Origin of the sequence: Serratia sp. J2 (assembly GCF_046269175.1) — a bacterium.
Lineage (GTDB): Bacteria > Pseudomonadota > Gammaproteobacteria > Enterobacterales > Enterobacteriaceae > Chania > Chania fonticola_C.
The window spans coordinates 115344-230686 of sequence record NZ_JBKABN010000005.1 but is presented as its reverse complement, the minus strand read 5'-3'; the positions used below and the strand labels follow the sequence as shown (position 1 = coordinate 230686).

The following is a 115343-nucleotide window of genomic DNA, read 5'->3' as shown; positions in this document are numbered from 1 at the left end:
GGTAATCGGCTGGCGTGAATTGTAGGCAGGGACGATAGCGCCTTTGGGAGCATATTTGCGCAGTGGATCGGTGAGTTTGACCTTACCTTCCGCTGCCATTTTGACCATCACTTCGCTGGTCATCAGCTTGGTGATGGAGGCGATGCGGATCAGCGAGTCTGGCCGTGGGCGCAGATCGTTACCCGGTTTGGTATCGCCAAAGCTGCGGTTAACTACCTGATTATTATCGATAACCACCAGCGCCATACCGGTTGCGCCGCTGTTAAAGAAGATATGTTCAGCATATTGATCGACAATCTGTGAGGTCAGCTGCGCGTCGGTCGCTTGGCTGGCTAACGGCACGGCACACAGGCCAAGCGCCAGCAATAACGTGGAGAGTGAGGTCTTCAACGGTCGTGTTCCATTTAAAAATGTGACAGGGAAGGCGTAAGTTGTCCGCTAGTGTAATGCGCTACGGCGCGATTGGCATGTGGTAAAAGTGGCAATGTTGCTCAATGATAGGGGCGCCGTATTCTGCTAAACGGGCACCACTACATGGCGAGTTGGCTGGAGGCTAGCTGAATATTGTTGCGGCCACAGTTTTTGGCCCGGTACAGCGCGGCGTCGGCGGCACAGATCGCTGAGTCGATATCCAGCTTATCCAGCGCAGAAATCCCGGCGCTTAACGTCACCTTGGTTGTCTCCTGCGTTTGGAAACGATGGGAAATGGTCAATTCCTGCACGCATTGGCGCACCTTTTCCGCCAGATAGGCCGCGTAGTCTTCACCGACGTTGGTCAACAGTACCAAAAACTCTTCGCCGCCGTAACGCACCACGATATCCCGTGAGCGTACCGCATCCCGGATGGTCGCTGCCACTTGGACTAGTGCTTGGTCGCCCAGAGTGTGGCCGTAGCGATCGTTGTAAACCTTGAAATGGTCGATATCGAGTAGCAGCACAAAGTGGTTGCCTGAGGTCGGTGAGAGCAACTGATCGAGTTTGCTCTCCAGCCCACGGCGGTTATACAGGCCGGTTAGCGGATCGAGCATGCTCAGATCGCTGAACTTATCCCGCTCGTGATACAGGTTGGCCACCAGATGTTGGGTAAACATTTCACTGCGCTTCAACAGCAAATGATGGACCGAGAAAGCAACAATCGGCAGCAGAGTGGTGAACAGAATACGCATGGTGTTATGCATGCCGTCCAGCCACAGGATAATCAGTGCCGAAGGTATGGCGTGCAGGCAGAAGGCGAGCAGGTTATCCGTCAGTGAGATCGCGCTGATAAAGAAAATACTGAACAGGCTGATCAGCAAAAAACCGTGGTTGTCACTGGCGGTAAGCTGGCTCTTGCAATAGATGTGCGCCGCCCACAGTAGCCCAAGGATGATGGCGAGCAGGTTGAGCCTTTGGACGTAGTGGCGGGGCGAATACAGCGTAAATAGCATGGCCGCCAGGCAAATCGCCGGAATGCAGATTAGCGGCAGCGTGAATGCCGGCATTTCTTTAAAGGGCACGAATAAAGTAAAAATGGCAGAGGCGGCATTCATCAACAAGAAAAGAAACAGGGATAAACGCTGTTTGCTGGTTTGCAGTTGCTGATAAGAACGCGAGTTCATACGGGGATCACTCTTTACCAATGGGGCCGGTCGAAGGAAAAATGTTAGACAACGCCTGTTGAATAATTCCATTTGGTTATTATTAACAGACTATAAATGTTAAGAATTTTCTTATGTGAAACTAACATTTTTCGCGCAGGCTGTCATCCGCGTTCAGCCGGATCTTGAAAAGAGTGCGGGCCTAAAAAAAGTGTTATATGATATTGGTTATCATTATCACTTGAAAGGTGGGGTTATCATGTTAGCTGCCATGGTTGCCGCTTGTGGATTGTGGGGCATCAGCTGGTGCCTGGGGAATCGGCTTGCCAGCGCATGGGGCGTGTTGCTGCCTTGCGCCCTGATGCCATTTCTGGCGCTGATCGACCTGGATATGATGCAACTGCGTACTCTGATCGTGGTTGCCATGTTGGCTACGCTGGTGATGTTGTTTAACAGCCGCTGGCGTCATTACCTGCTGCTCCCTTCCTGCATGGCTCTAGCAGGTGGACTGGCCGCAATCAGCCTGCATTTCAGCTTTAACTGAAACGACAAAACCACGCCTGAGCGTGTTGGTTTTTTTCAATGAGTTTTAACGCAGGAACAGCTGGAAGAGAACCCATCAAGTGGTGCGAAGAGAGGGACTTGAACCCTCACGTCCGTAAGAACACTAACACCTGAAGCTAGCGCGTCTACCAATTCCGCCACCTTCGCACAGTTTGATGTGTTGCTTTGATGTCGATTTATATCACCAGCTTGGTGCGAAGAGAGGGACTTGAACCCTCACGTCCGTAAGAACACTAACACCTGAAGCTAGCGCGTCTACCAATTCCGCCACCTTCGCATTCGATGCTGTGCAATATAAATCATGTGGTTATTTGGTGCGAAGAGAGGGACTTGAACCCTCACGTCCGTAAGGACACTAACACCTGAAGCTAGCGCGTCTACCAATTCCGCCACCTTCGCGTACCAGATACGCTACCGGAGTAACGCTACCACGGAGGCGAATTCTAGAGATTTTGGCGGGTACGTCAATAGTTATTTCCTGGATTGGAGGCGTTTGCTGTAAAAAACGGCATATCAGCGCTTTTTATGGCCTTCGAACAACGTAATCAGCCAATCAATCAATACCCTGACACGCGGCGCGAGGAAACGACCAGGCGGATACATGATGTAGATCGGCATCGGCGGTGGTGGCGTATCTGCCAACACTTCCACCAGTTCGCCGCTTTGCAACCAAGGGGAGATGATATAACGCGCCGCCTGGATCAGCCCCAAATTGGCACGGCAGGCACTGGTATAGGCATCGGCCCCGCTAACGCTCAATCTGCTTGGCAATTCGCGCAGCTCAAGGCGGCCATCACGGCAAAATTCCAGCGGGTAGTTGCGGTTATTCACCAAGGAGAAATAGCCCACCGCCTGATGGTGTTGCAGCTCGTCGATCGACTGCGGGGTACCAAACGCCTGTAAATAGCCGGGAGAGGCGCAGGTGAGCTGTGGTAGTTGGGCAATTCGTCGGGCTACCAGCGTATCGTCTTCGGTCTCCCAGGCCCGCAGCACGCAATCTACCCCCTCGCGCAGCAGATCGACATGGGTGTCGTTGGCCCCCAGCGCAATTTCTATTTCTGGATAGCGCTGATAGAACTCATCCAACGCTGGGATGACGATTTCCCGCGCCAGCGAATGGGGCATATCGATCCGCACCTTACCGGTGGGTTGCAGCTTGTGGTGGCTGAACAGGGTATCTGCTTCTTCCAGGGCGTCCAGCAGGTGCAGACAACGTTGGTAGTACAGCGTCCCCTCGGCGGTGATCTGTACCTGACGCGTGGTACGCACCAATAATCTGACGCCAAGCCGCTGTTCCAGGCGCTTGAGCACGTTGCTTACCGTGGCACGAGGCAGTTGCAATCGTTCGGCCGCACGGCTGAAGCTGCCTAGTTCCACGATCCGGGTAAAGATGCGCATAGCCTGAACCTGATCCATTTTGCCGCCCGCATTGTTGGTGATTTATGAACAGTGATGTGCAATCTGCATTATTTATCTTTGTGGCATAAACAACCAGACTTTGTTTCGACATCCATGTTCAATAAGGACCACACAATGCAACAGCGCAAATTAGGTACTAATGGCCCCCTCGTTTCTGCCCTGGGTTTAGGTTGCATGGGGATGAGCGATTTCTACTCCACGGGTTATGATGAGCAGGAAGCTATCGCCACGCTGCATCGGGCTCTGGAACTGGGGGTGACTCTACTGGACACTGCAGATATGTACGGCCCGCACACCAATGAACAACTGATAGGCAAGGCGATCAAAGGCAAACGCGACCAGGTATTTCTGGCCACCAAATTCGGTATTGTGCGCGATCCGGCCGATCCCACTGCGCGGGGCGTGAGCAGCAAACCGGACTATATCCGTCGCTCGGTCGAAGGCAGCTTGCAGCGGCTAGGGGTAGAAACCATCGATCTTTACTACCAGCACAGGGTCGATCCGACGGTACCGATCGAAGAGGTGGTTGGCACCCTGGCTGATCTGATCAAAGAGGGCAAGATCCGTCATATTGGCCTGAGTGAAACCTCCGTTGCAACGTTGGAACGCGCCCACCAGGTGCATCCGATCACCGCGTTGCAGACTGAATATTCCTTGTGGAGCAGGGACGCTGAGCAGGGGCAACTGGCCGCTTGCCAACGTTTGGGCATTGGTTTTGTCGCCTATAGCCCGCTTGGACGTGGCTTTCTGACCGGGGCGATCCAGAGTCTCGAGGACTTGGCGGCAGATGATTTCCGCCGCGATAATCCACGTTTTCAGGGGGAAAACTTTGCTCGCAATCTGGAACTAGTCACCAAGGTCAGTGAACTGGCCAGGCAGAAAGGCGTAACCCCGTCGCAACTGGCGTTGGCCTGGGTGATGGCGCAGGGGGAACATATTGTTCCAATTCCTGGTACCAAACGTCGGCGCTATCTGGAAGAAAACGTGGCAGCAGCGGAGATCACGCTGAGCGAGCAGGAATTGGCGGCGATCGAGGCGGTATTCCCTCTGGCAGGCGTGGCGGGGGCACGCTATACAACGGTGGGTATGGAGTTGATTAACGGCTGATGGCCTACCTTGGGGATAAATGTTCGTCAGGCGAGCAATCTCCCCTCACCCCAACCCTCTCCCGATGAACAAATCGGAGGCGTCAGGAACACTTGTGCGAGGGAGAGGGGGCGGGTACGGAGCCGTGGTCAGGTACACAAGTTATTCAGTCGCGTGGCTGAATTTATAGGTAGGGTGCTGTAGTCAAATGGTGGCACGATCGATCCCCTCTCCCTGTGGGAGAGGGTTAGGGTGAGGGGCCTGTTACCTTTTCTTCTTCGCATCGCGTGGCTGGCGGGCTACGGTGGCTTTATACACCTTGAAGCGGCCATTTTGTGCCAACACTTCATGGCTGCCGAAGGTGGCATCCAGAATGTCCGGGTAAGGCAGGAAGGCGTTGGCGACGATGCGCAGTTGACCACCGATTGGCAGGTGTTTTAACGCCCCGCGGATCAGCGTTTCTGCGGCGGTCAGGCTGGTGGCCAGGCCGTCATGGAACGGTGGGTTGGAGATGATCAGGTCAAAGCGGCCGGTAATGTCGGAGTAGACGTTACTGACGATCACTTCCCCTTCAATGCCGTTGGCAGCCAGAGTTGCTCGGCTGGATTCCACCGCTGCGGTGTTGACGTCGCTGAGGGTCAGCTTCATTTTCGGCGACAGTTTAGACAGCACCGAAGCCATTACGCCAGCGCCACAACCCACGTCCAGCACTTTGCCTTTCATGTGTTTTTCCAGCGTGGAGAGCAGCAGTGAACTGCCGACGTCCAGGCCGTCACGGCTGAACACGCCAGGTAGCGTCTTCACTTCCAGATCGTGCAACTGATAGCTTTCCCACCAGTCGGCCAGATCAAACTGGGTCTGCACATCGATGCGGCCATGATACAACCCACAGCGGCGAGCGCTGTCGATCTTGGCAAGCGTGGCATGGCCTTCCAGCGTTTGTTCCGCGCTGCGTACGCCACTGCGGTTTTCACCGACGACAAAAATTTCTGCGCCAACCGGCAGCAGGGCCAGGATATTGCACAGTTGGAACTGCGCTTCCTGCTTGCTCTTTGGCCAGTAATACACCAGCGTATCACACTCGGCGACGAAGGCAGGATCGACCGTCAGGCCGAACTGTGCATGCTCTCCCATCGTCCGGTTCAGTAACTGCCAGTGATGGTATTGCTGGGTGTGGACACGCACATCCGCGGCCTCGAATTGGGCCGGCAGGGTATCCTGCAGATCGCCGGCAAACAGCACGCGGCGTTCCATAAATTCATCACTGTGGCGCAGCATGACTTCACTGGCGGGGGTTAATGCAGACATCAGTTTTCGGCTCCTCAAGATTTAGCCGGAGATTATAGAGCTTTGTGGCCAGATGTTCGACGGGTTTGTTGGCGCAGGCTGCCTGGGTTTGTTAGCATAGCGCGGCAATAGGGCAGGTAGGGTGCGTCACACACGGGGATCGGCATGGCATCAAAACGCGACTGGTTGTTACAACAGCTGGGGATTACGCAGTGGACATTACGCCGCCCTGGAGTGTTGCAGGGAGAGGTGGCGGTAAGCGTGCCCCCGAACGTGCGCCTGCTGGTGGTGGCGCAGGCATTGCCAGACCAGCACGACCCGTTGTTTTGTGACGTGCTGCGCAGCCTGGGGCTGACAGCGTCACAAACCTATGGCCTGACACCGGATCAGGTAGCGATGCTGCCGCAAGATACCGAGTGTAACAGTTGGCGGTTGGGCGTCACGGAGCCGCTAGCGGTGGCCGGCGCGCAACTACATAGCCCGGCGCTGGCCGAGCTTTCTCAAGATGCGGGTGCGAAACGCGCACTCTGGCAGCAGATTTGTCATCATGAACAGCATTTCTACCCTGACAGCGGCCGATCTGGCCACAGCCTTCAAGATTGAACAAGCCAGCCATGCGTTTCCCTGGACGGAGGCGACGCTAACCAGCAATCAGGGCGAACGTTACCTTAACCTGAAATTGGCAACCGAAGGGCAAATGGCGGGTTTTGCCATTACCCAAATCGTGCTGGACGAAGCCACGCTGTTTAATATTGCTATTCATCCAAGCTGGCAGCGCCGGGGCTTTGGCCGCATGCTGCTGACTGCCGTGATCGAGCAATTGGAAGCGCGTGGAGTGGTCACTCTATGGCTGGAAGTACGAGCTTCCAACAGTGGTGCGATAGCGCTCTACGAAGATCTTGGCTTCAATGAAGTAACGGTACGCCGCAACTATTACCCTGCAGCCAGTGGCCGCGAAGACGCGATCGTTATGGCACTGCCGCTGGGATAGCGACTTACAGTCCTCCCTTTGTGCAGCCGGTTTGGCCTGCCATTATCTTATGCCGAAGAAACCATTGATTGTCACCGGTTGGTAAATCAGCGAAAATACTCGGCTACTATCTTTTTATTACCGCTTTGCCTGGCGCCGCGATCGGCGCGTTGTGATGATGAGCAGGGCGGACTAACCATAGAAACGTGAAAAACATGTCTCCTAGTGAATTCGCCCGCGAAGTTGCGAAAAGAAGAACTTTCGCCATTATCTCGCACCCCGATGCGGGTAAAACCACCATCACCGAGAAGGTGCTGTTATTCGGACACGCTATCCAGACTGCCGGTACGGTAAAGGGTCGTGGCTCCAGCCAGCACGCCAAATCCGACTGGATGGAGATGGAAAAACAACGTGGTATCTCGATCACCACCTCGGTGATGCAGTTCCCGTACCGCGACTGTCTGGTTAACCTGCTCGATACCCCGGGGCACGAAGACTTCTCCGAAGATACCTACCGTACCCTGACGGCGGTGGACTGCTGCCTGATGGTGATCGACGCCGCAAAAGGCGTTGAAGATCGTACCCGCAAGCTGATGGAAGTTACCCGCCTGCGTGATACGCCGATCCTGACCTTCATGAACAAACTTGACCGTGACATCCGCGATCCGATGGAAGTGATGGACGAAGTTGAGCGCGAACTGAAAATCGCCTGCTCGCCGATCACCTGGCCGATCGGCTGCGGCAAGTTGTTCAAAGGGGTTTACCATCTCTATAAAGATGAAACCTATCTGTACCAGACCGGTAAAGGCCACACCATTCAGGAAGTGCGCATCGTTAAAGGGTTGAACAACCCGGAGCTCGATGCTGCCGTAGGCGAAGATCTGGCCGCCCAGCTGCGTGATGAGCTGGAACTGGTGCAAGGGGCTTCCCATGAGTTTGAGCAGGAAGCCTTCCTGGCAGGCGAATTGACCCCGGTGTTCTTCGGTACCGCTTTGGGTAACTTCGGTGTCGATCATATGCTTGATGGGCTGGTGGCCTGGGCGCCTGCGCCAATGCCACGTAAAACCGATACCCGTGAAGTGGTCGCCGCTGAAGAGAAATTCACCGGCTTCGTGTTCAAGATCCAGGCTAACATGGATCCTAAACACCGCGACCGTGTGGCGTTTATGCGCGTGGTGTCTGGCCGCTATGAGAAAGGCATGAAACTGCGCCAGGTTCGTACCGGCAAAGACGTGGTGATCTCCGATGCGCTGACCTTTATGGCCGGTGACCGCTCGCACGTTGAAGAAGCCTACCCAGGCGACATCATTGGCTTGCATAACCACGGCACCATTCAGATCGGCGACACCTTCACCCAGGGTGAGGATATGAAGTTCACCGGTATTCCGAACTTTGCGCCTGAACTGTTCCGCCGTATCCGCCTGCGCGATCCGCTCAAGCAGAAACAACTGCTGAAGGGGCTGGTCCAGCTGTCGGAAGAGGGCGCGGTGCAGGTATTCCGCCCAATCGCCAACAACGATCTGATCGTGGGTGCGGTGGGTGTGCTGCAGTTTGACGTGGTGGTTGCCCGTCTGAAAAGCGAATACAACGTGGAAGCGCTGTATGAATCGGTTAACGTCTCCACAGCCCGTTGGGTCGAGTGCGACGACGTGAAGAAATTCGAAGAGTTCAAGCGTAAGAACGAGCTGAACCTGGCGCTGGACGGCGGCAACAACCTGTCGTATATCGCACCAACCATGGTTAACCTCAATCTGACTCAGGAACGTTACCCAGAAGTGGTGTTCCGCAAAACTCGCGAGCATTAATCTCGTCAACAGGGCGCTTCTAAGCGCCCTGTGTTTTCCTTCTTCAGCCCCATCCTGCTAATTATTAAACCCTTCTCACTAATCATTTTGTCTAAACTGAACAAGATTTTCCGCGATCTGGCGGCAAATTTTCGCTGATGGTCTATATTTACCAGGGTGCATAGCGACATCTGAGCGTAAAATACTATTGTACCCACATATTTTAGAGAGTTATTCGGTAGTGTTGCCGATAGGAGACAGTCCTATCTTAGCAATATCAATAAGATAGTGATGTGGATCCCAAATCAACCGCTATATGTCTCCAATAGACGACAGTTTTACGCTTAATTGTTGCTCATTTGTTTTGTTGTTGTTGATTTTTAACGGAGTTTTTAACTTGGCACGGGCATTGCAGGTATGTTTACCGTAGAGCAATAGTCCGGTCGTGAACGTTTGATTGTATAGAGATCGTGAAGTATTCATTTGAGTTAGCCGCACTCTGGCGGCACCAGAGCCCACAGCAGTTTGGGGTTCTACAACAAGAAGGAAGAGATCGATGAAAAATACCAAGTTTGCACATTCGCTGATGGCAGTCGTTTTGGGTTCGGTACTGGTTAGTGGTTCGGCCTTGGCTGAAGAGACCATGATGAACAAAGCATCAGGCGTAGTTGATAGTACTGGTGCCAAAATCGATAGCTCCATGAAAAAAGTCGACAACTATATGGATGACAGCGGCATAACGGCTAAAGTTAAAAGTGCGTTGGTTGACGAGAAAGCCATTAAAAGCACCGACATCTCGGTGAAAACCGAAAAAGGTGTGGTGACGTTGAGCGGCTTTGTCGCCACTCAGGCTCAGGCTGAGCAAGCGGTTAGCGTTGCAGGCCGGGTGGAAGGGGTCAAATCCGTCAGCGATAAGCTGCACGTGAAAGATCAAGCGACCCAGTCGGTGAAATCCTATGCCGGTGACACCGCAACTACCAGCGAGCTGAAAGCTAAACTGCTGGCCGATGACATCGTGCCTTCACGCAACGTGAAAGTAGAAACCACCGATGGTGTGGTGCAGCTTTCCGGTGAGGTGAAAACCCAGGCACAGTCTGACCGTGCAGAAAGTATTGCCAAAGCCATTGATGGCGTGAAAAGCGTCAAGAACGATCTGGCGGTAAAACCTTAATCGTCAGTAACAGTAAGCGATAACTCCCAGGCTAACGCCTGGGATGTACTACCAGAAATAGAATAATCCGCAGTTTTAAGCCGCACCCTACAGGGGCGAGCCAAACGCGAAATTTTTATCACCATGGTAAGGAGAGGCTTATGTTTCGATGGGGCATTATATTTTTAGTGATTGCATTGATCGCCGCAGCACTGGGTTTTGGTTCGTTGGCAGGTACTGCTGCCTGGGCCGCCAAAGTGGTGTTCGTGGTAGGGATCATTTTGTTCCTGGTCAGCCTGTTTACCGGCCGTCGGCGCCCTTAGCGTCTCTCTAAACTGTAACAAAGCTTGATTCTTTTTCTCGGCGCCAGGAGGCAGGTCATGAATAGCGACATCATTGTTGGCCGTTGGAAACAGCTGAAAGGCCAGGTTTGGCAGGCATGGGCGGAGTTTTCCGGCAATGACGGCCTGTGGCTGGCAGGGAGCAATGACTGCCTCTCTGGCGTATTACAAGAAGATTACGGAAGAGAGCAAGAAGAGGTATCCTCGGGAAAACGGCCACATTGAGGATACGGGGTTGGGATACAGAATACCCATCACGCTCGGTAATATAGAACCCCTGGCGTATAAACCATACCGGCCCGGTAAAATGGCGCTGGTGTGTGAGGGCGGCGGACAGCGCGGTATCTTTACCGCTGGCGTACTGGATGAATTCCAACGCGCACGCTTTAACCCATTTGATCTGATGATCGGCACCTCTGCCGGTGCGCAGAACCTCTCGGCATTTATTTGTGGCCAGATGGGCTACGCACGGCGGGTGATCACCCGTTACACCACTTCCGCCAATTTCTTTAACCCGCTACGCTTTGTGCGTGGTGGGCATCTTATCGATCTCGACTGGTTGCTGGATATCACTTCGCAACAGCTGCCGCTGGCGTTTGACGTGGCGGAACAACAGCTGGTCAATGGCCGTGAATTTTTGATGTGTGCCTGCCGCAGCGATGACTTTGCGCCGGTTTACTTGCCTGCGGTGCGGGATAACTGGTTACCGGCTATCAAGGCTTCGAGCGCTATCCCTGGTTTTTACCGCATGGGCGTAGAGCTGGACGGCGTCAGCTATCAGGATGGTGGCATCAGCGATGCCATCCCGGTGGAAGAGGCCTATCGCCGTGGGGCGGATACCATCGTGGTGATCCGCACCGTACCTTCACAGATGGTTTATACGCCGAAGTGGATGAAACGCATGGAGCAATGGCTGGGTGAAAGCAGCCTGCAGCAAATGGTGCGGGTGTTGCAGCATCATGAGCAGAGCTATTTGCGTATCCAGCAATTTATTGAAAAGCCGCCCGGCAAACTGCGTATCTTCGAAATATACCCGCCTAAGCCGCTGGCGAGCAATGCGCTCGGCAGCCGTTTGCCTGCGCTGAATCGCGACTATCATCTGGGCCGCCGTTGTGGGCGTTATTTCCTGGCGACGGTAGGCCACTGGCTGCTGGAGCAGGAAAAGATGGATGGTATGAAGGTGAAAAAGTCGCTCTCGCGTCGACTGATCCAGCCGGAAACCGTGCGGATGCCTTCGCCGATTATTACCGATGTGCTCAACCCGCAGGGCCATGCCGTGCAGCCTGAAGCGACACCAAAAATCATCCTGCCGGGTGACGGAGATGTGCTGTGAGTTACGCCTTTACTGATACCCATTGCCACTTTGATTTCCCACCTTTTTGCGAGGATGAGCAGACGAGCCTGGCATTGGCCGCGCAAGCCGGGGTGCAGCAAATTATTGTGCCAGCGGTCACGGCCGATCGCTTTGTGCGTATTCTCAAACTGGCGCGTGAACATACTCCGCTGTTTGCCGCGCTGGGGTTACACCCGCTGTATATCGCCCAGCACCATGATGAGCAGCTTCAACAGTTGGCAAGTTTCCTGGCAAGCAAGCCGCGTAAGCTGGTGGCTGTAGGGGAGATTGGGTTGGATCTGTATATGGCCGAACCGCAGTTTGAACGCCAACAGGGGCTGCTCAAAGCACAGCTAAAGCTGGCAAAGCAGTATGATTTGCCGGTGATCCTGCACTCTCGCCGTAGCCACGATCAGTTGGCTGCCGCATTGCGTCGTACCGAGGTACCGCGCCGTGGCGTAGTGCATGGTTTTGCTGGCAGTCTGGCTCAGGCGCAGGCCTTTATTCGCCTGGGATATTACATTGGCGTTGGCGGCACGATCAGCTACGAGCGGGCGCAGAAAACCCGTCAGGTGATGGCGCAGTTGCCGTTGACCTCGCTGTTGCTGGAAACCGATGCACCGGACATGCCGTTGGCGGGTTATCAAGGGCAGCCGAACCGGCCTGAACGGGCTGCGGAGGTGTTTCAGGTGCTTTGCCAACTACGGCCTGAATCTGCCGACGAGATTGCCGAACAGCTACAACAAAATAGCCAATCCCTGTTTGCATTAGGGCCGCACCCCTCACTTTAAATGTGACTTGAATCACGTTGTGTGATTTTCAGTTGCTTCCACTTGTATATATTTGTGACATAAAACGAGTCTCATCCCGCCGCGCTCAGTATAATTGCGTCCCATTATCGCCCTTGGGCAACCCGTTTCATCCAGCGGGCCGGGGGTATTTCTTCTTCGCAACAGGGACATACTCGTATGCAACTCTTCATGAGCCTGGTCGGTATGGTGGTCTTGATCGCCATTGCGGTGCTGCTTTCCAGCAACCGGCGCGCTATTAAACTGCGTACCGTACTCGGCGCGTTTATCATCCAGATTGGCATTGGCGCGCTGGTGCTCTATGTCCCGATCGGACGCCGTATTCTTGGTGGCATGTCGGAAGGGGTGGCAAACGTCATCGCTTACGGTAACGAGGGCATCTCTTTCATCTTTGGTGGCCTGGTTTCCGACAAAATGTTTGAAGTGTTCGGCGGTGGCGGCTTCGTGTTCGCCCTGCGTGTGTTACCGGTGATTGTGTTCTTCTCCTCGCTGATTGCGGTGCTCTATTACCTGGGCATCATGCAGGTGGTGATCAAGCTCTTAGGCGGTGGTTTGCATAAGCTGTTGGGTACCTCGCGGACCGAATCGCTGTCAGCCACGGCCAATATTTTTGTGGGGCAGACCGAAGCGCCGCTGGTGGTGCGCCCTTATATCGCCACCATGACCCAGTCGGAGTTGTTTGCCGTAATGTGCGGCGGCCTGGCTTCGGTAGCCGGTTCCGTGCTGGCGGGCTATGCCCAGATGGGCGTACCGTTGGAATACCTGATTGCCGCTTCCTTTATGGCCGCACCGGGTGGGTTGCTGTTTGCCAAACTGATGGTGCCGGAAACCGAAAATACCCAAGACCGAGCCGATGCGATGAAGCTGATCGCCGAAGATGAGCGCCCGGCAAACGTCATCGATGCCGCTGCCTCGGGTGCGGCATCTGGTATGCAGTTGGCGCTGAACGTGGGGGCGATGTTGTTGGCATTTATCGCTCTGATCGCGCTGCTTAACGGTATTCTTGGCGGTATTGGTGGCTGGTTCGATTTCCCACAGCTGTCACTGGAACTGATCCTGGGCTGGGTGTTCTCGCCGATCGCCTTCCTGATTGGTGTGCCTTGGAGTGAAGCGATGGTCGCGGGGTCGTTTATCGGCCAGAAGGTGATCGTTAACGAATTCGTGGCCTACATGAACTTTGGTGCTTACCTGCGCCCGGATGACGTGGTGGCCGCTGAGGGGCTACAGGTACTGTCACAGCACACCAAGGCGATCATCTCCTTTGCGCTGTGCGGGTTTGCCAACCTGTCTTCCGTAGCGATCCTGCTGGGTGGTTTAGGCAGCATGGCACCCGGTCGTCGTCACGACATTGCCCGCTTCGGGTTGAAAGCGGTGGCAGCCGGTACCTTATCCAACCTGATGAGTGCCACCATCGCCGGATTCTTCCTGGCGTTGTAAGCTATACTTGGTATCAACAATCAGGCTCCTGAAGGGGCCTGGTTGCCTGCAAAAAGGGCATTCGCCTAATGACCGCCGTCTCTTTAGTGAATTTGTGAACAATATCGCGTTATTTTGTGATGATCTTCACATATAATTCAGTCCTGTTACAGTGCTATCCTGTGTAGTGTGAATCAGAACACAAATATGCCAGAGTGATCGTGTTCAAATGGCGATTGCTGGCTATGCGAAAATCGAAGGGCTATGTGCGGTGAGAAGGATCTCAGTTGCTGGCGTGGGAAGACTATCCCGCGCGCTATCTTCAAGGAACCAAGTCCGCTCGCCAACATCAGAATGCTCAGTTGGAGAGTTTTATGACCGAATTAACCGCAGCAGCGCAACGCGCGCTGAACCTGATGGATTTAACCACGCTGAACGAAGATGACACCGACGAGAAAGTGATCGCGTTGTGTCGTCAGGCGAACAGCCCGGCAGGCCATACTGCCGCCATCTGTATCTATCCGCGTTTTATCCCGATAGCCCGCAAAACGCTGCGTGAGCAGGGTACTCCAGATATCCGTATCGCCACCGTCACCAACTTCCCGCATGGCAATGATGATATCGACATCGCCCTGGCGGAAACCCGTGCGGCTATCGCCTACGGTGCCGATGAGGTTGACGTGGTATTCCCTTATCGTGCCCTGATGGCCGGTAACGAGGAAGTCGGGTTTGAGCTGGTCAAACAGTGCAAGCAAGCCTGCGCTGCTGCCAACGTGCTGCTGAAAGTGATCATCGAAACCGGTGAGCTGAAGCAGGCGGAACTGATCCGCAAAGCCTCCGAGATCTCCATCAAAGCCGGGGCTGATTTTATCAAGACCTCTACCGGTAAAGTGCCGGTCAACGCCACGCTGGAAAGCGCTGAGCTGATGATGACCGTGATCCGTGATATGGGCGTAGGCAAAACCGTTGGCTTCAAGCCAGCCGGTGGCGTGCGTACCGCAGAAGATGCTCAACAGTATCTGCAACTTGCCGGGCGTCTGCTGGGAGAAGACTGGGCCGATGCGCGCCACTTCCGCTTTGGTGCGTCGAGCCTGTTAGCCAGCCTGCTGACCACGCTGGGGCATAGCACCCAAGCCGCTGGCAACGGTTACTGATTTTCTCTCACGTCTTGTTGCGTTGGGGCTGCCAAGCGGCCCCGTTAACGCAGCGCGCAGGCGTATCGAATGACTCTATTTAGCTAAAACAGGGGGCTACTTTGTTCTTGGCACAAGAAATAATCCGTAAAAAACGTGACGGGCAACCGTTGAGCGAAGCCGAGATCCGCTTCTTCATTAACGGCATTCGCGATAACGTGGTGTCAGAAGGACAGATTGCCGCGCTGGCGATGACCATCTATTTCCACGACATGACCATGCCAGAGCGCGTGGCGCTGACCATGGCAATGCGTGATTCCGGCACGGTGTTGGACTGGAAAAGCCTGTCGCTGAACGGCCCGATTGTGGATAAACACTCCACCGGCGGTGTGGGCGATGTGACTTCGCTGATGCTTGGCCCGATGGTGGCAGCCTGTGGCGGCTACGTGCCAATGATTTCAGGCCGTGGTCTGGGTCATACCGGCGGTACGCTGGACAAGCTGGAAGCGATCCCTGGCTTTGATATTTTCCCGGACGACAACGCGTTCCGTAAGATCATCAAAGACGTTGGCGTGGCGATTATCGGCCAGACCAGCTCACTGGCTCCGGCAGACAAGCGTTTCTACGCGACGCGTGATATCACTGCTACCGTCGACTCCATTCCGCTGATCACCGGTTCTATTCTGGCGAAAAAACTGGCCGAAGGGTTGGATGCGTTGGTTATGGACGTGAAAGTTGGCAGCGGTGCCTTTATGCCGACCTACCAGCTTTCTGACGATCTGGCGCAGGCGATTGTGGGCGTTGCCAACGGAGCCGGTTGCAAGACGACCGCGCTGCTGACCGATATGAATCAGGTGCTGGCTTCCAGCGCCGGTAATGCGGTTGAAGTGCGTGAAGCGGTACGCTTCCTGACCGGGGAATATCGCAATCCGCGTCTGCTGGAAGTGACCATGGCGTTGAGCGTGGAAATGCTGCTGTCTGGCGGCCTGGCCACCGACGATGCTGACGCGCGCGCCAAACTGCAGGCGGTGCTGGATAACGGCAAAGCGGCGGAAATCTTTGGCCGCATGGTGGCGGCACAGAAAGGCCCAAGCGATTTTATCGAGCGTTACGACAGTTATCTGCCAGCCGCGACGTTAACCAAGCCGGTTTATGCCGAGAAACCAGGTATCATTACCGCGATGGATACCCGTGCACTGGGTATGGCGGTGGTGTCACTGGGCGGTGGCCGCCGTCGCGCGACCGACAGCATCGACTACAGCGTGGGCCTGACCGATGTGGCTCGCCTGGGCGACACTGTCGATACCCAGCGTCCATTGGCGGTGATCCATGCCAACGACGAAGAGAGCTGGCAGCAGGCGGCAGATGCGGTACGCAGCGCGATGGTTCTGGGCGACAAAGCGCCAGAAGTCACGCCGGTGGTCTACAAACGCATCACCGAATAACCTCTGTCTAAAGAATCAGGAGTGGCAGCGGCCTTTTCGCTGTCGCCCTCAGCGTGAATACGCAGGAGAGTATGATGAAACGTACATTTATTATGGTATTAGACTCATTCGGCATTGGCGCGAGTGAAGATGCCAAAAGCTTTGGCGATGAAGGCTCCGATACCCTTGGCCATATTGCTGCTGCCTGTGCACGTGGCGAAGCCAATGTGGGCCGTAGCGGCCCGCTGACCCTGCCAAACCTGAGCCGTCTGGGCCTGGGCAAAGCAGCGGAAGAATCCACCGGCAAGTTCCCGGAAGGGTTGGATAAAGACGCTGAAATCATCGGTGCTTACGGCCATGCCAGCGAGCTTTCCTCCGGTAAAGATACGCCATCAGGCCACTGGGAAATTGCCGGTGTGCCAGTCTTGTTCGACTGGGGCTACTTCTCTGACGAGCACAACAGCTTCCCGCAGGAACTGCTGGACAAGCTGGTGGCGCGTGCCAACCTGCCGGGTTACCTCGGTAACTGCCATTCATCCGGTACCGTGATCCTGGATCAACTGGGCGAAGAGCATATGAAAACCGGCAAGCCGATTTTCTACACCTCTGCGGACTCAGTGTTCCAGATTGCCTGCCATGAAGAAACTTTCGGCCTGGATCGCCTGTACGAGCTGTGTGAGATCGCTCGTGAAGAGTTGACCGAAGGTGGCTACAACATCGGCCGTGTGATTGCCCGTCCGTTCCTGGGGAATAAGCCGGGTGAGTTCCAGCGTACCGGTAACCGTCACGATCTGGCCGTGGAACCCCCAGCTCCGACCGTGCTGAAAAAGCTGGTTGATGAGAAGGGGGGCGAAGTGGTCTCCATCGGGAAGATTGCCGATATCTATGCCAACGTGGGGATCACCAAGAAGGTGAAAGCTACCGGGATCGACGCCCTGTTCGACGCCACTTTGGTCGAGATGGAAAAAGCCGGTGACAACACCATCGTGTTCACCAACTTTGTTGATTTCGACTCCTCCTACGGCCACCGCCGTGACGTAGCAGGTTATGCAGCCGCGCTGGAGCTGTTCGACCGCCGCCTGCCAGAGCTGCTGAAGCTGGTGAAAGGGGATGACATCATCATCTTCACCGCTGACCACGGCTGCGACCCGACCTGGCCAGGCACTGACCACACCCGTGAGCATATCCCGGTTCTGGTCTATGGCCCGAAAGTCAAACCAGGCTCGCTGGGGCATCGCGAAACCTTCGCCGACATCGGCCAGACCGTCGCCAGCTATTTTGGCGTGTCACCGATGGATTACGGCAAATCCATGCTTTAATACCGCTTTTAATGACGCTGGCCTTCACGCCAGCGTCTTTATTTCAATGAATTGAGGGAAGTGATTATGGCAACGCCACATATTAACGCTGAGATGGGTGATTTCGCTGACGTAGTGCTGATGCCGGGGGATCCGCTGCGGGCAAAATACATCGCAGAAACCTTCCTGGAAGGCGCGGTGGAAGTGAACAACGTGCGTGGCATGTTGGGTTTCACCGGCACTTATAAAGGTCGTAAAATCTCGGTAATGGGCCACGGCATGGGCATCCCATCCTGCTCTATCTATGCGCGTGAACTGATTGCCGAGTTTGGCGTGAAGAAAATCATCCGTGTCGGCTCTTGTGGCGCGGTGCGTGATGACGTCAAACTGCGTGATGTGGTGATCGGCATGGGGGCTTGCACCGATTCCCAGGTTAACCGTATGCGCTTCAAAGGCCACGACTATGCGGCCATTGCGGATTTTGACATGGTGCGTAATGCGGTAGACGCTGCGGCTGCTCAGGGCATCCCTGCACGCGTGGGTAACATTTTCTCCGCCGATCTGTTCTACACGCCAGATCCGGATATGTTCCAGGTGATGAAGAAGTACGGCATCCTGGGCGTAGAGATGGAAGCGGCAGGCATCTACGGCGTGGCCGCAGAGCTGTATGAAGAGTTCGGTAGCACGGCGTTGACCATCTGCACCGTTTCCGACCATATCCTGCGTCATGAGCAGACCACCGCTGCCGAGCGTCAGACCACCTTTAACGAGATGATCGTTATCGCGCTGGAATCTGTCCTGCTGGGCGACAAAGCGTAATGACCTCGCGGGCGCAGCACGCTGCGCCCCATTTTATCTATTCACGAATCTATTCATTTTGCCGTAAAATAATACAAATATTTGTTATTTTTCAGATTGTTACTGATTTTGTATTCTATTCACCAGCCGACTCGCTACGTTGCCAATTCATGGGGCATCTGAACGGGCGCAGCATGCAACGCCTCTACGCTCGAGCATGAAATTCAGCAATATTGCCACTTTGGCATCAATCTCAGAATGCCATCAGCTTTTCTTCGTTTCTTCCTGCTCTGCCGGTTTCTCGTCATCACCATCGTCTACCGTATTACCTTCTGCCAGCGGCGTGTTGGCGGTTAGCAGGTACGGCGACTGCTGCCAGCGGCTGCGGCGGCCTTGCAGCAGGGTACGGGCCAGAATAATGCCGATGGCCAGCGCCAGCAGGATCATCAGGCGCAGCAGGTTGGTGGTGTTATCCACCTGTTTGGATTCGGTGGCCAGCACGTGGGTATCCAGCGTCACGCGGATAAAGCCCAGTGGGCCATCTTTGCCCTGGATTGACTCGACGAGCTGGTGGTTAAAGTAGCTGCCCGCGCGTTTGCCATCCAGTGCGAGGCGATCGCGCACGCTAATCTGCTCGCCGGAATGGGCGATCAGGGTGCCGTCCAACTGGTAGACGCTGGCGTCCAGAATACGACTGTGATTGGTCAACTGCGTGAGAATGCGCTCAACCTGCTGGTTGTCTATGTCACTATCGCCATCCATCAGCGGAGTCAGGCTAAAAGCCACCTGCTTGGTCAAGGTTTGTGCCAATTCTTCGACCTGTTCCGATCGCGCCATTTGGTGGCTCAGGCTAAAATAGGAGGCACCTTGCATCAACAGCACCAACAACGCCAGGCAAATCAGGATAATAGCGGTGCGATGCAGGCGGAATTTCAGTTTAGCTTTAGCCATTAGGCTTCCTTTAGGGCGGTCATCCGGGAGTCACGATTGACCACCTGGCTGTGCGGAACCGAGATGTACCAATACCGCGAGCGCATGGATGCGCTAGAGCGGCCAACTAGAGATTCATAGGGTAATATGTTGCCAGAAGCAATGGCGATAGGATAGCTTGATGCGTCGTTTTATCATGCAGTGTTATTCAGGAGTTAAGGATGCCAAATAGTCTGACCTATTGCGATCTCCCCGCCGAGATCTCTCAATGGCCGGGGTTGCCCCTTTCGTTGAGCGGTGACGAAGTCATGCCGCTGGATTATCGGGCGGGCCACACCGGTTGGCTACTATATGGCAGAGAACTGGATAAAGAGCGTATTACTCAGTTCCAGCGTAAGCTGGGGGCCGCGATGGTGATCGTGACGGCCTGGGCGGTGGAAGATTATCAGGTGGTTCGCCTGGCGGGGACGCTAACTGCGCGCGCCAAACTGTTGGCGAACGAAAGCGGGCTAGATGTTGCGCCACTTGGCAAAATTCCTAACCTGCGCAAGCCGGGCCTGTTGGTGATGGATATGGACTCAACGGCGATCCAGATTGAGTGCATCGACGAAATCGCCAAGTTGGCCGGAGTGGGCGAGCAGGTCAGTGAAGTGACCGAACGCGCGATGCGCGGCGAACTCGATTTCACCGCCAGCCTGCGCCAACGCGTGGGGACGCTGAAAGGGGCCGATGCCAATATCCTCAAACAGGTGCGTGACGAATTGCCGTTGATGCCTGGGTTGACCAGCCTGGTACGCAAGCTGCAGGCGCTGGACTGGCATGTCGCCATTGCCTCCGGTGGCTTTACCTATTATGCCGAGTACCTGCGTGACAAGCTCAAGCTGGTGGCCGTGGCAGCCAATGAGCTGGAGATCCGCGACGGTAAGTTGACCGGCGAGGTGCTGGGGCCGATCGTGGATGCGCAATTCAAGGCCGATACTCTGGTGGCGCTGGCAGAGAAGCTGGGGATCCCACCGCAGCAAACCGTAGCGATCGGCGACGGTGCCAACGATTTGAAAATGATGCAGGTGGCTGGGCTGGGTATTGCCTATCACGCGAAGCCTAAGGTCTATGAGAAGGCGCAGGTCTCGATCCGCCATGCCGATCTACTGGGAGTGCTCTGTGTGCTCTGCGGAAGTTTGAAACACGATGTGAGGTAAGCTGTGGCAAAAGCAGTAAAACGGGCATTTGTCTGTAATGAATGCGGCGCTGATTATCCGCGCTGGCAGGGGCAATGCAGTGCCTGTCAGGCCTGGAACACCATTACAGAAGTGCGCCTGGCTTCAGTCTCCTCCTCAGCTGCCCGTAGCGAGCGTTTAAGCGGCTATGCGGGCGATGCCGGTATCAGCAAGGTGCAGAAGCTTTCGGACATCAGCTTGCAAGAGCTGCCGCGTTTCTCTACCGGCTTTCTGGAATTTGACCGCGTACTGGGCGGCGGTGTGGTGCCGGGCAGTGCGATCCTGATCGGCGGCAACCCCGGCGCGGGGAAAAGTACGCTGCTGTTGCAGGTGCTGTGCAAACTCGCCGAGCAGATGAAAACCCTGTACGTCACAGGTGAAGAGTCGCTGCAACAGGTCGCGATGCGTGCCCATCGTCTTGGATTGCCCACTGGCGGCCTGAACATGCTGTCGGAAACCAGCATCGAGCAGATCTGCCTGATCGCCGAGCAGGAGCAGCCGCGGCTGATGGTGATCGACTCGATCCAGGTCATGCATATGGCGGATATCCAGTCATCGCCAGGCAGCGTGGCACAGGTGCGCGAAACGGCGGCCTATCTCACCCGCTTTGCCAAAACTCGCGGCGTGGCGATCGTAATGGTTGGCCACGTCACCAAAGATGGCTCACTGGCCGGGCCGAAAGTCCTCGAACACTGTATCGACTGTTCCGTGTTGCTGGATGGTGATGCCGATTCCCGGTTCCGTACGCTGCGCAGCCATAAAAACCGTTTTGGTGCGGTCAACGAGCTGGGAGTATTTGCCATGACCGAGCAGGGGTTGCGTGAGGTGAGTAACCCTTCCGCAATCTTCCTCAGCCGGGGTGATGAAGTGACTTCCGGTAGTTCGGTGATGGTGGTTTGGGAAGGCACCCGGCCGCTACTGGTTGAGATCCAGGCGCTGGTCGATCACTCGATGATGTCTAACCCACGCCGCGTTGCCGTAGGCCTGGAACAGAATCGTTTGGCGATCCTGCTGGCGGTGCTGCATCGTCACGGTGGCTTGCAGATGTCCGACCAAGACGTTTTTGTCAACGTAGTAGGCGGCGTCAAGGTTAGCGAAACCAGTGCCGATCTGGCGTTGCTGCTGGCGTTGGTCTCCAGCCTGCGCGACCGCCCATTGCCTAACGATCTGGTGGTGTTTGGCGAAGTGGGCCTTGCAGGGGAGATCCGCCCGGTGCCTAGCGGCCAGGAGCGTATTTCTGAAGCGGCCAAACACGGTTTCAAGCGGGCGATCGTGCCACATGCCAACGTGCCGAAGAAACCACCGGCCAATATGCAGGTGTTCGGCGTCAAGAAGCTGGCGGATGCGCTGGACGTACTGGAACAGTTTTATTAATTGCCGCCCGCTGCGCGGAATATGCTATTTTGTTTAGCATAATAAACGGGAGGGTTTATGCGGCAGTTCGATTACCTCAAGGCAGCGATTAAGCAACAGGGATGTACCTTACAGCAGGTAGCTGATGCCAGTAGCATGACCAAGGGCTACCTCAGCCAGCTGTTGAACGACAAAATCAAAAGCCCGAGCGCGCAGAAGCTGGAAGCCCTGCACCGTTTCCTGGGGCTGGAATTCCCACGCCGTGAGAAGAAAGTCGGCGTGGTGTTTGGTAAATTTTACCCGCTGCATACCGGCCATATCTATCTGATCCAGCGTGCCTGTAGCCAGGTTGACGAGCTGCATGTGATCCTGTGCCACGATGAGCCGCGCGATCTGTTGCTGTTCGAGAACAGCTCTATGTCACAGCAGCCAACGGTCAGCGATCGCCTGCGCTGGCTGTTACAGACCTTTAAATACCAGAAAAATATCCATATTCACTCTTTCGACGAAAAGGGCATTGAACCTTACCCGCACGGCTGGGACGTGTGGAGCAACGGCGTGAAGAGTTTTATGGAGCAAAAGGGCATCGTCCCGAGCTATATCTATTCCAGCGAAGAACTTGATGCTCCCCGTTACCGCGAACATTTGGGGATTGAAACCATCCTGGTTGATCCTGAGCGTTCCTTTATGAATATCAGCGGCAGCCAGATCCGTCAGGATCCGTTCCGCTATTGGGACTACATCCCCACTGAAGTGAAGCCGTTCTTTGTTCGTACGGTGGCAATCCTGGGCGGTGAATCCAGCGGTAAGTCAACGCTGGTCAACAAGCTGGCGAACATCTTCAACACCACCAGCGCCTGGGAATATGGCCGTGACTACGTCTTCTCCCACCTTGGGGGTGACGAGATGGCGTTGCAGTATTCCGATTATGACAAGATCGCGCTTGGGCAGGCCCAGTACGTGGATTTTGCGGTGAAATACGCCAATAAAGTGGCGTTTATCGACACCGACTTTGTCACCACGCAGGCGTTCTGTAAAAAGTATGAAGGGCGGGAGCATCCGTTCGTTCAAGCGTTGATCGACGAATACCGTTTCGATCTGGTGATCCTGCTGGAGAATAATACCCCTTGGGTGGCCGACGGATTGCGCAGCTTGGGTAGCCCGGTCGATCGCAAGGCGTTTCAGTATTTATTGGAAGAGATGCTGCACGCCAATAACATCGAATATGCGCACGTAGAGTCGAGCGATTACGAGGAACGCTTCTTGCGCTGTGTCGAGCTGGTGCAGCAACTGCTGGCGGCGGATGCCAGCCGCTTGGTGAAGTTTTAGGGACGTTTTAGGCGGGTAAATGTCGGTGTAGTGGCGATGTAGTGCCCCTCACCCTAACCCTCTCCCACAGGGAGAGGGAACCGATCGAGTGTGTTTGAAATTGTCGTGGCTCACCTTGGATTAGTGGACCGATCGAGTGTGTTTGAAATTGTCGTGACTCACCTTGGATTAGGGGACCGATCGAGTGTATCTGAAATTGTCGTGACTCACCTTTGATGGGGAGGCGATCGAGTTTGCCAAGATGTTCTCTTCACTTCCAAACGAGCAGAGGCTATCAGCTCCCTCTCCCTGTGGGAGAGGGTTGGGGTGAGGGGGCCATAGCAAGTTATTGATACCTGACACATCGATAACCCCACTAACTTAGTAAGTTATCACCAACTTACCTTGCATATGCCCATCCAACAGCTTGGCATGCGCGGCGGTCAATGTATCCACCGTCAGCCCCTGTAGCGTTTCGCTCAGCGTGGTGGTCAATTTACCCTCATCGAGCAATTGCGCCACCTGTTTGAGGATCTCCCCTTGCTGGGCAATATCCGGCGTGGTGAACATGCTGCGGGTGAACATGAATTCCCAATGCAGCGCTGCGCTTTTCAGCTTCAACGCGTTTTGATCCAGCGGTTGGCTGTTTTCGACGATAGTGCAGATATGGCCGAGCGGGGCGACCAGATCGCTGATGGCTCGCCAGTGGCCGTCGGTATCGTTCAAGCACAGGATATAATCCACGCTCTCAATCCCTTCTTTAGCCAGGTTGCCTTTCAGGTCGCGGTAATCCACCACCAGTTCAGCACCCCGTTCGCGGCACCATGCAGCTGATTCCGGGCGAGAGGCCGTAGCGATGACTTTCACCTTGCTACGCTGTGCCGCCAGGGGGATCGCCAGCGAGCCCACGCCACCGGCACCGCCGATGATCAACAGCGTTTTACCGGCAGCCGCATGCTGAATATTCAGGTGTTCAAACAGGGCTTCCCACGCGGTGAGCGCGGTCAGCGGCATCGCGGCGGCTTGTGCCCAGTCCAGGCTGGCCGGTTTATGTGCCACGATACGTGAGTCAATCAGCTGATGGGTGCTGTTGCTGCCTGGACGGGTAATATCCCCGGCATACCATACCTCATCGCCGGGTTTGAACCCGCTGACGCTGCTGCCCACTTCGAGCACCACGCCGCTGGCATCCCAGCCGAGAATGCGTGGCTGCTGCAAACCATTCTTTTGCAGGCCAGCATGAACCTTGGTATCGACCGGGTTAACGGAAACGGCTTTCACTTCCACCAGCAGATCGTATTGACCCGGTGCGGGTTTTTCTGGAGCGATCTCGATAAAAACGGCTGGATTTTTCGGATCGACGGCAATGGCTTTGATTAACATAATTGTGCTCCTTCGCATGAATAGTCCCAGTGTAGACCCTGAGGAGTAGAGTGATAAGATGGACAATAACTAACTAAGTGTTCGTCTGAGGTGAACAATTATGTTCAAGCAGTTGCAGGATATGGCGTTGTTTGCGCTGGTGGCAGAGTGCGGCAGTTTTACTGCGGCAGCCAAACGGGCCGGGCTGCCTAAATCCAGCGTCAGCCAGCGTGTCAGCCAGTTGGAACAAAAGCTCGGTCTGCGCTTGCTCAACCGCACCACCCGGCAGTTAAATTTGACCTTTGCCGGTGAGCGCTATCTTGAACATTGCCAGGAGATGCTCTCTGCTGCCGAACGGGCCGATCTGGCCTTGCAGCGCTTACGCGATAACCCCAGTGGCCGTCTACGCATCTCCACGCCTGCCGGGCTGGGGGCGACGTTGCTTCCGCGTCTGGCGGCAGATTTCCAGCGCCAATATCCGGATGTCTCGTTGGAAGTGTCAGTGTCAGATGCCATGGTGGATATGGTGCAGGAGGGGTTTGATGCGGCATTGCGTACCGGCAGACCGCAGGATTCCTCGTTGATTGGCCGCCGTCTAGGGCATGCTCCCCGTTATTTGTTGGCTGCACCGGACTATCTGGCCCAACACCCGCCATTGCTGCATCCGCAGCAGTTGCAGCAGCATCTTTGCATCGCTCACCGCGCCTGGCCTGCCTGGATATTGCGCCGGGGTGAAGAGTACTACCGTTGGCAATTGCCGCTGCGGCATACCACCGATAATCTGTTATACGCGCGCGAGTGTGCCATTTTGGGGGCGGGCATTACGCTACTGCCCGCTTTTCTCAGCCGTGATGTGGTCGCGCAAAAGCAATTGGTGGAAGTGTTGCCACAGTGGCAAGCCGAAGGCAATGAACTGTATCTGGTTTATCCGAGCCGTAAGCTTAATTCCCCGGCTCTGGCCTGTTTTATCGATGTGGTGATCCAGCATCCGGTCTTTGTGGATTATGCGCAGGCACTGGATTGGGGATAACAAAAAGCCCGCAAAATGCGGGCTTGAGAGCATAGATAGCCAACCGGATGTTACTTGGTGACTTTCTTGTACTTGATACGGCGAGGTTCCAGCGCATCGGCACCCAGAGTACGCTTTTTGTACTCTTCGTATTCGGTAAAGTTACCTTCGAAGAACTCCACCTTGCCTTCATCCTGATAGTCCAGAATGTGGGTGGCAATACGGTCAAGGAACCAACGGTCGTGCGAGATCACCATCGCACAGCCCGGGAACTCCAGCAGGGCGTTTTCTAACGCGCGCAGGGTTTCGATATCCAGGTCGTTGGTTGGTTCGTCGAGCAGCAGTACGTTGCCGCCAACCTGCAGCAGCTTGGCCAGATGCAGACGACCACGCTCACCGCCGGACAGTTCGCCCACGCGTTTGCCCTGATCGACGCCTTTGAAGTTAAAGCGGCCAACGTAGGCACGGCTTGGCATTTCGGTGTTGCCCACGCGCATGATGTCCTGGCCGCCGGAAACTTCTTCCCATACGGTTTTGGAGTTATCCATGCTGTCGCGGAACTGATCGACCGAAGCCAGCTTGACGGTATCACCCAGCACGATGCTGCCGGAGTCAGGCTGTTCCTGGCCGGACATCATGCGGAATAGCGTGGATTTACCCGCGCCGTTCGGGCCGATGATGCCGACGATGGCACCCTTAGGTACCGCGAAGGTGAGATCTTCGATCAGCAGGCGGTCGCCGTAGGATTTACGCAGATTGTTAACTTCAACCACTTTATCGCCCAGGCGTGTGCCAGGTGGGATAAACAGTTCGTTGGTTTCGTTACGTTTCTGGTATTCAGTGCTGTTAAGCTCTTCAAAGCGTGCCAGACGGGCTTTGCCCTTAGACTGGCGGCCTTTGGCCCCCTGACGTACCCACTCCAGCTCTTTCTCGATCGACTTGCGGCGAGCGGCTTCGGTTGAGGCTTCTTGCGCCAGACGAGCGTCTTTCTGCTCCAGCCAGGAAGAGTAGTTACCTTCCCACGGAATGCCTTCGCCACGGTCCAGCTCCAGGATCCAGCCAGCCACGTTATCGAGGAAGTAACGGTCGTGGGTGATCGCCACCACGGTGCCTTCGAAGTCGTGCAGGAAGCGTTCCAGCCAGGCCACGGATTCGGCATCCAGGTGGTTGGTCGGTTCGTCCAGCAGCAGCATGTCTGGCTTTTCCAGCAGCAGGCGGCACAGCGCTACGCGGCGGCGCTCACCACCGGAAAGGTTGGCGATTTTTGCGTCCCACTCCGGCAGGCGCAGTGCATCGGCGGCGCGCTCCAGCTGGGTGTTGAGGTTGTGACCATCGTGAGCCTGAATGATCTCTTCCAGGCGGCCTTGTTCAGCGGCCAGCTTGTCGAAGTCGGCCCCTTCTTCAGCGTACAGTGCGTACACTTCATCAAGGCGCTTGAGGGCACCGACCACTTCTGCCATCGCTTCTTCAACCGATTCGCGAACGCTGTGCTCCATATTGAGCTGCGGTTCCTGCGGCAGGTAGCCGATCTTGATGCCCGGCTGCGGGCGAGCTTCCCCTTCGATATCGGTATCGATGCCGGCCATAATGCGCAGCAGGGTAGACTTACCGGAACCGTTCAGGCCCAGTACGCCAATTTTGGCCCCAGGGAAGAAACTCAGGGAAATGTTTTTCAGAATATGACGCTTCGGCGGAACCACTTTGCCGACGCGGTGCATGGTATAGACGTATTGAGCCACGTTGCTCCGAGCCTCTCTATCAGTTTTTATAGGATGTCTGGCGGCCTGAGTGTAGCCCGTTTCAGCACCGGTTCCCAGATCCCCTATGACGATCGCCAAGTATAACCGCTAATGCTCACCATTAGGTGAACTTTGCTGTTTCTTAAGGGGTGACGACGATCGCCACGCGACGGTTTTCAGCGCGGCCACTCGAGGTGGCGTTACTGGCTACCGGTTGGCGTTTGCCCATTCCGCGAGTTTCTATATTGGCACGCGGGATGCCGACACCGGCCAGGACATCGGCCACGGCGTTGGCGCGGCGCAGTGAAAGCTGGTCGTTGTAGCTGTCTTCACCGTAGTTATCGGTATGACCATCCAGGCGGAATTGCACGATGTTAACGCTCTTCAGCGCCTTGCCCATCTTCTCGACGATCTCGGTGCTTTGAGGGCTCAATTTACCGACGTTGTTACCGAACAGCACCTTGTCGGAAAAGCCAAACTCCCAGCCGTTATCCGTCAGTTTGAACCCTTGCGCCTGCAGTAAGGCGATCTGTTCCGCCGTCAGCCCCTGTGGTTTGCTCTGGCAGCCTGCCAGCGTGAGCAAGGTGATAAACACTAACGCCAGTAGGGAATAAGTCCGTTTAAAATTTTGCTGTAACATTGATTTTTCTCTTTTTGGTTGTTTGAGGCCCGGTGCTGGCGCTATTTGCGCATCGCTAACCGCCAGCCTCCGTGGGATAGGTGTTTTGCCCGGTACATTGCGTCATCCGCTTCGTTGAGCAGTTCCTGAGTGGTAGAGGCATGTTCAGGGTAAAACGCGATGCCGATACTCAGTGCGGCGATCACTCTTTCCTTGTTGGGCAACACAATAGGCTGTTGCATACACTCGATGATGATGTCGGCAATCGGCAACACATCGTTGGTGTCTTTGAGCGGCGCCAGCAGGATGGCGAATTCATCGCCCCCCATCCGGGCGACCAGATCGTGCTTGCGCAACCTGCTACGCAGGCGCTCTGCGATGGTGATCAAGACGGTATCACCGGCAGCATGGCCATGGTTATCGTTCACCTCCTTGAAACGATTGCCGTCGATAAACAGTACCGCCAGCTTTTCATCAGGTTCGAGCTCTGACAGCGCGCGGCCCAACTGAGCTTCAAAGAAGGCCCGGTTTGGCAACCCGGTCAGGCTATCGTGAGTGGCTTGGTGGGTTAATGCGTCATTCTCTTGTTGCAGGTGCTGTTGCCAGGCTTCGATTTCATCCAGCAGGCCGTTGAAATCACAGCTCAGCTCGTGCAGCTCGGCAATCGGTGCTGAAGGCACCCGCAGTTCGAAAGTCCGATCGCGACGTACCGTATGGGCAACGTTGGTGATATCGTCCAAGGAGGTCACGATCCCTCTGAGCATTCTGCGGGAAAGTACCAGGGCGCACAACGTACTGAGCATCAGGCAGGCAATCATGCCCACCATGCCGCGCAGCAAGAATTTCAGCAGGCTGCTGCCGTTGCCGGTCAGCCAGACCAGGCCGATCTGTTTGCCTTCACGGGCGATGGGCAGAACCACCGCTTCCGGCAAGATCCAGCGGGCCACCATCTGTTCCAACCCATGCAATGGGCTATCCGCTGGATGGCTCCAACTGGCCAAGGCGATCCCCTGCATATCCAGGATCTTGGCCTCCGACACTTCTTCGTTGGAAGCGATCAGCATCAATGCTTCGCGAGCGGCGGGGCGGTCTTCAAACACCACGGCGGCTTCAGCGGTATAACTGATCGAGCGGGCAATCAGATGCAGGTTATGGTTGGCGTAGGCTCGCAGGGCAAACAGCGCTAGCAACGTCAGGAAAATCCCCGCGGCGCTGACGGCGATCAGCGCCAGTCCCAGGTTCATCCGTTGCAGCACTTGTCCCAGCGTGGGGCGAGATGTAGCCGAACCTTTGTGACCTAACAGTTTCATTGCGGCGGCCCCTTTTTACGCGCCAATTGCAGCACGTTAGGGTGAACACGCACGCCACTGCGCGCCAGTGAGTCCAGATTCACTTTAAAACCCGCCTGATCGTTGCTGATTTGCAAACAAAAGGCACTGCCAACAGCACATTCCATATCCTTTTCGCTAATGCTGAGGATCGAGTGACCCGAAATGCGGTGGAAAAAATCTTGTTTCTGAGCGGCATTGACGTCGCCCAAATACACTACATCGCAGCTAGTTGCCAACTGCGGATTATCTATCTCGATCCGCAGGGTTTTGATTGGCTGCGGTGCCGTCAGCAATACCGGGTCGAACAGACCTTCTGCATACTGGACAGGCGCAGTCACGCACAAGCGGATCGGATCAGGTTTAGCGGGCCAGCGAGCATAGCTGATAATCCCCACCACCACGGTGGTGACGGTATGAATACGTTTTTGGTAGGGATCTTGTGTATCAGCCCCGGCCAAGCTGGGAAACATCAACATAGCCAGCAGCAGGATCGGTAGCATGCGACGCGATCGGATCGGGTTGCTATATAAACCCTGTGTCCTGGCAGCCAACCTTCTGGCCTTTATCGACATCTTCATTTGCCATTCCTGCCTACGGCCGGCTTGATGGCACGGCAGTCTGATACTAAATAATTGAGCCTAGTCGAAAAGGGTAAAACTTTGCCACGTACAATCAATCGCACTACCCAAAAAGCATAACATGACCGTCTTGGGGGCGGATTGTATTATAAGAGCCGTTTGTTGTGCGCTTTATGCTCGGTTTTATGAGATTTTTCCTAGGTATTTTTAACGTTATAAAACGCCCGGCAGGATTTGCCGGGCGTTTTAGTGAAAGTTGCGTGTCCTTACGCGCTTATAATAGCGTTTTTCGGCTCGCTTTGATGCGGTTAATCACCCATTTTTCTACTTCTACGATCAGGAATAGAGCAATGGCTATCATCAGCGTCACTCCCCAATAGAACAACGGCAGCGGCGCGGTACCAAACAGCGCGTTCATAAACGGCAGGTAAATGATGGCCATCTGTAGCAGTAACAGTACGCCACTCACCAACCACAGGCCCTTATTGAGGAACAACTGGCGGTTGAGCGGGAAGCGGTCTGCGGTGCGGCAGTTGAACATGTAAACCCATTGTGCGGTGACCAGGGTTTGCAATAACACGGTGCGGATCAGCTCGCTGCTGTAGCCACGTGGTGCCATCCAGGCTTCCAGTGCGAAGGCGCTGATGGCGATCAGCACACCGACGAAGCCGATGCGCCAGATAGCGTGCAGATCCAACACGTTGCTGCCCGGCACCCTCGGTTTACGGTGCATCAGCCCTTTTTCGGCGGGCTCATAGGCCAGGCCGAAGGACAGGGTGGTGGAGGTGGCCATGTTCATCCACAGGATCTGGATGGGCGTTAGCGGCAGCATGGCACCGGCCAGAATGGCGATGATGATCAGCAGGCCCTGTGCCAGGTTGGTCGGTAGTACGAACAGGATGGTTTTCTTCAGGTTGTCGTAAACGCGGCGGCCTTCTTTTACCGCACTGGCGATGGTGGCGAAGTTATCGTCGGTCAGCACCATATCCGCGGCTTCTTTAGTGACCTCGGTACCTTTGATCCCCATGGCGATACCCACGTCAGCCTGTTTCAACGCTGGCGCATCGTTGACGCCGTCGCCGGTCATCCCCACTACGCCACCTTTATCCTGCAGCGCTTTTACCAGACGCAGCTTATGTTCCGGGCTGGTACGGGCAAAGATATCGTAACGCACGGCGGCTTCTGCCAACGCCTGGTCATCCATATGTTCCAGTTGGGAACCGGTGATAGAATCCTGGCTGTTACCAATACCCAGCATAGCCCCGATGGCCATGGCCGTTTTTTGGTGATCGCCGGTGATCATCTTCACGCGGATCCCCGCTTGCTGGCATTCGGCGATGGCGGCGACCGCTTCAGGGCGCGGTGGGTCCATCACGCCAGCGATGCCGATAAACACCATCTGCTGGCGAATATCACCGTGATCCAGCGCCACTTCGCCATCTGGCGTGGTTTTACTGGCGGCGGCCACCATACGTAAACCTTGCTCGGCAAAGCGCGACATCTCCGTTTCCCAGTAGCCGCGGCGGAAGGGCTTGATACCAGAATCGGTCAGTTCGAATTCGCACAGTGCGAACAGTACGTCTGGTGCGCCGGTAAGGAACACCTGATTCTTGCCTGCTACCTGGCTACGCACGGCCATATATTTGTAACTGGAGTCGAACGGGATTTTAGCCAGTTGCCGAGCCTCACCTATCTCCAATCCGGCTTTCATCGCCAGCACTTTCAGTGCGCCTTCCGTCGGGCTACCTGTGATCGCCCAGCGGCCGCTGCCATCCTGCTTTACCTGGCTGTCGTTACACAGGGTGATCGCGGTAATGAACTGCGCTAACGGTGGGATATCTTGAACTTGCGCCGGTTTGTTACTGTCGGCAAAGAAAATGCCGCCAACCGGTTCATAGCTTTCCCCTTCCACGCGGTAGGCATGGTCGGCCATGATGACGTTTTTTGCCGTCATTTCGTTCATGGTCAGCGTGCCGGTCTTGTCCGAGCAGATCACCGTCATCGAGCCCAAGGTTTCTACCGTAGGCAGTTTGCGGATAATCGCGCGGTTACGTGCCATCGACTGCACGCCCAGAGACAGGATAATGGAAATAATGGCAGGCAGACCTTCGGGTACCGAGGCCACCGCCAGGCTGATCAGCGCCACCAGCAGCTCACCGAGTGGCATATCACGCATCGTGAAGGCAAACACGAACAGCAGCACCATCATCACCAGGATCAGGATGAAGATGTTTTTGCCTAGGCGATCCATCTGTTGCAGTAACGGGGTACGCTGGGTTTTAACGGTCGAGATCATCTCGCTGATGTGGCCGAGTTCGGTATAGCCGCCAGTCGCGATAACCACGCCCTTGGCATTCCCGGCGCTGATGGTGGTGCCGGAGAACAACAGGTTGGTGCGATCGCCAATCATCACTTCATCAGGGATAGCGTCGGTTTGTTTCGAGACCACGGTGGATTCGCCGGTCAAGATGGCCTCTTCAACCTGAAGGTTGTGAGATTCCAGTAACCGCAGGTCGGCGGGAATTTTATCGCCAGGGCGCAATAATACGATATCTCCCGGGACCAAATCTTCCGCATTCACGGTGTGGTTAATTCCGTCACGCACCACAATAGCTTGGCTGGAAAGCATATTCTTAATGCCTTTCAGCGATTTCTCTGCGCTGTTTTCCTGCACAAATCCGATAAGGGCATTGATCACGGCAACGCAAAGAATAACCACCGTATCGATCCAATGTCCCATAATGCCTTTGAGGAAGGCGGCGGCCAGCAAAATATAAATCAGCACATCGTTAAAGTGGGCAATAAAGCGCATAAAGGCGCTTTTGCCTGCCTGCTCCGGCAGGGCGTTGGGACCAAACTTCTTCAGCCGCTCGGCGGCTTCCTGCTCGCTCAGGCCTTGTTGCTGGCCGTTCAAATGCTGAAGCGTTTGTTCAATATCATATTGATACCAGGCTTTTTCCGGCTTGGGCGGCTCTTGGTATGCAGTGGGGGAATGTTTTGGCATGGAGTGCCTCTCCTTAAAGTCGTTCGAATCTAAGTCCCCATCTGTGTCGGCAGCCCTTTTGCCGGGTTGATATTCCATTGTTTTCTGTCACACAGACGTGAATGGTAATAATTTCAGTTAGTGGATGGCCAATTATCTGCCGCGTGATAGTAAATAATCGCAAACTTGAGTTTTTGATCTGAGATAATAAAAACAAAGTAATAGGAATTGTTTTAATCGGTGAGCAAATGTTTCTCTATTAATGTCTCTGTAACGTCATTTTTTGTATAGAAAAACTCGTGTCTGCATAGAAAACTATAGAACACTGGCGTTATTGTGTGATGAAAAAATTTCCCATAATCCCATGATTTTTCAAAACGTCGTCTTGCTGTGCTGCCTGACGCGATAGTCTGACAGCGTGGTTTTCATCTACGCTGATAAACTTGTTATAAAGTAATGAATGGATACACGTTTTTGCTGTCTATGATTAATACCTGATGCCAACCCATGGTGGCGGCACAGTTTTGTTCCCGGCGTGGCTTCCCACGGTGGGGCGTGAGACACTCGCAGAGCAGGATCCACTGGCCCGTTGGCTGCTGACGCGGCGCGGCAGCGGGGTGGATCGGTTCTGGCAAGCTAACCCAGCGAGGAAAGAGTAAGTATGGTCAAGGTGGACAAATGGCGGTTGTGGGCTGTAGGGCTGTGCCTGACGGCATTTTCTGGTGCAACATTGGCAGACTCCCTGGACGGTGAACGCCAGCGTTATCTGCAAATCAAGCAGGCCTGGGACAGTAAACAGATGGACGTGGTGGCGCAGTTGATGCCAACGCTGCAGGATTACCCCCTGTACCCTTATCTGGAATATCGCCAGTTGACGCAGGATCTCAGTACGGCCAGCGCGGCTCAGGTCCAGCAGTTTTTGCGGTTGCATCCTACGTTGCCACCTGCAAAATCGCTTTCTGCCCGTTTCGTGAACGAACTGGCGAGCCGTCAAGACTGGACTACCCTGCTGTCCTTCAGCCCACAAGAGCCTAAACCTGTTGCGGCGCGCTGTAATTTTTATTACGCCAAGTGGGCCACTGGCGATCAGCAGGCGGCCTGGGCCGGTGCCGATGATATCTGGATGAGCGGTAAAACCTTGCCGGGTTCCTGCGATAAGCTGTTCAGCGTCTGGCAGGCTGCCGGTAAGCAAACGCCGTTGAACACGCTGGCGCGGATGAAGCTGGCGCTGAAAGAGGGCAACAGCAGCCTGGTGAATTACCTGTACCGCCAACTGCCCAGCGATTATCAGACCATGGGAGATGCGCTGGTACGGTTGCAAAACGATCCTGCCACGCTGGAAGCCTTTGCCCGTAGCGTTGGCCCGACAGACTTTACCCGTTCGGCTACCACCATCGTATTCGCTCGTCTTGCCCGTCAGGACGTAGAAAATGCTCGAGCCATGATCCCAACGCTGGCCCGCCTGCAGAAAATGAGCGAGAGCGAGAAGTTGGCAATGGAGGAAGAGGTGGCCTGGCGGTTGATGGGCAATGATGCCACTTTTGAGCAGACCCAATGGCGCGATCAGGTGATCCTGCGCAGCCAACAGCCAGCCTTGCTGGAGCGTCGCGTGCGTATGGCGCTGGGCGTTGGCGATCGTCAGGGGCTGAAAACCTGGCTGGCACGCTTGCCTGAAGAATCGCGTAACAAGGATGAATGGCGCTACTGGCGTGGCAGTGTAATGATCGATGAAGGTAAACGCAGCGAAGGTGAAGCGATACTGCGTAGCCTGATGAACGAACGCGGCTTCTACCCGATGGTGGCTGCACAAAAACTGCAGGTGCCTTATCCGGTAATGGTCGCCGTGGCGGCAAAACCGCGCGCCGATCTGGTGAGTGGCCCGGAGATTGCCCGGGTGCGTGAACTGATGTACTGGAATATGGATAACCTGGCGCGCAGTGAGTGGAGCTCATTCGTCGCCAGCCGTAGCCGCCCGGAGCAGGAAGCGCTGGCCCGCTATGCCTTTGAGCAGAAATGGGCCGATCTGAGCGTACAGGCGACCATTGTTGGCAAACTGTGGGATCATCTCGAAGAACGTTTCCCGATGGCTTGGCCGCAGGAGTTCCGCCGTGCTACCGAAGATAAAGGCATTACGCCGAGCTATGCCATGGCGATAGCCCGCCAGGAGAGCGCCTGGAACCCGAAAGCGCAGTCGCCGGTCGGGGCCGCAGGTTTGATGCAGGTCATGCCGCGCACCGCGAAACATACGGTGGATCTGTTCGGCATCCCAGGCTACAGCAGTCCGAGCCAACTTTTTGATCCGCAAACCAATATCACCATTGGCACCAGCTATCTGGAGTCGGTGTATCAGCAATTTGGTCGTAACCGTATTCTTGCGTCTGCGGCCTATAACGCTGGTCCATCACGGGTGAATACCTGGTTAGGCAATACCGATGGCCGGGTGGATGCCGTGGCGTTTGTGGAAAGCATTCCGTTCTCGGAAACCCGTTCTTACGTGAAGAACGTGTTGGCCTATGACGCATTTTATCGTTACTTCATGCATCGACCAGCGAAGGTATTGACGGATGCCGAGTGGCAAAGACGCTACTAATTCTCGATAAGATAGTTACCTAAATAACGGTGTTTAATACCGCACCACGAAAGTCAGAGGCAGGTGGGGGCCATGCAGATTAGCCGACCGTTGAGCGCAAGGATGCGCGATTCGAGCCCTCAGGGATGAGTTTACGGCGTGTCGGCGTTCTGCATGGCCCCCACCTGTCGCACCAATACATGCAGCTATTTAGCTTAACGTCAGCGGCATTTTGACGGCTACCTGGTCTATGCTATGCTGCTGTACTAGTTAAATAGTATGGTGGCTGGCATGACGCAATTATCGCTAAACGACCCCGCTCTTTCAGAACAAGGCAATGAAGATTGGCTGCGCTTTGTCGCACTGCTGCAGAGCTCGTTCGATCAGGATTTACACCAACCGTTGATGCAACTGCTGCTGACGCCGGATGAGCGTACTGCGCTAGGGACACGGGTGCGGATTATTCAGGAACTGATGCGTGGCGAAATGAGCCAGCGCGAGCTGAAGAATGAGCTCGGGGCCGGTATCGCAACCATCACCAGAGGGTCAAACAGCCTGAAGATGGCGACGCCAGCGCTGAAACAGTGGTTGGAACAGCAATTACTGGGGTGAAGCCATCACCCCTGGTGGCTTATTGCTGCGGCGTATTATTGCTGTTGTGGCTGCGGTAAATCGGATTGTGAAACGGCACCAGCGCCAGCAGCAGTGCCTGATGGTAAACGCTGGTGCGGCTCAGCCGACCGTCGGTAAAGATACCGATCGCTCCCCCCTGACGTTTGACTTCGCTATTGCCGGTGATCAAGGCCATTTCATCGCCTAACTCGCGACCAGCTCGAATACCCTGTAAAATTGATTCTGGCAGCATCAGGCTGGCAGAACGCGATTCGCCACGGGTCGTTGGGTTCTCTACCGTCATCCAGGCGAACGTCATATTTTCTTCGATCCCGGCTTCTACTCCGACCCAAAAGTCGGCTTCTGGCCGCACCTGCCGCGCTTCCATCACGCGTTGGCGTGCGCCGGTACGGGTTTCGGTATTGCCAATGGGTTGCAGTGAAACGCCGCTGGCGACGTCAACCGATTCTATGCGGCATTGGTCTGCGCCAAAGGTATCTTCAAAAGCCAGTTGAATAGCCCTGATCTTTGCCGGGTTGGTAGTTGCAGCGATAACATGATACATAACGGCTTTAGCTTCCTTAAAGTGGGGCTGTGTCTTGCCATGATTTTTGATGGCGGCAAGTTATGCGTAGTGCAAGGCACGAGCCACAGATAAACTCAAGTTTCACGCAGTATAACGGAAAAGCATAATGTTACAGGTATACCTCGTTCGCCACGGCGAAACGGAATGGAACGCAGCACGCCGCATTCAGGGCCAATCCGACAGCCCATTAACCGCCACTGGCGTTCACCAGGCTCATCTGGTTGGCAAACGCGTTAGCCGTGAGGGCGTGACGCACGTGATTTCCAGCGATCTGGGCCGCACCCGTCAGACCGCGCAAATCATTGCGGACGCTTGCGGTTGCGACGTTATGGTAGATGCCCGGCTGCGTGAACTGCATATGGGCGTTCTGGAAGAACGTTTGATCGACAGCCTGACACCGCAGGAAGAGCTGTGGCGTAAACAGATGGTCGATGGTACTGCTGACGGCCGTATCCCTCAAGGTGAATCTATGACGGAGTTGGCCACGCGGATGCATGCGGCGCTGACAGCGTGCCTGGAACTGCCGCAAGGCAGCAAGCCGTTGATTGTCAGCCACGGCATCGCGCTGGGGTGCCTGATCGGGACAGTTTTAGGGCTACCGGCCTATGCCGAGCGCCGTCTGCGTTTGCGCAACTGCTCGTTGTCACGCGTCGACTATCAGCAAAGCCCTTGGTTGGCTCCAGGCTGGATTGTGGAAAGTGCGGGCGATATCTCGCATCTGGACATGCCCGCGTTGGATGAGCTACAGCGCTAACGGCGGATCGGGATCAGATAGTCGCAACGGATCTCGCTGGGTGGCTGAGGCGGACGCCGGTCACCTTGCGGATAGAAGCGCTCAATATCGTGCCCTTTGCGACGGGTCAGTTCCAATGCTGGCAGGCAAGTGCCATACAGTATCAGGATAAAGTCCTGCAGGCCGGATGCTGGCCCCTGATAGCTGAACATGGCATATTCACCACCCTGCAGCGTGATCGGCTGGCTTTCCTGCACCTTGGTCGGAACGTGTTGCGCCTCCAGGGCTGTGGTATACAGCACTTCCTGCTCGTCGTCTTTTTCCTGGCTTGGCCGCGAGTGGTGCAGGCCGTAAAGCACCGGTGGCAGGGTTTCTATCTGCCCCAGGTACTGTTGCCAGAATTGGGTACGCAGCTCGGAGCGGAAGTTGGAGATTTGCTCTAACGTACAGGAGTAGCTCTGCGTCAGGCCGATCAGGTCCAGCTCTGGTAGTGTGACAAACTCTGGATGTGGCAGCGTAAAGGCGCCCAGACGTATTGGCGGGCAGATGCCGAAGGCGTTCCAGTCTTCTGAACGGCGATACAGCGCCGGGGTTTGCGCAAACTGTTTTTTGAATGCGCGAGTGAAGGTCTGCTGTGAGTCGAAACGATACTGCAAAGCAATATCCAGAATAGGCCGACTGGTGAGGCGTAATGCGACGGCGGCTTTGGACAACCTTCTTGCCCGAATATAGGCGCCGATGGCGTTCCCAGTGATATCCTTAAACATCCGTTGCAGATGCCATTTAGAGTAACCCGCTTTTGCCGCCACGTTATCCAGTGACAAAGGTTGGTCCAAATGGCTTTCCAGCCAGCTAAGCAGATCACGAATGATACCGGCTTGATCCATAGATCTTCCTCGTAGAGCTTCAGGTTCGGAACCCGAACTGTTTGATTTGTCATGCTGATACCTGATGCTCACTGACTTATTGATCAATCAGTTGCATTACATACGGCGCTTTTGCGATATGCGTTGCGGGAAGCGGGGGAAAACTGGTGTTAACAGGCATTAAGCGATGACGATGCCGCATAATAGCAACTTTTTTCCTCCACGACTCCCAAAGATTTTTTTCGCTCTCTGTGCTAAAAAGAGCTGCCTGGGCCGAGGAAAACCCATTTCTATGACCTGAAGCATCGGCGTTCTTATTAGCAGCCCTGTGATTTAACACGCTGTTCTATTGGAGTTAAGTGAATGAAAAAAGGATGGATATTTTTGTTCGGTCTGGTTTGCGCAACGGTTAATAGCGCGCAGGCGGAACAGGTAGGATCGGTCGATACGGTGTTCAAACTGTTTGGTCCAGATCATAAAATTGTGGTTGAAGCGTTCGACGATCCTGATGTTAAAAATGTAACTTGTTATATCAGCCGGGCTAAAACCGGTGGGATAAAGGGGGGGTTAGGGCTGGCAGAGGATACCTCGGATGCGGCCATTTCTTGCCAGCAGGTTGGCCCGATTGAGCTGAGCGACAAGATTAAGAAGGGCAAGGCTGAAGGAACCGTGGTGTTCCAGAAGCGCACCTCTTTGGTGTTCAAAAAGCTGCAGGTAGTACGTTTTTATGATGCCAATCGCAATGCGCTGATCTACCTGAGCTATTCCGATCGGGTGGTAGATGGTTCACCGAAAAATGCCCTGAGCGCGGTGCCAATCATCCCTTGGGGTGAAGCCAAGTAATCCAGACGGGCGCAGTATACAGCGCCCCCTACGTTGTGAGCCCATTCAGATGGCATCGCGTCTGGTCTCAATAAAAAAGGGTTCAGCAAGCTGAACCCTTTTTAACCTGTGACGTTAAGACAGGCTTATTCTTCCAGATCGCCGCAGAAGCGGTAACCTTCACCATGAATGGTGGCAATGATTTCCGGCGTGTCCGGCGTGGATTCGAAGTGCTTACGAATACGACGGATGGTCACGTCTACGGTACGGTCATGCGGCTTCAACTCACGGCCAGTCATTTTCTTCAGCAACTCACCACGGGACTGGATCTTGCCCGGGTTTTCACAGAAGTGCAGCATGGCGCGGAATTCGCTGCGTGGCAGTTTGTACTGCTCGCCAGCAGGGCCGATCAGAGAGCGGCTGTTGATGTCCAGCTCCCAACCGTTGAACTTGTAGCTCTCAACCAGCTTGCGCTCTTCGCCGACGCTACCCAGATTCATGGTGCGTGACAGCAGGTTGCGCGCACGGATGGTCAGTTCGCGTGGGTTGAACGGTTTGGTGATATAGTCATCGGCGCCGATTTCCAGGCCGAGGATTTTATCGACTTCATTATCACGACCGGTCAGGAACATCAGCGCGACGCTGGCCTGCTCGCGTAGTTCACGCGCCAGCAGCAGGCCGTTCTTGCCTGGCAGGTTGATATCCATGATAACCAGGTTGATATCATTTTCGGACAGGATGTTGTGCATTTCTGCACCGTCATTGGCTTCATGAACAATGTAGCCTTCCGCCTCGAAAATGCTCTTCAGGGTGTTACGAGTGACTAACTCGTCTTCGACAATCAGAATGTGCGGGGTCTGCATATTTGCTACCTAAAATTGCCAACAAAATAGAAAATAGGAAGTACAGCAGTCTTGGTGTTCTTCCATGGAGGGCAGAGATACCGCTCACGTTCCCTCAATTACCAAACGACTACAGTACGTAAACTCGTTCTTGATGCGCTTTCCATCAATGTCAACAAGATCGCTAGCTGGGTGGGGGGGCTATTTTTTACCACCCCGAATGATGCCAAAACGGCGCATATCCTAACCCTATTAACAGCAATATAACAGTGTGTGCCGAATTCATCACCTAACAAAACTACGCTTTGTTGACATATATCAAATTCAATTGTAGCACGTTAACAGTTTTGTGAAAAACACTTACAGAACTGCCAAGTTAAGTCACAGATCGTCAAATTCTGTGAACGATTCAGCTTTGTTGGGGCCGATGCGTTACAATTGAAAGCTAACTGTTTGGGATGAAAATACAGTGCTTTGTTTTTAATGAAAATTAAAAATTAACCTGTAGTTATGAATGTTTCGTCTGCTTTATAGGATGAAGTGCCTGTTTAATAATATTATAGCAAGCGGTCATTTACGATGTTAATCGTTTGTAAATATAATCAGACAAATCCCAACAGTCAAAGAACTATTCTCTTTATTTTTCTGGAGTCTTGATGCAGCTTCATATCGTGTTAGTCGCGCCCGCTCGGGCGGAAAATGTTGGCGCAGCAGCGCGGGCGATGAAAACCATGGGCTTCACCTCGTTGCGCATCGTCGACAGCGAGGCCCATCTTCAGCCCGCCGCCCGCTGGGTCGCCCACGGTGCTGGCGATATTCTGGATGCGGTGCAGACGTTTTCTACCCTGCAAGAGGCATTGGCAGACGTGGACTTTACCGTTGCGACCACCGCTCGCAGCCGCGCACGCTTCCATTATTACTGTACCCCTCAGCAACTGACGGAGCAGTTGGCGGAACGCCAGCAATGGGTGCATCAGGCTGCACTGGTGTTTGGCCGTGAAGACTCGGGCCTGACCAATGAAGAGCTGGCGTTGGCCGATCTGCTGACCGGCGTCCCAATGGTGGCCGATTATCCTTCGTTGAACCTCGGCCAGGCGGTGATGGTGTATTGCTATCAACTGGCGCAGTTAATGTCAGTCAGCGCGCAGCAGGAACCCCTGGCCGATGCCGGGCAGCTCAATGCGTTGCGGCAACGGGCAGATCGCCTGTTACAGGCGCTGGACGTGGCAGATGACCAAAAATTGCGCGATTGGTTACACCAGCGGCTCGGGGTATTGCAGCAGCGCGACACTGTCATGCTGCACCGGTTGCTGCATGATATTGAAAAAAAACTGACGAAGTGATGTAGGCGTTTTCTGTTGCTTGTCTGGTGTTATTCACTATTTAATCGGCTTTGTTGTGATTTTTTGTTCTGCAATTCCGTTTTTTTATCGGCTTCATCGCGCAGATCCCACCATGGCCAGTAAATAGGCAAAACAAAGAAATAATTTGACTTGGCCAGGCGATTGCTTTAACCAATAGAGGGGACAGAGATTCTAATGAGACAGACAGACAAAATGCGAAACATCAGCCTGAATACGACAATTATTACCACCACCGATACCACAGGTAACGGGGCGGGCTGACGCGTACAGGAAACAGAAGAAAAAAGCCCGCACCTAACCAGTGCGGGCTTTTTTTTCGGCATAAATTCAGGAGATAACAGAAATGCGAGTGCTTAAATTTGGTGGAACCTCGGTAGCGAATGCGGAACGTTTTCTGCGCGTTGCCGATATCGTGGAGAACAATGCACGCCAGGGACAGGTAGCCACGGTATTGTCCGCACCGGCCAAGATCACCAATCACCTGGTGGCGATGATTGAAAAAACGGTAGCCGGCCAGGATATTCTGCCAACCATGAGCGACGCCGAGCGCATCTTTGCCGACCTGCTCAGCGGTTTGGCCAAGGCGCTGCCTGGCTTTGAGTACGATCGCCTCAAGGCACTGGTCGAGCAGGAGTTCGCGCAGCTCAAACAGGTACTGCATGGCGTGGCGTTGTTGGGGCAGTGCCCGGATAGCGTCAATGCGGCCATCATCTGCCGGGGTGAAAAACTCTCTATTGCCATCATGGAAGGCGTCTTCAAAGCCAAGGGCTACCCGGTGACGGTGATTAACCCGGTAGAGAAGCTGCTGGCTCAGGGCCACTATCTGGAGTCGACCGTTGATATTGCCGAGTCCACTCTCCGTATCGCTGCAGCGGCCATTCCTTCTGACCATATCGTCCTGATGGCGGGCTTTACTGCCGGTAACGACAAAGGCGAACTGGTCGTGCTGGGGCGCAACGGCTCCGATTATTCCGCCGCCGTGCTGGCCGCTTGCCTGCGTGCCGACTGTTGCGAGATCTGGACCGATGTGGACGGGGTTTATACCTGCGATCCGCGTACCGTGCCGGATGCCCGATTATTGAAGTCGATGTCCTACCGCGAGGCGATGGAGCTCTCCTACTTCGGCGCCAAAGTTCTCCACCCGCGTACCATCACCCCGATTGCCCAGTTCCAAATCCCTTGCCTGATTAAAAACACCGCCAACCCACAAGCTCCCGGCACCCTGATCGGTGGCGAAAGCGTGGCTGATGATACGCCGGTAAAGGGCATCACCAATCTGAACAATATGGCGATGATCAACGTGTCCGGCCCTGGTATGAAAGGCATGGTCGGCATGGCGGCACGTGTGTTTGCCGTGATGTCACGCGCCGGGATCTCGGTGGTGTTGATCACCCAGTCCTCTTCCGAATACAGCATCAGCTTCTGTGTGCCCCAGAGCGAGCTGCAACGCGCTCGTCGTGCCCTGGAGGACGAATTCTACCTGGAGCTGAAAGACGGCGTGCTGGAGCCGCTGGATGTGATGGAGCGCCTGGCAATCATCTCGGTCGTCGGCGACGGTATGCGCACCTTGCGTGGCATCTCTGCGCGCTTCTTCTCTGCTTTGGCTCGCGCCAACATCAATATCGTGGCGATCGCTCAAGGCTCTTCCGAGCGTTCAATCTCCGTAGTGGTTGATAATGATTCCGCCACCACCGGTGTGCGCGTCAGCCATCAGATGCTGTTCAACACCGATCAGGTGATCGAAGTGTTTGTGATTGGCGTGGGCGGCGTCGGCGGGGCGCTGATCGAGCAGGTTTATCGCCAGCAGCCTTGGCTGAAGCAAAAGCACATCGATCTGCGCATCTGTGGCATTGCCAACTCACGGGCGATGTTGACCAACGTACACGGTATCTCGCTGGAAAGCTGGCGGGACGAACTGGCCGAAGCCAAAGAGCCTTTCAATCTGGGCCGCCTGATCCGCCTGGTGAAAGAGTGCCACCTGCTCAATCCGGTGATTGTCGACTGTACCTCCAGCCAGGCAGTGGCCGATCAGTATGCCGATTTCCTGGCCGATGGTTTCCACGTGGTAACGCCAAACAAGAAGGCCAACACCTCGTCGATGAATTATTACCAGCAACTGCGCACCGCCGCAGCCGGTTCTCGCCGCAAATTCCTGTATGACACCAACGTGGGTGCGGGCCTGCCGGTGATTGAAAACCTGCAGAACCTGCTCAATGCGGGCGATGAGTTGGTGCGTTTCACCGGTATCTTGTCGGGATCACTGTCCTTTATCTTCGGTAAACTGGATGAGGGGATGTCGCTGTCAGAGGCCACCTTGCAGGCCAAGGCCCTCGGTTACACCGAGCCAGATCCGCGTGATGACCTCTCGGGGATGGATGTCGCTCGCAAGCTGCTGATCCTGGCGCGTGAAGCAGGCTATGCGCTCGAACTGAGCGATATTGAAGTCGAATCGGTGTTACCTCCGTCGTTTGATGCCAGCGGTGATGTGGAGAACTTTATTGCCCGCCTGCCGGAATTGGATGCCGAATTTAACCGCCGTGTGGCTGCTGCTGCCGCGGAAGGTAAGGTGCTGCGTTATGTGGGTGCCATCGAAGAAGGCCGCTGCCTGGTACGTATTGATGCGGTAGACGGCAACGATCCGTTGTATAAAGTGAAGAACGGTGAGAACGCCCTGGCCTTCTACAGCCGTTACTATCAGCCATTACCGCTGGTGCTGCGCGGTTATGGTGCCGGTAATGATGTGACGGCGGCCGGGGTATTTGCCGATCTGTTGCGCACACTGTCATGGAAGTTGGGAGTCTAATATGGTTAAGGTGTATGCACCGGCCTCAATTGGTAACGTCAGCGTCGGGTTCGATGTGCTGGGAGCTGCGGTTTCCCCTATCGACGGCACGCTGCTGGGGGATTGCGTCAGTGTAGAAGCGGCCAGCCGCTTCAGCCTGGAAAATGGCGGGCGCTTTGTCAGCAAGCTGCCGAGCGATCCTAAAGAGAACATTGTTTACCAGTGCTGGGAGCGTTTCTGCCAGGCGATTGGCCGTGAAGTGCCGGTAGCGATGCGGCTGGAGAAGAACATGCCGATCGGTTCCGGGCTGGGCTCCAGCGCTTGCTCGGTGGTGGCTGGTCTGATGGCGATGAACGAATTTTGCGATCGCCCGCTCAACGAGACACAACTGCTGGCCCTGATGGGCGAACTGGAAGGGCGTATTTCCGGCAGCGTGCATTACGATAACGTTGCGCCGTGCTATCTGGGCGGCTTGCAGCTGATGCTGGAAGAAGAAGGGATCATCAGCCAGGAAGTGCCTGGCTTTAAAGACTGGCTGTGGGTGATGGCCTATCCGGGCATCAAGGTATCCACCGCAGAGGCGCGTGCCATTCTGCCCGCGCAATACCGCCGCCAGGACTGTATCAGCCATGGCCGCTATCTGGCGGGCTTTATTCACGCTTGTCACACTCAGCAACCGCGTCTGGCGGCCAAGCTGATGCAGGACGTGATTGCCGAGCCTTATCGCACCCGCCTGTTGCCAGGCTTTGCTGAAGCGCGTAAAGCCTCACAGGATATCGGTGCCTTGGCCTGCGGCATTTCCGGCTCCGGCCCGACGTTGTTTGCGGTCTGTGATGACGGCGCAACGGCGCAACGCATGGCCGATTGGCTGACCAACCATTACCTGCAAAACGACGAAGGTTTTGTTCATATTTGCCGCCTGGATACCTCTGGCGCTCGACTATTGGGATAACGCATGAAACTGTACAATCTGAAAGATCATAACGAACAGGTCAGCTTCGCGCAGGCTATCAAACAGGGCCTGGGTAAGCAGCAAGGGCTGTTTTTCCCGCTGGAACTGCCAGAATTCGAACTGACCGAGATTGATAAGCTGCTGGAGATGGACTTTGTCACTCGCAGCAGCAAGATCCTGTCCGCTTTTATTGGCGACGAGATCGGCGAAGAGGCGCTGTACAAGCGGGTGAAGGCCGCGTTTGAGTTCCCGGCCCCGGTGGCACAGGTGGAGAGCGATGTCGCCTGCCTGGAGCTGTTCCACGGCCCGACGCTGGCGTTCAAAGACTTCGGCGGCCGCTTTATGGCGCAGATGCTGGCGGAAGTCGCGGGCGATCAGCCAGTGACCATCTTGACTGCAACCTCCGGTGACACCGGCGCAGCCGTTGCTCATGCCTTCTACGGCCTGAAAAACGTGCGCGTGGTGATCCTCTATCCACAGGGCAAGATCAGTTCGCTTCAGGAAAAGCTGTTCTGCACGTTGGGTGGCAACATCCACACCATCGCTATCGATGGCGACTTTGACGCCTGCCAGGCGTTGGTGAAGCAGGCGTTTGACGATCAGGAACTGAAAGAGGCCGTTCACCTGAACTCGGCCAACTCGATCAATATCAGCCGCCTGCTGGCGCAAATCTGCTACTACTTTGAAGCCGTGGCGCAACTGCCGCAGGAAGCCCGCAATCAGTTGGTGATTTCTGTGCCAAGCGGCAACTTTGGCGACTTGACCGCCGGGCTGCTGGCGAAATCCCTGGGGCTGCCGGTGAAACGCTTTATCGCCGCCACCAATGCTAACGACACCGTGCCACGCTTCCTGACCACCGGTGAATGGCAGCCAAACGCCACCGTGGCGACGTTATCCAATGCGATGGACGTCAGCCAGCCTAACAACTGGCCGCGTGTGGAAGAGCTGTTCCGCCGTAAAATCTGGCAGTTGAAGGAGTTGGCCCATGGCGCGGTGAGCGATGAAACCACCAAGGAAACCATGAAGGAGTTGGCTGCCTTGGGCTACCTTTCAGAGCCTCATGCGGCGATCGCCTACCGCGTTCTGCGCGATCAACTGCAGGCAGGGGAGTTTGGTCTGTTCCTGGGCACGGCACATCCGGCCAAGTTCAAGGAAAGCGTTGAAGAGATCCTCGGCCAGGAGTTACCGTTACCCCAGGCCTTGGCGGTGCGCGCACAGTTGCCGCTGTTGTCGCATAATATGGCGGCGGATTTTGCCGCATTGCGCCAATTCATGATGACGTTGCCAGTCTGATAAAACCCGTTCCCTCTCCTTGTTGAGAGAGGGAACGGATTTCTCACTGCTCCGGGCGTTTGAACACCAGCTCATTACCTGCCGAAGCCGCCTCATCGAAGGCATACCCTTCCAGATTGAAATCAACCAGCTGTTCTCTGCGCTCCAAGCGATTCTTGATGATAAAGCGGCTCATCAGCCCGCGCGCTTTCTTGGCGTAGAAGCTGATGACTTTGTACTTGCCGTTTTTCTCGTCCAGGAATACCGGCTTGATCAGCGTACCGCGCAGCTTGGCCGGTTTTACCGATTTGAAGTATTCATCCGAAGCCAGGTTCACCACCACATCATCGCCTTGCTGCTCCAGGGCCTGATTCAGCTTTTCGGTGATCCGATCGCCCCAGAAGCTGTATAGGTCTTTGCCCTGCGGGTTCTCCAGCTTGATCCCCATCTCCAGCCGGTAAGGCATCATCAGGTCCAGCGGGCGCAGCACCCCGTACAGGCCAGAGAGCATCCGCAGATGCTGCTGTGCGAAGTCGAAATCCTCTTCGCTGAAGTCTTGCGCCTGTAAGCCGGTATAAACGTCGCCTTTAAACGCCAACAGCGCCTGACGAGCATTGTCCGGGGTGAAATCAGGCTGCCATTCGCCAAAGCGTGCGGCATTCAGGCCCGCGAGCTTATCGCTGATGCTCATCAGGCCGGAAATTTGTGCCGGGGTCAACTTACGGCAGATTTTGATCAGCTTTTGCGATTGATCCAACAATTCGGGCTGAGTAAAGCGTTCGGTGGCTAACGGACTTGCATAATCGAGGGTTTTGGCAGGTGAAATAATAATGAGCATGGTCACATCCTGTTTATCAACATGTGGCTACTGTAGCAAAAAGCGCGCAAGACCAGGAGGTATGGCTGTGATAGGGCGCACTTTACGCACGCCCTGGAGGATTAACTCTGCCTGCTCGGCTTCCAGATCCCCGGTTCGAGTTGGGATCCCAGCTCCGGGTAGTGGTTGATGTCAAAGGTGGGCAGCTTGCCAAGTGAACGCTGGTAGTTGTAATCCTTGGCCAATTTGAAGGCCACGTCGGACAGTAACAAGATAGCGGTCAGATTGGTGATCGCCATCAGCGCCATCGAGATGTCCGCCATTTTCCACACCGTGGATAATTCTGCCATAGAGCCAAACATCACCATCCCCAAGGCAAAGCAGCGGAAAATCGTCAGCTTGGTCGGATGGTGGTGCTTGAGGAAGATCAGGTTGTTCTCGGCATAGGCATAATTGGCAATGATAGAGGTAAAGGCAAACAGGAAAATGGCGATCGCGACAAAGGGCGCGCCCCAGGAACCGACGGCGCTGGCCATGGCCCGCTGGGTCAGATCGATGCCGCTGATGTCGGACGGGGGACTATCCAGTGCACCAGAGGCCAAGATTATCGCCGCCGTTGCGCTGCAAATGACGATGGTATCAACAAATGCGCCAAGCATCTGCACATAGCCCTGCGAGGCAGGGTGTGGCGGATAAGGGGTAGCGGAAGCGGCCACGTTGGGGGCCGATCCCATCCCGCCTTCGTTAGAAAACAGCCCGCGTTGTATACCCTGAGTCATGGCCTGGGAGATCCCGTAGCCCAGGGTACCGGCAGCGACTTCCTGCACGCCAAAAGCGCTTTTGAAGATCAACGCCAGGATGGCAGGCATATGCTCAATATTCAGGCCGATGATCCACAGCGCCAGCAGGAGGTAAGCCAAGGCCATAAACGGTACGATTTTTTCTGCGACGCGGGCGATGGCGCGGATACCGCCAAAGATCACCATGGCGCTCAGTACCACCAACACTATGCCGACGTACATAGGGTCGATGTTAAAGGCCACGGAACTGGCCAGGGCGATGGAGTTGGCCTGTACCGCATTGAACACCAGGCCGAATGCGATCAGCAGGAAAATGGAGAACATCACGCCCATCCAGCGCATACCCAAGCCTTTTTCCATATAGTAGGCCGGGCCGCCACGGTAGTGGCCGTTATCGTCTTTGGTTTTGTAGAGCTGTGCCAAGGTACTCTCAATGAAAGAGGTCGCCATGCCGATAAACGCGATCGCCCACATCCAGAAGATGGCGCCGGGGCCGCCAGCCGTAAGCGCTATCGCCACGCCGGTAAGGTTGTTGGTGCCGACACGAGCGGCTAATGAAGTGCATAGTGCCTGGAAGGATGAAATACCCGCACCGTCGCTTTTGGTGCTGTTCTTCAGCACGGAAAACATATGGTTGAAGTGACGAATTTGAATAAAGCGGGTACGTAAGGTGAAGTAGATGCCGGCACCCAACAGCAAATAGATCAGTACTGAACTCCACAGGATGTTATTGATAAAGTTAATCAGATCCGTCACATGTTTCTCCTTGTTAAGATTACTGCACCTCTGGTTCTTCGACCTTGGTTCGGAAAACTTGAGTCAGTTCTCTACAAGAACTTGGCTAAAATCATCCCATTGACGGGAATTACAGCCTTCTATCTGGATTGTTGCGGTGAATAAAAAGTTGGCGGGAATTTAACATAATTTTCAGGGGGGACAGCGCGATAATGCCGTGGCATTGCTTCGGTAATTGCGAATTATCGGTGCGTAACCGGTTGCTCGCACAAGGATAAAACAACCGCCGCCAGCGCGTGATTTTCCTGCCTTGCGCCGGGCTACGTGCATGTTATTATCAGGACAAGGCATGGTTGAACGATGCCAAAAGTTCATGCACAAACGATGAGATAATGCCAACATGACCGATAAATTAACGTCCCTACGCCAGCTGACTACGGTAGTTGCGGATACGGGTGATATCGCTGCAATGAAGCTATATCAACCGCAAGATGCCACCACCAACCCTTCGCTGATCCTCAATGCAGCGCAAATTCCTGAATACCGCAAACTGATTGATGAAGCCATTGCCTGGGCGCGCGAGCAGAGCAACGATCGCGATCAGCAGGTTGCCGATGCCGCAGACAAGCTGGCCGTCAACATTGGTCTGGAGATCCTGAAACTGGTCCCGGGCCGCATTTCCACCGAAGTAGACGCGCGTCTGTCTTATGATACCGAAGCCAGCGTTGCCAAAGCCAAGCGCCTGATCAAACTGTATAACGAAGCGGGCATCAGCAACGATCGCATCCTGATCAAACTGGCCTCCACCTGGCAGGGCATCCGGGCGGCCGAGCGCCTGGAAAAAGAAGGCATCAACTGTAACCTGACGCTGCTGTTCTCCTTCGCTCAGGCACGTGCCTGCGCCGAAGCTGGCGTGTACCTGATCTCGCCGTTCGTTGGCCGTATCCTTGACTGGTACAAAGCCAATGGCGACAAGAAAGAGTTTGCCCCGCACGAAGATCCGGGCGTGGTTTCAGTGTCTGAAATTTATCAGTATTACAAGCAGCACGGCTATGAAACCGTGGTGATGGGTGCCAGCTTCCGTAACGTCGGTGAAATCATCGAACTGGCGGGCTGCGATCGTCTGACCATTGCCCCTGCACTGCTGAAAGAGCTGGCGGAGAGCGAAGGCGCACTGGAGCGTAAACTGTCTTATACCGGCGAAGTGAAAGCGCGTCCGGCACCGCTGACCGAGCCTGAGTTCTACTGGCAGCACAACCAGGATCCAATGGCGGTTGAGAAACTGACCGACGGTATCCGCAAGTTTGCCGTAGACCAGGGCAAGCTGGAAAAAATGATCGCCGACTTGCTGTAATTACGAAAAGTCGTGCAGAAGGTGGCCTCGGCCACCTTTTTTTATACCTGAATATCCACCTCATCGGGCAAACCCCCTATACTCCCGTCATTCATCTCCCTTCGGTAATCGGGGCATAAGACAGAGGTAAAACATGGATACATTACGCATTGGTTTGGTTTCTATTTCGGACCGCGCTTCAGGGGGCGTTTATCAGGATAAAGGGATCCCGGCGCTGGAAGAGTGGCTGGGCAGCGCTTTGGCAACGCCGTTCACCCTGGAAACCCGACTGATCCCTGACGAGCAGACGCTGATTGAGCATACGTTGTGTGAGCTGGTTGATGAAATGGGCTGCCATCTGGTGTTGACTACCGGCGGCACCGGGCCGTCCCGGCGTGACGTCACTCCCGACGCTACGCTGGCGATTGCCGATCGGGTAATGCCGGGGTTTGGCGAGCAAATGCGCCAAATCAGCCTACACTATGTGCCAACGGCAATTCTTTCACGCCAGGTTGGCGCGATCCGTAAACAGGCGTTGATCATCAATCTGCCGGGGCAACCCAAATCGATTAAAGAAACGCTGGAAGGGGTGAAGGACGCGGCAGGCAAGGTGGTAGTGCACGGTATTTTTGCCAGCGTGCCTTATTGCATCCAACTGCTCGAAGGCCCTTATGTAGAGACCCACGAGGCCGTGGTAGCAGCATTTCGTCCCAAGAATGCGCGGCGCGAGATAAATCTCTAAATTTCAGCAATCTGCGGGATAACCTTCAGCGCATCTGGTGTGAAAGTATTTTGCCGTTATAGTAAGAAACTTTTTACAGTCAGCCGTTATGCTTTCTGTGTCTTTCCTGTTTCCTCTAACGGTATCTTATGCATCACGATAATAATCGCCGGCTCAACCGGCAAGATTATAAGACTCTGACGTTGGCTGCTCTGGGCGGTGCGTTGGAGTTTTATGACTTCATCATTTTTGTTTTCTTTGCTGCGGTAATGGGCGATCTGTTCTTCCCGGCGGATATGCCAGAGTGGCTGCGCCAAGTGCAGACCTTCGGTATCTTTGCTGCGGGCTATCTGGCTCGGCCACTGGGCGGCATTATCATGGCGCACTTCGGCGATCTGGTGGGCCGTAAAAAGATGTTCAGCCTGAGCATTCTGCTGATGGCGTTACCGACGTTGGCGATGGGGATGCTGCCCACCTATGCCAATATCGGCATCGCCGCACCGTTGCTGCTGCTGTTGATGCGGGTTCTGCAAGGCGCGGCGATCGGTGGTGAAGTCCCTGGTGCCTGGGTGTTTGTGGCGGAGCATGTGCCGCGTAAACGCATTGGTTTCGCCTGTGGCACGCTCACTGCTGGCCTGACGGCCGGTATCCTGCTCGGCTCGCTGGTGGCCACCATTATCAATACCACGCTCAGCCAACAGGCTATTCATGACGGAGGCTGGCGTATCCCGTTCTTCCTGGGTGGCATCTTCGGCCTGTTTGCCATGTATCTGCGCCGCTGGTTGCAGGAAACGCCAATCTTTATCGAGATGCAGACGCGCAAAGCGCTGGCAGAAGAGCTACCGCTGAAATCGGTGGTGATGAATCACCGTAAAGAGATCGCGGTCTCGATGTTGCTGACCTGGCTGTTGTCGGCAGGCATTGTGGTGGTGATCCTGATGACGCCCACCTACCTACAAAAACAGTTTGGCATAGCCCCGGCGCTGTCACTACAGGCCAACAGCATCGCGATCATCATGCTGTTTGCTGGCTGTATCGTCTCTGGTTCTGCGGCGGACCGCTTTGGTGCCAGCAAAACCTTTATCGTCGGCAGTTTGCTGTTGGCGGGGTGCAGTTGGCTGTTCTATCAGTCGGTGGCAACACATCCGGAAATGCTGTTTGCCACCTACGCGCTGGTTGGCTTCAGCGTGGGGATCGTCGGCGCGGTGCCTTACGTGCTGGTGCGGGCTTTCCCGGCGGAAGTGCGATTTAGCGGGATTTCGTTCTCCTACAACGTGGCATACGCGATTTTTGGTGGTTTAACTCCGGTATTTGTCACGCTGATCATGAAGTTAACCCCGTTAGCGCCCGCTTACTATATGCTGGCATTGTCGACGCTCGGCCTGCTGCTGGGGATCTACCTGCGTCGCGACCTGAACAGTGAAAAGCCGCTCTTGAGCTAAGCGATTTTAGCCCAATAAAAAACCCTGCGATTGAACACCGCAGGGTTTTTTCATATCACGTTAGTACGGATTTATGCAGTAACAGCAGCAGGTGTGGCCTGCTGAACTTTCACCGGGCCGATTGGCAGTACGGTGCGGCCCAACTGTTCGTTGATCACCTCAGCCATTGCCAGATAGATCGCGCTGGCACCACAGATAATGCCTTCGTAACCGGCGAACGTCAGGATCGCGTGGTTACCGGTGATGTTGCCGACGGCCAACAGTGCGAACAGCACGGTCAGGCTGGCAAACACGAACTGCAACCCGCGGTTGGTGCGCAGCGTGCCGAAGAACATGAACAGGGTGAAGACGCCCCACAGTGCCAGGTAGATGCCGAGGACGTTCGCGTCGGTCGGTTCTGCCAGGCCCATGCGTGGCAACAGCAGGATGCCTACCAGGCTCAGCCAGAAACAGCCGTAAGAGGTGAAGGCGGTCAAGCCGAAGGTGTTGCCTTTCTTGAACTCAAGAATACCGGCAAAAATCTGAGCCATGCCACCGAAGAAAATCCCCATACTGATGATGACGGAAGTCAGTGGGAAAAAGCCCGCGTTGTGCAGGTTCAGCAAGACGGTAGTCATCCCGAAGCCCATCAGACCCAGGGGGCCGGGATTTGCCAACTTGTTGGAGTGCATATGTCCTCTGCGATAACAGAATTGTAACGAAAATGGATAGGTAATTTAATAATTGGTCTGAATGGCCGAAAAACCCATAACTTCCATCAGAGCGCGCGGCATCATAATGATCCCCACGTCAGGAAACAATGATCTCGCTGCGGATAAAAACGAAATTTTTTTTGCCCAGCCCCTTGATGCTGGTGTGGATGGCCCCATCTTATTGGCAACCGCAGTTGCTGACCGCGGGTAACTCTGAGATGCCGGGCAGTTGAAAAGCAAAAAAACGCCCGCATATAGTTAGCAACCTGACCGATTATGAATTTATTAGTGGAGATGTTTAGATGGGCAAAATTATTGGTATCGACCTGGGTACAACCAACTCTTGTGTAGCAATTATGGATGGTGGCAAGGCGCGCGTGCTGGAGAATGCCGAAGGCGATCGCACCACTCCTTCAATCATCGCATATACCCAGGATGGTGAAATTCTGGTTGGCCAGCCTGCTAAGCGTCAGGCTGTTACCAACCCACAAAACACCCTGTTTGCGATCAAGCGCCTGATTGGCCGTCGCTTCCAGGATGAAGAAGCACAGCGTGACAAGGCTATCATGCCTTACAGCATCGTCGCTGCCGATAACGGTGACGCCTGGCTGGAAGTGAAGGGCCAGAGAATGGCACCACCGCAGATCTCTGCGGAAGTCCTGAAGAAAATGAAGAAAACGGCGGAAGATTACCTGGGTGAACCGGTAACTGAAGCGGTTATCACCGTTCCTGCCTACTTCAACGATGCTCAGCGTCAGGCGACCAAAGATGCTGGCCGTATCGCAGGTCTGGAAGTGAAACGTATCATCAACGAACCGACTGCTGCGGCCCTGGCTTATGGCCTGGACAAAGAAGTGGGCAACCGTACCATCGCGGTTTATGACCTGGGTGGCGGTACTTTCGATATCTCAATCATTGAGATCGACGACGTTGACGGTGAAAAAACCTTCGAAGTTCTGGCAACCAACGGTGATACCCACCTGGGTGGTGAAGACTTCGACAGCCGCCTGATCAACTATCTGGTGGAAGAGTTCAAGAAAGAGCAGGGCATGGATCTGCGCAACGATCCGTTGGCGATGCAGCGTCTGAAAGAAGCCGCTGAAAAAGCCAAGATCGAGCTGTCTTCTGCTCAGCAGACCGACGTCAACCTGCCGTACATCACTGCAGATGGCAGCGGTCCAAAACACATGAACATCAAAGTGACCCGTGCAAAACTCGAGTCGCTGGTAGAAGATCTGGTTGCTCGCTCTATCGAGCCGCTGAAAGTGGCACTGAAAGACGCAGGCCTGTCGGTTTCTGACATTCAGGACGTGATCCTGGTCGGTGGCCAGACCCGTATGCCTATGGTTCAGAAGAAAGTTGCTGACTTCTTCGGTAAAGAACCACGTAAAGACGTTAACCCGGACGAAGCGGTTGCCGTTGGTGCTGCGGTTCAGGGCGGTGTGTTGGCCGGTGATGTGAAAGACGTATTGCTGCTGGACGTTACCCCACTGTCACTGGGTATCGAAACCATGGGCAGCGTAATGACGCCGCTGATCACCAAAAACACCACTATCCCGACCAAGCACAGCCAGGTGTTCTCTACTGCCGAAGACAATCAGGCAGCAGTGACCATCCATGTGCTGCAGGGTGAGCGTAAACGCGCCAATGACAACAAGTCACTGGGCCAGTTCAACCTGGACGGCATTCAGCCGGCACCACGCGGTATGGCGCAGATCGAAGTCACCTTCGATATCGACGCCGACGGTATTCTGCACGTGTCTGCGAAAGACAAGAACACCGGCCGTGAGCAGAAGATCACCATCAAGGCGTCTTCTGGTCTGAACGAAGAAGAAATCCAGAAAATGGTACGCGATGCCGAAGTGAACGCTGAAGCTGACCGTAAGTTCGAAGAACTGGTGCAAACTCGTAACCAGGCGGATCACCTGATCCACGGTACTCGTAAGCAGTTGGAAGAAGCAGGCGACAAACTGCCAGCCGAAGACAAAACCGCTATCGAGAGCGCGCTGAAAGATCTGGAAGCGGCGGTAAAAGGCGAAGATAAAGCCGAAATCGAAGCGAAAACCCAGGCTCTGGTGCAGGTTTCCGGCAAGCTGATGGAAATGGCCCAGGCTCAAGCGCAGCAGGCTCAGGGTGCTGATGCCGGTGCAGACAACGCGGCGCAGAAAGACGACGACGTGGTTGACGCCGAGTTTGAAGAAGTGAAAGACAAAAAATAATCGCCCTTAAGCGGGCACGGTGCGGCCACAGGCCGTCACCGGAAACCAGCACGGGCGTCGAGGCAACTCTACGCCCGTGCACGCATGTTAAGGGTAAGAGAAATAATGGCGAAGAGAGATTATTACGAGGTGCTCGGCGTTGCCAAGACGGCAGACGAGCGCGAAATCAAAAAGGCGTATAAGCGCCTGGCGATGAAGTATCACCCTGATCGTAATCAGGAAAAAGACGCCGAAAGCCAGTTTAAAGAGGTCAAGGAAGCCTACGAGATCCTGACCGACGATCAAAAACGTGCTGCCTACGATCAATACGGCCATGCGGCCTTTGAGCAAGGTGGTATGGGCGGTGGTGGTGGCTTTGGTGGCGGCGGTGCCGACTTCAGCGATATCTTTGGCGACGTGTTTGGCGATATCTTTGGCGGCGGACGCCGTCAACGTGCCAGCCGTGGATCCGATTTGCGTTACAACATGGATCTGACGCTCGAAGAAGCCGTGCGTGGCGTGACCAAAGAGATCCGTATTCCAACGCTGGAAGAGTGCGATGTCTGCCATGGCAACGGTGCCAAGCCGGGCAGTTCACCGGCAACCTGTCCGACCTGTCATGGTCAGGGCCAGGTGCAGATGCGCCAAGGGTTCTTCACCGTGCAGCAGGCTTGTCCGCACTGCCACGGGCGTGGTCAGATCATCAAGGATCCGTGCAACAAATGTCACGGCCACGGTCGCGTAGAGAAATCCAAAACCCTGTCGGTGAAAATCCCGGCGGGTGTAGATACTGGCGACCGCATCCGCCTGGCGGGTGAAGGTGAAGCTGGTGAACACGGTGCACCAGCAGGGGATCTGTACGTTCAGGTTCAGGTGAGTGCTCACCCGATCTTCGAGCGTGAAGGCAATAACCTCTATTGTGAAGTGCCGATCAACTTTGCTATGGCTGCCTTGGGTGGCGAGATTGAAGTGCCAACGCTGGATGGCCGCGTCAAGCTGAAAGTCCCGGCAGAAACTCAGACCGGTAAACTGTTCCGCATGCGTGGCAAAGGGGTGAAATCGGTCCGGGGTGGCAGCCAGGGTGACCTGCTGTGCCGCGTGGTGGTAGAAACGCCGGTGAGTCTGAACGAGAAGCAGAAGCAGCTGCTCAAAGAGCTGGAAGAGAGTTTGGGTGGCCCTTCTGGGGATAAAAACAGCCCGCGTTCGAAAAGCTTCTTCGACGGCGTGAAAAAGTTTTTTGACGACCTGACTCGTTAATCAACGTTCCCCGCGCATCACTCCTCAAACCCCGGTTTAAGCAAACCGGGGTTTTTTTATCTTTGCTGTATCAATACCCTTATTAAAAGTGTGATATATAGCTCAAATAGATCGGTTTTATCGAGTTGTTTTGCATTTATAAACTGATTTTTTCGAGGTGATTACTCGACTATACTCGTTTCATTGTCTGGAAACCGGGGGCGCTTTGCCTCTTTATCTATGTCCTATGGATTTCGAGTTGTAGCTTGAAAGACGACGGGCATTTTGGAGCGACGTACTGTGACTACTATTATTCGTCAATTTCTGCGTCAAGAAGCCGCTGGCGGCATTATTCTGATCGCTGCTGCCGTGGTGGCTTTGATCATGGCCAATACCCCCGTACAGGGGCTGTATCAGGCCTTTCTCAATTTACCCGTGGCGGTCAGCATCGCCTCGCTGGAAATAGCCAAACCGCTGCTGCTGTGGATTAACGACGGTTTAATGGCCATTTTCTTCCTGGTGGTGGGGCTTGAAGTCAAACGCGAACTGCTGCAAGGTTCCCTGGCTGGGCGTGAGAAGGCTATCTTCCCGGCGATTGCCGCGTTAGGCGGTATGCTGGCTCCGGCGCTGATCTATCTGCTGTTCAACGGTGCCGATGAAGTGACCCGCCAGGGCTGGGCGATCCCGGCGGCAACGGATATTGCCTTTGCCTTGGGCGTGATGGCCTTGCTGGGCAACCGGGTGCCGACCAGCCTGAAGGTATTCCTGCTGGCCTTGGCGATTATCGATGACCTTGGGGTCATTATCATTATCGCGTTGTTCTATACCCATCAGGTCTCGATGGTGGCGCTGGGCGTTGCGGCTGCGGCGATCGTGGTATTGGCGCTAATGAACTGGCGGGGAGTGGGTAAGACCTCGCTGTATATGATGGTCGGATTGGTGCTGTGGGTAGCGATCCTCAAGTCAGGCGTTCACGCTACGCTGGCCGGGGTGATTGTTGGCTTTATGATCCCGCTGAATGCCAAGAGTGAGCCTTCTCCCTCTGAAACCTTGGAACATGAGCTGCACCCTTGGGTCGCTTTCCTGATCCTGCCGCTGTTCGCCTTTGCCAATGCGGGTGTATCGCTGCAAGGGGTGTCCTTGAGCGGGTTGACTTCACTGCTGCCGCTGGGGATTGCTGCCGGGCTGTTTATCGGCAAGCCGCTGGGGATTTTCGTCTTCTGCTGGCTGGCGGTGAAGCTGGGGATTGCCCGTTTGCCGCAGGATATCGGCTTTAAACAGGTGTTTGCGGTGGCCGTGCTCTGTGGTATTGGTTTCACCATGTCGATTTTTATTGCCTCATTGGCCTTCGCCGATGCGGATGTGGCTCTCAGTACCTATGCCAAATTAGGCATACTATTGGGATCGACCAGCGCTGCGGTAGTGGGCTACGGCCTGCTGCGTTTGAGCTTGCCTCGCAGTCGATGACCTTTGTGTTTACCCCTTGTTATTGAAGGGCTATTACAATAGTAGCTGCAGCGTGGCTTCGTCAGCCGCGCTGCATTGGGATTAAAGATAACTTTGCGTTGTCCGAAATTAACGATAGGGAGTTTGTCGCTCATCACGGCAGACCGTTTGCCGATGAGAAACCTAAGGAGAGAACGTTTTGAGAATGTCTCATATCAACTTTAACCACCTGTATTACTTCTGGCAGGTCTGCAAGGAGGGGTCGGTCGTGGGAGCGGCAGAAGCCCTGTTCCTCACGCCGCAGACCATCACCGGCCAAATCAAGGCACTGGAAGAACGGCTCAACGGTAAGCTGTTCAAACGCCAGGGGCGCGGGCTGGTACCCTCCGAGCTAGGCCAACTGGTGTTCCGCTATGCCGACAAGATGTTTATGCTCAGCCAGGAAATGCTGGATATCGTCAACTACCGCAAGGAGTCTAACCTGCTGTTTGACGTGGGCGTAGCGGATGCGCTATCCAAACGTCTGGTCAGCCAGGTCTTGGAAACGGCGGTGGTGGTGGACAACGAGCAAATCCACCTGCGCTGTTTTGAATCAACCCATGAGATGCTGTTGGAGCAACTGAGCCAGCATAAGCTGGATATGATCCTGTCGGATTGCCCGGTTGACTCTAGCCAGCAGGAAGGTTTGTTTTCGCTTAAGCTGGGCGAGTGTGGCGTCAGTTTCTTCTGTCGTCAGCCGATACCCGATTTACCGTTCCCTGCCTGTCTGGAACAGCGCCGCTTGCTGATCCCGGGAAGGCGTTCGATGCTGGGGCGTAAGTTGCTCAACTGGTTCAATACGCAAGGTATCAAGGTTGAGATACTGGGGGAGTTTGACGATGCGGCCCTGATGAAGGCTTTCGGCCTGTACCACAACGCGATCTTCGTAGCGCCAACGCTGTATGCGCTGGATACCTATAGCGATGATGACGTGGTGGAGATAGGGCGTGTCGATAGCGTGCAGGAAGAGTATTACATCATTTTTGCCGAGCGAATGATCCAGCATCCGGCGGTACAGAGGGTGTGCAACAAGGATTTCTCGGCGCTGTTCGCGCTGTAGGCTTGAACGTCAGGCGTAAAAAAACCGGCCGAGGCCGGTTTTTTTAACAAGCACACAACGTAATGCTTATTGCATTGCGTTGATACGCGCCGTCAGGTTTGACTTATGACGTGCTGCTTTGTTTTTGTGGATCAGGCCTTTAGCAGCCTGGCGATCCACAAGTGGTTGCATTACGAGGAATGCTTTTTGTGCTGCGTCTTTGTCGCCAGCTGCGATAGCTGCGTCAACCTTCTTAATGAAGGTACGCACCATTGAGCGACGGCTAGCGTTATGCTTGCGACGTTTCTCAGACTGTATGGCGCGTTTCTTAGCTGATTTGATATTAGCCAAGGTCCAACTCCCAAATATATATATTGAGGACAATTCAAAGGCCGAGGAATATGCCCTTTTAGCCTTCGTTTGTCAATGGATTTGTGCAAATAAGCGCCGTTTGTACGGGCGGCACTTGCTACGTTGTGATGGCGCAGGATTTTACCAGCTTCAGCCATGGGAATACAGTGTTTCACGAGAAAAATCGCCATGTGATTTGCATCACAGTCTGCAAGCTGTTGGTCCTGGTGGGTTATCCCCCGTCTTTCAAGCGTCGGCCAGAAGCCACGCTCGCTATCAGCGCGCTAATATAGCACGCATTGGGCCAGATAAACGGTGGTTAAGGCGATTATCCTCCGGTATGGTATGACTATTACATCAAAGGAACCAATCGCGGGTTAACCTTGACCGCTGTACAAGGTATAATCCGCCGATTTCCACTGTGTTGGGCCAGCTATGCAGCTAATTCGCGGCATCCATAATATCCGGGCACGCCACCGTGGCTGTGTGCTCACCATCGGCAACTTTGACGGCGTCCATCGCGGTCACAAGGCGCTGTTGGGGCAGTTGAAGCAGGAAGGGCTACGCCTGGGGCTGCCGGTAATCGTCATGATCTTTGAGCCACAGCCGCTGGAACTGTTTGCCGCGGATAAGGCTCCGGCCCGCCTCACGCGTTTGCGTGACAAAGCCAAATACCTGGCGCAGGCCGGGGTTGATTACCTGTTGTGCGTCAAGTTTGATCCCCGCTTTGCCGCCCATACCGCTCAGGCATTCGTTGCCGAGCTGCTGGTCGAGAAGCTGGGGGTGAAATTCCTGATGGTGGGGGATGATTTCCGCTTTGGTGCTGGTCGCCAGGGGGATTTCCCGTTGCTACAGCTTGCCGGGCAAGAGTTCGGCTTTGAGGTGGTCAGCACGCCAAGCTTCCGTGAAGGCGACCTGCGCATCAGCAGCACCGCCATCCGCAATGCGCTGCGTGATGATGACTTGCCACTGGCAGAAACCCTGCTGGGGCATCCTTACAGTATTTCCGGGCGCGTAGTGCATGGCGATGAACTGGGGCGAACCATTGGTTTCCCAACCGCCAACCTGCCGCTCAAACGCCTGGTTGCCCCGGTGAAAGGGGTGTATGCCGTCGATGTTTATGGCCTGGGCCCCGAGCCTTTGCCTGGCGTGGCCAATATCGGCACCCGCCCTACGGTGGCAGGCGTACGTCAGCAGTTGGAAGTGCATCTGCTGGACGTAACCATGGATCTTTACGGGCGCCACCTGGATGTGGTGCTGCGCGCAAAATTGCGCAATGAACAGCGTTTTGCTTCGCTCGATGCGCTAAAGCAGCAAATCGCCAATGATGTGGTGACGGCCCGGACGTTCTTCGGGCTACAGACACCGGCTTAATCTACGAACCGAAACGAGATCGAGAATCTAATGAGTGACTACAAGAATACCCTGAACTTGCCGGAAACAGGGTTCCCGATGCGTGGCGATCTCGCCAAGCGTGAACCTGGCATGCTCGCACGTTGGTATGAACAGGATCTGTACGGGATCATTCGTGCCGCCAAAAAGGGCAAGAAATCCTTCATTCTGCATGACGGCCCTCCGTATGCGAATGGCAGCATTCACATTGGTCACTCGGTAAACAAGATCCTCAAAGACATTATTATCAAGTCAAAAGGGATGGCTGGCTTTGATTCGCCTTATGTTCCAGGCTGGGACTGTCACGGTCTGCCTATCGAACTGAAGGTTGAGCAACTGTATGGCAAACCGGGTGAGAAACTGACACCGGCAGAGTTCCGCCAGAAATGTCGTGAATATGCCGCCGAGCAGGTAGAAGGCCAGAAGAAAGACTTTATCCGTCTGGGGGTGCTGGGTGACTGGGATCACCCGTACCTGACCATGAATTTTAAAACCGAAGCCAACATCATCCGTGCGTTGGGCAAGATCATCAGCAATGGTCATCTGCTCAAAGGCGCCAAGCCGGTGCACTGGTGTACGGACTGTGGTTCTTCCCTGGCGGAAGCGGAAGTTGAATATTACGACAAAACCTCGCCATCCATCGACGTCGCGTTCCACGCGGTTGATGCGGCGGCCGTGGCCAGCAAATTTGGCGTAACCCGCGTTAATGGCCCAGTGTCACTGGTGATCTGGACGACCACACCGTGGACGCTGCCTGCCAACCGTGCGATCTCGCTGAATGCAGAGTTCACCTACCATCTGGTACAGGTTGAAGGCCAATGCCTGATCCTGGCAGCGGACCTGGTAGAAAGCGTGATGAAACGTGCAGGCATCAGCCATTGGGAAGTGCTGGGTAGCTGCAAGGGCAGCGACCTGGAACTGATGCGCTTCACCCACCCGTTTATGGGCTTTGACGTGCCGGCGATCCTGGGCGATCACGTTACGCTGGATGCCGGTACCGGTGCCGTACATACCGCTCCTGGCCACGGCCCGGATGACTTCGTGATCGGCCAGAAATACGGCCTGGAAGTCGCTAACCCGGTTGGCCCGAACGGCTGCTACCTGACCGGCACCTATCCAACGCTGGACGGCAAGTTCGTGTTCAAGGCCAACGATCTGATCGTTGAGTTGCTGCGTGAAAAGGGCGCTCTGCTGCACGTGGAAAAACTGCAACACAGCTACCCGTGCTGCTGGCGCCACAAAACGCCGATCATCTTCCGCGCCACGCCGCAATGGTTTATCAGCATGGATCAAAAGGGTCTGCGCAAGCAGTCGCTGGAAGAGATCAAAGGCGTGCAATGGATCCCGGATTGGGGCCAGGCGCGTATCGAAACCATGGTCGCAAACCGTCCAGACTGGTGTATCTCACGTCAGCGTACCTGGGGCGTTCCAATGTCCCTGTTCGTGCACAAAGACACCGAGCAGCTTCACCCACGCAGCGTAGAGCTGATGGAAGAAGTGGCCAAGCGTGTTGAGCAAGACGGGATCCAGGCCTGGTGGGATCTGGACGCTGCCGATATCCTCGGTGCCGAAGCGGCCGATTATGTGAAAGTGCCAGATACCCTGGACGTCTGGTTCGACTCAGGTTCAACCCATTCTTCCGTGGTTGACGTGCGTCCAGAATTCAACGGCCACTCTGCCGACATGTATCTGGAAGGTTCCGACCAACATCGTGGCTGGTTCATGTCATCGCTGATGATTTCGACCGCCATGAAGGGTAAAGCGCCTTACAAAGAAGTGCTGACCCACGGCTTTACCGTCGATGGTCAGGGCCGCAAAATGTCCAAATCAATCGGCAACACCGTCAGCCCGCAGGACGTGATGAACAAGCTGGGTGGCGATATTCTGCGTCTGTGGGTCGCCTCTACCGATTACACCGGCGAGATTGCGGTTTCCGACGAAATCCTCAAGCGTGCTGCCGATTCTTATCGCCGCATCCGTAATACCGCGCGTTTCCTGCTGGCCAACCTGAACGGGTTTGATCCAAGCACTGACTGCGTGGCACCGGAAGAGATGGTGGTACTGGATCGCTGGGCCGTAGGCCGTGCAATGGCCGCGCAGCAGGATATCGAGCAGGCCTATGCCAACTACGATTTCCACGAAGTGGTACAGCGCCTGATGCAGTTCTGCTCGGTAGAAATGGGGTCCTTCTATCTGGACATCATTAAAGACCGTCAGTACACCGCGAAAAGCGACAGCGTTGCCCGCCGCAGCTGCCAGACCGCTTTGTTCCACATTGCGGAAGCGCTGGTACGTTGGATGGCGCCGATCATGTCGTTTACCGCCGATGAAATCTGGGCCTTCCTGCCGGGTGAGCGCACGCAGTACGTGTTTACCGAAGAGTGGTACGACGGTCTGTTCGGGTTGGCAGCAGGCGAAGGCATGAACGATGCGTTCTGGGCCGATTTGCTGAAAGTGCGTGGAGAAGTGAACAAGGTGCTGGAACAGGCACGTGCTGACAAGCACATTGGCGGTTCGTTGGAGGCGGCGGTTACGCTGTACGCCGATAGCGATCTGGCAGCACGTCTGAACAGCCTGCAGGACGAACTGCGCTTTGTGTTGCTGACTTCATCGGCCAGCGTAGCACCGTTTGCAGATGCTCCTGCCGATGCGCAGCAGAGCGAACTGTTGAAAGGGCTGAAAATTGCATTCAGCAAAGCGGATGGTGAGAAGTGCCCGCGCTGCTGGCATTACACCACCGATGTCGGCCAGGTGGCGGAGCATGCAGAACTCTGCGGCCGCTGTGTGACCAACGTAGCCGGTGACGGCGAAAAACGTAACTTTGCCTGAGATCAAGCGCCTGATGAGTAGACCGATAAGTTCGACCGGCTTGCGCTGGCTATGGCTGGTGGTGGTGGTGCTGGCGCTGGATTTTTTCAGCAAACAGTGGATCCTGAGTAACTTCGTGCTGGGCCAGACCCAGCCGTTGTTCCCGTCAATCAACCTGTACTACGCCCGTAACTACGGTGCGGCGTTCAGTTTCCTGGCGGATCACGGTGGCTGGCAGCGCTGGTTCTTTGCCGGTATTGCGGTCGCCATCGTGGTGGTGCTGCTGGTGATGATGTATCGCAGCAGTGCCCAGCAGAAGCTGAACAATATCGCCTATGCCTTTATTATCGGCGGTGCGCTCGGCAACCTGTTTGATCGTCTGTGGCATGGCTTTGTGGTCGATTTCATCGACTTTTATATCGGCAACTGGCATTACCCGACCTTCAATCTGGCGGACAGCTTTATCTGCGTCGGTGCCGCCATGATCGTGCTGGAAGGGTTCTTGCCGGCGAAGAAAAGCGTCAACAGCGAAGGTAAGTGATATGACGGCTCAGGTTAACGGCAACAGCGCAGTGCTGGTGCATTTCACGCTGAAACTGGCAGATGGAACGACCGCGGAATCAACCCAGGGTAACGGCAAACCCGCGCTGTTCCGCCTGGGCGATGGCAGCCTGTCTGCTCCGCTGGAACAGCAACTGATCGGCCTGCGGGCAGGGGACAAATGTGCGTTTACCCTGCAACCGGAAGCCGCGTTCGGTGCGGAGAACCCGGATCTGATCCAGTTCTTCTCACGCCGCGATTTTAACGAAACCGGCGTGCCAGATGTTGGCACCATCATGCTGTTTACCGCCATCGACGGCAGTGAAATGCCTGGTGTGGTGCGTGAAGTGGCGGAAGATTCGATCACCGTTGATTTCAACCATCCGTTGGCGGGGCATCCGGTGACCTTCGATATCGAAGTGCTGGAGATTGATCCGCAGCAGGAGGAAGCGCATGCAAATATTGCTGGCTAACCCGCGTGGCTTCTGCGCCGGGGTCGATCGTGCGATCAGCATCGTAGAACGTGCGCTGGAGATTTATGGTGCGCCGATTTACGTGCGTCACGAAGTGGTGCATAACCGCTATGTGGTCGAAAGCCTGCGCGAGCGCGGGGCGGTATTTATCGAAGAGATCGCGGAAGTGCCGGACGGCTCGATCCTGATCTTCTCTGCCCACGGTGTGTCGCAGGCTGTTCGGGCCGAAGCTAAGGCCCGCGATCTGACCATGCTGTTTGATGCCACCTGCCCATTGGTGACCAAGGTGCATATGGAAGTGGCTCGGGCCAGCCGTAAGGGCACCGAAGCGATCCTGATTGGCCATGCCGGGCATCCGGAAGTGGAAGGCACCATGGGCCAGTACAGTAACCCTGAGGGGGGCATGTACCTGGTTGAGTCGCCGGAAGATGTCTGGCAATTGCAGGTGAAGAACGAGCATAACCTGTGCTTTATGACCCAGACCACTTTATCGGTGGATGATACTTCCGATGTTATTGATGCGTTGCGTAAGCGCTTCCCGGATATTATCGGGCCGCGCAAGGACGATATCTGCTATGCCACCACCAACCGTCAGGAAGCGGTGCGCAGCTTGGCAGGTGATGCCGACCTGGTGCTGGTGGTGGGGTCGAAGAACTCGTCCAACTCCAACCGCCTGGCGGAACTTGCCCAGCGTGTGGGTAAACCGGCCTATCTGATCGATTCGGCGGCGGACATTCAGGAATCCTGGTTGAAAGACGCCAGCAACATTGGCGTCACCGCCGGAGCCTCTGCGCCGGACGTGCTGGTTCAGGACGTCATCAGCCGCTTGAAAGCATTGGGCGGCAAAGACGTGCAGGAGCTCAGCGGCCGTGAAGAGAATATCGTGTTTGAAGTGCCGAAAGAACTGCGCATGGATATCAAGCAGATCGACTGATCGTTGCCAATATCATTAAGTAACGGGAAGCCTTGGCTTCCCGTTTTGCGTTTTAACTCGCTGTAATTAATCGTGTAGCAGGGAGCCATACTGAAGAACCCGTCCCAGGGGGCTCGAATCGCGCATCCATGCGCTCAACGGTCGGCTAACCTGTATGTCTCCCACCTGCCTTAGGCTTTATGTGTTGCGGTATTAGGCTCGTCCTTTAGCGTGAAGAATGAGCAAAAATCGACTTTATCGCCATTCATCGTAATGCATAAATAGTGCATGATTATGTAGCTGCAGAAGGTTGACGCTAATCGGGTAATTGTTAATCAATTGACAGCGTTACTGATAACATACCGGGCATATCATAATTTTCTAATCCGTAAGCAAATCCTCTGGTAGTGATAGGGTAGGGAAGTTACCCTGAACCCATAGCCGAGGAGTGGCTTTTGACCATAAAAGAGAGCGAAGTATGACTGATTCACAAATCCGCATCGCGATTGCGGGTTCCGGTGGCCGCATGGGGCGCCAATTGATCCAGGCCGTGCAGCAGGCACAGGGCGTGGTATTGGGGGCGGCACTGGAGCGCCCAGGGTCTAGCCTGGTTGGCACAGATGCCGGTGAGCTGGCTGGCGTTGGTGCATTGGGTGTCACCGTCAGTGATAACCTGGAAAAGGTTGTCAACGATTTCGATATCCTGATCGACTTCACCCGCCCGGAAGGCACCCTGGCCCATCTGGCGTTTTGCGTGGCCCACGGCAAAGCCATGGTGATCGGCACCACCGGTTTTGATGATGCAGGTAAAGCGGCGATCCAGGCCGCGGCACAGCAGATTGGCATCGTGTTTGCCGCCAACTTTAGCGTGGGCGTCAACGTGGTGCTCAAGCTGCTGGAAAAAGCGGCCAAGGTAATGGGCGATTATACCGATATCGAAATTGTGGAAGCTCACCACCGCCACAAGGTCGATGCCCCTTCGGGAACGGCGTTAGCTATGGGTGAGGCGATCGCCGGTGCCTTGGGACGCGATCTGAAAGAGTGCGCGGTTTACGAACGCGTGGGCTATACCGGTGAGCGCGATCCAAAGAGCATCGGCTTTGCCACCATTCGTGCCGGGGATATTGTGGGTGAACATACCGCCATGTTTGCCGATATTGGCGAGCGAGTAGAAATCACCCATAAAGCCTCAAGCCGGATGACGTTTGCCAATGGCGCGGTGCGTGCTGCGTCATGGATATCAAACCAGCATAATGGGCTGTTTGATATGCGTGATGTGCTCGGTTTAGACCAGTTATAATTTTAATGAACACCATCGTGATGTGGTTGTGTTGATCATAATGATATGATAATCGGACAATAATTTTATTGTCCTTTTTTTTAACATTGAAAATTAGGGTTACGATCATTTTTAATGATGTAGCTATTTTTTTTATATGTTATCTAGTCTTATTCCTGTTTTTTATGTCATCTTTATTGCTCCCCACGCAGATTTAAGCTGTTTTAAGCCATTTTTTCTGTCACTGTGTCTCGCAACCGTTTACCCGGTCAAGTTTGCTGGTGTTTTTGTGCCTGTGACACCCTTTAAACCCTGAAGGCTGCAAAAATAATGAAAAAAATGGCGCTTTATCTAGACAAGCGGGGCGCTCATCATTAAAATGCGCCCAATTTGCCAAAAATTGGCCTTGAGGGCGGTTTTTGCATTGATTTAGGGCGTGAAATCTGAATTAATATGCAAATATTGTGATTGATTATTCCTCGGAGGGTGTTTTGATTAAGTCAGCGCTATTGGTTCTGGAAGACGGAACCCAATTCCACGGTCGGGCCATCGGGGCAGAAGGTACGGCAGTGGGGGAAGTGGTCTTCAATACCTCGATGACCGGTTATCAAGAAATCCTCACTGATCCTTCCTACTCCCGCCAGATCGTTACTCTTACTTATCCTCATATCGGCAATGTCGGCACCAATGATTCCGACGCAGAATCCTCCGCTGTTCATGCTCAAGGCCTTGTCATCCGCGACCTGCCCCTGATTGCCAGCAACTACCGCAACGAAATGGGCCTGGCCGATTACCTCAAGCGTCACAATATTGTGGCGATTGCCGATATCGATACCCGCAAGCTGACCCGTCTGCTGCGTGAGAAAGGCGCACAGAACGGCTGCATCATCGCGGGCGACCTCACCGATGCCGATCTGGCGCTGCAAAAAGCCAAGGCTTTCCCTGGCCTGAAAGGCATGGACCTGGCAAAAGAGGTCACCACCAAAGAAGCTTACGCCTGGCAACAGGGGAGCTGGACGCTGGAAGGCGATTTGCCGGAGGCTAAACCTGCGGGCGAACTGCCTTACCATGTAGTGGCCTACGATTACGGCGCCAAGCGTAATATCCTGCGTATGCTGGTGGATCGCGGCTGCCGCCTCACCGTGGTGCCAGCGCAAACCCCTGCGGAAGACGTACTGAAAATGAATCCGGACGGCATCTTCCTGTCCAACGGCCCTGGTGACCCGGAGCCTTGCGATTACGCCATCACCGCCATCAAACGTTTCCTGGAAACCGATATCCCGGTATTTGGTATCTGCCTGGGCCACCAACTGTTGGCGCTGGCCAGCGGTGCCAAAACCATGAAGATGAAGCTTGGCCACCACGGCGGTAACCACCCGGTGAAGGATCTGGATAACAATACCGTGATGATCACCGCGCAGAACCACGGCTTTGCCGTCGATGAAAATAATCTGCCGAACACATTGCGGGTCACGCATAAATCCCTGTTCGACCACACGGTGCAGGGCATCCATCGTACCGATAAAGCCGCGTTCAGCTTCCAGGGCCACCCAGAAGCCAGCCCAGGCCCGCACGATGCCGCGCCGCTGTTCGATCACTTTATCGAACTGATTGAGACTTACCGTACCAACGCCAAATAATCAGGAGCCAGAAAAGCCATGCCAAAACGTACAGATATAAAAAGCATCCTGATCCTCGGCGCTGGCCCGATCGTTATCGGCCAGGCGTGTGAATTTGACTACTCTGGTGCCCAGGCGTGTAAGGCGCTGCGTGAAGAAGGTTATCGCGTCGTACTGGTCAACTCGAACCCGGCCACCATCATGACCGACCCGGAAATGGCCGATGCCACCTACATCGAGCCGATCCACTGGGAAGTGGTGCGTAAAATCATCGAGAAAGAGCGCCCGGATGCGGTGCTGCCAACCATGGGTGGGCAAACCGCGCTGAACTGTGCGTTGGAGTTGGAACGTCAGGGCGTACTGGCCGAGTTTGGCGTCACCATGATCGGCGCTACCGCCGATGCCATCGACAAAGCCGAAGACCGCCGCCGTTTCGATATCGCCATGAAGAAAATTGGCCTGGACACGGCGCGTTCCGGCATCGCCCATAATATGGAAGAAGCGTTGGCGGTGGCCGCTGATGTGGGCTTCCCATGCATTATCCGCCCGTCATTCACCATGGGCGGCACCGGTGGCGGCATCGCCTATAACCGTGAAGAGTTCGAAGAGATCTGCGAGCGCGGTCTGGATCTGTCCCCGACCAAAGAGCTGCTGATTGACGAATCGCTGATCGGCTGGAAAGAGTACGAGATGGAGGTGGTGCGCGATAAGAATGACAACTGCATCATCGTCTGCTCGATCGAAAACATCGATGCGATGGGTATCCATACCGGTGACTCCATCACGGTGGCTCCAGCGCAAACGCTGACCGACAAAGAATACCAAATCATGCGTAACGCCTCGATGGCGGTGCTGCGTGAGATCGGGGTGGAAACCGGCGGCTCCAACGTGCAGTTCTCGGTGAACCCGAAAACCGGCCGCCTGATCGTGATTGAAATGAACCCACGCGTATCCCGTTCATCGGCGCTGGCCTCGAAAGCGACCGGCTTCCCGATTGCCAAGATCGCCGCCAAGCTGGCGGTGGGTTACACCCTTGATGAGCTGATGAACGACATCACCGGTGGCCGTACGCCAGCCTCCTTTGAGCCTTCCATCGACTACGTCGTCACCAAAATCCCACGCTTCAACTTCGAGAAGTTTGCCGGTGCCAACGATCGCCTGACCACCCAGATGAAGTCGGTCGGCGAAGTGATGGCGATTGGCCGCACCCAGCAAGAGTCATTGCAGAAAGCGCTGCGCGGCCTGGAAGTGGGTGCGACCGGGTTCGATCCGAAAGTGAGCCTGGACGATCCGGAAGCCTTGACCAAGATCCGCCGTGAGCTGAAGGATGCGGGTTCCGATCGCATTTGGTACATTGCCGATGCTTTCCGCGCCGGTCTGTCCGTCGATGGCGTGTTCAACCTGACCAACATCGACCGCTGGTTCCTGGTGCAGATTGAAGAGCTGGTGCGTCTGGAAGAGCAGGTTGCCGAAGCGGGCATCAACGGCCTGAACGCTGATTTCCTGCGTACGCTCAAGCGTAAAGGCTTTGCCGATGCGCGCCTGGCCAAGCTGGCTGGCGTGGCTGAAAGCGAAATCCGCAAGCTGCGCCACAGCTTCAACATGCACCCGGTTTACAAGCGTGTGGACACCTGTGCGGCCGAGTTTGCAACCGACACCGCCTACATGTATTCCACCTATGAAGACGAGTGTGAATCCAACCCGACCAACGATCGTCCGAAAATCATGATCCTGGGCGGTGGCCCGAACCGTATCGGCCAGGGCATCGAGTTCGACTATTGCTGCGTACACGCCTCGCTGGCGCTGCGCGAAGACGGCTACGAGACCATCATGGTCAACTGTAACCCGGAAACCGTCTCTACCGACTACGACACCTCGGATCGCTTGTACTTCGAACCGGTGACGCTGGAAGACGTGCTGGAAATCGTCCGTATCGAGAAGCCAAAAGGCGTGATCGTGCAGTATGGCGGGCAAACCCCGTTGAAACTGGCGCGTGAGTTGGAAGCGGCAGGCGTGCCGATTATTGGCACCAGCCCTGATGCGATTGACCGTGCCGAAGACCGTGAACGCTTCCAGCAGGCGGTTAACCGCTTGGGCCTGAAGCAGCCAGCCAACGCCACTGTGGCAACCATCGAGCAGGCGGTTGAGAAAGCGGCCGGCATCGGTTATCCGCTGGTGGTGCGCCCATCCTACGTACTGGGTGGCCGTGCGATGGAGATCGTTTACGACGACATCGACCTGCGTCGTTACTTCCAGAACGCGGTCAGCGTATCCAACGACGCGCCAGTGCTGCTGGACCGCTTCCTGGACGACGCGGTAGAAGTGGATGTGGATGCTATCTGTGACGGCGAGCGCGTGCTGATTGGTGGCATCATGGAGCATATCGAACAGGCTGGCGTCCACTCCGGCGACTCCGCTTGTTCACTGCCAGCCTACACGCTGAGCAAAGAGATCCAGGACGTGATGCGCCAGCAGGTAGAAAAACTGGCGTTTGAGCTGCAGGTTCGTGGTCTGATGAACGTGCAGTTTGCGGTGAAGAACAACGAAGTCTACCTGATCGAAGTGAACCCACGTGCCGCACGTACCGTGCCGTTCGTTTCCAAGGCTACCGGCGTAGCGTTGGCAAAAGTGGCGGCGCGCGTAATGGCCGGTAAATCACTGGCCGAACAGGGCGTGACCGAAGAGGTCATCCCGCCGTACTACTCGGTCAAGGAAGTGGTGCTGCCGTTCAACAAATTCCCAGGCGTTGACCCGATCCTCGGGCCAGAAATGCGCTCGACCGGGGAAGTGATGGGCGTTGGCCGGACCTTCGCCGAAGCCTTCTCCAAGGCGATGTTGGGCAGTAACTCCGGCATGAAGAAAGGCCGTGCGCTGCTGTCAGTTCGCAGTGGGGACAAGGCTCGCGTGGTGGATTTGGCTGCCAGCCTGCTCAAGCAGGGCTTTGAACTGGATGCCACCCACGGCACCGCAGTGGTGCTGGGCGAAGCGGGGATTAACCCACGCCTGGTCAACAAGGTGCATGAAGGGCGTCCGCACATTCAGGACCGCATCAAGAACGGCGAATACACCTACATCGTGAATACCACGGCGGGGCGTCAGGCGATTGAAGACTCCAAGCTGATCCGCCGCAGTGCGCTGCAGTATAAAGTGCACTACGACACCACGATGAACGGCGGCTTTGCTACCTCGATGGCGATGAAGGCCGATCCAACCGAGCAGGTCACGTCGGTACAGGAACTGCACGCACGTATCACCAAGTAAGTTAATAACTTGGCTACCACTGAGGCGCTGCTTTTGCAGCGCCTTTTTTATTGCCGCAGCAACCCAAAGGTGGCGGTTTACGGCTTGTGCTGATTTTTTGGGTGTACGTCATATTTTTGTGATGAGAAATTTGATATCCCATTATCTTTATCTATTTTTAATGATGATTACTGTTATTTTCTGTTGTAAAACGGGCCTGTTCAATAAGGTGTCATCATGCTAAACAAACACGAGAATATCCTGCAGATCACCCATCTTAGCCAGGAGGGGATTGCTCAACTGGCTCCTTCATTCAACACGCTTCCCCACACTCAGCATGCGGATGGCAAGTACCGCCTGCGGCGTTATTCCGTCATGCGTTTTCAGGATGGAAAAGTGGTAGAGACGGGCAAACATGAGTTTGTACAAACTGAAGATATCAACCATTTTCAGGGCAATATTGTCCGCCAGTTCGAACCGCTCCTGGCCACGACCTGGCAAAATGAGGGCATGCGCGAAATGTGTGGGCTCTTTGTTGACAGCAATGATCTACCGAACAACCAGGAAATCGAGATCCACCAAATCCGCATTACCACCACCTATGATGAAACTCAGGTGGCACCAGAAGGCATCCATCGTGATGGTTTTGATCATATCGCGATAGTCGGTATCGACAGGCATAACATTGTCGGGGGGGATATCCTGCTCTATAACAGCAATCGCGAAGAGCCATTTTTCCGTAAGGTGTTGGAAAATGGGGAAGTTGCCATGATCGCTGATAGTAAGCTGTGGCATAACGCCTGCCCAATCCGTGCCGTCGTGACCGATAAAGAAGGGCATATGGATGTTTTTGTTCTGACAGCGAGGGTGGCATGAAATTTACGCCTGAACAAAGCCGGACGCAATTCAGCGCTCTGGGTCAGCTGTATCAAGGAAAAAGCGTGGTGTTCTTTGATGGCCCCGGTGGCTCACAGGTCCCGCGCACGGTGTTAGACAAGATGGTCGATTATTTGGGCCACCATAATGCCAACCTGGGGGGGCATTATTTTTCCAGCAAAGCCACTGAGCGAGTGATGTTACAAGCCAGAGAGTCCGTGCGGGCGTTCTTGAATGCCAACTCGGCCGACAACATTGTCTTTGGCGCCAACATGACCTCACTGACTTTTCAGCTGAGCCGCGCTATCAGCCGGGATTGGCAAGCCGGGGATGAGGTGATCGTCACCGCTCTGGATCACTATGCGAACGTTTCGAGCTGGCAACAGGCCGCTGCCGATAAACAGGTCGTTGTCCATCAGGTTCCTGTTAATACGCAGGATTGTACGTTAGACGTCGATAAACTTTGTGCGCTCATGAACGCCAAAACACGGTTGGTGGCAGTCACCTATGCGTCAAATACCACAGGCTCGATCGTGGATATAAAGCGTATCGTCGAGGCGGCACACCAGGTTGGCGCTTTGGTATATGTAGATGCAGTGCACTATGCCCCGCACCGCCTTATTGATGTTCAGGCGTTGGGTTGCGACATACTCCTGTGTTCCGCGTATAAATTTTTTGGCCCACACGTCGGGATTGCCTATCTGGCTACGCCGTGGTTGCAAACGTTACGTCCTTACAAGGTCGAGCCGGCCACCGATCTTGGCCCTGGGCGTTTCGAGACGGGAACTCAGAGTTTTGAAGGTCTCGCGGGGGTGACTGCTGCGATCGAATACCTGGCTCAGTGGGGAGAACCGGGTGCGCCATTGCGGCAGCGCTTGCAAGACAGCTTTAGCCAACTCAGCCAACATGAAGAAGCGCTTAGCGCTTATTTCCTGGATAAGCTACGGCAAGTCAGGGGGGCGCGTTTGTACGGTATCGATCGGCCTGATGCCAACTGCCGAACCCCGACTTTCGCCGTGACGTTTGAGCACGGGCTGCCTGAATCGGTTGCCAGAGCGCTGGGAGAGCACAATATTTGTGTCGGCAACGGGCATTTTTATGCGCTGGGGCTAATCCGCCAACTGGGTCTGGAGCAACGTGGCGGTATCGTGCGGATCGGCTTGATGCATTACAACACTCGCCAGGAAATTGACCGTTTGTTTGAGATTATCAACACGTTAAATCAATAATTACCGTAAGCCAGTGATGCCATATTGCCCCCGTATCCTGATGGTTAGAGGATGGGGGCATTGGGGGCAGCAAGTTTTTATGCCAGTAATGGCGGCACGGTGACTGGTATATACTCGTTGTATGAAACGCAACAACGAGAAGCGCATGATCCTGATTATTTACGCTCATCCCTATCCCCGGCATTCTCATGCCAATCAACGGTTACTACAGGCGGTAAAAGACATTCCCGGTGTGGAGGTCCGCACGCTGTACGAACTGTATCCAGATTTTAATATCGATATCAACGCCGAGCAGCGGGCGCTGGAACGGGCCGATATGGTGGTTTTACAGCATCCGATGCAGTGGTACAGCTTGCCGCCATTGTTGAAACTGTGGATCGACAAAGTGCTGGAGCATGGCTGGGCCTATGGCCACGAGGGCAACGCCCTGGTGGGGAAAGACTGCCTGTGGGCGGTCACCAGCGGCGGAGATGAGCAGCATTTCGCTTTGGGCGATTACCCCAACTTTGCCGCTCTGGGTCAGCCACTACAGGCCACGGCGATTTACTGCGGTATGAAGTGGCAACCGTATTTTGCCGTGCACAACACCTTTACCTGTAACGAACCGGCTTTGATCGCCGCAGGGGAAGCCTATCGTCAGCGGCTGGTGCAGTATCTGATGGAACACAGCGAGCCAGCAGCAGAGCAGGAGTCAGTGAATGGATAATCACTCGATGATGATTGAAGGGCTGATCTATCTGGGATCGGCCGGGTTGTTGGTGCCGATTGCCGTACGCCTGGGGTTGGGATCGGTACTCGGCTACCTGATTGCGGGCTGTGTCATTGGCCCCTGGGGGCTGAAACTGGTTTCCGATCCGGAGTCGATACTGACCTTTGCCGAAATTGGCGTAGTGCTGATGCTGTTTATCATCGGGCTTGAGTTGGATCCTCGGCGGCTGTGGACGTTGCGGGCAGCGGTATTTGGTGGTGGGAGCATCCAAATGGTGGGATGCGGCCTGGTGTTGAGCGCCTTCTGCTATTTCCTCGGGTTGAATTGGCAGGTCGCCTTGCTGATTGGCTTGACGTTAGCACTCTCCTCAACGGCGATAGCCATGCAGGCGATGAGTGAGCGTAACCTGACGCCTTCGCCGATTGGCCGCAGCTCGTTTGCGGTGCTGTTGTTCCAGGATATTGCCGCTATTCCCCTGGTGGCGATGATCCCACTGTTGGCCAGCAGCGGAGCGGCTACCACGCTGGGTGCTTTTGTGTTTTCTGCCGCCAAGGTGGTGGGGGCGCTGGCGGTCGTGGTGCTGCTGGGGCGTTATGTTACCCGGCCTTTGCTGCACTTTGTGGCGCGTTCCGGCATGCGTGAAGTCTTCAGCGCCGTGGCGCTGTTCCTGGTGTTTGGTTTTGGCATTCTGCTGGAGATGGCTGGGCTATCGATGGCGATGGGGGCCTTCCTGGCTGGCGTGTTGCTGGCCAGTTCCGAATATCGCCATGCGCTGGAAAGCGATATTCAGCCATTTAAAGGCCTGCTGCTTGGGTTGTTCTTTATCGGCGTGGGGATGTCGATCGACTTTGGCACGCTGTTCCATCACCCGTTGCTGATTGCCTCGCTGTTGCTGGGTTTCATGCTGCTGAAGGCGGTGCTACTGTGGCTGGTTGCGCCAATGCTAGGGGTCCCCAAGCGCCAGCGCGGGCTGTTCGCCATTTTGCTGGGGCAGGGCAGTGAGTTTGCCTTTGTGATCTTCGCTGCGGCGCAGATGGCCGGTGTGTTGCCGCTCGAATGGGCTAAATCGCTGACGTTGGCCGTTGCACTTTCGATGGCTGCCACGCCATTTCTGCTGGTGGTTGCCGCTCGCCTGGCCAAGAATGCCCCGCAGGACGAACGCCCGGCAGATGTGATCGACGAAGAGAATGCCAGCGTGATCATCGCCGGTTTTGGCCGTTTTGGCCAGATCGCTGGCCGTATGCTGCTGGCCAACGGCGTGCATACCGTGGTGCTGGATCACGATCCGGACCATATCGAAACGCTGCGCAAATTTGGCACCAAGGTGTTCTATGGTGATGCGACGCGGGCCGATCTGTTGGAAGCGGCAGGAGCGGAACATGCCAAAATCCTGATTAACGCCATCGACGACGTGGAGGCGAACCTGCAACTGACGGCACTGGTCAAACGCCATTTCCCGCACCTGAAAGTGGTGGCGCGTGCCCGCGATGTGGACCACTGGTATCAACTGCGGCAGTTGGGGGTGGAAAAACCTGCGCGGGAAACCTTTGAAAGCTCGTTACTGATCGGCAGAGAAACTCTCGAACTGCTGGGGTTGGACGCCTACGAAGCCCGTGAAAAGGCGGATACCTTCCGGCGTTATAACCTGAAGATGCTGGAGGATACGCTGGAGAACTACGAAGATACCGAGTTCCGTGTCGCCAGCCTGCAACGGGCTAAAGAAATGCTGTCGTCGGCCATCGAGCAAGATCAGATGCGCCTATCTCACGTGCAACAAAACGGCTGGCGCGGCAGTATTGATGGCAAAGCGCCTGAGGAAGAGGTAGTGGAAGCGAAAGGGTAATTGGCTGGCGAGGGGTTGCCCCTCGCCGGTTTCTCAGCTCAGCGCGACCTTGATGCCCAAGGCGATTAACATCCCACCCAGCAGCTTATCGACCACCTTCTGGGTTTTCTCCAGCCCACGGCGCACCGGCCCACTTTGGATTAAAAACACCAGCACCGGCCACCAAACGGCGGAAAGACCGAAAATAATCCCGGCATACCACAGTTTTTCACCCAGGCCGGAGTTGATTTGCAATACCTGGGTAAACACCGCAAGGAAGAACAGCGTGGCTTTCGGGTTGAGCAGATTACACAGATAACCTTGTACAAAGGCGCTTTTCAGGCTGACCTGCTGTTGAGGCAGGCTGCTGACGTTCATCTTGCTGCCACCGCGTGATAACAAGGCTTGAATACCGACCCAAATCAGGTACACCGCACCGGCGTATTTCAGCACGTTGAACAACCACGGCGTGGTGGTGATCACTACCGCCAGGCCCGCGACACAGTAAGACATATGAGTTGCCACGCCGCAGATCACGCCGAACGCGGTCATCATTGCTGCCAGGCGCGGATAGCGCGCCGCGTTTTTAATCACCAGAAAAAAGTCTGGCCCGGGGGAAAGCATGCCGAGCGTGGCAATACCGGCGACAAACAATGAGGTTTCAAGCATGAGCGAGTCTCTGAAAAAGGCCTAATTCTGCTGATAATAACGCCACTCCTCCTGACGTGCATCAACCTATTGCACTAATCTCTGGTTATATGATGGGTCTTCATTAAGAGGATGTGATTGAGCGACATGAAAAAGGAATTAACCGCAGAGATACCCGGTGTAAACCAGCAACAGCGTGAGATCACCCGTCTGTGTATTCAGTGTGCGTTGCTGCTGCTACAGCACGGGGCGGAAAGCATGGTGGTGGAACAACTCTCGACTCGTTTGGGCCTGGCGCTTGGCATGGATAGTGTAGAAAGCTCCATCTCGGCCAACGCCGTGGTGCTTACCACCATCAGCAATGATGCCTGCCTGACCACCACGCGAAAGAACGTCGATCGTGGGATCAACATGCAAATGGTGACCGAGGTGCAGCACATTGTGATCCTGGCGGAACACCATTTGGCCGACGTCCATGACGTGGCGCGGCGCTTTGAAAAAATCCGTCCGCTGCGCTATCCGCGTTGGCTGGTGGTGCTGATGGTGGGGTTGTCCTGTGGCTGTTTCAGCATGCTCAACGGCGGCGGGCCAGATGCTTTTGCGGTCACCTTTATGGCCAGTGGTCTGGCGATGTTTGTGCGCCAGATGCTGACCGCTCGCCATATGAATCCGCTGATCAACTTTTGCCTGACGGCCTTTGTCGCCACGTCGGTCTCCGGCCTGCTGTTACGTGTGCCGTTTTTCCACCAAACCTCCAGCGTAGCGATGGCGGCCAGCGTGCTGTTGCTGGTGCCCGGTTTCCCGCTGATCAACGCGGTAGCCGATATGTTTAAAGGCCACGTGAATACCGGCCTGGCCCGCTGGGCGATGGCCAGTTTACTGACGCTGGCAACCTGCATCGGCGTGGTGATGGCGATGTCGCTGTGGGATTTACGGGGGTGGTCATGAGCCTGCTGTGGGCGCTGTTACAGGACATGCTGCTGGCGGCAGTACCCGCGCTCGGCTTTGCCATGGTGTTCAACGTGCCGCTACGAGCGCTGCGCTACTGTGCCTTGCTTGGGGCGCTGGGGCACGGTTCGCGGATGCTGATGATGCATTTCGGTATGAATATCGAATGGGGCTCGTTCCTGGCCGCCATCCTGATCGGTATCATCGGCATTTACTGGTCACGCTGGCTGCTGGCGCATCCCAAGGTGTTTACCGTTGCGGCGGTGATCCCGATGTTCCCCGGTATTTCAGCCTATACCGCGATGATCAGCGTGGTGGAGATTTCACATTTGGGCTACAGCGAAGCCCTGATGTCGGTGATGATCTCCAACTTCCTCAAAGCCTGTTTTATCGTGGGAGCCTTGTCGATTGGCCTGTCGGTACCGGGTCTGTGGCTGTATCGTAAACGTCCCGGCGTTTAGGGCTTTTTCTAAGGATCTGGGATTATTGGAGTTTATGTTCAGAGCCGTCCGATATATGACTATCGCTCGATTCGTCTATCGACGGTGGCCGGGGCTTTACGTATAGTGTGAACAATTTTGCTGCCTATACAGGGTTAAACAATGATTATCAGCCTGATTGCTGCTTTGGCGGCGGATCGCGTTATTGGTATGGAAAATGCCATGCCGTGGCACCTGCCGGAGGATTTGGCGTGGTTTAAACGTAACACGTTAAATAAACCGGTGATTATGGGCCGTAAGACCTTTGAGTCGATTGGCCGCCCATTACCGGGCCGCCATAATATCGTGTTAAGCAGCCAGCCGGGTAAAGAACCTGGCGTGACCTGGGTGACTTCGCTGGAGGAGGCCTTGGCTGCGGCTGGCGAGGTGGAGGAAGTGATGGTGATGGGCGGTGGCAGCATTTATAGCCAGTTCCTGCCACGGGCTTCCCGGATGTATCTGACGCATATCGATACCGAAGTGGGTGGCGATACCTACTTCCCGGATTACGAGCCGGACGAATGGGAAACGTCGTTCAGCGCCTTCCACGATGCGGATGCACTGAACTCGCATGGTTACTGTTTTGAGATTTTGGAACGCCGCTAAGGCGGGTTGGCTATCAAATGGGCACCCTTGGGTGCCCATTGTCTTTTTAAGACGCTGCCAGCGTATCCGCGCCGTCTATCGCATCACGACGGTTGCTTGGCTGGGTAAAGTAGCGCTTGTCTTCCCAACGCAGTAGGGTCAAATCCCCACCCCAACAGCAACCGGTATCCAGACCGATGATCCCTTCCGGCGTACCTCTGCCTTCCAGTGATGCCCAGTGGCCGAAGATGATGCTGTATTCGGGATCGACCAGACGTGGCAGATCAAACCAGGGTTTCAGCGGAGCGGGAGCGGTGCCCGGCGCATCTTTGCAGATCATGTCCAACTGGCCGTTAGGGAAGCAATAGCGCATGCGGGTCAAGGCATTGGTGCTAAAGCGCAGGCGAGCCAACCCGCTCAGTTCCGGGCTCCAGTTGTTGGGCATATCACCGTACATCGCATCCAGGAACAAGGGATAGCTGTCGCTGCTGAGTACCGCTTCCACTTCACGGGCACACATCTGTGCGGTCTCGATATCCCACTGTGGGGTAATGCCAGCGTGGCCCATGATCAGTTTGCGTTCATCATCTACCTGTAGCACCGGCTGGCGACGCAGCCAGTTGATCAACTCGTCAGCATCAGGCGCTTCGAGCAGGGGGGTCATGCGGTCTTTGGGTTTATTACGGCTGATACCGGCGTACACCGCCAGCAGATGCAGGTCGTGGTTACCCAGAACCATACGCACTGCCGGACCGAGAGAGCGGACGTAGCGCAGCACTTCGAGCGAGCCGGGGCCACGGGCGACCAGATCGCCTGTCAGCCACAGTTGGTCTTGCAGGGGATCGAAATTAACCTGAGCTAATAGCGACTGCAGTTCATCGAAACAGCCATGAACGTCGCCGATAAGATATGTCGACATATTAGTGGATCAGCGTAGGGATGGCTAAACGGAACACCGGAATAGCGGTACGGAATGGCTGACCCTGTTGATCAACCATTTCATAGTGGCCTTCCATGGTGCCCAGCGGCGTTTCGAGTATCGCACCGCTGGTATATTGGAACTCGCTGCCGGGCTGGATAATAGGCTGTTCACCGATCACTCCCTCGCCCTGAACTTCAGTTTGCCGACCGTTACTGTTGGTTATCAGCCAGTAACGGCCCAGCAGTTGCACGTCAAAGCGCCCCAGATTACGGATGGTAACGGTATACGCGAAGACGTAACGTTCTTCCTCAGGTATCGATTGTGATTCCACATACACACTCTGTACCTGCACACATACACGGGGCGAATCAATCATGACAACTGCTCCTTTATTGCTGCTGCGCCTGCTGTTGTGAAAGCCAGTTTGCCAGCTTACAGTACTGCGCTACAGAAATATTCTCTGCTCTGAGCGTCGGATCGACGCCGAGTTCCGTCAACTGTTCCGGGGTGAAAAGATCGCCCAGGCTGTTGCGGATGGTTTTTCTGCGTTGGTTAAACGCCTGGGTGGTCACGCGGCTGAGCATACGCACATCGCCGACAATATTAGGCATCACCAGATGCGGTACCAGACGAACCACGGCAGAATCGACTTTAGGCGGTGGCGCGAACGCAGTCGGCGGCACTTCCAACACGGGAATAACGTTGCAGTAATACTGTGCCATCACGGTCAAGCGCCCGTATGCCTTGCTGTTCGGGCCGGCAACCAGACGGTTGACCACCTCTTTTTGCAGCATAAAGTGCATGTCGCGGATAGCTGAAGTATAGCTGAAAAGGTGGAACATCAGCGGCGTCGAGATGTTATACGGCAGGTTGCCGAACACACGCAACGATTGGCCTTCCACGGCTGCCAGCTCGGCGAAGTTCACCGTCATGGCATCTTGCTGATGAATGGTCAGCTTGTCTTTCAGCTGTGGGTGATTGGCCAGGCGGGCTGCCAGATCGCGGTCAAGTTCAATCACCGTCATGCGATCCATCCGCGCGCCAACCGGCTCGGTCAAGGCTCCCAGGCCTGGGCCGATTTCAACCACCGCTTCGCCCGGCTGTGGGTGAATGGCTGAGACAATGCTATCGATGACAAACTGATCGGTTAAAAAGTTCTGTCCAAAACGTTTGCGGGCAAAGTGCCCTTGGTGGACTCTATTATTCATTGCTGTTAATTATCATTTTAATGGCGAGAGCCAAGGCCGTTTTGAAGCTGCCTGCATCGGCAGTGCCGCTGCCAGCCAGTTCCAACGCGGTACCATGGTCGACCGAGGTACGGATAAAAGGCAAACCGAGGGTGATATTCACCGCCCGACCAAACCCCTGGTATTTTAGTACAGGCAAGCCCTGATCGTGATACATCGCCAGCACCGCATCTGCATGTTGCAGATATTTGGGCTGGAACAGGGTATCCGCCGGGAGCGGGCCAATCAGCTGGATGCCGCGGCTACGCAGCACCTCCAAAGCCGGAATAATCACATCCAACTCTTCACGCCCCATATGGCCGCCTTCCCCCGCGTGTGGGTTTAGCCCACAGACGTAAATCAGCGGGTGCGGAATGCCAAACTGGTTTTTCAGATCCCTATCGAGAATGGTGATCACTTCGAACAGGCTCTGTTGGGTGATGGCACCCGGGACTGCCAGTAACGGCAGATGGGTCGTTGCCAGAGCGACGCGTAGCTCCTCGGTAGCCAGCATCATCACCACGCGTTCACAATGGCTGCGATCGGCAAAGAACTCGGTGTGGCCGGTAAAGGCGACACCAGCGTCGTTGATGATGCTTTTGTTGACCGGGCCAGTGACCAGCGCGGCAAACTCACCGTTCAGGCAACCGTCACAGGCACGAGCCAGAGTTTCTACCACATAGGCGCTGTTGGCGACGTTAAGTTCACCAGCGACCACGGGCGCAGGGGCTGTAACGGGCAATACCGTTAAGGTCCCGGCACGCTGTGGCTGTGCAGGTTGGCCTGGCTGGTAGTCGCGCAGCGTGAGCGGTAACGCCAACTGGCGGGCGCGCTCAAGCAACAAGGCCGGATCGGCGCACACCACCAGTTCAACAGGCCAATCCTGTTGCGCCAGTACGGTGACCAAATCCGGCCCAACCCCGGCAGGCTCGCCGGGGGTGATGACGATACGGTTATTGCGGTGCATTGCTTCCATCGAGGATCTTCACGTAAGCAGCGGCACGCTGTTCCTGCATCCAGGTTTGCGCTTCTTCGGCAAACTTGCGGTTAAACAGCATGCGGTAGGCACGATCTTTCTGCGCCGCATCGGTTTTATCCACCTGGCGAGTATCCAGCAACTGGATCAGATGCCAACCAAAGGAAGAGTGTACCGGCTCGCTGACCTGGCCTTTTTGCAGCTTCAGCAGCGCATCGCGGAAGGCAGGATCGTACATGTCTGGCGAAGCCCAACCCAGATCGCCGCCCTGCAGGGCAGAGCCTGGGTCTTGTGACAGCTGTTTAGCCTCGTCTTCAAACTTCGCTTTGCCGCTCTTGATGGCCGCAGCCACTTCTTGCAGCTTGGCGCGTGCCTGATCGTCGGTCATCACCACTGACGGTTTCAGCAGGATATGACGGGCATGCACTTCGGTCACGGAAATCGACTGGGTACCGCCACGGATATCGTTAACCTTCAGGATATGGAAGCCGACACCGGAACGGATCGGACCAACCACATCGCCTTTTTTGGCGCTGGACAGACGTTCTGCGAACAGCGTTGGCATTTCCTGCAGTTTACCCCAACCCATCTGGCCGCCTTTCAGCGCTTGTGAGTCGGCAGAGTAAGTGATCGCCAGTTTGCCGAAGTCGGCACCGCCGGTCGCTTCACCGGCCAGGCGTTTCGCCAGCGCTTCGGCTTCATCAACCTGCTTCTGCGATGGATTTTCTGGCAGCGGGATCAGGATGTGGCTGATGTTGATGTCGGTTTCACCGCCGTTCTGCGCGCCGACCTGTTTGGCTAACGCGTCAACTTCCTGCGGCAGGATGGTGACACGGCGACGCACTTCGTTGTTACGCACTTCCGAGGTCAGCATTTCCTTGCGGATCTGCGCACGGTAAGTGTTGTAGTTCAGACCTTCATACGCCAGGCGGCTGCGCAGTTGATCCAGGCTCATCTTGTTCTGGGCGGCGATATTGCCGATCGCCTTGTCCAGATCGGCATCGCTGACGGTGATCCCCATTTTTTGCGCCATCTGCAGCAGGATGTTATCCATAATCAGACGTTCAAGGATCTGGTGACGCAACGTATTGTCGTCTGGCAATTGCTGGCCAGCCTGCTGTGCGTTGAGTTTCACCGATTGCATCAGGCCGTTCACGTCGCTCTCGAGTACTACGCCGTTATCGACGACGGCGGCGACTTTATCCATTTGTTGCGGTGCTGCGAACGCGGTATTGGCACAAACCACCAATCCGAGAAGAAGCGTTCTCCAGTTCTTCATACATTTCCCGTTATCTGTTTCCGCAAATGCGGGTGAAAGTTGTTTTTTTTCAATTCGTTTATCAATATCAGAATGCGCGTTGGTAAGGCAGAATACCCGAGCGCAGCATTTCATTGGTGCCAAGGCTGTGATCGCTACTCAAGCCACGCAGTTCGACGTTGAATGAAACTTTGTTATCGTACTTGCTGACCTGATTACCGTAGTCCCAATCGGTGATCTTGCGCTCATAACCCACGTTGACCGCCCAGCAGCAGGTGTTATAACGCAGGCCGACCAACTGGTTGGCGGTTTGTTTCGCACGAGTATCGTAGTAATACGCCCCGACGACTGCCCACCGATCGGCAATTGGCCAACTGGCCACCAGACCAACCTGTGAAATACCGTCCTGATAGCCTGGGTTGCTGATATCCGGCAAGGTTGCCGAAATATACTCCGGGCTGGCATAACGGTAGTTCAACTGCACCATGCGATTCTGATCCTGACGATATTCCACTACCGCGTCACCTAACGCGACGCTGTCAAGACGGGTGTCGTATTGCACACCACCACGCAGGCCCCAGCGATCGTCAATCTTCCAATAGGTGTCACCAGCCCAGACGACGCTGCCGGTATCATCGCTATTATCAAAGTTGCTACTTTGATCCCCGGTCCGCGAGCGGCTCAGGTAGTAGATTTGACCTACGGAAACGTTAAAACGTTCAACCAGCGCATCATCATAAATACGCGAAGTGACACCGGCTGCAACACGGTTCTGCGAGGCTACGCGATCCAGGCCACTGTAGGAGCGGTCGCGGAACAGGCCCGAGTAGTCGGTTTGCAGCAGGGTTGAGTCATAAGTATAGATATTGCTTTGATCGCGATAAGGCACGTACAGATACTGCATACGTGGCTCGATGGTTTGGGTATAACCTTCTGACCAATCCATTGGGCGATCGAACACTACTTTGCCATCGGTCTTGAACTGCGGCAGAACGCGGTTGACCGAGTCTTCCAGATCGGGAACCGGGCTACCCGGGTTACGGCTGGCATAGTCGGCGGCAAAACCGTTTGGAATGGTCTGCTGGAAATGCGTTGCCATCAGTTTGGCTTCGGTATTCAGGCTACCCCAACTGTTGGCCAGCGGCAGATTGATCGCCGGTTCCACATGCCAACGAGTGGCTTTTGGGTTATTCGGGTTGACGCTGGTAAAGTTGGCAACCTGGCCGTAGGTGTGGAAATCAAACGGGCCGATATCCGATTTATAGTAGTTGAGATCCAACTGTGGCTGCGCACGGTAGGCGTTTTGGTTGCCCACCCCGCTGAAGATCTGGAACTGCTTGGAAGCCAACGTGGCATCCCAGTTCTCATCGGCATAACCGACGCTGAATTTCTGCGTGGCGTAACCATCGGTGGTGGAGCCGTATTTGGAATCCAGGTCGGTGAAGTAATAAGGGTCGCTGACCTTGGTGTAGTCAATGTTGAAACGCCACACCTGATTCATGACGCCGTTATGCGCCCAGTAGAACAGCCAACGCTTACTGCTGTCGACATCCCCGTGATCTTTTTCGTACTGCCTATCGCTTGGCAGCCAGTCGAAGGCCATGGTACCCAGACCTGGTTGCAGCAGATAACGGAATTCGTTCTGCCACTGCAGGCCACGATTCGTCATGTAGTGCGGCGTGATGGTGGCGTCAAAGTTTGGCGCAATGTTCCAGTAATACGGCAACATGAATTCGAAGCCGTTATTACTGCCATATTTGGCATTGGGGATCAGGAAGCCGGAGCGGCGCTTATTGCCCACCGGCAGCTGCAAATAGGGGCTGTAGAACACTGGCACCTTGCCAATCTTGAAGCGGGCGTTCCACACCTCGGCCACTTCTTCTTCGCGGTCATGGATCACTTCGGAGCCCACTACGCTCCAGCTGTCATCACCAGGCAAACAGGAGGTGAAGGTGCCGTTTTCCAGGATGGTGTAGCGGTTTTGACCGCGCATCTTCATCTTGTCGGCGTCACCACGCCCCTGGCGGCCCACCATCTGATAGTCGCCCTGATAGACGTCGGTATCTTTGGTGTTCAGGTTTGACCAGGCTTTAGGGCCTTTCAGTTTGATCTGATTATCCGAGTAGTTCACATCACCGGTGGCGGTAACGGTACGGATAGGATCAGGCTGCCCGTCTTTTTGCGTCTGGTTCAGCTCAACCTGCTTCGCCGTCAGGGTGCTGTTACCCTGTTCGACGTTGACGTTGCCACTGAACAGCGCGCTGTTCGGGTAGTTGGCCTGCGAATCATCGGAAATGATGGTGACCGGCAGGCTGTTGGGATCGCCGCTGATCACGGGCTTATCATAAACAGGCACGCCGAGCATACATTGCTCGGCCAGATCTGCCAGCGCGTGCTGACTATAAATTGCCGTCCAAATCAACGTGGCCAGCAGTGTTGGGAAACTTTTTTTCATACGCGGTTTTGGTGTTCCGTCATCAGAGGCGTCATGTCCGGCAAACGGTCAGAGACTATATCACTCATCAGCGTTGCGCTAGTGTTAAATCCTGCCGTTCGATTGCGTCGTCGTTAGGCGCAGAGATAAATGACAGGTATGATAATCGAATTCTTGGAAAAAATCGCCTTAACCCTTGCGCGTACCGATAGGGATACACGGCTTATTACGGTTTGATAGTTGGGGAGTATATGCAGTATTGGGGAAAACTGCTCGGAGTGATTGTCGCCGTTTGGGCTGGCGGCGGATTCTGGGGTGTCGTGCTGGGGTTGATTGTTGGTCATATGATCGATACCGCACGTAATAACAAGCGCAGTCGGGGCTTCTTTACCGATCAGCAAACGCGGCAGACGTTATTTTTCCGCACCACTTTTCAGGTTATGGGGCATCTGACCAAATCGAAAGGGCGGGTAACCGAAGCCGATATCCAGATAGCCAGCCTGTTTATGGACCGCCTGCAACTGCATGGCGAGGCCCGTACCGCGGCGCAGCAGGCGTTCCGAGAAGGCAAGCACAGCCAGTTCCCGCTGCGTGAAACCTTGCAGCAGCTACGCAGCATCTGTTTTGGTCGCTTTGACCTGATTCGGATGTTTCTGGAAATTCAGATCCAGGCCGCGTTTGCCGACGGCTCGCTGCATCCGAATGAACGCCAGGTGCTGTATGTGATCGCCGAAGAGTTGGGAATTTCCCGCGCTCAGTTCGATCAGTTCCTCAGTATGATCGAAGGCGGGCGTCAGTTTGGCGGCGGCAGTTGGCAGGGGCAGCAAGGAGGCTACTCTCAAGGTGGCTACCAGCAGGCGCAACGTGGTCCAACGCTGGAAGATGCTTGCAAGGTACTGGGTGTTAACAGTAGCGACGATGCCACCACCATCAAGCGTGCCTACCGTAAACTGATGGGCGAGCATCACCCGGATAAGCTGGTCGCCAAGGGGTTACCGCCGGAAATGATGGAAATGGCGAAACAGAAAGCGCAGGAGATCCAGGCGGCCTACGACCTGATCAAACGCGAGAAGGGTTTTAAATAAGCGTAGGGGGCGTAGCGTGCGGCGCCCCTATAAACTCAGAAATCCGGCTCTACGCGAAAATGCATCGGGGTCTGGAATGCGGGATGAGTGATACGCAACTCTTGTGCGTGCAGTTGCAGGCGCGGTGCCATCGCCTTGGCCTCTGGTGGGGCGTAGAAGCCATCGCCGAGAATGGGGTGACCCAATGCCAGCATATGGACGCGCAATTGGTGTGAGCGCCCAGTGATGGGCAGCAGCTTGACCCGTGTGCTGCCATCCGCATCCCGGGAGAGCACCACATATTCGGTCTGCGCGGCCTTGCCGGTTTCGAAACAGACCTTCTGCAAGGGCCGGTTCGGCCAGTCGCAAATCAGCGGTAAATCCACCAACCCTTCATCCTGTGCCATATGCCCCCATACTCGGGCGATGTAGCATTTTTTCGGCTCGCGCTCGCGGAACTGGCGTTTAAGCTCCCGCTCGGCGGCCTTGTTCAATGCCACCACGATCACCCCGCTGGTAGCCATATCCAGGCGATGCACGGACTCCGCCGCCGGGAAGTCTGCCTGGATGCGCGTCATCAGGCTGTCCTTGTTCTCCGGGGCACGGCCAGGCACGGAAAGCAGCCCGCTAGGTTTGTTGACCACGATGATGTGCTCATCCTGATACAGCACGTGCATCGGATCTTGCGGGGGATTGTAAGGTTCCATGTTAGCTCCGCTGAGAAGGGCAAACCGGGGAGCTTTGGCTCCCCGCTGTGTGGATTACTGGTGTGTCACTACTACCAGGCGAATAGCATCCAGCCGCCATCCCGCTTCGTTGAGATTAATCAGCACCTGCTTGCGGTTGAACTCCAGCGCTTCGACTTCGTCATCACGGATATTCGGGTTAACCGCTTTCAGGGCTTCCAGACGTGCCAGCTCGGTACTCAGCTTGTCATCGGCCTCTTGCTTGGCCTGTTCGATCAGGGCGCGGGCCTGTTCTTCCACCAGGCTTTCTGCCTGTTGCAGCATCACGTGCACTTCTTGCTGCACCGCATTGACCAGTTTGCTGGAGGTGTGGCGATTGACCGCGTTCAGTTGGCGGTTAAAGCTTTCGAACTCGACCTGTGCTGCCAGGTTGGTTCCCTTGCGATCCATTAACATGCGGATCGGCGTTGGCGGCAGGAAGCGGGTCAGTTGCAGGTGTTTAGGGGCCTGCGCCTCAACCACATACACCAGTTCGACCAGCAGAGTACCCACCGGCAGTGCCTTGTTTTTCAACAGGGAAACTGCGCAGCTCCCGGTATCGCCGGAGAGGATCAGATCCAGCCCATTGCGGATAATCGGGTGTTCCCAACTGACAAACTGGGCATCTTCACGCGACAGTGCCTGTTCGCGATCAAACGTCACGGTGCAGCCATCTTGCGGCAGCCCTGGGAAGTCCGGTACCAGCATATGGTCGGATGGCGTCAGGACGATCAGGTTGTCGCTGCGGTCTTCCTGGTTGATGCCGACGATATCGAACAGGTTGAGCGCAAAGCTCACCAGGTTAACGTCATTGTCCTGTGCCGCAATGGCTTCTGCCAGCGCCTGCGCTTTGTCACCGCCGTTGGAGTGCATTTCCAGCAGACGGTCACGGCCCTGTTCCAGCTGCGTTTTCAATTGCTTATGCTGCTGGTTACAGGCATGGATAAACTCATCCAGACCTTCCTGCTCGGTAGGGGCGGCCAGATAGCCAATCAGTTGCTCATAGCAGCTGTCATAAATCGGCCGGCCGGTTGGGCAGGTGTGCTCGAAGGCATCCAGCCCTTCATGGAACCAGCGGCCCAGCACGGCCTGAGCGGTGTTTTCCAGGTAAGGCACCATGATCTGGATGTCGTGCATCTGGCCAATACGATCCAGACGGCCAATACGCTGCTCCAGCAGATCCGGGTTGAACGGCAGATCGAACATCACCATCTGGCTGGCAAACTGGAAGTTACGCCCTTCCGAACCGATTTCGGAGCACAGCAGCACCTGCGCACCTTCTTCCTGTGAAGCGAAGTAGGCGGCAGCGCGATCCCGTTCGATAATGCTCAGCCCTTCGTGGAATACGGCGGCACGGATCGCTTCGCGTTCACGCAGCACCTGCTCCAGTTGCAGAGCAGTCGCGGCCTGGGCGCAAATCACCAGCACTTTCTCATGACGGTTGGCGACCAGATAATCCAGCAGCCACTCAACGCGCGGATCGAAGTTCCACCAGGTCGCATTCTCCCCTTCGAACTCCTGATAAATCTGTTCTGGGTAGAGCATGTCGCGGGCGCGGGCTTCGACGGTTTTCTTGGCGCTCATGATGCCTGACACCTTGATCGCCGTCTGATATTGCGTTGGCAACGGCAGTTTGATCTGGTGCAGGTGGCGGCGTGGGAAACCTTTTACGCCGTTACGGGTATTACGGAACAGCACGCGGCTGGTGCCGTGGCGATCCATCAGCATGGTGACCAGTTCCTGGCGTGCCTGCTCGCTGTTGTCGGTATCGCTGTTGGCCGCTTTCAGCAGGGGCTCAATGTCCTGCTCGTCGATCAGCTCACCCAGCAGGTTCAGCTTGTCATCCGCCAGGCGCTCGCCGCTCAGCAGCAGCGTCACCGCATCGGCTACCGGACGGTATTTCTGTTGATCGGTGACAAACTCTTGGTAGTCATGGAAACGGCTGGGATCCAGCAGGCGCAAGCGGGCAAAGTGGCTTTGCTGGCCAAGCTGCTCCGGGGTGGCCGTCAGCAGCAGTACGCCCGGGATGTGCTCCGCCAACTGTTCAATCACCTGATATTCACGGCTCGGCGCGTCTTCGCTCCAGGCCAGATGATGAGCTTCGTCTACCACCAGCAGATCCCAGTGGGCATCGGCCAACTGCTCAAGGCGCTGTTTGTTGCGACGCACGAAATCCAGCGAGCAGATCACCAACTGTTCGGTTTCGAACGGGTTGCTGCTGTCTAGCATCGCTTCGGAGTAACGGCTATCGTCAAACAGTGAGAAATAGAGGTTGAAGCGACGCATCATTTCAACCAGCCACTGATGTTGCAGGGTTTCCGGTACCACGATCAGCACACGTTCGGCGCGGCCAGCCAGCAGTTGCTGATGAATAATCATCCCGGCTTCGATGGTTTTACCCAGGCCCACTTCATCGGCCAATAGAACGCGCGGTGCATGGCGCTGGCCGACCTCGTAGGCGATATGCAATTGGTGCGGGATCAGGCTGGCGCGCATACCACGCAGGCCAGCGAACGGCAGGCGATACTGCTCGCTCTGGTATTTGCGGGCGCGAAAACGCAGCGCAAAGCGATCCATGCGGTCAATCTGACCGGCAAACAGGCGGTCTTGTGGTTTACTGAAGGTCAGCTTGCTGTCCAGCAGCACTTCACGCATAGCGACGCCGCTTTCCTGGGTGTCCAGACGCGTGCCGATATAGGTCAACAGGCCGTTATCCTCTTTGACTTCCTCCACCTGCAACTGCCAGCCTTCGTGGTTGCTGATGGTGTCGCCCGGGTTAAACATTACGCGGGTGATTGGCGAGTCGTTTCTGGCATAGAGGCGGTTTTCACCAGTTGCGGGGAAAAGCAGGGTGACCATACGCACGTCAAGTGCTACCACGGTTCCCAGTCCCAATTCGCTTTCCGTATCGCTGATCCAGCGTTGACCAAGTGTAAAAGGCATAGTTTGTCGGCTCGATTCTTATTAAGTAAGTCTTGCTACCCGGCAGATAAGCCCTGGGTAACCTGTTTCAACTGCTGGCTATTCCCGGCATCTTGCCTGCTACCGCGTTGTAACCGGTTGGCGAGCTTTATTTTCATTTAGCGGGTAATAGCCTGTTACGCCAGACGTCTGGTGACGGCATGGCGACAACGATGTTGTGAATAGTGGTTCAGAATTTGGGAAGGGCGCTATGGTAATGGAAGGCGGCGCATTCGTCACCTGTAAAACCCGATGATTTTTTCTTCCCAAATGCCGACTAACACCAGTGAAAAGAAAGGGTTTCCCCATGGGGTGGCATTACCCTCTGTTTTGACCGCTCAGAACAGGCCTATCTGCCTGGTGACCAACGCCGAAAAATCGTCGTACAGGAAGGGAAGTATAGCGTCTGCCACCGGTTGCAACTGACGTTCGAGATAATGATCGTAATCGATCGCAGATTGCCGGGTTTCCAGAGGTTCTGGCCCGGCTAGCGTCATTACATAGCTGATCCAGCCACCGTTCTGATATTGCAGAGGCCGCCCCTGTTGACGATTATAGTCATCGGCCAGCCTGGCTGCACGGGCGTGGGGTGGGACATTGCGTTGATAGTCGTCCAGTTTGCGCCGCAGGCGTTTGCGGTATACCAGCCGGTCGTCAAATTCGCCGTTCAGCGTTTTGGCCACGTAATCGCGCACAAAGTCCTGATAGGGCTGGCGCTTGAAGATGCGTTGATAGAGCTGCTGCTGAAACTGCTGCGCCAGCGGGGTCCAGTCGGTACGCACCGTTTCCAACCCTTTATACACCATCTCTTCACTACCGTCCGGTTTGCTGATCAACCCGGCGTAGCGTTTTTTGCTGCCCTGCTCGGCACCGCGGATGGTGGGCATTAAAAAGCGGGAATAGTGGGTTTCAAACTCCAGTTCCAGCGCATTTTCCAGCCCATATTGCTGTTGCAGATGCTGCTGCCACCATTGATTGACGTGATCGAGCAGTTCGCGGCCAATCTCGGCGGCCTGCTGTTCACTGTGGGCCTTTTTCAGCCAGACAAAGGTCGAGTCCGTATCGCCGTAGATCACCTGGTAACCTTTAGCTTCGATCAACTCCCGCGTCTGGCGCATGATCTCGTGGCCGCGCAGGGTGATCGACGAGGCCAGCCGGGGATCGAAGAAGCGACAGCCGCTCGATCCCAGCACGCCGTAGAAGGCATTCATGATGATCTTGAGCGCCTGCGACAGCGGTTTATTGTTGTGGCGCTTGGCCGCTTCGCGCCCCTGCCAGATCTGGCGAACAATCTCGGGAAGACAGTGTTTGGTGCGGGAGAAGCGAGCCTGGCGAAAACCCGGCACCGAGTTTTCATCATCCGGGTGCTGCATGCCTTCTACCAGCCCGACGGGATCGATCAGGAAGGTGCGGATGATCGACGGATACAGGCTTTTGTAATCCAGTACCAGCACCGAATCATACAGGCCGGGCTGTGAATCCATCACAAAGCCGCCGGGGCTGTGCTCTTCCGGCAACTCCCCAAGGTTAGGGGCCACATAGCCCTGACGATGCATGCGTGGGATATAAAGATGGTTGAAGGCTGCTACCGAACCGCCGCTGCGATCGGCCGCCAAGCCGGTCACGGTGGCGCGTTCGAGGAGGAAGGTCAACAGCTCGGTTTTGGCGAAAATACGCGTCACCAACTCGCAGTCTTTTAGGTTATAGCGGGCCAGAGCGGGTTTATCTTCGGCAAACCGGCGGTCTATTTCCGCCATCCGCTGGTAAGGGTTGTCGATCGATTTCCCTTCCCCAAGCAGCGTTTGCGCCACATATTCCAGGCTGAAGGACGGGAAGTTCCAGGTGGCCGATTTCAGCGCCTCGATACCGTCGATAATTAATCGCCCGGAGGCCGAGGCGAAGAAGTGGTTTTGCTTAAAGCCGTGCTCGCGCCATTCCAACAGGTTACCACCACGGCCAAAGCGCAGGGGGATCTGATAACGTTCGGCGTGCTTCTGCAGCACCCGCAGATCGAACTGCACCAGGTTCCAGCCGATAATGGCGTCGGGATCGTGCTGCTCCAGCCATTGGTTCAGGCGTTCCAGCATTTGTGGACGGCTGTTGCAGTATTCCAGCTCGAAATCCAGCGCCTCAGTGCCGCCGTTGGCCGGGCCGAGCATATACACTTGGCGTTGGCCACAGCCTTCCAGCGCGATGGAGTAAAGCTCGCCATGGGCGGTGGTTTCGATATCCAGTGATACCAGCTTTAAAGAGGGGCGATAGTCTGGGGCGGGCTTCATCTGGGCGTTGAGCCACAGGCCGTTACCGTCGGGTTGGCCGTTGAACCACACCGGGGCGGTGATAAAGCGCTCCATCAGATAGCGTTCCGGCGGGCGGATATCGGCCTCAAACACGTTGACACCACCCTCTTTGAGCAGTTTTTCCAGCTTGATCAACTGACGATGCTGGCGGCAATAAAGGCCCATCACCGGACGGGAATGGAAATCCTGCAGTGGCAAGGGTTTCAGCTCGACATGCCGCTCTTCACGCAGCAGCAACTCGGCCCGCTGACGCTGTTCGGCGGGAATGAATGCCACGGAGGTCTGTGGGGCCAGCCGTAGCCGTTGTGGCCCGCTATCGGTTGCCAGCCAGAACTCAACTTCGGTACCGGCGGGCGTATCACGCCAATGGCGGGTGAGTAAGAAACCCTGCTGTAGAGATGTCACTAGTTTCTGAGCATCGGTGATCTATAGATGTTTATAGTATGGGTTTTTATACAGTCATTGTCTATTACTGGCCGGATTGGCTAAATCTACATACAATTCAACGATTGACTCCCCCTGGCCCGAGCCGGACAATCCTTCGCCCATACGTTTAGCTTACCAACAGAGGTTTAATGGAAGCCTATTTACAGCAGTTGATCACCCAGTCATTGGCTTTCACCCTGGTGGTGGTCATGTTGGTGGCGTTCCTGGAGTCGCTGGCGTTGGTCGGTTTGTTATTGCCGGGCACGGTGATGATGGCCAGCATTGGCGCACTGATCGGCAGCGGACAGGTGGACTTTTATATGGCCTGGGGAGCTGGCATTGTCGGTTGCCTATTGGGGGATTGGATTTCCTACTTTATCGGCCGGGCTTTCAAAGGACCGCTGCACCGCTGGTCGTTTCTGAAAAAGAACAAGGCGATGCTGGATAAAACCGAGCATGCGCTGCATCAGCACAGTGTCGTTACCATTTTGATTGGCCGCTTTGTGGGCCCGACGCGCCCGCTGGTGCCAATGGTGGCCGGCATGCTCGATCTGCCTCCCTACAAATTTGCCCTGCCCAATATCATCGGTTGCCTGACCTGGCCGCCGGTCTATTTCTTCCCCGGCATTCTAGCGGGGGTCGCGATCGATATTCCTGCCAGCGCCAACAGCGCGTTATTCAAATGGCTGTTGTTTGGCGTGGTGGTGCTGTTCTGGCTGGCAGCCTGGCTGAGTTGGCGCTGGTGGCGTGAAGGAAAGCGCAGTGCTGATAAGCTGACACGCTGGCTAACGCCTAAGCGGCTGCGGTTGGCCTGTATTGCTAGCTGGGTAGGGGCGCTGGTGTGTTTCTATTATATGCATCAGCAGGCGTTGATGCCGGTATATCGACATCTGCTGTGGAAAGTGCTGGCGGGCTGACGCTAAAATTTGGGCATAAAAAAACCGACTGGTGAGGTCGGTTTTTTTATTTCCCGGTGTCGAGTGGGTAACTCTGACCGGTTGAAGCCGCATTCATCTAACAGGATCAATTTTATCTTTGATACCCTCTAATGTCAAAAGCTCAGAAATCGGATATCTAGTATGTCGTGCCTTGGACTGATTAAGATATAATCAGCGGGTTAGCTCTGTTGCTGTCTTTACTTCGGTGTGCGCATGTACATATTCAAGCCCTGGTCGGGTGTACGGGTGGTGCCGTTATCCGATGCTCTGGCCGGAGTGAAGCCGCATTCATCTAACAACTGAGTGCTGCGCTGTGACAGGCAATGTAAGGGTAAGCGGCGGTGGCTCACTCCATGTTATGGAGTAACCGGATGATTGATATCGATAAGGCAATCATCGTTCTTGGGGCGCTGATCGCGTTGCTGGAACTGATCCGTTATGTGCTTCAGTTACTGAACTGATAATGGAAACGTAGCTAAGGCCGGGGGCTAACCACTCCCGGCCTTTAACATTCAGCCGCGAAAGCTTACTGGAAGAACGCCTCCAACTGCTCAAACACCCGCATATCTTCGCTATGGCGTTTCACCTGTAATACATCCTCCAGCTTTTCAACCTGGCTGATCATCTGCACCAGGCGCTGATCGTCGGCCACCAATAGCCAAATACGGCTCTGGGTTCCATCTTTCAGCGGCATACATAAAATACCTTCCACGTTAAAGGCACGGCGGGCAAACAGGCCACAAACGTGGGTCATTACGCCCGGATGGTTCCGTACCGCCAACTCCAGGATCACCTGTGGATTCTTTTGTAGTGATTGCATGGCTTATTCTCCAATCATTTCGATGTTGGCGGCACCCGGTGGCACCATTGGGTAAACTTTTTCGTTGATATCGATCAGCGCGTGGATCAGGCAAGGGCCAGGGCGTTGGATCGCCGCCAGCAACGCGGCCTGTGGATCTGCCTCGGCATTCAAATCGCAGGTGTCCAGGCCAAACCCGGCGGCAATCTTCAGGAAATCGGTACGCTTTGGATAGGTGGCGGCAAAGATATGCTGTTGATAGAACAGCGTCTGCTGCTGGTGTACCAATCCCAAGGCCTGGTTGTTCATCAGGATGATTTTCACGTCCAGATTGTGTTCAACGGCGGTCGCCATCTCTTGAATATTCATCATCAGGCTGCCGTCACCGGAAAAACACAGCACCTTGCGCTGAGGCTCTGCCAGGGCTGCACCAATCGCAGCAGGTAAACCAAAGCCCATGGTGCCCAAACCGCCGGAGGTCAGCCACTGGCGCGGGCGGCTCAGTGGATACGCCTGGGCTACCCACATCTGATGCTGGCCTACATCGGTGGTGATAATGGCACTTTCGTCCACGCAGCGTGCTGCGGCTTTAACCAGCCCGTAATGGCTCAATGGATCTGCCACATTTGGCATGTTGATCGGGAATTCACGCTTCAGATCGTTAACGGTGTTCATCCATTCGGTACGCGGCTGTGCTTCGATCATCGGTAACAGCTGTTGCAGCACCTGGCTGACATCGGCATGGATGGCAATATTGGCCTGTTTAACCTTGCCCAGTTCGGCACGGTCGATGTCCACGTGGATAATTTTGGCGTTCGGGCAGAATTGCTCGGTTTTACCGATTGCCCGGTCGTCGAAGCGGGCGCCCAGCACGATCAGCAGGTCGGCTTCTTGCAGGATAAAGTTGGTGCTGCGCGCGGCATGCATCCCCAACATGCCTAATGACAGCGGGTGTTCTACCGGCATTGCGCCCAATGCCATCAGCGTCATGGTGGTTGGCAGGTTGGAGCGCTCGGCCATTTCCAGCGCCGGTTTATGGGCTTCTGCGCAGATGATGCCACCACCCAGATACAGAATAGGGCGCTTGGCCTGGTTGATCATTGCAGCAGCCTGTTCGACCTGCTTGCTATCAAAGGCCGGTGGGGCGTCTGGAACGGCCATTGGCGGTAACAAATCCCACTCAATTTCGGCGGTTTGCACGTCTTTCGGGATGTCGATCCACACCGGGCCTGGACGGCCGGATTCGGCAATGCGGAATGCGTCGCAGATCACCTGCGGCAGATCGCTGATATCACGGACCAGGTGGTTGTATTTGGTGATGGGAATGGAAATGCCGTAGGTATCCACTTCCTGGAAGGCATCGGTGCCGATCATCGAGGAAGATACCTGGCCGGTAATGCACACCAGCGGGATCGAATCGAGCTTGGCGTCGGCAATGGCGGTCACCAGATTGGTGGCTCCTGGGCCGCTGGAAGCGATACAGACCGCCGCCTTGCCGTTGGTACGTGCCATGCCCTGCGCCATAAAACCGGCCCCTTGCTCGTGGCGGGCCAGCACGTGCTGGATGACGGTGCTTTGGCTCAGAGCATCGTACAGCGGCAGCGCTGCGCCACCGGGAATGCCTGCAATAGTGGTGATACCCTGACGCTCCAGCAGATGCACGATCAGCTGTGCGCCGGTAATACGTTGGCCTTGGTGTGGCGTGCCCGAAGTTGCCATGTGCCTATCCTTTTCTCTGGGCCGGTTAGCTTTTCTGGGCAGGGGGACTAAAACAAGAAACCCCGCCCGGTTTGCGCCGGCGGGGTTTGGGAATCGATGCGTTGATTCGGACCCTACGGCGCGTTGCCGACGACCACCACCACACGCACGACGACCACCGCGGCTGGTAGCGCGGTTGTTAGTAGGGTCGAGGTCAGCGAGGATGCGATCACAGGGAGCCTTATCATCAGTAGTAAAAAACAGAACTTTATAAAACCACAGGTGCAAAATTCGCACAACAGGTTTATTGGTTCAGCATAAAAAACGCGTGGTAGATCACGGTTTAACCGGAATACCCAGCACCTTGGCTTCCGGTGCGCTGCCGCTTACCAATGCCTGCGTTGGGCCGTCGTAATAAATCCGCCCATCCACGACCAGCAACGTACGCGGCGCGATGCGGGCGGCATCCTCAAGATTATGTGAAACCATCAGCAACGTGAGTTGGCGCTGGTCGCAGACGTTTTGCAGCAGTTGCAGCATCTCACTGCGCAGTGCCGGATCGAGTGCAGAGAAAGGCTCGTCGAGCAGCAGGATCGGCTGCTGGCGGATCAGGCAACGTGCCAAGGCTGCCCGCTGCCGTTGCCCGCCGGAAAGTTGCGACGGTAGGCGCTGCAGATGCCCCTCCAATCCGACCTGTTGGGCAATCTGTGCCAGTTGTTCCTGCTGTGCGGCGGTTAGGTGCAGGCCAGGATCCAGCCCTAGGCCGATGTTTTGCCTGACAGTCAGGTGGGCAAACAGGTTGTTTTCCTGGAACAGCATTGACACCGGGCGTTTGGCGGGGGGCGAAGCGGTATGATCGCTTCCGTTGAGCCACAGTTTGCCGCTGGCCGCCGGCAGAAAACCGGCGATCAGGCTGAGCAAGGTACTTTTGCCTGCGCCGCTAGGGCCCAGCACCGCAACGTGTTCTCCCGGCTGAATGCGCAGGTCAAAACGCATCGGCAGGTGTTCGTACAGATAGGTCAGTTTTTCAAGCGTCAGCATGGCGGCCCGGTAAACGTTCAATCAGGGTAAACAGCAGGAAACAGAGCAGCAGTAGCAGCAGAGCGGTCACGGCCCCGTCGTTGCTGCGATATGCGCCAATCTGCTGATAGAGATAAAAAGGCAGGGTACGGAACTGCTCGTTGCCGAACAGCGCTACCACGCCGAAATCGCCAATCGACAGCACACAGGCAAAGGCCAAAGCCTGCGCCAGCGGGCGTTGCAACGCTTTCAGCTCGATCCAGCGCAGCCGCTGCCAGCCGTGGATATCCAGCGACAAGCATAGTGGATTATAACGCTCGGCCAGATCGCGCATCGGGTTTTCCAGCACTTTCAGCGCGTAGGGCACCGCCATCAATGCATTGGTGAGGATCACCAGCGCATAAGGCGATTGCGGTAGCCCAGTGGTATCGCTCAGCAACAGGAAGAAACCGGTAGCCAGCACAATGCCCGGCATTGCGAGGATCACCATGCCGCTCAGTTCCAGCGTCTGTCCCCAGGCGGCCCGTTGCCGCAGCTTCAGCTCACGGCTGCTCCATAGCAGCATCATGGTCAATACCACACACAAAATGCCCGCGCCTAGTGCGATACGTAGCGAGGTGAACAGGGCCTGCCAGAGAATGGGCTGTTGCAGCACGGTGACCAGCGTCTGGTTGGCACCATCGATGATCACCGCCAGCAACGGAGGTAGCAGTAACAGTAGCGCAGCGACAATAAATAGCGTATCGCTAATGCGCCGCCCCAGACTGTCCTGCGGATCGCGCCAGCGCTGGGCGTGGGTATGGCCAACCGGCAGAGCCTGGCTCAAACGCTGGCTGAGCACCACCAGCCCCAGGCAGCAAGCCAGTTGGATCAGCGCCAGCAGCGCCGCGCGGCTGAGATCGTAGTCGTAACTCAAGGCCTGATAGATCGCCAGCTCTATGGTGGTGGCCTGTGGCCCGCCGCCCAACGACAGCACGGTTGCAAAGCTGGCAAAACACAGCATAAACACCAGTGCGCCGCTGGGGAGGATCTGGCGGCGTAACGCAGGCCATTCCACAAAGCGGAACTGCTGCCAGCCGTTCATCCCCAGCTGTGCGGCCAGTTGGCGCTGCTCGGTGGGGATGTTCTCCAGCGCCTGTAGCAGAAGGCGGGTGGCCAGCGGCATATTAAAGAACAGATGCGCCAGCAGGATGCCTTGCAGGCCATAAGGCGAAAAACTGTAGTTCACGCCCAGCCAACCACAGAGCGTTGCCAGCCAGCCTTGCCTGCCGTAGACGCTCAGCATGCCAAATACAGCCACCAGCACCGGCAGCACCAGCGTCATGGCGCACAGCCGCAGCAGCAGGTTACGGCCAGGGAAGCGCCGCCGGTATAACGCTCGGGCCAGCCAGATGGCAGGCACCACCGAGATCACGGCAGAGAGTAGCGCCTGCCAAAAGGTAAAGCGCACTACATGCCACAGGTAGCTGTCTTGCCACAGGCTGCGCCAATCACTTTCTGGCGCATGACGCCACAGCGAGCCCATGGCCGCTAACGCGATCAGCAGGATCAGACCTGCGGCCATCAGCCCCGGCCATAACCAGCGGGGGATCAGTGGCTGACGGCAGTTTGCCATGCTCGGATCCAGTTACCACGCTGTTGTGCCACTTCCTCGGCACTGAATTGCAATGCCGTTTGCGGCACGGTCATCTGTTCGAAACCGGCGGGCAGTTCCGTCTTGATCACCGGGTACATCCAGTTGCCGGTGGGAATGGTGTTCTGGAAGGCCGGGGAGACCATAAACTGCATGAAGCGCTCGGCCAGTTCCGGCTGTTTGCTGGCCTTTAGCTTGCCAGCGACTTCGATTTGCAGGTAGTGGCCTTCGCTGAAGTTGGCCGCCGCATAGAGGTCTTTTTTCTCTTCGATCAGATGGTAGGCGGGGGAGGTGGTGTAGCTCAGTACCATGTCGCCTTCCCCTTTCAGGAACAGGCCGTAGGCTTCACTCCAGCCTTTGGTAACGGTGACGGTTTTCTTCGCCAACCGTTGCCAGGCAAGCGGTGCCTCGTCGCCATATACTTTCTGCATCCAGAGCAGCAGGCCAAGACCTGGTGTGCTGGTGCGCGGATCCTGATAGATGATCTTCAGGGGGCGATCGCTGCTTACCAACTCTTTCAGGCTGGTCGGCGGGTTCTTCAGCTTGTCTTTGTTGTAGACGAAAGCAAAGTAGCCATAGTCGTAGGGAACGAAGGTCTGGTTGTGCCAGCCACCGGGAACCGTGAGCTTGCTAGTATCGACTTGGCTGGTGGTGAACAGATCCGTTTGCTGCGCGGCTTGCAGCAGGTTGTTGTCCAGCCCCAAAACCACGTCGGCGGCGCTGTTTTTGCCTTCCATTCTCAGGCGATTGAGTAACGACACGCCGTCTTCCAGCGCCACGAATTTCAATTCGCAGTCACATTCGGCCTCAAAGGCTTTTTTTACCGCCGGGCCAGGGCCCCAGTCGGCAGCGAAAGAGTCGTAGGTGTAGACCGTCAGCGTTGGCTTGGCCAGGACGGGCATCGCCGCTAGCAGTAATAAACAGGGCAGGTATTTTTTGACCACTTTGCACTCCTAATAGTAAAGGGGGCAAAGGTATCTGAGGACTGGGTTAACGAAGGTTAACGCGCCATGCTCAAATCCCTCCGCCGGTATTGACCGGATCAGGTTCGACGGGTGTGCTCTCAGCGGAAAACCGTTGGCCAAAAATTGGCGGGTTATCCGCACCCCGTTGAGTCGGCGCTATTGTAGAGGCTTAGCGGCGTGGGTGAAAGGCGATTATGCTTCCGGCGGCGCAAACCAGGCAGATTTAAAATCGAACCAGCCGAGGGTATTCATTCGTACCCCACGCATACTGCGTTGACCATGCAGTTGCAGCCAGTGGTGGAATAACGGATGCAACTGATGGTTGCTGACCAGGCGCTGGCAAAATTCGGCCATGGACAGGCGATTTTCTCGCCACTGAGCGGCATCCTGCGCGATATCCTCCGTCAAACAGTGTTGGATCAACGGCAGTTCATACAGCGTGGCAAATAGCGAAAACTCCAGCGGCAGGGTGAAGTTGGCGCTGCCTAACCACAGATCGCTTTGCGCTTTGCCCTTATGCCAGGCTTCATAATCCACGACCTGTACATTGAGTTTGATGCCCTGCTCAGCCAGCAGAGAGGCGATAGCCTGCTTGATTGCGTGGAACTCGGAATGTTCGCTGTAGAAGGTCAGGGTCAATTCAGTTAAGCCCGCAGGCTTGGGTTGCTGCCCCAACACACGGTTATGTAACCAGCGCGGGAGAATGCCATAGGCCGGAGCCCAGTAACGCTGGTAGAGCGGCCCGGCATGGCTCAGCAGCGCGATCGGATTGATCAGTTCGCTTAGCCAACTGCGGATCTCCGGGTCGGCCGCCAGTGCCGAACGCTGGTCGAACAGCAGAAAATAACAGCCTTCTTCGAGACGGCTTTCCAGCTCGTTCCTACCGGTATCATCTCCCTGCAGTTGGACGCCGGAGTGGGCCAGCTCTTCGGTGATTTCCGGTAATACCCAAATGTTGACCTCATCGATCAGGGCGCGATAGCCAAAGTAGTCGTCAAAGGCATGGATTTTCATCTGGCTCTGATTGTTGTGTATCACGCGATAGGGGCCGGTGCCGATCGGATGGCGGGCAAAATCCGGCAGGCTCTGCCATTCGCGCGGCAGGATCATGGCATGTACGCTGCTTAGCAGCCAGGGCAGCCAGTAGTCCGGCGTGTGCAGATGCACATCGATGACATAGGGCGTGGGCGAGTCGATCCTGTCGATATGCGAAAATAGCGGTTGTGGGATCAGGCGGTTGAGCGACTGGATCACATCTTCCATTTCCAGCTCACGGCCATGGTGAAAATGGATCGCCGGACGTAGATAAAAGCGCCAGTGCAAAGGGGTGATTGTTTGCCAATGATGCGAAAGATCGGGTTCCAGTTCCCCGTTTTCCTCGTTTACCCTCGTCAGGCCGTTGAAAATCTGTCTTGCCAGGTGAGTTTCTGAACGGCGTAGTGCCGAGCCGGGCAACAGGTTGTAAAGCTGACGATAGTAGAGCACGCGCAGGATATGTTTCCCCTGGCGGAAGCTGCGCCCCAGCTGGGAAAGCAGCATTTGGCGTACCACGTCTTTATCGCCCACCAACTGGACTAACTGATCGATGCGATCCTGTTCCAGCAATTCTTCGGCACGCTGTTGTTGCAATGCCAACCCGGTGTAGTGGAAGCTGAGCTGCGAACGTTTACCCCGGCCGGATTCGGCCTGCCAGGTCAGCCAGCCCTCGTGCTGCATGGCTCCCAGTAGCGAGCGAACATGGCGGCGGGAGCAACTGAGCACTTCTGCCAACTCTTGCAGCGTGGTTTCGGTAGTTTGGCCATGGCAGCGTTGCCACAGGCGAATGAACTGTTGTTGCAGGCGTGAGGTGGACATAAAAGAGGAACTCTCTGGCATCAAGTCGTCAATTTATCTTTCCCTATATTACGCCGATAATGATTACAGTTGAAACAGCGGGGGGATAGCCAATGACAGTTCTGTTAGCCAAACAGTTTTATCAGCGTTATTTCACCGCGATCCGCCGCCAGCAGGCCGATTGGCTGCAGGTGGTACCTGAACAGGCGCGACTGGAGATGCTGGCCCATTTGACCCAGTGGGACATCGCCACGCTGAGCGACAAGCAATACCGTGAGCGTATCTGACGTTCACCGCAAAGTGTTTCTGAGTAATGGTGCTTTTCACCAGCCAGTGGGGCAACCCACTGGCATTTTTATCTGCCGTCTTGACTTCCTTCGGCAATTTTCCTTCTGTAGCATAGCCTTCTTTATTTCTGGATAGGGATATCGCCATGAGTTTCAGACGCTGGTTGCCGCGCCGTTTTAATCCCGTTTTTGCCGCCTTCTTGTTGATAGCCTTCCTGACCGGCATTGCCGGAGCGCTGCAAGCCCCCACGCTGAGCCTGTTTTTGACCACCGAGGTAAAGGTGCGCCCATTATGGGTGGGTATGTTCTATACCGTGAATGCCATCGCCGGGATTGCCGTCAGCTTCCTGTTGGCCAAGCGTTCGGATACCCGTGGCGATCGGCGCAAGCTGATCCTGGTGTGCTGTGCCATGGCGGTGGGCAATAGCCTGTTGTTTGCGTTCAACCGTGATTATCTGACCTTGATCACTGCTGGTGTATTACTGGCCGCGATAGCCAATACCGCCATGCCGCAGATTTTTGCCCTGGCGCGTGAGTATGCGGACAGCTCGGCACGTGAAGTAGTGATGTTCAGTTCGGTGATGCGTGCTCAGCTTTCACTGGCCTGGGTGATCGGCCCGCCGCTGTCGTTTATGTTGGCACTGAACTACGGCTTTACCGTGATGTTTATAATTGCGGCGGGGATTTTTGTCGTCAGCGTGCTGCTGGTGTGGCTGATATTGCCTTCGGTGCCCCGCGCCAACGTTGAGATCAGCGTAGATTCTCCGCCTATCGCGCCAATCAGCGCCTGGCGCGATCCCGATGTGCGCCTGCTGTTTGTGGCCTCGATGCTGATGTGGACCTGCAACACCATGTATATCATCGATATGCCACTGTACATCACTGCCGATCTGGGCTTGCCAGAACGGCTGGCAGGTTGGCTGATGGGCACCGCGGCCGGGCTGGAGATCCCGGCTATGCTGCTGGCGGGGTATTACGTCAAACGCTTTGGCAAACGCAATATGATGCTGTTTGCTGTGGCAGCAGGCGTGCTGTTTTATGCCGGGCTGGTGCTGTTTAAGTTCCAACTGGCGTTGATGGTGTTGCAACTGTTCAACGCGGTGTTTATCGGCATTGTTGCCGGGATCGGCATGTTGTATTTTCAGGATCTGATGCCGGGGCGGCCCGGTGCCGCGACCACCATGTTTACCAACAGCATTTCGACTGGGGTGATCCTGGCCGGTGTACTGCAAGGCGCGTTGGTGGAAAACTTTGGGCACTCTGCGGTTTACTACCTGATTACTCTGCTTGCCATCCTGGCGCTGTGGATGTGTGCCAAAGTTCGCGAAGTGTGAGCTGTAACACCCGGTTAGTTGATACATATCATTGAGAAAACCGCTCCATTCTCACTAAGATAAACGGACTCAGAGCGTGAGCTTCACGCTCTTATCCATCTTGCTATTGAGATGCCGATCCCGTTGAAAAAAGTGGGTATGTTATGGATAAACTAACGCCGCTCAAACCTGTTCCCTCCCTCTGTGCCGTTATCGCTGCTCTGTTGATCTGGTTTGTGATCCCCGTCCCTGAAGGGGTGGCACCGAATGCCTGGCATTTGCTTGCACTGTTTATTGGTACCATCATTGCCATTATCGGCAAGGCGATGCCGATCGGCGCCGTATCCATCATTGCCATTGCGCTGGTGGCCGTGACGGGAGTGACCAACCCTGGCAAGCCGGGGGCCGCGCTGGACGATGCACTGAGCGGGTTCTCCAACCAACTCATCTGGCTGATCGGTTTCTCGATCATGATCTCCCTGAGCCTGAATAAAACCGGCCTGGGATCGCGCATTGGCTACTACTTTATCTCGCTGTTTGGCAAGAAAACGCTGGGGATCGCCTATGCGTTAACCCTGGCGGAAACCGTGCTGGCACCGGTTACGCCGAGCAATACCGCCCGTGGTGGCGGGATCATTCACCCGATAATGAAATCGATAGCGGACAGCTTTGGTTCCAAGCCCGAGCTGAACACCTCCGGCAAGATTGGCCGCTATCTCTCGCTGGTGAACTACAACATCAACCCGATCACCTCGGCGATGTTTATTACTGCTACCGCGCCTAACCCGCTGATTGTCAATTTGATCGCCAAAGGTGCCGGTTCGGAGTTTGAACTGACCTGGGGTATGTGGGCGGTAGCGGCGCTGGTACCGGCGATTTGTTCGCTGATCGTCATGCCGCTGGTAGTTTATTGGTTGTATCCACCTGAAATCAAAAGCACCCCGGATGCGCCATTGTTTGCACAAGATAAGCTGCAAACTCTGGGGCGGATAACCCTGCCAGAGAAAATCACGCTGGGTGTGTTTGCCCTGTTGCTGGTGATGTGGGCCGGAGTTCCGGCGATGATTTTTGGCCCCGCACTGGCGGTTAACCCAACGACGGCAGCGGTGATTGGTTTGGCGATCCTGCTGGCAACTGGCGTACTGAGCTGGGACGACGTGCTGAAGCACAAAGGGGCCTGGGATACCGTGGTCTGGTTTGCCGCCTTGGTGATGATGGCGACCTACCTCGGCAAACTGGGTCTGATTGCCTGGCTGTCACAAACGGTAGGTTCGGGTATCGATCATATGGGGATGAGCTGGGTCGGAGGGACCATTCTGCTAACGCTCGTCTATCTCTATTCGCATTACTTCTTTGCCAGTACCACCGCGCACGTGACCGCCATGTTCGCCGCGTTCTTTGCCGCAGGTATTGCCCTTGGTGCGCCTCCGGCTCTGCTTGGCCTGATCCTGGCCTTCTCGTCTTCGCTGATGATGTCGTTAACCCATTATGCTACCGGTACCGCGCCGATCATCTTTGGGTCGGGCTATGCCACTCTGGGGGAATGGTGGAAAACCGGCTTTATCATGAGCGTGGTCAACCTGCTGATCTGGGCGCTGATTGGTGGGGTATGGTGGAAGTGGTTAGGCTATTGGTGATTTTGATGAAAGCCTCACCCGCCGGGCGGCGGGTGAGGCTGAGGTTTAGTTCAGAAACGCCGGTTGCTGCGCTTCGTAGCGGGAAATCTCCGCTTCGTGCTGCAACGTCAGGCCAATGCTGTCCAAACCGTTAATCATGCAGTGGCGGCGGAAGCTGTCGATCTCAAACGGGTAGCTTTTGCCCCCGGCGTTCACCGTCTGGTTTTCCAGATCGACCACGAACTCCGTGCCTTCGTGTTCTGCCACCAGCTTAAACAGAGTATCCACATCCTGTTCGCTCAGCGTGACCGGCAGCAGCTGGTTGTTGAACGAGTTGCCGTAGAAGATATCCGCAAAGCTTGGTGCAATTACTACCTTGAAGCCGTAATCAGTCAGTGCCCATGGCGCGTGCTCACGGGATGAGCCACAGCCAAAGTTTTCCCGGGCTAACAGGATGCTGGCCCCTTTATAGCGCGGAAGGTTCAGCACAAACTCAGGATTTGGCTGTTGACCCGCATCGTCCAGGAAGCGCCAGTCGTTGAACAGGTGCTGGCCGAAACCGGTGCGGGTGACTTTCTGTAGAAACTGCTTCGGGATAATGGCGTCGGTATCGACGTTGGCCGCGTCCAGAGGCACCACTAAGCCGGTATGTTGAGTAAATTTAGCCACGCTGGTGCTCCTTAGTGCAATTCACGGATGTCGGCAAAATGGCCGGTAACGGCAGCAGCAGCAGCCATCGCCGGGCTGACCAGATGGGTACGCCCACCGCGGCCCTGACGCCCTTCGAAGTTACGGTTGCTGGTTGAGGCACAGCGTTCGCCAGGGTTCAGACGGTCGTTGTTCATCGCCAGGCACATGGAGCAGCCTGGCAGACGCCATTCGAAACCCGCTTCGATAAAGATCTTGTCCAGACCTTCCTCTTCCGCCTGTGCTTTCACCGGGCCGGAGCCAGGCACCACAATCGCCTGCACGCCGGCGGCCACTTTACGGCCTTTGGCAATGGCGGCTGCGGCACGCAGATCTTCGATGCGTGAATTGGTGCAAGAACCGATAAACACTTTGTCGATTGCGACGTCAGTCAGCTTGATGCCGGGTTTCAGGTCCATATAGGCCAACGCTTTTTCAGCTGAGGCACGTTCCACCGGATCGCTAAAGGAATCGGGGGTTGGGATCGCCTGATCGACCGCGATAACCTGCCCAGGGTTGGTGCCCCAGGTGACCTGTGGCGCGATATCTTCCGCCCGCAAGGTGATAGTGGTATCGAATTTGGCTTCGGCGTCGGACTTCATGGTGCGCCAGTAGGCCACAGCCTGCTCCCAGTTTTCCCCGGTAGGAGCGAACTGGCGGCCTTTCAGGTAATTGAAGGTGGTGTCGTCTGGCGCAACCAGGCCTGCTTTGGCACCCATCTCAATCGCCATGTTGCACAGCGTCATGCGGCCTTCCATGCTCAACGCTTCGATCGCTTTGCCACAGAATTCAACTACGTGGCCAGTACCACCAGCGCTGCCGGTTTTGCCGATCACGGCCAGCACGATATCTTTGGCGGTGATACCTTCTGCCGCATCGCCGGTGACTTCAATCTTCATCGTCTTGGCGCGGCCCTGCTTCAGGGTTTGGGTCGCCAGCACGTGTTCCACTTCCGAAGTACCGATACCGAACGCCAGCGAGCCAAAGGCACCGTGCGTGGCGGTATGGGAGTCACCACAGACGATGGTCATGCCCGGCAGCGTCATGCCTTGCTCAGGGCCGATAACGTGCACAATGCCCTGGAAGGGGTGGTTCAGGTCATACAGTGAGACGCCGAACTCTGCACAGTTCTTGATCAGCTCCTGCATTTGAATGCGAGCCATCTCGCCGCTGGCGTTGATGTCTTTGGTCTGGGTCGACACGTTGTGATCCATGGTGGCAAATGTCTTGCCCGGCTGACGCACTTTGCGGCCCATGGCACGCAGGCCGTCGAAGGCCTGTGGGGAGGTCACTTCATGCACCAGATGCCGATCGATGTACAGCAGCGGTGTCTCGTTTGGCGCTTCATGCACCACGTGGGCATCGTATAATTTCTGATATAAGGTCTTGGCCATGATTTACGCCCCCTCAGCCACGAAGCGGGCAATGATATCGCCCATTTCATTGGTGCCGATGGCTTTGCCGGCACCGGCCAGATCGGCGGTACGGTAGCCCTGTTCCAATGCCTGATTAATGGCGCGCTCGATCGCATCTGCGGCTTCATCGGCACCCAGGCTGTAACGCAACAGCAGGGTGGCAGACAGAATTTGCGCGATCGGGTTGGCAATGTTTTTGCCCGCGATGTCAGGTGCGGAACCCCCGGCGGGTTCGTACAGGCCAAAGCCTTGTTCGTTCAGGCTGGCGGACGGCAGCATGCCCATCGAGCCGGTGATCATGGCGCATTCGTCCGACAGGATATCGCCGAACAGGTTGGAGCACAGCAACACGTCGAACTGGGATGGGTCTTTGATTAACTGCATGGTGGCGTTGTCGATATACATATGCGACAGCGACACATCCGGATAGTCCTTGGCTACCTGACTCACAACTTCACGCCACAGGATGGAGCTTTGCAACACGTTGGCTTTATCAATCGAGGTGACGATATTGCGGCGTTTGCGGGCGGACTCGAAGGCGATACGGGCGATGCGTTCGATCTCAAAGCGGTGGTAGACCTCGGTATCAAAGGCGCGCTCATGCATGCCCTGGCCTTCACGGCCTTTGGGTTGGCCAAAGTAGATGCCGCCGGTTAACTCACGTACGCACAGAATGTCGAAGCCACGCGCGGCAATATCGGCACGCAGCGGGCAAAAATCTTCCAGCCCTTGGTACAGGCGGGCAGGGCGCAGGTTGCTGAACAGTTTGAAGTGCTTACGCAGCGGCAGCAGCGCACCGCGCTCCGGCTGCTCTGCCGGTGGCAGGTGCTCCCATTTGGGGCCGCCTACCGAGCCGAACAGGATGGCATCGGCCTGCTCGCAGCCGGCAACGGTTGCAGCAGGCAGTGGGGTGCTGTGGCGATCGATGGCAATGCCACCGACGTCATATTCACTGGTGGTAATGCGGATACCAAAGCGTTGGCGCACGGCATCTAACACTTTGTGGGCCTGGGCCATTACTTCCGGGCCGATTCCGTCTCCGGGCAAGACGGCAATGTGGTAAGTCTTAGTCATGTTCACACCGTTTCCTGATTATTTTGCTGTTTGGTTTGCTGCAAGCGCTGCTTTTCTTTTTCTACTTGCTGAGAGCGCCAGATATTGTTCAATACGTGGATCATCGCCTTGGCAGAGGATTCCACAATATCGGTTGCCAGGCCCACGCCATGGAAGCGGCGGCCATTGTAAGACACCACGATATCAACCTGGCCCAGCGCGTCGCGGCCCTGGCCTTTGGCGGTCAGTTGATATTTCACCAGCTCAATCGGGTAGCCGGTAATACGGTTGATGGCTTGGTAAACAGCATCGACCGGGCCGTTGCCCGTAGCGGCTTCGGACTTCTCTTCCTCGCCACATTTCAGTTTGACCGAGGCGGTAGCCATAATGCTGCTGCCAGACTGCACGCTGAAGTATTCCAGGCTGAAATGCTCAGGCTCTTCTTGCTGCTTATTGATAAATGCCAGGGCTTCCAGATCGTAGTCAAACACCTGGCCTTTCTTATCTGCCAGCTTCAGGAAAGCCGCGTACAGCACGTCCAGATTGTAATCCTGTTCCTTGTAGCCCATCTCTTCCATACGGTGTTTTACCGCCGCGCGGCCGGAACGGGAGGTCAGGTTCAACTGGACATCTTTCAGACCGATGGTCTGAGGGGTCATGATTTCGTAGTTTTCGCGGTTTTTCAGCACGCCATCCTGGTGGATACCGGAGGAGTGAGCGAAGGCGTTGGAACCGACGATGGCCTTGTTGGCCGGGATAGGCATATTGCACAGCTGGCTGACCAACTGGCTGGTACGGTAGATTTCCTGATGATTGATATTGGTGTGCACCTGCATAAAGTCCTGACGCACCTTGATGGCCATGATCACTTCTTCCAGTGAACAGTTACCGGCACGTTCGCCGATGCCGTTCAAGGTGCCTTCTACCTGGCGGGCACCGGCCTGGACGGCTGCGATAGAGTTACCCACGGCCATGCCCAAGTCGTCGTGGCAGTGGACGGAGATGATCGCCTTATCAATATTAGGCACGCGGTCGTACAGCGTAGTGATGATGCCGCCGAACTGGTTTGGCGTGGTGTAGCCAACGGTATCAGGGATATTAATGGTAGTGGCACCGGCGTTGATGGCGGCTTCTACCACGCGGCACAGGTTATCAATCGGGGTACGGCCAGCGTCTTCACAGGAAAACTCTACGTCATCGGTATAGTTACGGGCGCGTTTCACTGAGCGCACCGCCATTTCCAGCACCTGGTCGAAAGAGCGCTTTAATTTGGATTCGATATGCAGGGTGGAGGTGGCCAGGAAGACGTGAATACGGAAGGCCTCGGCTACGCGTAATGCTTCGGCAGCGACGTCAATGTCGTTATCAACACAGCGTGCCAGACCACAAACGCGGCTGTTTTTGATCTGGCGGGCAATGGTCTGTACCGACTCGAAGTCCCCAGGGGAGGAGACTGGGAAGCCGACCTCCATTACATCGACACCCATTCTTTCCAGCGCCATGGCGATCTGGATTTTTTCTTTAACGCTCAGGCTTGCCTGCAGCGCCTGTTCACCATCACGCAATGTGGTATCGAAAATAATGACTTGTTGGCTCATCGTGTTGTTCCTTGTCGTGTTTGTTTCACGCTAAGCGGGTAAAAAAAAACCCGCGCAGTAGCGCGGGTTTTGCAGATGATGGGCTGAATCAGCTTTGAACCCCGTCCACCAGCGTACCGCGCACATAAGATGCGTTTAGTAGTAGGCCTAGTAGACGGTGGGTACGGATCATGGCGGTCAGCTTCTCTAAAATTGTTTCGTTGCCTAATTTGATACTTTATTGGCCGGGGCATGTCAACACCTGATTAAAACAGGGGTATTGAAAAGCGTGGCACCAACGGGGATAGCACCAGTTGGAAATTCGGTAAAATCCGCAAGGGCCAGCGTTAAATCCACAGGTGATCGGGGGTTTATTAGCATAAATGGTTTGAAAGTGGCACTGCCGCATTGATTAGCAAGACTACTCGGTTAAAATTTATCGTTGGCGCAAAAAAACAGCAAACGTGGTTTGATGGGATGCTGATGTTGTGGGCTTGGCATTCATGGTGTCAATTTGTTGTCGTTAATTCATTCGTAATTCGTATTTTTAGCGCTGAACTGAGCCGCTACAATCAATTAAGTGAGGCTAAAGAGACCTATTTTGCTCTGGTATGATTGTCCATTAACTCATTTTATGGTCTGATCCAGAGGTTGATGTGTACCAAACAGGTATTCATAACTCAGGTGTTTTGCCTGCCAATTTTGTTTGTGTGCCATCGGCGAGTTGCGAACCGATGTGCCAAGGCTACCCGACGACGAACAATGCCTAATATGCACCGCTGTGTCATATTTTTATAGGATGATGCCCGATTGCTATCTTACAAGAGTAGTCAAAAGGGATAACTAATTTCGCTGTGTGGGAATAACGTAGCGTGTCTTTTCCCGTTATTCCCCTGCGCGCTAGCGGGATTATCTACATGGGACTTAGTGGAGTTTGGATATGTCCGAATATAATTCAGGAACTGTCTTGAGGAAAGAAAACGGTGATATTCATTTGCGCAGTGTGGATCTTAATTTACTCACTGTTTTTGATGCGGTTATGCAGATGCAGAATATTACCAAGGCGGCAAATTCCTTAGGGATGTCGCAACCGGCGGTCAGCAATGCCGTGTCGCGTTTGAAGCTCATGTTCAACGACGAGCTGTTTGTTCGCTTCGGCCGTGGCATTCAGCCTACCATGCGCGCCCGCCAACTTTTTGGCCCGGTACGCCAGGCACTGCAGCTGGTACAAAATGAGCTGCCAGGCGCTGGCTTTGACGCCCTGAGCAGTGAACGCCTCTTTATGCTTTCTATCTGCAGCCCGCTAGATATTCGTCTGACTGCCAAAATAATCAACAACGTCAAGAGCATGGCTCCCAACGTGCAGATACAGACCAAGTCTTACATGAGCAATAACATCGAGCATCAGTTACGCTATCAGGAAACCGAGTTTGTCATTGGCTATAGCCGCCTTGAACATCCCGAGTTTCAGGATATTGCCTTGTTCGATGATGAATTGACCCTGGTTGCCGCGCAGTCTCACCCACGCCTGGTGGGTACCATTAGCCAGAAACAGATGCTGGCGGAGCATCATGCCGTCATCGCCTTAGAGCGTTTTTGTTCCTTTAGCAAACCCTACTATCTTGACGAAACCCTACAACGCAGCGTCACCCAGCAATGTACCGACCTGTTCAGCGTATTGAATCTGGTCGCCATGACCGAGATGGTGGCAATCGCTCCTCGTTGGTTTGCCCAACAGCACGCACAAGCCTTGCAGCTAAAATTAATTCCGCTGCCTTGGGAGAGAAAAACCGCCACCTGTTATCTCTCCTGGCATGAGTCTGCCGAGCGTGATGAAGGCCATCAGTGGATGAAGTCCGTACTTAGCCAAGCGGGTGTATTGCGCTAATTAGTGATTTATTGGCCCAGCGCGCTTTCGAGTGCGTCGGGTTGATAATGGATAGCGCGAAAGAATAATAAGAATAGGCTCAAGTAAAACTAAGATAATTCCGGCTAATAACGCCGTGGGAAATATCATTCACCCACCAGGGTTAATTAATTTGAGCGAGTGAAACTCTATTCTGCCCCAAAGGATACCGCCGCTATTTTAAGCTGTCACCTCTCCCTTCTGGTCGTCGATCCCACTTTGTCTGTTTGGCGTAAACCTTTTGCACTCCCTTTTGTCCAAGATCAAGAGAAGTGAGCACAAGCGCGTTTTGGCTCACACTTCTACGCTGAAATCCCTTTTCCCACAGCCGGAGACTAGGTAGACTGCGCAAAAAAAGTAAACACGTGTAAGCTGAGATGTGAGAGCTTCCGCTCCAATCGCGGTTAACTGGTTGATTAATTTCAGGCATAGAGCGCTATGACCAATACCTTGCAGCATTACCATCAGGTCGAACGTATACAGCATCACATTGCTAACCGTGCCGAACATACGGCTTTCCGTCAGTGGTCCCCGCAGGGAGAAACACGGCTGACCTGGTCGCAGGTTGGGGCGCATATGCAGCATATAGCCTGCGCCTTGCTGGCTCTGGGCGTCGAGGTACAGGAACGTATCGCGATTTTTGCCAACAACAGCATGGCCTGGTCGCTGGCCGATCTGGCGATCCTCGAACTGCGGGCGGTCAGCGTGCCGCTTTATGCCACCAACACTCCGGCTCAGGCGGCATTTATCGTTAATGATGCGGATATCCGCATTCTGTTTGTCGGCGAGCAAGAACAGCTGGATGCCGCGATTGCGCTGCGTGGCGTATGCCCGCAACTGACCCATATTATTGTCTTTGATGCTTCAGCCGATTTGCGCGGCTGTGAGATTGCTCAACATCTGCATCATTTCGAACGTCTTGCGGATATCGAGCGTTTCGATGTCCTGCGTCAGCAAAGAATCGCCGAGCGGGATTTGCAGGACTTGTTTACCCTGATCTACACCTCAGGCACCACCGGAGAGCCGAAAGGCGTGATGCTTGATTACCGCAATATGGCCGCACAGCTTCAACTGCATGACGATCGCCTGACGGTAACAGCGGATGACGTTTCCCTCAGTTTCCTGCCGTTGTCACATGTGTTTGAACGTGCCTGGAGCTTCTTTATCATGCATTCGGGCGCGCAGAACGTTTATCTGCCCAATACCGACTGGGTGCGGGAAGCGATGGCCGATGTCAAACCGACCCTGATGTGCGCAGTGCCACGCTTTTATGAAAAAATCTTCAGTGCGGTGCATGAAAAGGTCGCTCGTGCGCCTTGGTTGCGGCGTGCCTTATTCCACTGGGCCATCGTCTGCGGTGAACGCAAGTTCCTCCAGGAAAGGGCAGGGAAACCGTTAGGCAAGCTGTTCGATCTGTCTCACCGCTGGGCTGACAAGCTGGTGTTAAGCAAGCTGCGGGGGATCCTGGGAGGGCGGGTGCGCTTCTTGCCAGCGGCCGGTGCCAAACTTGATGACAACGTGATTCTGTTTTTCCAGGCGATGGGCATCAACATCAAATACGGCTACGGCATGACGGAAACCTGTGCCACAGTCTCCTGCTGGGAAGAAAACAACTTCCGATTTGGTTCGATCGGCAAGCCACTGCCCGGTGTGGAAGTGCGCATTGGCGATGAAAATGAAATCCAGGTGCGGGGGCCAATCGTGATGCGCGGCTATTTCAATAAACCGTTGGAGACGGCCGATAGCTTTACCGCTGACGGCTGGCTGAAAACCGGCGATGCCGGCATGATCGACGATAGCGGCAACCTGTTTATTACCGAGCGGCTGAAGGATCTGATGAAGACCTCCGGCGGCAAATACATTGCGCCACAGATGCTGGAAGGCACCCTGGCGCAGGATCGCTTTATCGAACAGGTCGCGATCGTTGCCGATGCACGCAAATTTGTCTCCGCGTTGATCGTCCCAAGTTTCGAGTCGTTGGAAGAGTATGCCAAATCGGTCAATCTGAAGTATCAGGATCGGCTCGAACTGCTGCGCAACAGCCATATCATCGAAATGTTCGAAAAGCATCTGCGGGAGATGCAAAAAGAGTTAGCCCTGTTTGAGCAGGTGAAGAAATTTACCCTGCTGCCGGCGGCCTTCTCGATGGAATTGGGGGAACTCACCCCGACCCTGAAGCTGCGTCGCAAGGTGATCCTACAGCGTTATCAGCATGAGATAGAGTCGATGTATCAGGAAAAGTGATGATAGGGGCGGCAGGCGGACGAAAAATCCCCAGTCGCCCTTGCCTGATTTAGTTCTGTAATTACCCCCACCCTCGAAATAATGCCTAGATGAACAACCGCTCAGCTAGTGCATAGTTTTGCCAAGCCGCACTTCTCCAGCCTGATGGCAATACCCTTGCCGGTGATAAGCCATTTTGCCGTTTGCCTGCCCCATATTCTGACGCTATGTTAAGAGTCCAAAACGTCCATAAGATTTTTGGGGCCATGCCCCAGACAGGACAGGCGCTACGTTCCGGCGTCAGACAAGAACAAGCTATGTAAGCCTGGAGGCAAACCCATGGAAATATTGTCAGGAGCCGAGATGGTCGTCCGATCGCTGATCGATCAGGGCGTTAAGCATGTATTCGGCTATCCGGGCGGGGCGGTACTCGATATCTATGATGCCCTGCACACGGTGGGGGGCATCGATCATATTCTGGTGCGCCACGAGCAAGGGGCGGTGCATATGGCCGATGGCTATGCACGAGCGACCGGCGAAGTGGGCGTAGTGCTGGTCACTTCTGGCCCTGGGGCTACCAACGCCATTACTGGCATCGCCACCGCCTATATGGATTCCATCCCGATGGTGGTGCTATCTGGCCAGGTGCCGAGCTCGCTGATTGGTTACGATGCCTTCCAGGAGTGCGACATGGTGGGTATCTCCCGCCCGGTGGTAAAACACAGCTTCCTGGTCAAGCGTACCGAAGACATTCCTTCCGTGCTGAAAAAGGCGTTCTACCTGGCCTCTACCGGCCGCCCTGGCCCGGTGGTGGTCGATCTGCCGAAAGATATCGTCGGCCCGGCGATAAGAATGCCTTACGCGTATCCGCAGGACGTCAGCATGCGTTCCTACAACCCGACGGTGCAAGGCCACCGCGGGCAAATCAAACGCGCCCTACAGACCATTCTGGCGGCTAAAAAGCCGATCATGTACGTGGGCGGCGGTGCCATCAATTCGGAGTGCCATGGAGAGTTGCTGCAACTGGCGGAAAAGCTGAACTTGCCGGTCACCTGTACGCTGATGGGGCTGGGGGCGTTCCCCGGGACTCACCGCCAAAGCGTCGGTATGCTGGGCATGCACGGCACCTATGAAGCCAACAAGACCATGCATCATTCCGACGTGATTTTTGCCGTAGGGGTGCGCTTTGACGATCGCACTACCAATAACCTGGCCAAATATTGCCCGGATGCCACGGTGCTGCATATCGATATCGACCCGACCTCCATTTCCAAAACGGTGGATGCCGATATTCCTATCGTTGGCGATGCCAAACAGGTCCTGACGCAGATGCTGGAACTGCTGGCGCATGAGGACAAAGCGCAGGATTTCGATGCGCTGCGTGACTGGTGGCAGTCCATTGAACAGTGGCGCGCGCGTGATTGCCTGGGCTATAACAAAGACAGTGGCACCATCAAACCT

Annotated in this window: 98 protein-coding genes, 3 tRNA genes, 1 pseudogene, 1 riboswitch and 1 other annotated feature (2 of these 104 cut by a window edge); of the genes and pseudogenes, 60 read left to right on the top strand and 42 right to left on the bottom strand. The window is 55.3% G+C overall.

Annotated features, from left to right (window positions below; all coding sequences use genetic code 11):
- Both ampH and ACKWMY_RS07875 read right to left on the bottom strand, forming a co-directional pair.
- Nucleotides 1–390, bottom strand: the 5' end (the start) of a protein-coding gene (ampH, locus tag ACKWMY_RS07880) for a D-alanyl-D-alanine-carboxypeptidase/endopeptidase AmpH (RefSeq protein ID WP_024527246.1). 753 nt of this gene lie to the left of the window's left edge; only the first 390 of its 1143 coding nucleotides appear in the window; its start codon is at nt 388–390; the stop codon falls past the left edge of the window.
- A gap of 140 nt (nt 391–530) precedes the next feature.
- Nucleotides 531–1598 carry a GGDEF domain-containing protein gene (locus tag ACKWMY_RS07875; protein ID WP_261160983.1) on the bottom strand — a complete coding sequence of 356 codons (1068 nt, stop codon included), beginning with the start codon at nt 1596–1598 and terminating at the stop codon, nt 531–533.
- Between the two features lie 238 nt (nt 1599–1836).
- Here ACKWMY_RS07875 and ACKWMY_RS07870 point away from each other — a divergent pair, with 238 nt between their 5' ends.
- Nucleotides 1837–2121, top strand: a complete 285-nt coding sequence (locus ACKWMY_RS07870; protein WP_199061249.1) for a DUF1435 domain-containing protein — start codon at nt 1837–1839, stop codon at nt 2119–2121.
- 80 nt (nt 2122–2201) lie between these two features.
- Here ACKWMY_RS07870 and ACKWMY_RS07865 read toward each other — a convergent pair.
- The 4 genes from ACKWMY_RS07865 to ACKWMY_RS07850 all read right to left on the bottom strand — a co-directional run bounded on the left by ACKWMY_RS07865 (nt 2202) and on the right by ACKWMY_RS07850 (nt 3557).
- Nucleotides 2202–2288 (bottom strand) — tRNA-Leu (locus tag ACKWMY_RS07865).
- A gap of 43 nt (nt 2289–2331) precedes the next feature.
- A tRNA-Leu gene (locus ACKWMY_RS07860) sits at nt 2332–2418 on the bottom strand.
- A 35-nt stretch (nt 2419–2453) separates the two neighbouring features.
- Nucleotides 2454–2540 (bottom strand) — tRNA-Leu (locus ACKWMY_RS07855).
- A 114-nt stretch (nt 2541–2654) separates the two neighbouring features.
- Nucleotides 2655–3557, bottom strand: coding sequence for a LysR family transcriptional regulator (locus ACKWMY_RS07850; protein ID WP_409486132.1), 903 nt, complete (start codon nt 3555–3557; stop codon nt 2655–2657).
- Between the two features lie 117 nt (nt 3558–3674).
- On the opposite strand from ACKWMY_RS07850, the gene ACKWMY_RS07845 reads away from it, so the two are divergent.
- Nucleotides 3675–4667 (top strand): aldo/keto reductase, encoded by a 993-nt coding sequence (locus ACKWMY_RS07845; RefSeq protein WP_161739139.1) that lies wholly within the window; start codon nt 3675–3677, stop codon nt 4665–4667.
- A gap of 243 nt (nt 4668–4910) precedes the next feature.
- Here ACKWMY_RS07845 and rsmC read toward each other — a convergent pair whose 3' ends face one another.
- Nucleotides 4911–5954, bottom strand: coding sequence for a 16S rRNA (guanine(1207)-N(2))-methyltransferase RsmC (gene rsmC, locus ACKWMY_RS07840; RefSeq protein WP_409486131.1), 1044 nt, complete (start codon nt 5952–5954; stop codon nt 4911–4913).
- 144 nt (nt 5955–6098) lie between these two features.
- Here rsmC and ACKWMY_RS07835 point away from each other — a divergent pair, with 144 nt between their 5' ends.
- The 13 genes from ACKWMY_RS07835 (at nt 6099) to deoD (ending at nt 18410) form a co-directional block, all read left to right on the top strand.
- Entirely contained in the window at nt 6099–6536 is a 438-nt protein-coding gene (locus tag ACKWMY_RS07835; RefSeq protein ID WP_024527241.1) for a DNA polymerase III subunit psi, read from the top strand.
- Nucleotides 6481–6924: a ribosomal protein S18-alanine N-acetyltransferase gene (gene rimI / locus ACKWMY_RS07830; RefSeq protein WP_074028446.1), complete on the top strand. Its 444-nt coding sequence runs from the start codon at nt 6481–6483 to the stop codon at nt 6922–6924. Before ACKWMY_RS07835 ends, rimI begins: the two co-directional genes overlap by 56 nt.
- Before the next feature lie 194 nt (nt 6925–7118).
- Nucleotides 7119–8708, top strand: a complete 1590-nt coding sequence (gene prfC / locus ACKWMY_RS07825; RefSeq protein ID WP_021179214.1) for a peptide chain release factor 3 — start codon at nt 7119–7121, stop codon at nt 8706–8708.
- Between the two features lie 535 nt (nt 8709–9243).
- Nucleotides 9244–9858, top strand: a complete 615-nt coding sequence (osmY, locus tag ACKWMY_RS07820; protein WP_024527239.1) for a molecular chaperone OsmY — start codon at nt 9244–9246, stop codon at nt 9856–9858.
- A 140-nt stretch (nt 9859–9998) separates the two neighbouring features.
- Nucleotides 9999–10160, top strand: coding sequence for a DUF1328 domain-containing protein (locus tag ACKWMY_RS07815; protein WP_004933089.1), 162 nt, complete (start codon nt 9999–10001; stop codon nt 10158–10160).
- 57 nt (nt 10161–10217) lie between these two features.
- On the top strand, nt 10218–10403 hold the full coding sequence (locus tag ACKWMY_RS07810; protein WP_024485503.1) for a CsbD family protein: 186 nt from the start codon (nt 10218–10220) through the stop codon (nt 10401–10403).
- 10 nt (nt 10404–10413) lie between these two features.
- Entirely contained in the window at nt 10414–11511 is a 1098-nt protein-coding gene (locus ACKWMY_RS07805) for a patatin family protein (protein WP_074028448.1), read from the top strand.
- Nucleotides 11508–12302, top strand: coding sequence for a TatD family hydrolase (locus ACKWMY_RS07800; RefSeq protein ID WP_409486130.1), 795 nt, complete (start codon nt 11508–11510; stop codon nt 12300–12302). The genes ACKWMY_RS07805 and ACKWMY_RS07800 overlap by 4 nt, the downstream gene beginning before the upstream one ends.
- A 189-nt stretch (nt 12303–12491) precedes the next feature.
- A complete protein-coding gene (locus tag ACKWMY_RS07795; protein ID WP_024485506.1) occupies nt 12492–13757 on the top strand; it encodes a NupC/NupG family nucleoside CNT transporter in 1266 nt (421 codons plus the stop codon).
- A gap of 353 nt (nt 13758–14110) precedes the next feature.
- Nucleotides 14111–14890, top strand: coding sequence for a deoxyribose-phosphate aldolase (deoC, locus tag ACKWMY_RS07790; protein ID WP_024527236.1), 780 nt, complete (start codon nt 14111–14113; stop codon nt 14888–14890).
- A 101-nt stretch (nt 14891–14991) separates the two neighbouring features.
- Entirely contained in the window at nt 14992–16314 is a 1323-nt protein-coding gene (deoA, locus tag ACKWMY_RS07785) for a thymidine phosphorylase (protein WP_024527235.1), read from the top strand.
- Between the two features lie 74 nt (nt 16315–16388).
- The gene (gene deoB, locus ACKWMY_RS07780) at nt 16389–17612 is read left to right on the top strand and encodes a phosphopentomutase (RefSeq protein WP_024527234.1); all 1224 of its coding nucleotides are present in this window, start codon (nt 16389–16391) and stop codon (nt 17610–17612) included.
- A 66-nt stretch (nt 17613–17678) separates the two neighbouring features.
- Complete coding sequence (deoD, locus tag ACKWMY_RS07775) at nt 17679–18410, top strand: purine-nucleoside phosphorylase (RefSeq protein WP_021179222.1); 732 nt, start codon at nt 17679–17681, stop codon at nt 18408–18410.
- A 243-nt stretch (nt 18411–18653) separates the two neighbouring features.
- Here deoD and ACKWMY_RS07770 read toward each other — a convergent pair whose 3' ends face one another.
- Entirely contained in the window at nt 18654–19340 is a 687-nt protein-coding gene (locus ACKWMY_RS07770; RefSeq protein ID WP_074028450.1) for a YtjB family periplasmic protein, read from the bottom strand.
- A 200-nt stretch (nt 19341–19540) separates the two neighbouring features.
- Between ACKWMY_RS07770 and serB the strand changes: the two genes are divergently transcribed.
- Genes serB through nadR form a run of 3 tightly spaced genes read left to right on the top strand, consistent with a single transcriptional unit; the run spans nt 19541 to nt 23218 of the window.
- A complete protein-coding gene (gene serB / locus ACKWMY_RS07765; RefSeq protein ID WP_021808022.1) occupies nt 19541–20518 on the top strand; it encodes a phosphoserine phosphatase in 978 nt (325 codons plus the stop codon).
- Between the two features lie 3 nt (nt 20519–20521).
- Nucleotides 20522–21910, top strand: a complete 1389-nt coding sequence (radA, locus tag ACKWMY_RS07760; RefSeq protein ID WP_021808023.1) for a DNA repair protein RadA — start codon at nt 20522–20524, stop codon at nt 21908–21910.
- A 57-nt stretch (nt 21911–21967) separates the two neighbouring features.
- Complete coding sequence (gene nadR, locus ACKWMY_RS07755; protein ID WP_074028452.1) at nt 21968–23218, top strand: multifunctional transcriptional regulator/nicotinamide-nucleotide adenylyltransferase/ribosylnicotinamide kinase NadR; 1251 nt, start codon at nt 21968–21970, stop codon at nt 23216–23218.
- Nucleotides 23219–23578: 360 nt separating this feature from the next.
- Here the strand turns inward: nadR and ACKWMY_RS07750 are convergent, their stop codons facing one another.
- Nucleotides 23579–24580 carry a zinc-binding alcohol dehydrogenase family protein gene (locus ACKWMY_RS07750; RefSeq protein WP_409486129.1) on the bottom strand — a complete coding sequence of 334 codons (1002 nt, stop codon included), beginning with the start codon at nt 24578–24580 and terminating at the stop codon, nt 23579–23581.
- A gap of 100 nt (nt 24581–24680) precedes the next feature.
- Here ACKWMY_RS07750 and ACKWMY_RS07745 point away from each other — a divergent pair, with 100 nt between their 5' ends.
- Complete coding sequence (locus tag ACKWMY_RS07745; protein ID WP_409486128.1) at nt 24681–25589, top strand: LysR family transcriptional regulator; 909 nt, start codon at nt 24681–24683, stop codon at nt 25587–25589.
- Between the two features lie 50 nt (nt 25590–25639).
- On the opposite strand, the gene ettA is transcribed toward ACKWMY_RS07745, so the two are convergent.
- The 5 genes from ettA to ACKWMY_RS07720 all read right to left on the bottom strand — a co-directional run bounded on the left by ettA (nt 25640) and on the right by ACKWMY_RS07720 (nt 32839).
- Nucleotides 25640–27307 carry an energy-dependent translational throttle protein EttA gene (gene ettA, locus ACKWMY_RS07740; RefSeq protein ID WP_021179229.1) on the bottom strand — a complete coding sequence of 556 codons (1668 nt, stop codon included), beginning with the start codon at nt 27305–27307 and terminating at the stop codon, nt 25640–25642.
- 142 nt (nt 27308–27449) lie between these two features.
- Nucleotides 27450–27947: an OmpA family protein gene (locus ACKWMY_RS07735; protein WP_024527229.1), complete on the bottom strand. Its 498-nt coding sequence runs from the start codon at nt 27945–27947 to the stop codon at nt 27450–27452.
- Nucleotides 27948–27988: 41 nt separating this feature from the next.
- A complete protein-coding gene (locus tag ACKWMY_RS07730) occupies nt 27989–29236 on the bottom strand; it encodes a diguanylate cyclase domain-containing protein (RefSeq protein ID WP_024527228.1) in 1248 nt (415 codons plus the stop codon).
- Nucleotides 29233–29835, bottom strand: a complete 603-nt coding sequence (locus ACKWMY_RS07725) for a YfiR family protein (protein WP_024527227.1) — start codon at nt 29833–29835, stop codon at nt 29233–29235. Before ACKWMY_RS07725 ends, ACKWMY_RS07730 begins: the two co-directional genes overlap by 4 nt.
- A gap of 274 nt (nt 29836–30109) precedes the next feature.
- Nucleotides 30110–32839, bottom strand: a complete 2730-nt coding sequence (locus ACKWMY_RS07720) for a cation-transporting P-type ATPase (protein ID WP_409486127.1) — start codon at nt 32837–32839, stop codon at nt 30110–30112.
- 649 nt (nt 32840–33488) lie between these two features.
- On the opposite strand from ACKWMY_RS07720, the gene sltY reads away from it, so the two are divergent.
- Both sltY and trpR read left to right on the top strand, forming a co-directional pair.
- Complete coding sequence (sltY, locus tag ACKWMY_RS07715) at nt 33489–35408, top strand: murein transglycosylase (RefSeq protein ID WP_024527225.1); 1920 nt, start codon at nt 33489–33491, stop codon at nt 35406–35408.
- 270 nt (nt 35409–35678) lie between these two features.
- On the top strand, nt 35679–35999 hold the full coding sequence (gene trpR / locus ACKWMY_RS07710) for a trp operon repressor (protein WP_029710775.1): 321 nt from the start codon (nt 35679–35681) through the stop codon (nt 35997–35999).
- A gap of 19 nt (nt 36000–36018) precedes the next feature.
- On the opposite strand, the gene yjjX is transcribed toward trpR, so the two are convergent.
- Nucleotides 36019–36564, bottom strand: a complete 546-nt coding sequence (gene yjjX / locus ACKWMY_RS07705; RefSeq protein WP_024527224.1) for an inosine/xanthosine triphosphatase — start codon at nt 36562–36564, stop codon at nt 36019–36021.
- Nucleotides 36565–36691: 127 nt separating this feature from the next.
- Between yjjX and gpmB the strand changes: the two genes are divergently transcribed.
- Nucleotides 36692–37339, top strand: coding sequence for a 2,3-diphosphoglycerate-dependent phosphoglycerate mutase GpmB (gpmB, locus tag ACKWMY_RS07700; RefSeq protein ID WP_024527223.1), 648 nt, complete (start codon nt 36692–36694; stop codon nt 37337–37339).
- Here gpmB and robA read toward each other — a convergent pair.
- A complete protein-coding gene (robA, locus tag ACKWMY_RS07695) occupies nt 37336–38205 on the bottom strand; it encodes an MDR efflux pump AcrAB transcriptional activator RobA (RefSeq protein ID WP_409486126.1) in 870 nt (289 codons plus the stop codon). The genes gpmB and robA overlap by 4 nt on opposite strands.
- 342 nt (nt 38206–38547) lie before the next feature.
- On the opposite strand from robA, the gene creA reads away from it, so the two are divergent.
- Nucleotides 38548–39027, top strand: coding sequence for a protein CreA (gene creA / locus ACKWMY_RS07690; RefSeq protein WP_021179241.1), 480 nt, complete (start codon nt 38548–38550; stop codon nt 39025–39027).
- A 125-nt stretch (nt 39028–39152) separates the two neighbouring features.
- Here the strand turns inward: creA and arcA are convergent, their stop codons facing one another.
- Nucleotides 39153–39869, bottom strand: a complete 717-nt coding sequence (gene arcA, locus ACKWMY_RS07685) for a two-component system response regulator ArcA (protein ID WP_024483588.1) — start codon at nt 39867–39869, stop codon at nt 39153–39155.
- A gap of 108 nt (nt 39870–39977) precedes the next feature.
- Between arcA and ACKWMY_RS07680 the strand changes: the two are divergent.
- From ACKWMY_RS07680 to thrC, 6 genes and pseudogenes are all read left to right on the top strand, one after another.
- Nucleotides 39978–40115: pseudogene (locus tag ACKWMY_RS07680) on the top strand (hypothetical protein); the annotation flags it as partial.
- Nucleotides 40116–40504: 389 nt separating this feature from the next.
- Nucleotides 40505–41191: a tRNA/rRNA methyltransferase gene (locus ACKWMY_RS07675; protein ID WP_024527221.1), complete on the top strand. Its 687-nt coding sequence runs from the start codon at nt 40505–40507 to the stop codon at nt 41189–41191.
- A gap of 195 nt (nt 41192–41386) precedes the next feature.
- Nucleotides 41387–41473 carry a thr operon leader peptide gene (gene thrL / locus ACKWMY_RS07670; protein WP_071592991.1) on the top strand — a complete coding sequence of 29 codons (87 nt, stop codon included), beginning with the start codon at nt 41387–41389 and terminating at the stop codon, nt 41471–41473.
- Nucleotides 41412–41530: a sequence feature (Thr leader region), on the top strand. (Overlaps the previous gene by 62 nt.)
- Before the next feature lie 25 nt (nt 41531–41555).
- The gene (thrA, locus tag ACKWMY_RS07665) at nt 41556–44015 is read left to right on the top strand and encodes a bifunctional aspartate kinase/homoserine dehydrogenase I (RefSeq protein ID WP_074028457.1); all 2460 of its coding nucleotides are present in this window, start codon (nt 41556–41558) and stop codon (nt 44013–44015) included.
- 1 nt (nt 44016) lies between these two features.
- On the top strand, nt 44017–44946 hold the full coding sequence (gene thrB / locus ACKWMY_RS07660; RefSeq protein WP_409486125.1) for a homoserine kinase: 930 nt from the start codon (nt 44017–44019) through the stop codon (nt 44944–44946).
- A gap of 3 nt (nt 44947–44949) precedes the next feature.
- Nucleotides 44950–46239: a threonine synthase gene (gene thrC, locus ACKWMY_RS07655; protein ID WP_024527219.1), complete on the top strand. Its 1290-nt coding sequence runs from the start codon at nt 44950–44952 to the stop codon at nt 46237–46239.
- 43 nt (nt 46240–46282) lie between these two features.
- Here the strand turns inward: thrC and yaaA are convergent, their stop codons facing one another.
- Entirely contained in the window at nt 46283–47056 is a 774-nt protein-coding gene (yaaA, locus tag ACKWMY_RS07650; RefSeq protein WP_074028458.1) for a peroxide stress protein YaaA, read from the bottom strand.
- A gap of 101 nt (nt 47057–47157) precedes the next feature.
- Nucleotides 47158–48591 carry an alanine/glycine:cation symporter family protein gene (locus ACKWMY_RS07645; RefSeq protein ID WP_409486124.1) on the bottom strand — a complete coding sequence of 478 codons (1434 nt, stop codon included), beginning with the start codon at nt 48589–48591 and terminating at the stop codon, nt 47158–47160.
- A 379-nt stretch (nt 48592–48970) separates the two neighbouring features.
- On the opposite strand from ACKWMY_RS07645, the gene tal reads away from it, so the two are divergent.
- The 3 genes from tal (at nt 48971) to ACKWMY_RS07630 (ending at nt 52066) form a co-directional block, all read left to right on the top strand.
- Entirely contained in the window at nt 48971–49924 is a 954-nt protein-coding gene (gene tal / locus ACKWMY_RS07640) for a transaldolase (RefSeq protein ID WP_199061230.1), read from the top strand.
- A gap of 133 nt (nt 49925–50057) precedes the next feature.
- A complete protein-coding gene (mog, locus tag ACKWMY_RS07635) occupies nt 50058–50645 on the top strand; it encodes a molybdopterin adenylyltransferase (RefSeq protein ID WP_074028460.1) in 588 nt (195 codons plus the stop codon).
- A 128-nt stretch (nt 50646–50773) separates the two neighbouring features.
- Entirely contained in the window at nt 50774–52066 is a 1293-nt protein-coding gene (locus ACKWMY_RS07630; RefSeq protein ID WP_029710774.1) for an MFS transporter, read from the top strand.
- Between the two features lie 71 nt (nt 52067–52137).
- On the opposite strand, the gene satP is transcribed toward ACKWMY_RS07630, so the two are convergent.
- Nucleotides 52138–52737, bottom strand: a complete 600-nt coding sequence (gene satP / locus ACKWMY_RS07625; RefSeq protein WP_024527215.1) for an acetate uptake transporter — start codon at nt 52735–52737, stop codon at nt 52138–52140.
- A gap of 323 nt (nt 52738–53060) precedes the next feature.
- On the opposite strand from satP, the gene dnaK reads away from it, so the two are divergent.
- From dnaK to nhaR, 4 genes are all read left to right on the top strand, one after another.
- Nucleotides 53061–54977, top strand: a complete 1917-nt coding sequence (dnaK, locus tag ACKWMY_RS07620) for a molecular chaperone DnaK (protein WP_024527214.1) — start codon at nt 53061–53063, stop codon at nt 54975–54977.
- 105 nt (nt 54978–55082) lie between these two features.
- Nucleotides 55083–56213: a molecular chaperone DnaJ gene (gene dnaJ, locus ACKWMY_RS07615; RefSeq protein ID WP_024527213.1), complete on the top strand. Its 1131-nt coding sequence runs from the start codon at nt 55083–55085 to the stop codon at nt 56211–56213.
- A gap of 279 nt (nt 56214–56492) precedes the next feature.
- A complete protein-coding gene (gene nhaA / locus ACKWMY_RS07610; protein ID WP_024527212.1) occupies nt 56493–57659 on the top strand; it encodes a Na+/H+ antiporter NhaA in 1167 nt (388 codons plus the stop codon).
- 178 nt (nt 57660–57837) lie between these two features.
- Nucleotides 57838–58737, top strand: a complete 900-nt coding sequence (gene nhaR, locus ACKWMY_RS07605; protein WP_021179255.1) for a transcriptional activator NhaR — start codon at nt 57838–57840, stop codon at nt 58735–58737.
- A 66-nt stretch (nt 58738–58803) separates the two neighbouring features.
- Here the strand turns inward: nhaR and rpsT are convergent, their stop codons facing one another.
- Nucleotides 58804–59067 (bottom strand): 30S ribosomal protein S20, encoded by a 264-nt coding sequence (rpsT, locus tag ACKWMY_RS07600; RefSeq protein WP_024527210.1) that lies wholly within the window; start codon nt 59065–59067, stop codon nt 58804–58806.
- Between the two features lie 435 nt (nt 59068–59502).
- On the opposite strand from rpsT, the gene ribF reads away from it, so the two are divergent.
- From ribF to kefC, 12 genes are all read left to right on the top strand, one after another.
- Nucleotides 59503–60441, top strand: coding sequence for a bifunctional riboflavin kinase/FAD synthetase (gene ribF, locus ACKWMY_RS07595; RefSeq protein ID WP_024527209.1), 939 nt, complete (start codon nt 59503–59505; stop codon nt 60439–60441).
- Nucleotides 60442–60471: 30 nt separating this feature from the next.
- Complete coding sequence (gene ileS, locus ACKWMY_RS07590) at nt 60472–63288, top strand: isoleucine--tRNA ligase (RefSeq protein WP_211136156.1); 2817 nt, start codon at nt 60472–60474, stop codon at nt 63286–63288.
- 13 nt (nt 63289–63301) lie between these two features.
- Nucleotides 63302–63808, top strand: coding sequence for a signal peptidase II (gene lspA / locus ACKWMY_RS07585; RefSeq protein WP_024527207.1), 507 nt, complete (start codon nt 63302–63304; stop codon nt 63806–63808).
- A 1-nt stretch (nt 63809) separates the two neighbouring features.
- Nucleotides 63810–64280 carry an FKBP-type peptidyl-prolyl cis-trans isomerase gene (gene fkpB, locus ACKWMY_RS07580; RefSeq protein ID WP_024483572.1) on the top strand — a complete coding sequence of 157 codons (471 nt, stop codon included), beginning with the start codon at nt 63810–63812 and terminating at the stop codon, nt 64278–64280.
- A complete protein-coding gene (gene ispH / locus ACKWMY_RS07575) occupies nt 64261–65214 on the top strand; it encodes a 4-hydroxy-3-methylbut-2-enyl diphosphate reductase (RefSeq protein ID WP_199061222.1) in 954 nt (317 codons plus the stop codon). Before fkpB ends, ispH begins: the two co-directional genes overlap by 20 nt.
- A gap of 457 nt (nt 65215–65671) precedes the next feature.
- The gene (dapB, locus tag ACKWMY_RS07570) at nt 65672–66493 is read left to right on the top strand and encodes a 4-hydroxy-tetrahydrodipicolinate reductase (protein WP_098928836.1); all 822 of its coding nucleotides are present in this window, start codon (nt 65672–65674) and stop codon (nt 66491–66493) included.
- A 470-nt stretch (nt 66494–66963) separates the two neighbouring features.
- Nucleotides 66964–68112 (top strand): glutamine-hydrolyzing carbamoyl-phosphate synthase small subunit, encoded by a 1149-nt coding sequence (carA, locus tag ACKWMY_RS07565; protein WP_029710773.1) that lies wholly within the window; start codon nt 66964–66966, stop codon nt 68110–68112.
- 18 nt (nt 68113–68130) lie between these two features.
- Nucleotides 68131–71352 carry a carbamoyl-phosphate synthase large subunit gene (gene carB, locus ACKWMY_RS07560; protein WP_024527203.1) on the top strand — a complete coding sequence of 1074 codons (3222 nt, stop codon included), beginning with the start codon at nt 68131–68133 and terminating at the stop codon, nt 71350–71352.
- Nucleotides 71353–71568: 216 nt separating this feature from the next.
- Entirely contained in the window at nt 71569–72207 is a 639-nt protein-coding gene (locus ACKWMY_RS07555; protein ID WP_024527202.1) for a 2OG-Fe dioxygenase family protein, read from the top strand.
- On the top strand, nt 72204–73436 hold the full coding sequence (locus ACKWMY_RS07550) for a cysteine desulfurase-like protein (protein ID WP_409486123.1): 1233 nt from the start codon (nt 72204–72206) through the stop codon (nt 73434–73436). The genes ACKWMY_RS07555 and ACKWMY_RS07550 overlap by 4 nt, the downstream gene beginning before the upstream one ends.
- A 145-nt stretch (nt 73437–73581) precedes the next feature.
- Nucleotides 73582–74142, top strand: a complete 561-nt coding sequence (gene kefF, locus ACKWMY_RS07545) for a glutathione-regulated potassium-efflux system oxidoreductase KefF (protein ID WP_024527200.1) — start codon at nt 73582–73584, stop codon at nt 74140–74142.
- Nucleotides 74135–75988 carry a glutathione-regulated potassium-efflux system protein KefC gene (gene kefC, locus ACKWMY_RS07540; RefSeq protein ID WP_409486122.1) on the top strand — a complete coding sequence of 618 codons (1854 nt, stop codon included), beginning with the start codon at nt 74135–74137 and terminating at the stop codon, nt 75986–75988. The genes kefF and kefC overlap by 8 nt, the downstream gene beginning before the upstream one ends.
- Nucleotides 75989–76021: 33 nt before the next feature.
- On the opposite strand, the gene ACKWMY_RS07535 is transcribed toward kefC, so the two are convergent.
- Nucleotides 76022–76636, bottom strand: coding sequence for a LysE family translocator (locus tag ACKWMY_RS07535; protein ID WP_021179269.1), 615 nt, complete (start codon nt 76634–76636; stop codon nt 76022–76024).
- A 126-nt stretch (nt 76637–76762) separates the two neighbouring features.
- Here ACKWMY_RS07535 and ACKWMY_RS07530 point away from each other — a divergent pair, with 126 nt between their 5' ends.
- The 3 genes from ACKWMY_RS07530 to folA all read left to right on the top strand — a co-directional run bounded on the left by ACKWMY_RS07530 (nt 76763) and on the right by folA (nt 78648).
- Complete coding sequence (locus ACKWMY_RS07530; protein WP_024527198.1) at nt 76763–77563, top strand: threonine/serine exporter ThrE family protein; 801 nt, start codon at nt 76763–76765, stop codon at nt 77561–77563.
- Complete coding sequence (locus tag ACKWMY_RS07525; RefSeq protein WP_065683562.1) at nt 77560–78024, top strand: threonine/serine exporter; 465 nt, start codon at nt 77560–77562, stop codon at nt 78022–78024. Before ACKWMY_RS07530 ends, ACKWMY_RS07525 begins: the two co-directional genes overlap by 4 nt.
- A gap of 141 nt (nt 78025–78165) precedes the next feature.
- Complete coding sequence (gene folA, locus ACKWMY_RS07520; RefSeq protein ID WP_024527197.1) at nt 78166–78648, top strand: type 3 dihydrofolate reductase; 483 nt, start codon at nt 78166–78168, stop codon at nt 78646–78648.
- A 46-nt stretch (nt 78649–78694) separates the two neighbouring features.
- On the opposite strand, the gene apaH is transcribed toward folA, so the two are convergent.
- From apaH to lptD, 6 genes are all read right to left on the bottom strand, one after another.
- Entirely contained in the window at nt 78695–79546 is an 852-nt protein-coding gene (gene apaH, locus ACKWMY_RS07515) for a bis(5'-nucleosyl)-tetraphosphatase (symmetrical) ApaH (protein WP_024527196.1), read from the bottom strand.
- Between the two features lies 1 nt (nt 79547).
- The gene (gene apaG, locus ACKWMY_RS07510; RefSeq protein WP_024483557.1) at nt 79548–79925 is read right to left on the bottom strand and encodes a Co2+/Mg2+ efflux protein ApaG; all 378 of its coding nucleotides are present in this window, start codon (nt 79923–79925) and stop codon (nt 79548–79550) included.
- Nucleotides 79926–79938: 13 nt separating this feature from the next.
- Entirely contained in the window at nt 79939–80757 is an 819-nt protein-coding gene (rsmA, locus tag ACKWMY_RS07505; protein WP_021179275.1) for a 16S rRNA (adenine(1518)-N(6)/adenine(1519)-N(6))-dimethyltransferase RsmA, read from the bottom strand.
- The gene (gene pdxA / locus ACKWMY_RS07500) at nt 80750–81742 is read right to left on the bottom strand and encodes a 4-hydroxythreonine-4-phosphate dehydrogenase PdxA (RefSeq protein ID WP_261160864.1); all 993 of its coding nucleotides are present in this window, start codon (nt 81740–81742) and stop codon (nt 80750–80752) included. Before pdxA ends, rsmA begins: the two co-directional genes overlap by 8 nt.
- Nucleotides 81729–83030: a peptidylprolyl isomerase SurA gene (gene surA, locus ACKWMY_RS07495; RefSeq protein WP_409486121.1), complete on the bottom strand. Its 1302-nt coding sequence runs from the start codon at nt 83028–83030 to the stop codon at nt 81729–81731. The genes pdxA and surA overlap by 14 nt, the downstream gene beginning before the upstream one ends.
- Nucleotides 83031–83097: 67 nt before the next feature.
- Complete coding sequence (lptD, locus tag ACKWMY_RS07490) at nt 83098–85464, bottom strand: LPS assembly protein LptD (protein WP_074028469.1); 2367 nt, start codon at nt 85462–85464, stop codon at nt 83098–83100.
- A gap of 230 nt (nt 85465–85694) precedes the next feature.
- Here lptD and djlA point away from each other — a divergent pair, with 230 nt between their 5' ends.
- Complete coding sequence (gene djlA, locus ACKWMY_RS07485) at nt 85695–86528, top strand: co-chaperone DjlA (RefSeq protein WP_024527192.1); 834 nt, start codon at nt 85695–85697, stop codon at nt 86526–86528.
- A gap of 35 nt (nt 86529–86563) precedes the next feature.
- Here djlA and rluA read toward each other — a convergent pair whose 3' ends face one another.
- The 3 genes from rluA to ACKWMY_RS07470 all read right to left on the bottom strand — a co-directional run bounded on the left by rluA (nt 86564) and on the right by ACKWMY_RS07470 (nt 92898).
- Nucleotides 86564–87214 (bottom strand): bifunctional tRNA pseudouridine(32) synthase/23S rRNA pseudouridine(746) synthase RluA, encoded by a 651-nt coding sequence (gene rluA / locus ACKWMY_RS07480; protein WP_024483552.1) that lies wholly within the window; start codon nt 87212–87214, stop codon nt 86564–86566.
- A gap of 54 nt (nt 87215–87268) precedes the next feature.
- Nucleotides 87269–90175, bottom strand: coding sequence for an RNA polymerase-associated protein RapA (rapA, locus tag ACKWMY_RS07475; protein WP_024483551.1), 2907 nt, complete (start codon nt 90173–90175; stop codon nt 87269–87271).
- Between the two features lie 356 nt (nt 90176–90531).
- On the bottom strand, nt 90532–92898 hold the full coding sequence (locus ACKWMY_RS07470; RefSeq protein WP_024527191.1) for a DNA polymerase II: 2367 nt from the start codon (nt 92896–92898) through the stop codon (nt 90532–90534).
- 170 nt (nt 92899–93068) lie between these two features.
- On the opposite strand from ACKWMY_RS07470, the gene ACKWMY_RS07465 reads away from it, so the two are divergent.
- Nucleotides 93069–93836: a DedA family protein gene (locus tag ACKWMY_RS07465; RefSeq protein WP_024527190.1), complete on the top strand. Its 768-nt coding sequence runs from the start codon at nt 93069–93071 to the stop codon at nt 93834–93836.
- 392 nt (nt 93837–94228) lie between these two features.
- A complete protein-coding gene (dinQ, locus tag ACKWMY_RS07460) occupies nt 94229–94318 on the top strand; it encodes a damage-inducible type I toxin DinQ (RefSeq protein ID WP_138106268.1) in 90 nt (29 codons plus the stop codon).
- A 65-nt stretch (nt 94319–94383) separates the two neighbouring features.
- Here dinQ and ilvN read toward each other — a convergent pair whose 3' ends face one another.
- From ilvN to sgrR, 7 genes are all read right to left on the bottom strand, one after another.
- A complete protein-coding gene (gene ilvN / locus ACKWMY_RS07455) occupies nt 94384–94677 on the bottom strand; it encodes an acetolactate synthase small subunit (protein WP_024527189.1) in 294 nt (97 codons plus the stop codon).
- A 3-nt stretch (nt 94678–94680) separates the two neighbouring features.
- Nucleotides 94681–96375: an acetolactate synthase large subunit gene (gene ilvB, locus ACKWMY_RS07450; RefSeq protein WP_261160854.1), complete on the bottom strand. Its 1695-nt coding sequence runs from the start codon at nt 96373–96375 to the stop codon at nt 94681–94683.
- Between the two features lie 113 nt (nt 96376–96488).
- The gene (gene ivbL, locus ACKWMY_RS07445; protein WP_193569011.1) at nt 96489–96602 is read right to left on the bottom strand and encodes an ilvB operon leader peptide IvbL; all 114 of its coding nucleotides are present in this window, start codon (nt 96600–96602) and stop codon (nt 96489–96491) included.
- A gap of 88 nt (nt 96603–96690) precedes the next feature.
- Nucleotides 96691–97395, bottom strand: coding sequence for a thiamine ABC transporter ATP-binding protein ThiQ (gene thiQ, locus ACKWMY_RS07440; RefSeq protein ID WP_409486120.1), 705 nt, complete (start codon nt 97393–97395; stop codon nt 96691–96693).
- On the bottom strand, nt 97382–98989 hold the full coding sequence (thiP, locus tag ACKWMY_RS07435; RefSeq protein WP_074028475.1) for a thiamine/thiamine pyrophosphate ABC transporter permease ThiP: 1608 nt from the start codon (nt 98987–98989) through the stop codon (nt 97382–97384). Before thiP ends, thiQ begins: the two co-directional genes overlap by 14 nt.
- Nucleotides 98965–99951 carry a thiamine ABC transporter substrate binding subunit gene (gene thiB / locus ACKWMY_RS07430; protein WP_074028476.1) on the bottom strand — a complete coding sequence of 329 codons (987 nt, stop codon included), beginning with the start codon at nt 99949–99951 and terminating at the stop codon, nt 98965–98967. Before thiB ends, thiP begins: the two co-directional genes overlap by 25 nt.
- Before the next feature lie 57 nt (nt 99952–100008).
- Nucleotides 100009–100127, bottom strand: a riboswitch (TPP riboswitch).
- Nucleotides 100128–100164: 37 nt separating this feature from the next.
- A complete protein-coding gene (sgrR, locus tag ACKWMY_RS07425) occupies nt 100165–101826 on the bottom strand; it encodes an HTH-type transcriptional regulator SgrR (protein ID WP_024527185.1) in 1662 nt (553 codons plus the stop codon).
- Nucleotides 101827–101918: 92 nt separating this feature from the next.
- Between sgrR and sgrT the strand changes: the two genes are divergently transcribed.
- The 3 genes from sgrT to ACKWMY_RS07410 all read left to right on the top strand — a co-directional run bounded on the left by sgrT (nt 101919) and on the right by ACKWMY_RS07410 (nt 105042).
- A complete protein-coding gene (gene sgrT / locus ACKWMY_RS07420) occupies nt 101919–102092 on the top strand; it encodes a glucose uptake inhibitor SgrT (RefSeq protein WP_071784394.1) in 174 nt (57 codons plus the stop codon).
- Nucleotides 102093–102238: 146 nt separating this feature from the next.
- Entirely contained in the window at nt 102239–103426 is a 1188-nt protein-coding gene (locus tag ACKWMY_RS07415) for a sugar efflux transporter (RefSeq protein WP_024527184.1), read from the top strand.
- 143 nt (nt 103427–103569) lie between these two features.
- Nucleotides 103570–105042 (top strand): DASS family sodium-coupled anion symporter, encoded by a 1473-nt coding sequence (locus ACKWMY_RS07410; protein WP_211134506.1) that lies wholly within the window; start codon nt 103570–103572, stop codon nt 105040–105042.
- A gap of 45 nt (nt 105043–105087) precedes the next feature.
- On the opposite strand, the gene leuD is transcribed toward ACKWMY_RS07410, so the two are convergent.
- Genes leuD through leuA form a run of 4 tightly spaced genes read right to left on the bottom strand, consistent with a single transcriptional unit; the run spans nt 105088 to nt 109774 of the window.
- Nucleotides 105088–105690: a 3-isopropylmalate dehydratase small subunit gene (leuD, locus tag ACKWMY_RS07405; protein ID WP_024483541.1), complete on the bottom strand. Its 603-nt coding sequence runs from the start codon at nt 105688–105690 to the stop codon at nt 105088–105090.
- 11 nt (nt 105691–105701) lie between these two features.
- A complete protein-coding gene (gene leuC, locus ACKWMY_RS07400) occupies nt 105702–107102 on the bottom strand; it encodes a 3-isopropylmalate dehydratase large subunit (protein WP_024527182.1) in 1401 nt (466 codons plus the stop codon).
- A gap of 3 nt (nt 107103–107105) precedes the next feature.
- Nucleotides 107106–108197, bottom strand: a complete 1092-nt coding sequence (gene leuB, locus ACKWMY_RS07395) for a 3-isopropylmalate dehydrogenase (RefSeq protein WP_199061207.1) — start codon at nt 108195–108197, stop codon at nt 107106–107108.
- A gap of 2 nt (nt 108198–108199) precedes the next feature.
- The gene (gene leuA / locus ACKWMY_RS07390; RefSeq protein WP_024527181.1) at nt 108200–109774 is read right to left on the bottom strand and encodes a 2-isopropylmalate synthase; all 1575 of its coding nucleotides are present in this window, start codon (nt 109772–109774) and stop codon (nt 108200–108202) included.
- Between the two features lie 919 nt (nt 109775–110693).
- Here leuA and leuO point away from each other — a divergent pair.
- The 3 genes from leuO to ilvI form a co-directional block, all read left to right on the top strand.
- Entirely contained in the window at nt 110694–111641 is a 948-nt protein-coding gene (gene leuO / locus ACKWMY_RS07385) for a transcriptional regulator LeuO (protein ID WP_024527180.1), read from the top strand.
- Between the two features lie 456 nt (nt 111642–112097).
- On the top strand, nt 112098–113903 hold the full coding sequence (locus ACKWMY_RS07380) for an AMP-dependent synthetase/ligase (protein WP_409486119.1): 1806 nt from the start codon (nt 112098–112100) through the stop codon (nt 113901–113903).
- Nucleotides 113904–114221: 318 nt separating this feature from the next.
- On the top strand, nt 114222–115343 hold the 5' portion of the coding sequence (ilvI, locus tag ACKWMY_RS07375; protein ID WP_024527178.1) for an acetolactate synthase 3 large subunit. 597 nt of this gene lie beyond the right edge of the window; the window shows 1122 of its 1719 coding nt (coding positions 1–1122); the start codon lies at nt 114222–114224; the stop codon falls past the right edge of the window.

What these genes read in the sequence shown, in the direction of transcription:
- thrC (WP_024527219.1), top strand. Translation starts at nt 44,950, where the DNA reads ATGAAACTGTACAATCTGAAAGATCATAACGAACAGGTCAGCTTCGCG.
- trpR (WP_029710775.1), top strand. Translation starts at nt 35,679, where the DNA reads ATGACGCAATTATCGCTAAACGACCCCGCTCTTTCAGAACAAGGCAAT.
- rsmA (WP_021179275.1), bottom strand. Translation starts at nt 80,757, where the DNA reads ATGAATAATAGAGTCCACCAAGGGCACTTTGCCCGCAAACGTTTTGGA.
- ACKWMY_RS07795 (WP_024485506.1), top strand. Translation starts at nt 12,492, where the DNA reads ATGAGCCTGGTCGGTATGGTGGTCTTGATCGCCATTGCGGTGCTGCTT.
- deoB (WP_024527234.1), top strand. Translation starts at nt 16,389, where the DNA reads ATGAAACGTACATTTATTATGGTATTAGACTCATTCGGCATTGGCGCG.
- dnaK (WP_024527214.1), top strand. Translation starts at nt 53,061, where the DNA reads ATGGGCAAAATTATTGGTATCGACCTGGGTACAACCAACTCTTGTGTA.
- deoC (WP_024527236.1), top strand. Translation starts at nt 14,111, where the DNA reads ATGACCGAATTAACCGCAGCAGCGCAACGCGCGCTGAACCTGATGGAT.
- kefF (WP_024527200.1), top strand. Translation starts at nt 73,582, where the DNA reads ATGATCCTGATTATTTACGCTCATCCCTATCCCCGGCATTCTCATGCC.
- ACKWMY_RS07465 (WP_024527190.1), top strand. Translation starts at nt 93,069, where the DNA reads ATGGAAGCCTATTTACAGCAGTTGATCACCCAGTCATTGGCTTTCACC.
- ACKWMY_RS07410 (WP_211134506.1), top strand. Translation starts at nt 103,570, where the DNA reads ATGGATAAACTAACGCCGCTCAAACCTGTTCCCTCCCTCTGTGCCGTT.
- tal (WP_199061230.1), top strand. Translation starts at nt 48,971, where the DNA reads ATGACCGATAAATTAACGTCCCTACGCCAGCTGACTACGGTAGTTGCG.
- thrB (WP_409486125.1), top strand. Translation starts at nt 44,017, where the DNA reads ATGGTTAAGGTGTATGCACCGGCCTCAATTGGTAACGTCAGCGTCGGG.
- ACKWMY_RS07415 (WP_024527184.1), top strand. Translation starts at nt 102,239, where the DNA reads ATGAGTTTCAGACGCTGGTTGCCGCGCCGTTTTAATCCCGTTTTTGCC.
- ACKWMY_RS07730 (WP_024527228.1), bottom strand. Translation starts at nt 29,236, where the DNA reads ATGAAACTGTTAGGTCACAAAGGTTCGGCTACATCTCGCCCCACGCTG.
- ACKWMY_RS07815 (WP_004933089.1), top strand. Translation starts at nt 9,999, where the DNA reads ATGTTTCGATGGGGCATTATATTTTTAGTGATTGCATTGATCGCCGCA.
- ilvB (WP_261160854.1), bottom strand. Translation starts at nt 96,375, where the DNA reads ATGGCAACTTCGGGCACGCCACACCAAGGCCAACGTATTACCGGCGCA.
- leuC (WP_024527182.1), bottom strand. Translation starts at nt 107,102, where the DNA reads ATGGCCAAGACCTTATATCAGAAATTATACGATGCCCACGTGGTGCAT.
- dnaJ (WP_024527213.1), top strand. Translation starts at nt 55,083, where the DNA reads ATGGCGAAGAGAGATTATTACGAGGTGCTCGGCGTTGCCAAGACGGCA.
- djlA (WP_024527192.1), top strand. Translation starts at nt 85,695, where the DNA reads ATGCAGTATTGGGGAAAACTGCTCGGAGTGATTGTCGCCGTTTGGGCT.
- pdxA (WP_261160864.1), bottom strand. Translation starts at nt 81,742, where the DNA reads ATGCACCGCAATAACCGTATCGTCATCACCCCCGGCGAGCCTGCCGGG.
- gpmB (WP_024527223.1), top strand. Translation starts at nt 36,692, where the DNA reads ATGTTACAGGTATACCTCGTTCGCCACGGCGAAACGGAATGGAACGCA.
- ivbL (WP_193569011.1), bottom strand. Translation starts at nt 96,602, where the DNA reads ATGATAAGGCTCCCTGTGATCGCATCCTCGCTGACCTCGACCCTACTA.
- ACKWMY_RS07870 (WP_199061249.1), top strand. Translation starts at nt 1,837, where the DNA reads ATGTTAGCTGCCATGGTTGCCGCTTGTGGATTGTGGGGCATCAGCTGG.
- ACKWMY_RS07535 (WP_021179269.1), bottom strand. Translation starts at nt 76,636, where the DNA reads ATGCTTGAAACCTCATTGTTTGTCGCCGGTATTGCCACGCTCGGCATG.
- ispH (WP_199061222.1), top strand. Translation starts at nt 64,261, where the DNA reads ATGCAAATATTGCTGGCTAACCCGCGTGGCTTCTGCGCCGGGGTCGAT.
- leuA (WP_024527181.1), bottom strand. Translation starts at nt 109,774, where the DNA reads ATGAGCCAACAAGTCATTATTTTCGATACCACATTGCGTGATGGTGAA.
- lptD (WP_074028469.1), bottom strand. Translation starts at nt 85,464, where the DNA reads ATGAAAAAAAGTTTCCCAACACTGCTGGCCACGTTGATTTGGACGGCA.
- sgrT (WP_071784394.1), top strand. Translation starts at nt 101,919, where the DNA reads ATGACAGTTCTGTTAGCCAAACAGTTTTATCAGCGTTATTTCACCGCG.
- kefC (WP_409486122.1), top strand. Translation starts at nt 74,135, where the DNA reads ATGGATAATCACTCGATGATGATTGAAGGGCTGATCTATCTGGGATCG.
- robA (WP_409486126.1), bottom strand. Translation starts at nt 38,205, where the DNA reads ATGGATCAAGCCGGTATCATTCGTGATCTGCTTAGCTGGCTGGAAAGC.
- rsmC (WP_409486131.1), bottom strand. Translation starts at nt 5,954, where the DNA reads ATGTCTGCATTAACCCCCGCCAGTGAAGTCATGCTGCGCCACAGTGAT.
- ACKWMY_RS07770 (WP_074028450.1), bottom strand. Translation starts at nt 19,340, where the DNA reads ATGGCTAAAGCTAAACTGAAATTCCGCCTGCATCGCACCGCTATTATC.
- dinQ (WP_138106268.1), top strand. Translation starts at nt 94,229, where the DNA reads ATGATTGATATCGATAAGGCAATCATCGTTCTTGGGGCGCTGATCGCG.
- rluA (WP_024483552.1), bottom strand. Translation starts at nt 87,214, where the DNA reads ATGGAACCTTACAATCCCCCGCAAGATCCGATGCACGTGCTGTATCAG.
- satP (WP_024527215.1), bottom strand. Translation starts at nt 52,737, where the DNA reads ATGCACTCCAACAAGTTGGCAAATCCCGGCCCCCTGGGTCTGATGGGC.
- arcA (WP_024483588.1), bottom strand. Translation starts at nt 39,869, where the DNA reads ATGCAGACCCCGCACATTCTGATTGTCGAAGACGAGTTAGTCACTCGT.
- mog (WP_074028460.1), top strand. Translation starts at nt 50,058, where the DNA reads ATGGATACATTACGCATTGGTTTGGTTTCTATTTCGGACCGCGCTTCA.
- sgrR (WP_024527185.1), bottom strand. Translation starts at nt 101,826, where the DNA reads ATGTCCACCTCACGCCTGCAACAACAGTTCATTCGCCTGTGGCAACGC.
- thiQ (WP_409486120.1), bottom strand. Translation starts at nt 97,395, where the DNA reads ATGCTGACGCTTGAAAAACTGACCTATCTGTACGAACACCTGCCGATG.
- serB (WP_021808022.1), top strand. Translation starts at nt 19,541, where the DNA reads ATGCCAAATAGTCTGACCTATTGCGATCTCCCCGCCGAGATCTCTCAA.
- apaG (WP_024483557.1), bottom strand. Translation starts at nt 79,925, where the DNA reads ATGATTGATTCGCCCCGTGTATGTGTGCAGGTACAGAGTGTGTATGTG.
- ACKWMY_RS07875 (WP_261160983.1), bottom strand. Translation starts at nt 1,598, where the DNA reads ATGAACTCGCGTTCTTATCAGCAACTGCAAACCAGCAAACAGCGTTTA.
- ilvN (WP_024527189.1), bottom strand. Translation starts at nt 94,677, where the DNA reads ATGCAATCACTACAAAAGAATCCACAGGTGATCCTGGAGTTGGCGGTA.
- ACKWMY_RS07725 (WP_024527227.1), bottom strand. Translation starts at nt 29,835, where the DNA reads ATGAAGATGTCGATAAAGGCCAGAAGGTTGGCTGCCAGGACACAGGGT.
- ACKWMY_RS07525 (WP_065683562.1), top strand. Translation starts at nt 77,560, where the DNA reads ATGAGCCTGCTGTGGGCGCTGTTACAGGACATGCTGCTGGCGGCAGTA.
- ACKWMY_RS07810 (WP_024485503.1), top strand. Translation starts at nt 10,218, where the DNA reads ATGAATAGCGACATCATTGTTGGCCGTTGGAAACAGCTGAAAGGCCAG.
- ACKWMY_RS07380 (WP_409486119.1), top strand. Translation starts at nt 112,098, where the DNA reads ATGACCAATACCTTGCAGCATTACCATCAGGTCGAACGTATACAGCAT.
- ribF (WP_024527209.1), top strand. Translation starts at nt 59,503, where the DNA reads ATGCAGCTAATTCGCGGCATCCATAATATCCGGGCACGCCACCGTGGC.
- ACKWMY_RS07850 (WP_409486132.1), bottom strand. Translation starts at nt 3,557, where the DNA reads ATGGATCAGGTTCAGGCTATGCGCATCTTTACCCGGATCGTGGAACTA.
- leuO (WP_024527180.1), top strand. Translation starts at nt 110,694, where the DNA reads ATGTCCGAATATAATTCAGGAACTGTCTTGAGGAAAGAAAACGGTGAT.
- ACKWMY_RS07550 (WP_409486123.1), top strand. Translation starts at nt 72,204, where the DNA reads ATGAAATTTACGCCTGAACAAAGCCGGACGCAATTCAGCGCTCTGGGT.
- prfC (WP_021179214.1), top strand. Translation starts at nt 7,119, where the DNA reads ATGTCTCCTAGTGAATTCGCCCGCGAAGTTGCGAAAAGAAGAACTTTC.
- ACKWMY_RS07750 (WP_409486129.1), bottom strand. Translation starts at nt 24,580, where the DNA reads ATGTTAATCAAAGCCATTGCCGTCGATCCGAAAAATCCAGCCGTTTTT.
- lspA (WP_024527207.1), top strand. Translation starts at nt 63,302, where the DNA reads ATGAGTAGACCGATAAGTTCGACCGGCTTGCGCTGGCTATGGCTGGTG.
- yjjX (WP_024527224.1), bottom strand. Translation starts at nt 36,564, where the DNA reads ATGTATCATGTTATCGCTGCAACTACCAACCCGGCAAAGATCAGGGCT.
- osmY (WP_024527239.1), top strand. Translation starts at nt 9,244, where the DNA reads ATGAAAAATACCAAGTTTGCACATTCGCTGATGGCAGTCGTTTTGGGT.
- ACKWMY_RS07555 (WP_024527202.1), top strand. Translation starts at nt 71,569, where the DNA reads ATGCTAAACAAACACGAGAATATCCTGCAGATCACCCATCTTAGCCAG.
- creA (WP_021179241.1), top strand. Translation starts at nt 38,548, where the DNA reads ATGAAAAAAGGATGGATATTTTTGTTCGGTCTGGTTTGCGCAACGGTT.
- ACKWMY_RS07530 (WP_024527198.1), top strand. Translation starts at nt 76,763, where the DNA reads ATGAAAAAGGAATTAACCGCAGAGATACCCGGTGTAAACCAGCAACAG.
- surA (WP_409486121.1), bottom strand. Translation starts at nt 83,030, where the DNA reads ATGAAGAACTGGAGAACGCTTCTTCTCGGATTGGTGGTTTGTGCCAAT.
- ACKWMY_RS07745 (WP_409486128.1), top strand. Translation starts at nt 24,681, where the DNA reads ATGTTCAAGCAGTTGCAGGATATGGCGTTGTTTGCGCTGGTGGCAGAG.
- ACKWMY_RS07835 (WP_024527241.1), top strand. Translation starts at nt 6,099, where the DNA reads ATGGCATCAAAACGCGACTGGTTGTTACAACAGCTGGGGATTACGCAG.
- deoD (WP_021179222.1), top strand. Translation starts at nt 17,679, where the DNA reads ATGGCAACGCCACATATTAACGCTGAGATGGGTGATTTCGCTGACGTA.
- ACKWMY_RS07735 (WP_024527229.1), bottom strand. Translation starts at nt 27,947, where the DNA reads ATGTTACAGCAAAATTTTAAACGGACTTATTCCCTACTGGCGTTAGTG.
- thrL (WP_071592991.1), top strand. Translation starts at nt 41,387, where the DNA reads ATGAGACAGACAGACAAAATGCGAAACATCAGCCTGAATACGACAATT.
- ACKWMY_RS07675 (WP_024527221.1), top strand. Translation starts at nt 40,505, where the DNA reads ATGCAGCTTCATATCGTGTTAGTCGCGCCCGCTCGGGCGGAAAATGTT.
- ACKWMY_RS07845 (WP_161739139.1), top strand. Translation starts at nt 3,675, where the DNA reads ATGCAACAGCGCAAATTAGGTACTAATGGCCCCCTCGTTTCTGCCCTG.
- nadR (WP_074028452.1), top strand. Translation starts at nt 21,968, where the DNA reads ATGCGGCAGTTCGATTACCTCAAGGCAGCGATTAAGCAACAGGGATGT.
- fkpB (WP_024483572.1), top strand. Translation starts at nt 63,810, where the DNA reads ATGACGGCTCAGGTTAACGGCAACAGCGCAGTGCTGGTGCATTTCACG.
- leuB (WP_199061207.1), bottom strand. Translation starts at nt 108,197, where the DNA reads ATGACTAAGACTTACCACATTGCCGTCTTGCCCGGAGACGGAATCGGC.
- dapB (WP_098928836.1), top strand. Translation starts at nt 65,672, where the DNA reads ATGACTGATTCACAAATCCGCATCGCGATTGCGGGTTCCGGTGGCCGC.
- apaH (WP_024527196.1), bottom strand. Translation starts at nt 79,546, where the DNA reads ATGTCGACATATCTTATCGGCGACGTTCATGGCTGTTTCGATGAACTG.
- carB (WP_024527203.1), top strand. Translation starts at nt 68,131, where the DNA reads ATGCCAAAACGTACAGATATAAAAAGCATCCTGATCCTCGGCGCTGGC.
- rapA (WP_024483551.1), bottom strand. Translation starts at nt 90,175, where the DNA reads ATGCCTTTTACACTTGGTCAACGCTGGATCAGCGATACGGAAAGCGAA.
- ACKWMY_RS07720 (WP_409486127.1), bottom strand. Translation starts at nt 32,839, where the DNA reads ATGCCAAAACATTCCCCCACTGCATACCAAGAGCCGCCCAAGCCGGAA.
- yaaA (WP_074028458.1), bottom strand. Translation starts at nt 47,056, where the DNA reads ATGCTCATTATTATTTCACCTGCCAAAACCCTCGATTATGCAAGTCCG.
- thrA (WP_074028457.1), top strand. Translation starts at nt 41,556, where the DNA reads ATGCGAGTGCTTAAATTTGGTGGAACCTCGGTAGCGAATGCGGAACGT.
- thiP (WP_074028475.1), bottom strand. Translation starts at nt 98,989, where the DNA reads ATGGCAAACTGCCGTCAGCCACTGATCCCCCGCTGGTTATGGCCGGGG.
- ACKWMY_RS07630 (WP_029710774.1), top strand. Translation starts at nt 50,774, where the DNA reads ATGCATCACGATAATAATCGCCGGCTCAACCGGCAAGATTATAAGACT.
- folA (WP_024527197.1), top strand. Translation starts at nt 78,166, where the DNA reads ATGATTATCAGCCTGATTGCTGCTTTGGCGGCGGATCGCGTTATTGGT.
- rimI (WP_074028446.1), top strand. Translation starts at nt 6,481, where the DNA reads ATGAACAGCATTTCTACCCTGACAGCGGCCGATCTGGCCACAGCCTTC.
- ileS (WP_211136156.1), top strand. Translation starts at nt 60,472, where the DNA reads ATGAGTGACTACAAGAATACCCTGAACTTGCCGGAAACAGGGTTCCCG.